Origin of the sequence: Mycoplana sp. BE70 (assembly GCF_031455855.1) — a bacterium.
In the GTDB taxonomy this organism is placed as follows: Bacteria; Pseudomonadota; Alphaproteobacteria; order Rhizobiales; family Rhizobiaceae; genus Mycoplana.
Map to the genome: position 1 here is coordinate 168,061 of NZ_JAVDTM010000006.1, position 112,377 is coordinate 280,437.

Below are 112,377 nucleotides of genomic sequence, written 5' to 3' on the forward strand. Positions count from 1 at the left end.
ATGTTGCATACGGGACACCACTTCCTGCCCGACAAAGCAGCCCTTGCGGAAGGAAACCCCGCCGGAGAGATCGAGCAGGATATCGTGCGGAAAGACGTCCGAAAGGGCAAAGTCCTTGCCGGATTCGACAATGCCGTGCGCAATCCGCAGCGCGTCGTAGGCGGCAGGTTCATCGCTGCCACCGGCGCCCGGCCGGCGCAGGACCCGTTGTCCGGCCTTGAGGAAGCGACCGTCGACGACGCCTTCTCCCTCGCTGCCCCAGGTGATGGTCGTGTGTGTCTCCGCCAAGGGAGAAATCTCCACGGCGGCGCGCAGTTTGTAGATGGCCAGACGCTTGACCAGCGCCTCGCGCTGTTCTTCGGCCGTCTCGATGAGAAAGCCGCCGGAAGGGACGCGACTGACGAGAAAATCGAACAGGATCTTGCCCTGTGGCGTCAGAAGTGCGGCGGTGCGGGCCTCGCCTTCCGGCAATGAGACCACGTCGCAGGTGATCAGTCCCTGCAGGAAATCTTCGGCGTCGCCGCCGGCAACAGTGATGTGGGCGCGTCCGGCAAGTGTGACGGCAGGCATGGTTTGATCCAGTTCCCAGTTGGCGCGAAGAAGCACGCACAAAATCATGTGTTTCAGTTGAGAGGTAGAATGTCGGATCAGGCTTCGCAAGGCCCAAGCCTATGGTGCGCGCCCGCGGGCGAAGCGAGCCGGCTCAATCGCCCGCGACGAAGAATTTCCACTGCCCGTCCGGCGCGATGCCGACGCGATAGAAATTGTAGCCGCCAAATTCCTGCATGTCGGCAAAATCACCCGCCGTGACGATGCGGAGAAGCTCCACCTTTTCCGGCGGCGACAGATTGTCGAGCGACTTTTCGGTGAAATACGGCCAGACATACGTCTCGTTCGGCGTGCCGGCGTCGACCTTGACGAAACCCGTCGCCAGGACATCGAGCAGGATCGCCAGGATCTCGATGCCGTCCGGATCGCCGGAAAGGCCTTTCAGAGTGGTAACCGGGTCATCGTCGCCGTCGGCGACGGAAACCTGCGTCTGTGTCGGTCCCTTGCCGAGCAGCGGTCGCAAACGCTCGATATCGCCGGATGCCGCGGCCTCGACGATCAATTCGCGCATCCGGCGAACGGCTTGGGGCGCCTTGTCGATGTCGTAGATCACTTCGACCGGCGTTTCAGGTTCGGTGACGGTGTTGGTTTCGGGCTTCGCTGCCTCCTGCTCGGCCGTGTCCTTGCGAATCAGCGGATCGGGCATCGGCAGTTGCAGGCGCCGCGCGCCTTCGTCCGGAATGGTTTCGGTCTCGGTCGCCGCGCCATCGTCTGCGGGCGTTTCCGTCGACTTGTCTTCGGTGTGCTGTCCGGGAACCTGCTGCAACTCGCTGAGTGCGAAGGCAGGTGAAGTTGGGCCGAGTGTTCCCGTGACCGTCAACAACAAGGAAGCAGCGAACACGCTGCCGCGAAGCAGCCTGATGCGGTCGACGAACCTGTGCATTGTCCCGATCTCGCCCCTATTGAAGCGTGCGCTCAGGAGAGAACTCGCCGGCAAGCATGCGCTCGCGCAGGGACTGCAGCATGGCCTCGGCACCTTGCTCGCCGAGAACGCGAATCGTTTCGCGCATGGCCAGCGCGATGGCGGCGTCGGCGATGATCTCCGGCTCGATGCCGTCAGCCATGCCGTCCGCCCAGGCCTCGTTCTGGTATTCCAGCGCGGCCTGCATCTTCTCATGCACGATCATCTCGTCGATATCGTTGAGGCTAGGTTCCATCATATGATCCATGCGCGGCATCTACTTCTTTACCAGACTGTTAACAACCTTATCAGCCTTTTCCCAAAACGACACGGGGCAGGACGAAAAGAGGTTAATTATCCTCTAATTTCCGAACCGGGCGGTAATTTCGGTGGCCAGTGTTGCACCTTCGTTACGGTATTTCTCTTCTGCGACGACGGCCTGCGCGGTGCAGGTGGCATAAACCGAGGCGAAGGAGCGATAGCCGCGGTTAAAGGCGGCAGTGAGGCGCTCCTTGCGGGCCTGCTCGTTTCCGGCTTCCATCGAAATGAGGTTTTCCATCGCCTTCCGCCAAGTGTCCTCGCCGTCCTTCAGGCAAAGGTTGCGCAGATAGTGGACGGATCCGAGAATCTCCGACAGCCGCTCCAGCCGTGCGTCATAGGGCGCAGGCTTGCTTTCCGGCGCGGGCTGAGCCGTCGAAGCCGCGTTGGGGGCGGCGCCAGGCTTTTCCTGTGCCATGGCGGGCCACGTCACGGACAGCAGCAGCAGGGCGAGGTGGGCAAGCTTCACCATCGTGCCTAGCTCATTCCGACGCGGTGAAATGGTGCAGCAGCCTGTTGCCCACGATCAGCCTCCAGGCGACGGATGCAGTCTCGCACGCTCTCAGGGGCGGGCAGCGCGGCGACTTCCTCCGCCGTGAACCAGCCGAGATCGGCCGCATCGTCGGCGGCGACGGCGACTGCGTCGGGGTCTGCTTCGACACGAAAGACGGACAGGAAATAGTGGCTGCCGGTCGTGCTGCTCTTCAGGTCGTAGGTGGCGTAGAGGCGAGGTTCGCGCGCGACGATGCCGGTCTCTTCAGCAAACTCGCGCAGCGCCGTCTCGGCCGGCGTCTCGCCCGATTCGGCACGGCCGCCGGGGAAGGCATACATGTCGGCCGCCGGCGGATTGCGCCGCAGCACCAACAGGTAGCGGCCGTCGCGCTCGAGAATGGCAGAGGAGGCTGCTTGGGGCGACATCGGCGAATCCGGACTGTTCATTGACCCTTTATAGGTACTCCCCGTAGATTGTTCCAGACTGGCGTGCCGGCGGAACGAACGGCATCCGGTATTGAAATGAAGCGTACCGCTGCCCATCCGCGGGAGACGGTGCGCCGGGCGGGATCGGTTATCATGTGCGGGCGATTTGCATTGACGGAGCCGGCAGCGCGGCTGGAGGAGTTTCTCGACGTCATGGACGTGGAGGAATTTCCGCCACGCTACAACATTGCGCCGACCCAGCCGGTTCTCGTTGTTATCTCCGGCGATCGCCAGCTGCCGGGAAGCAACCTGCCGGAGCGCAAGGCGATTCTGGTCCGCTGGGGATTGACGCCGTCGTGGGTGAAGGATCCGCGCGAGTTTCCGCTTCTGATCAATGCGCGCGCCGAAACGGCGATCGGCAAGGCCTCGTTCCGGGCCGCCATGCGCCATCGCCGCATCCTGGTGCCGGCGACCGGTTTCTACGAGTGGCGTCGCCCGCCAAAGGAGACAGGGGAAAAGTCGCAAGCCTACTGGATCCGGCCGCGAAGCGGGCGGATCGTTGCTTTTGCTGGGCTGATGGAAACCTGGTCTTCGGCTGACGGGTCCGAGATCGACACCGGCGCGATCCTGACCACGAGGGCCAATGGTTCGATCGGCCGGATCCACGACCGGATGCCGGTTGTCATCCGCCCGGAGGACTTTGCCCGCTGGCTGGATTGCACGACGCAGGAGCCGCGCAATGTCGCCGAACTTCTGACTCCGGTGGAAGATGAATTCTTCGAGGCCATCCCGGTATCCGATAAGGTCAACAAGGTGGCGAATGTCGACCCCGACATTCAGGAGCCGGTGGCTGAGGCGCTGATTGCGCCCCCTTCCGCGCAAAGGAAAAAGCGCGCGAAGGACGACGATTCCGGCCAGCTTTCACTGCTCTGAGGCGGTGGAGCGCGCGAACGCAAGCCGCGACCCTCAACAGGTCACGCGTCCACCAGCTTCACGCCGGCCGGAAGTTCCCGCCTGACGCTTGGAACTGCTGGCTTGCGTTGGCTCGCGGCGGCAAGCACAGCCTTCAATCCCAGTGGTTTGTACTGCTCCACCAGCGGCTTGGAGCTCTCCAGATGCGCGGTCGTTTTCTTCGCTCGTTCCGTACCCATGTTTAACTCCCATTAACAAATACGGCGGCACCAAGATATTCATGACGGATCTTGGATCTCTATTTTGCATTAGCACATGAATTTGGTCAAAGTTCGCCAGAAATTCGAGTTATGTTGGGTCCTGCTGTCGCTTTGGATGTGGTTGTTAACAGAAATTAACCTGTTTAGAGTATAATTCTTCGGTTGTGGTGTTTCGTTTTCGCGGAGGGCCGGCAACGCCGGCCATCGTGCTGCCAATTGCGCCGCTTTCGTCAGGCGTTCGGTATGTTCGAATCCCGCATGCGCGCCTTCAGTTGCAGCGCTGCGGCGAGAACCGCCTTCAGCCCCAGCGGCCGATAGCGATGGATGAGGTCGCATCCGGATTTCGATTTCTTGTTCGTCTTCGTCATTTCGTTCTTCCTTGGTCGCTTCGGAGGATCATGTGACATCCTTTCGCACATCGCTCACCGCACGGGTGTCACCGGGGAAACAGGCCATCAAACCTATGTCTGGCGACCGCGAATCCGTGTCCGAGGAAACAGGCTGCAATCATGACGAATTGGCGGCGGCGGGTGCGGGTGACTGGCGTGCGCACAAATAAAATCAAGATGTGTGTCGCAGGAGGCGCAGGGTGCTCTTGACCATCGATGAAACCAGCGCGATAAAGCCTGCCATGAAAACGGGTCTCTGCATTATTTGCCGGAGCATTATTCGCTAGCCTCACCGCTGGCTTGGCCGTTTTCGTCTCCTGAAATCCCCAGATGACAAACGGGCCGGGCCAACCGGACGCTTGCCCATGGGAGATTTTTGATGGCCGACAAACCGGTCCTGACCTTGTACAACACGCTCACGCGGTCGAAGGCGCCTTTCGAGCCCATCGATCCGACCAATGTCCGCATGTATGTCTGCGGTCCGACCGTCTACGATTTCGCCCATATCGGTAACGCACGCCCGGTCATCGTCTTCGATGTGCTGTTCCGCTTGCTGTGCCACGTCTATGGCGAACAGCACGTGACCTATGTGCGCAACATCACCGACCTGGACGACAAGATCAACGCCCGCGCGTTGCGCGATTTCGGCGCCGACATCAAGGCCGGAACGATCACGCTGAACGAGGCGATCCGCCGGGTGACGGAGAAGACCGCCAACCAGTTCCACAGCGACGTTGCAATGCTTGGCACCCTGCCGCCGACGCAGGAGCCACGCGCCACCGATTTCGTGGAGAAGCGGGCGGACGGCCGCGCCGACATGATCACGCTGATCGAGCGGCTGATCGAGCGCGGCCATGCCTATCAGGCCGGCGGCGAGGTGCTGTTCGACACGTCCTGGTCCGAGTACGGCGACCTTTCGAAGCGCAATCTCGACGAGCAGCAGGCCGGCGCCCGCATTGCCGTCGAGGGACACAAGAAGAGCCCAGGCGATTTCGTGCTGTGGAAGCTGTCCTCGCCGGAAGAGCCGGGCTGGGACAGCCCGTGGGGCCGGGGACGTCCGGGCTGGCACATCGAGTGCTCGGCCATGGCGGCCGCCTATCTCGGCGAGACCTTCGACATCCACGGCGGCGGGCTCGACCTGATCTTCCCGCACCACGAGAACGAAATCGCCCAGTCGCGCTGCGCCCACGGCACGAAGGTGATGGCGAACGTCTGGATGCACAACGGCTTCGTCCAGGTCGAAGGCCGCAAGATGTCGAAGTCGGAAGGCAACTTCGTCACGATCCACGACCTGCTGCACACGGAAACCTTCGGTGGCCGCAAATGGCCGGGCGAGGTGCTGCGGCTGGCGATGCTGATGACGCATTACCGCGAGCCGATCGATTTCTCGGTGAAGCGGCTGGAAGAGGCCGAGCGGCTGCTCGCCCGCTGGCCGGCAGAGGAGGCGGGCGAGGGGCCTGTCGATCCGGCGGTGCTTGCGGCCCTTGCCGACGACCTCAATACGGTCGCCGCCGTCCAGGCGTTGCACGCGCTGGCGCAGAAGGCAGCCAATGATCCCACTGCGGCGGCAAGCTTCCAGGCGAGTGCCGCGCTTCTCGGCGTCAAGCCAAAAAAGGTCGAGATTTCAGCGGCATTGGAGGCCAGTGTTGAATCGATCATTCAACTCCGCCTGGAAATGCTTAAGGCCAAAAACTTCGCCGAGGCCGACAAGATCCGCGACGACCTGCTGGCCAAGGGAATCCAGCTCAAGGACGGCAAGGACCCGCAGACGGGCGAGCGAGTGACGACCTGGGAGGTGAAACGGTGAGGTTTGCGCACAAGGTATGAAAGGCATATGCTCAGGCATATGCCACTCCAGTGGAGGCTGCCATGAATGTAGTCCGCGTCGAAAAGACCGGCGAGACGGAAGCCGGCGAAAGGGTTGTCAAGCTGTTTCGCAACGGCCGCAATCAGGCTGTGCGGATCCCGGTGGAGTTCGAACTGCCGGGCGACGAGGCGATCATGCGCAAGGAGGGCGACCGGCTGATCATCGAACCAAAGGAGCGAAAGAGCGATCTCCTGGAGTGGCTGGCGACGCTGGAGCCTTGGGATGAGGAATTTCCGGATCTGGACGAGAGACAGCCACCTCCGGAGGATGTCGATCTATGACAGGCTTCCGCTACATGCTCGACACCAACGTCATTTCGCAGATGGTGCGCAGCCCCGCCGGCGCGGTCACGATGCGCGTTGCCGAGGTCGGAATCGACAGCCTGTGCACCAGCGCGATCGTGGCGTCGGAGTTGCGGTATGGGCTTAGGAAAAAGGGATCGAACCGGCTCTCCAGCCTCGTCGAGAACGCACTGGAGCGCATCGCCATCGTGCCATACGACGAAGACGTTTCTTGGAAGTATGCCGAGGCGAGATTCGAGCTTGAGAAAATCGGCCAACCGATCGGCTACACCGATCTGTTCATCGCTGCACATGCACTTGCGCTCGGCTTGACGCTCGTGACCGACAATGCGCGCGAGTTCGTTCGCGTCAGGGGCCTGAATGTGGAGAACTGGCAGGAGGCCACCCCATGACCGATACCGTCTACACCGGTGGTTGCCAGTGTGGTGCCGTTCGTTTCCGCGTTCGGGGCCAACTGAAGGATGCCTCCATCTGCCATTGCCGCATGTGCCAGAAGGCCTTTGGCGCCTATTATGCGCCGCTCGTCTCGACGCGCGGCGCCGAACTCGTCTGGACGCGCGGCGAGCCGAAGCGCTTCCGGTCCTCCAACTTCGCGTCACGTGGCTTCTGCGCCGAGTGTGGCACGCCGCTGACCTATGAGGCGCCGGACGGGGTCGCAATCGCCGCCGGTGCTTTTGACGACCCTTCTCAACTACCGCCGACCATACAGTTCGGCACGGAAGGCAAGGTCGCTTTCGTGGATCGCCTCCACACCTTGCCTGGACGCACGACGGAGGAGGATGTGGAGGAAGCTCCCTTCGTCCTCGATATCGTCTCCAACCAGCACCCCGACCACGATACCGTGGCCTGGCCTCCGGAGGGACGGCCATGAGCATTGCGCGGATCTATACGGGCGGATGCCAGTGCGGGGCGGTACGCTATCGCGCCGAGGGCACGCTCGACGATCCGCACCTGTGCCACTGCCGCATGTGCCAGAAGGCGGCGGGAAACTATTTCCTGCCGCTTGCGAACGCCGCTCGCGATACCTTCCGGCTGACCCGCGGCGAGCCGGGCTGGTTCCAGTCGTCGCAGCACGTGCGCCGCGGCTTTTGCCGGGATTGCGGTACGCCGCTCTTCTACGATGTGCCGGTGGAAGGTTTCGTCAACATCGTGCTCGGTTCGCTCGACGATCCCGAGGACGTGCGCCCGCATTCGCAGTCCGGCGTCGAGGCGCGCGTGCCGTGGTTTTCGCAGCTTTCGCGCCTGCCCGAGCGGGAAACGGATCCGGACGGGCCGGCCGGGCGCGAGCATCACATCAAAGTTCTGGAGACAAACCGCCAGCACCCGGACTACGACACGGACCACTGGCCACCGGAGGACTGATATGACCGAAACCTATCGCACCGGGGGCTGCCAATGCGGCGCCGTCCGTTTCCGCATCCACGGCCAGCTCGGGCGCCCGTCGATCTGCCACTGCCGCATGTGCCAGAAGCAGTTCGGCGGTTTCTTCTCCGCGCTCGTCACGGCGCCGAAGGGCGGCGTGGAATGGACGCGCGCGCAGCCCAGCTACTTCCAGTCATCCGTCAACATCGATCGCGGTTTCTGTAAGAACTGCGGCACCCCGATGACCTATCGCCATCCGGGCGGACTCGAGATCGCCGTCGGCACCTTCGACGACCGTTCCGATCTCGCCCCGCAGGTCCAGGTCAACCATGCCGCGCGGCTGCCGTGGGTGGAGACGATCTTCGACCAGCCGGTCCACGACGACCCCGACTACTATTCGCGGCAGGAGGCGATCATCTCCTTCCAGCACCCCGACCACGAAACCGACCAGTGGCCATCGCAAGGGTTGAAGATCTAGGGGGGTCACCGCCGGGATCTCGACAAGAACTGACGCAGAAAAGCCGCGTGGGATACCACCGGCAAGGGACATGAGCATGACCAGAGAACGCATCTACCTCTTCGACACGACGCTTCGTGACGGCCAGCAGACGCCGGGCGTGGATTTTTCGGTCGAGGACAAGATTGCGATTGCCGCAATGCTCGATGAATTCGGTCTCGACTATGTGGAGGGCGGCTATCCCGGTGCCAACCCGACCGATACCGCCTTCTTCGGAAAGAGGCGCACGCGCAGTGCACGCTTCGTCGCCTTCGGCATGACCAAGCGCGCCGGCGTCTCAGCCTCCAACGATCCGGGTCTTGCGGCCCTTCTGGAGGCGGCAAGCGATGCCGTCTGTCTCGTCGCCAAAAGCTGGGACTATCACGTGCGCGTGGCGCTCGGCTGCAGCAATGAAGAGAACCTGGAATCCATCAGCGCCTCGGTCGCAGCTGTTGTTGCGGCTGGCAAAGAGGCCATGGTCGACTGCGAGCACTTCTTCGACGGCTACAAGGAAAATCCCGCCTACGCGCTCGCCTGCGCCAAGGCGGCTTATGACGCCGGCGCCCGCTGGGTCGTTCTGTGCGATACCAATGGCGGCACGCAGCCGCCGGAAATCCGTGACATCGTCGCCGCCGTGATCGCCGCCGGGGTGCCGGGCGCCAATCTCGGCATTCATGCCCACAACGATACCGGGCAGGCGGTTGCCAATTCGCTGGCGGCCGTGGAAGCGGGCGTGCGCCAGATCCAGGGTACGCTGAACGGCATCGGCGAACGCTGCGGCAACGCCAATCTCGTGACGATCATTCCGACGCTGGTGCTGAAGGAGAGCTACGCGGAGCGCTTCGAGATCTCGATCGACCGGGAGCGCCTGCAGGGGCTGACCCGGCTATCGCACCAGTTCGACGAGTTGCTGAACCGTTCGCCCGATCACCAGATGCCCTATGTCGGCGCCTCCGCTTTCGCCACGAAGGCCGGCATCCATGCCTCGGCGCTTTTGAAGGATCCGCGGACCTACGAGCACGTGCCGCCGGAAAGCGTCGGCAATCTGCGCAAGGTGATGGTTTCCGATCAGGGCGGCAAGGCCAACTTCATCAACGCGCTGAAACTGCGCGGGATCGTCGTCTCCAAGGACGACCCGAAGCTCGACCGGCTGATCGAGGTCGTCAAGGAGCGCGAGGCGACGGGTTATGCCTATGAGGGCGCGGATGCCAGCTTCGCGCTGCTTGCCTCCCGTACGCTCGGCACCATCCCGCAGTTCTTCCATGTCGAGAGCTTCCGCGTCATGGTCGAGCGCCGCTATGACGCCAACGGCAACCTGAAGACGGTCTCGGAGGCGGTGGTGAAGGTCGTCGTCGACGGCGAGACGATGATGTCGGTGGCGGAGGGGCACGGCCCGGTCAATGCGCTGGATCTGGCGCTGCGAAAGGATCTCGGAAAGTTCCAGAGTGAGATCGAGGATCTCGAACTGGCGGATTACAAGGTCCGCATCCTCAATGGTGGCACGGGAGCCGTCACCCGCGTCCTGATCGAATCGACGGACGCTACCGGTGCGCGCTGGTGGACGGTTGGCGTCTCCGACAACATCATCGACGCTTCGTTCCAGGCGCTGATGGACAGCATCATCTACAAGCTCCTGAAGAACCGCGGTGAAGCGGGCAGGGTGGCGGCGGAGTAGGCGACCATGCGCATGATGGCAAAACTCGCCCTGATGGTTCTTGCGGTAGGTCTTGCGGCTTTCCTCCTCGTGACGCTGGCGCAGGTCTCGACGTCGGCTGGTGACGTGCTCTACGGCAAGCCGCTGCGGCTCGACCCCGACGACGGGTTGGCGATTCTCGTCATCGCCATCATCCTGACACCCGGAGCGCTGACCGCCTGGCTTGCTGAAACGCTTGCCGGCGGGCGGCTGAAGGCAAGCACGAGGGCGCTGCTGATCATCGCCTGCAACGGCATCGTTGGCGGCCTTTTGCTGGGTCTCTTTGCCAGTCTCGACGACTACTTCACCGCACCCGGCTGGGAGCCTGCCTATGCGATCATTGGCGCGATAGCAGGGGCGGCCTGCGGCGCGCTCCAATCATCCCTGACGGCTCGGATTGCAGGCCGCGGCTAGAATGAAGCGCGCTTCATCTACCCTTCACCGAAATGAATTGGTGTATTCAGTGCGGTTGCATTAATAAAACCATCTCGAACTGTTGCGCGGACGCAACCTCGCGCTGCGCCACCTGAAAGCAGGATTCAACTCCATGGCCGACCAGACCAACGCGCCGGAGGCGACGAACGGGGATTCCCTGCGCGGATTTCTCTTCGCGCTCACGGCCTACCTCCTCTGGGGAGTTCTGCCCTTCTTCATGAAGGCTGTGGCACATATTCCTGCGGCCGAGGTCGTGGCGCACCGTATCGTCTGGTCCGTTCCGATCGCTGGGCTCATCCTACTCTGGCTCGGGCGCACGGCCGACATCTGGAGAGCGCTGCGATCGCCACGCGTGCTTTCCATGGCGATGCTCACAGCTGTGCTGATCACCATCAACTGGGGCATCTATGTCTGGGCGATCGCGGCGGGACAAGCGATTGAGGCCGCGCTCGGCTATTACATGAACCCGTTGTTTTCGATCTTCCTCGGCGCCGTCATCCTGAAGGAAAAGCTGTCGGGGGCGCAGATTGTGTCGATCGCGCTTGCCGCCGCGGCTGTCGCGATTCTTGCCATCGAGGCGGGCGGCCTGCCCTGGGTCTCGATCGCGCTTTGTATATCCTGGGGATTCTATGCTTTCTTCCGCAAGACCCTGCCGATCGGGCCGAACCAGGGCTTTTTCCTGGAGGTCATGCTTCTGAGCATCCCCGCGCTCGGCTACATCGTCTGGCTGGAGGCGACCGGTCGCGGCCATTTTGGCGATACCGGTACGACTGATCTTGTCCTGTTGCTTTCCTGCGGCGTCGTCACCGCCGTACCGCTGATGGTCTTTGCCAACGGTGCCAAGCTTCTCAGACTCTCCACCGTCGGCATCATGCAATACATCACGCCGACGATGATCTTCCTGACGGCCGTGTTCTTCTTCCACGAGCCGTTCGGTCGCTCGCAGATGGCCGCTTTTGCGCTGATCTGGGCGGCAGTAATCGTTTACTCCGGGTCGATGCTGACCAATGTTCGTCGCCGGCGCCCCCAGGCGCTCAAGCCGGCGGAATAGCGCTTCGGAAGAGGGGCCCGCTTCAGAGCGCGCGGCCACCCGCTCTGAAGGGCGCGCCGCGCTTTGACCGGATAGGGGCTGGACCTACAGCCTTGCGATGATCCCCGCTTCGCCGCCGCGCTCGACGGTACCGGACCAATGATCGATCAGGGCGGGGACGATCTGGTCGGGCTCGTCGATGACAATCGGCTGGACCAGGTGGGCGGCGTGCACGAAGCCGGCATCGGCCATGTGTCGCATCAGCTTCAGCATCGGGTCCCAGAAGCCGCCGATATTGGCGAAGACGATCGGTTTGCGGTGGCGGCCGAGCTGTGCCCAGGTCATGATCTCGACGATCTCCTCGAGCGTGCCGATGCCGCCCGGCAGCGCGACAAAGGCGTCGGCGCGCTCGAACATCTTGTGTTTGCGCTCGTGCATGTCGGCCGTGACGATCAGTTCGGAGAGTTGCCCGAGCGAATGGCGGGTCGCCTCCATATCGATGAGGAATTGCGGTATAATTCCTGTCACCCGCCCCCCACCGGCAAGCACCCCGCTGGCGACCGCTCCCATGATGCCCTTGGTGCCTCCGCCGTAGACGAGGCGGAGGTGATTCGCGGCCATGGACTGGCCGAGCGTCCGGGCGGCGTTGATGTAGGCGGAATCACGGCCCGGCTGGGAACCGCAATAGACGCAGATGGCTCGAATTGGCATGGTTTCATCGTTCATGGTCAGATTGAGCCATCCCATACCGGGGCAGGTCAAGGAAAATGACATAAAAGGCACGGCGAATTCGTGTGCAAACTGGCCGCAAGCTTGTGGAAACCCTTAGGAATCGCTAGCAATTCCGAGGGGAATAGCGGCGTGCCGCGTGGAGATTCTAAGAGATGAAGTACAAGACCGGCCTGATTGCGGTAGGCGTGTTGGCGGCAGCCACGGCACTGATGGTGTTTTTCGTCCTTCCGAACATCGACGAGGACCAGGCGCCCGAAGCAACCCAGCAGGCCGAGCAGCCCGCGAGCGAAACACCGGCGGTCCAAGCGCCGGCGTCCGCCGCAAAGCAGGCGCGCACGGAAACTGCCCCGGACGCAGCCGCCACGCAGACGGATGGGCAGGCGGACGGCAAGGGCGGATCCGAAACGGCGAGCGCCGACTCGGCGGCCGCTTGGCAGGCACCGTCCTTCGACCTGCTGCGTGTCGAGCCGGATGGGTCCACCGTGATCGCCGGCCACGCCGAGCCGAACAAGGAGCTGCAGATCCTGAGCGGTGAAACGGTTGTCGCCACGACCGAAGTCGGCCCCTCCGGCGATTTCGCCGCTGTCTTCGACAAGCCGCTCGCTGCCGGCGATCATGAGCTGGCGCTGCGTATCCTGGGTGAGGGCGGCCTTGCCAAGACTTCGCAAGAGGTCGCGACCATTTCAATTCCGAAGGACGGGAGCGGAGAACTGCTTGCCATGGTCACGAAGCCCGGTTCGGCCAGCCGTCTGATCACGGTGCTTCAGGGGCCGCAGGGCAATGTGAAAACGGGTGTGGCGCCATCTGAGGGCAGCGCAACCGACACTGCCGCGCTGCCCACGCCGGATGCCGGCGTTGCCGGGCAGGCGCCAGGAGGTGCTGAAACCCCGGCGGCAACCGGCGATCAGGCTGATCTGCCGAACGTGCGTATCTCGGCCGTCGAACTCGAGGGCGACAAGATGTTCGTCGCGGGCACGACGAAGCCGGACACGCTGGTCCGCATTTATGCCAACGACAAGCTCCTCGGCGAGATCAAGTCCGATCCGCAGGGGCGTTATGTGGTCGATGGCCAGATGTCGCTTCCGGTCGGCCGCCATACCATCCGCGCTGACGTGATGAGCCAGGACGGCGCCAAGGTTGAGCTGCGCGCCTCCGTCCCCTTCGATCGTCCCGAAGGCGAGCAGGTCGCGGTCGTGGCCCAGGACCAGGGCACGGCCGGTCAGGCCGGCACCACGCTCGGCCTGATCGACGACGGCGCCTTCGACAAGCTTCGGGCGGAGGCGAACAAGGCGGTCGCCCTTCTGAGCGGACTCTATGCCAACGGGAACCTGCCTTCGGCCGAGGAACTGGCGGCGGCGCGCTCGGCCACCGAGATCGCCTTGCAGTCGCTGGCGGCTTACAAGGCGCCGCCCGGTGGCCCCGGCGAAGTGATTGCCGCGCGTGTCTCGGCCGTGGCCGCCGATGCGCTGGCGAAGCTGAAGGCGCTTCCGGCCGATGCCGCGACCGTCGGCCAGTCCATCGCGGCCATCGAAGCGTCCGTCAAGGATGCCCTGACCCCGGCAACCAACGGCAACGCCGCGGCCAAGGACGTCGCGCAGGCGCCGACGGTCGATATCGGCAAGCTCGAGTCCGAAGTGGCTGAATTGAACGCGAAGTTCTCGAACCTGTTCGCGGAGGGCAACGCACAGGCCGACGCCATTCAGGCTTCCCGCAGCGCGCTTACGACCGCGCTCGGAAGGATTACGGCCTATTCTGCGCCGACCGGAACGGATGCCGACCGGCTGGCGTTGGTAGACAAGCTGAAAGCCTGGGCAAAGTCGGCGGAGGAGGCTTTGGCCAAACTCCCGGCCGATGCGCCGAAGGAGAGCTATGCACAGGCACTCGCGACGCTGAAGGCCGCCCCTCCGGTCGTCCTCTCCGCATCGGCAGAATCCGCCGCGGCGACCGGCAGCCAGGCAGCGGACGCAGGTGCTGTGCCGCCGGTAGCCGATACGAAGCCCGCGGACGCGGGCACGCAAGCGGCTGTGACTGGTACGGAGGCTCAGGCGTCAGCCGAGCAGCCGAAAACCGTGGAGCAGGCGCCTCTGAAGGAGAGCAAGACCTCCGTCATCATCCGCCGCGGCGATACGTTGTGGCAGATCGCCCGCCGCGTCTATGGTCAGGGCGTGCGCTACACGTCGATCTATCTCGCCAACGAGGACCAGATCACCAATCCGGACCGCATCCTGCCGGGGCAGATCTTCGGCGTTCCTGACGAGGCGATGCCCGAGGCGGAGGCGGAGGAAATGCACCGCAAGCGCCTCAAGAACTAGCGTGTCACCCGAAAGGGAAAGGCATGCGAGAAAATCAACAAAAGCGCAGCAGGTAAGGCCCCGACGCGCTTGAGCGTTCTCGTCGACTTGGCGTCCGAACATTGTATTGCGGGCCCGTGCACCCTATGTCAGTCCATGCGGCGTCCTGTTGGGACGCCGCATTTTTTCATGAAAGCTTGAGCCGGAACCATTCGGCACTCGGAGGCGTGCGTGGCGGCCACAACGAAGAAAACGGTTTCAGCCGATACCAGCAATCCGTTCGGAACCATCGTCAATCTCTGGCCCTACATGTGGCCCGAGGACCGGCCCGATCTGAAGATGCGGGTGGTCTGGGCGACGGTCTTCCTGCTCCTCTCCAAGCTCGTTCTGCTGCTGGTGCCCTATTTCTTCAAATGGGCGACCGACGCGCTGGGCGGCAAGACGGATGTGGTGGGCTTGCTGCCGCCCTTCCTGCTCGGCGCGGTGATGCTGGTGATCGCCTACAATTTCGCGCGCATCTTCCAGGCCGGATTGAACCAGCTTCGCGACGCCCTGTTTGCCAGCGTCGGCCAGTATGCCGTGCGCCAACTCGCCTACAAGACCTTCGTCCATCTCCATCGTCTGTCGCTGCGGTTCCATCTCGAGCGGCGCACGGGAGGGCTTTCGCGCGTCATCGAACGCGGCACCAAGGGCATCGAGACGATCGTCCGCTTCACCATCCTCAATTCCGTCCCGACCATCATCGAGTTCCTTCTGACGGCGGTCGTGTTCTGGGTCGGCTACGGCTTCAGCTATCTCCTCGTCACCGCGGTCACGGTCGCGCTCTATATCTGGTTCACCGTCCGCGCCAGTGACTGGCGCATCGCCATCCGCCGCTCGATGAACGAGAGCGATACGGAGGCGAACACCAAGGCAATCGACTCGCTGCTCAACTTCGAAACGGTGAAGTACTTCGGCAACGAGGACATGGAGGCGAAACGCTTCGATCAGTCGATGGCGCGCTACGAGCGCGCGGCGACGCAGGTCTGGACCTCGCTCGGCTGGCTGAACTTCGGCCAGGCACTGATCTTCGGCGTCGGCACGGCGGTCATGATGGTGATGTCGGCGCTGGCCGTCCAACGCGGCGAGCAGACGATCGGCGACTTCGTCTTCGTCAATGCGATGCTGATCCAGCTGGCGATCCCGCTGAACTTTATCGGTTTCGTCTACCGTGAAATCCGCCAGGGCCTCACCGACATCGAGCAGATGTTCGATCTCCTTGAAGTGCATGCGGAAGTCGAGGACCGCCCGGGCGCGGGGCCGCTTGCGATCGGCGCCGGCGCAATCTCGTTCCGCGACGTTCATTTCGCCTACGACCCCGCACGGCCGATCCTGAAGGGCGTCTCGTTCGAGGTCCCGGCCGGCAAGACCGTCGCAGTCGTCGGTCCCTCCGGGGCCGGCAAGTCGACCTTGTCGCGCCTGCTCTACCGCTTCTACGATGTTCAGCAGGGGGCGATCACGATCGATGGGCAGGACGTGCGCGACGTAACGCAGAAGTCGCTGCGCGCAGCGATCGGCATGGTGCCGCAGGATACCGTGCTGTTCAACGACACGATCGCCTACAACATCCGTTACGGCCGGCCGTCGGCAACCGACGAGGAGGTAAGGGCGGCCGCTGACGTTGCCCAGATCAGCGGCTTCATCGAGCACCTGCCGGGTGGTTTCAAGTCGATGGTCGGCGAGCGTGGCCTGAAGCTGTCCGGTGGTGAGAAGCAGCGCGTGGCGATTGCTCGCACGATCCTGAAGAGCCCGCCGATCCTGATCCTCGACGAGGCGACTTCGGCGCTTGATACCCGCACCGAGCAGGAGATCCAGGCTGCGCTCGAGCTTGTCTCGAAGAACCGCACGACCCTCGTCATCGCCCACCGGCTGTCGACCGTGGTTTCGGCCGACGAGATCATCGTGCTGAAGGACGGCCGGATCTCCGAGCGCGGCACCCATGCCGGACTGCTTCGTCAAGGCGGCCTCTACGCCTCGATGTGGAATCGCCAGCGCGAGGCGACGGAAGCCGAAGAGCATCTCAAGCAGGTTCGCGATGCGGACGAGCTTGGTGTGGTCGTGCGAGGCGCTCCAGTGAACTGATCGTGACGAGCATGGTGGCCGGAGGTCACCATGCTCCCAGGGTCCTCGACAGCACCGATCTGTTGATCGCTCGGGGACAAGGTCCGGGGCAACCAGAAGCTCCGCTCATGGCCGATGAATCCGTGCCGATTGCCGACCACTTGCTGCATCGCCGCATTGCCCCCGCCGCGGTTTCGCGCTAGTTGCAGTGCGCAAGAGAAACGGAGAGGTATGCATGAGTCTGGTCGGTACGGTGCGAAACACCCTGGTTCCCGTCCATCGCGACGGCTGGAAGTTCGTTGCCATCTTCTTCGTGGTGTCCCTCGTGCTTGGGCTCCTGTGGGAACCGTTGATGTGGATCGGTTTCATCCTGACGGCCTGGTGCGCCTATTTCTTCCGTGACCCCGAGCGCGTCACCCCGCAGGATCCGGACCTCGTCATCAGCCCGGCGGACGGCCGTGTCTCGTCGATCGCAATGGTGACACCGCCGCTCGAGCTTGAGCTTGGCTCCGAGCCGATGCTGCGCATCACCGTCTTCATGAACGTGTTCAATTGCCATGTGAACCGTGCGCCGATGCGCGGCAGCGTTCGTCGCATCGCCTATCGCGCCGGCCGGTTTCTCAATGCTGAACTGGACAAGGCGAGCCAGGAGAACGAGCGCAACAGCCTCGTCATCGATACGGCGCACGGCGAGATCGGCGTCGTTCAAATCGCCGGTCTCGTGGCCCGCCGTATCGTCTGCTGGACCTCGACATTCGATCGTCTCGAGGCCGGTGAACGCTTCGGTCTGATCCGTTTCGGGTCGCGACTCGACGTCTTCCTGCCGGCCGGTGCCGAAGCACGGGTTGCGCTCGGCCAGACGGCGGTCGCCGGCGAGACCGTGCTTGCGGAGTTCGGTTCCTCGAAGGGGCCAACACTGGGACGCCGGGGTTGACAGGGGCGCGGGATCGCGTGATTTCGGAGTTCGGTGTCTTGCCGGATCGACATCAGTGCGTTCCGGCCTGCAAACAAAGCGAGCCGAAATGAAAACGCCGTTCCACCCCTATGAGCCGAACGGGCCGAATGATGAGGCCCGCGGCCCGCGTCTGCGTCAGATCCCGTTGCGGGTGATCATCCCGAACCTGATCACGATCCTTGCCATCTGTGCCGGCTTGACCGGCATTCGCCTCGCCTTCGAAAATCGCTACGAGCTCGCTGTCGGCATGGTGCTGCTGGCAGCCTTCCTCGACGGTATCGACGGGCGTGTCGCCCGTCTTCTCAAGGCGACGTCGAAATTCGGCGTACAGATGGATTCGCTGGCCGATATCGTCAATTTCGGCGTTGCGCCGGCGTTGGTGCTCTACGTTTTCGTGCTGGACCAGGCCCGCTCGATCGGCTGGATCGCAGCCCTCATTTTCGCCATCGCTGCCGGCCTGCGTCTTGCCCGCTTCAACGTGATGGCAGAGCGGGAGACCAAGGCAAGCTGGCAGAGCGAGTATTTTGTCGGCGTTCCGGCGCCTGCGGGCGCCATGCTCGTGCTTCTGCCGGTCTATGTCGGCTTCCTGGGCGTGGCGCCGAGCCAGCCCTTCGCCCTGATCGCTTCGGCCTATACCGTGCTGATCGCCTTCCTCCTCGTCAGCCGTGTCCCGGTCTGGTCCGGCAAGTCCGAGGGCGGGCGCATCCGCAAGGATCTGGTCCTGCCCGTCATGCTCGCCATCGTCATCTATGTTGCGACGCTCATGAGCTTCACCTGGGAGACGATGGTCGTGACCGTCGCCCTCTACCTTGCGTCGCTGCCCTTCGGCGCGCGTGCCTGGTACCGCAAATATGGCGGCTGGCCAGCGACCGATTCCTCGGTCGAGAACCCGTTTCCCGGCGAAAGCGACGAACACTGAAGACGGACGGACACGCCGTTCGTACAAAGTGCATTCCGACATGGAACAAGTAAGGCGCGGCAGATTTCGCGCCTTACTTGTTGTCAAAACCCTGATTCCGATTTTTCTTTTGCTAGCATCGCCCAATTCCTCCGTCATGCCGGGCTTGATCCGGCATACATTGCGCTCAAGTCCTTGAACGCAAATGACTCTCTCGCACCGCAGACGCGGCTCGACCCCGGACCTCCGGGGTGGCGGAAGGAGGGGGCGCTCCAAAGCAACCAGTTTTTTCATTGGCCTTGAGAGCGGCATGCAAATGCCGCGTCGCTGCTTTGCGTTGCCGATTCCAGGCCTGTCTTGAAAATCGGGCCGGATGGTGTTATTTAGCATGATAATTAGTAGCAAGCTAATAATATTCAGGCTAGGAAAATGTCCAGAACCAGTTCCCGCGACATCATTCTCGACGAACTCTCCCGCGCCGGTCGCAAGATGCGCGCGCTGTTCGATGCCCGGGTGAAGGAGAGGGGGCTGACGCTGTCGCGTGGCCGAGCACTCCTTGTCCTCGGCAAGATGCCGAACCTGACCCAGCGCGAGCTCGCTGACGAGCTCGATATCGAGACGCCGACGCTCGTGCGTTTGCTCGATGGCATGGAGAAGCAGGGTTTCATCGAGCGGCGCAACGTCGAGGGTGATCGGCGGGCCAAGCACATCGCCATGACGCCCTACGGCGAACAGGTCGCCGAAGAGATCACCTCGCTCGCAAAGGAATTGCGCCGCGATCTCCTGCGCGGGGTCAGCGAGGCAGACATGGCAACGGCCGTGCGGGTTATCCGTGCCATTGCCGAAGGTGCGATGACCTCCTGTCGGGAGAGTGTGTGACCATGTCTGCCGGAGCGGTAAGCAGCACCGCCGAAGAGGACGGGCCGCAACGTCACCTGACGGCGGCCAATGACGATGCGCCTGCATCTGACCTGCCGGCGCGGCCATCCGAGCAAGCTGCGCCTGCGGAGACTGTTTCACCACGCAGCCTGCCGGCCGTCGCCTATATCGGCGCATCCTCTCTCCTCGCCCTGACGCAGGGTTTCGGGATGAACATGATTGCGGGCAACCTGCAGCAGCTGCAGGGTGCCTTTGGTGCGACCCAGTCCGAGGCCACCTGGCTGATCGCAGCCTATCTGGCACCGAACGTCTCGCTCTCCGTGGCGCTCATCAAGGTACGCGCGCAGTACGGCATCCGCACTTTCGCGGAGTGGAGCATCGTGCTCTTCGTGCTCGTGTCGGTGCTGCATCTGTTCGTGACCGACCTGCAGTCGGCGATCGCGCTCCGCTTCGTCGCCGGTATCGCAGCGGCCCCGATGTCCAGCCTTGCCTTCCTCTATATGATCGAGAAGGTTCCGCCGCAGCATAAGTTGACCTGGGGGCTGACGGCGGCGCTAACCAACATTGCGCTCGTACCATCCCTGACGCGGATCATGTTTCCGACGTTGTTCGAGCTCGGCGGCGTGCATGGCCTGTATCTTTTCGAGCTTGCGCTCGCGATGGCGAGCTTCGGTGCGATCTATCTACTGCCGCTCAACTCGCCGCCTCGGGTAAAGGTAATCGAACGACTTGATATCGTCAGCTATCTCTTTGTGGCCGTCGGTTTCGGTTCGCTCGCGATCGTGCTGACCACGGGCCGGCTCTACTGGTGGCTGGAGGCACAGTGGGTGGGCGAGCTTCTTGTCCTGTCCTTTGTATGCCTGACGATTGCGGCTTTGATCGAGCTGAACCGCAAACAGCCGTTCATCGACATCCGTTGGCTGGTGAGCCCGGAGATCCTCCATTTCACGACGGTGCTGCTGCTCTTCCGCCTGCTTCTGACCGAGCAGACGGCCTCCGCCACGAACTTCTTCCTTGTCATGGGGCTGCAGACGGACCAACTGACCGGGCTCTACACGGTCATCGCAATTGCGACGATCATCGGCGGCGTCATCTGCGCCTGCCTGATTAAGCCGGGGCGGGAGCCATATATCCATCTTGTGTCGCTGGCACTGATCTCGATCGGTGCCTGGATGGACAGTCGCGCGACCAACCTGACCCGGCCGCAGGACGTCTATTTCAGTCAGGGCCTTGTCGCCGTCGCCAGCGTCATGTTCCTGCCGCCTTCAATGGCGCACGGGCTGATGAACGCGCTGAAGAAGGGGCCGAACTACATCTTCTCCTTCATCATCCTGTTCCTGGCCACACAGAGCCTGGGTGGTCAGCTTGGCTCTGCCGCGCTCGGTACGCTGATCACGCTGCGCGAAAAGTTCCATTCGAACGTTCTCGCCCAGAGCATCACGCTGACCGATCCGATCGTTGCGGGCCGCGTAAACCAGTTGTCGGCCGTCTATGGCCACACGCTGACCGATAAGGCTCTCCTCAACGCGGAGGGCACAAGCCTTCTCAGCCAGCAGATCACCCGCGAAGCGAACGTGCTCGCCTACAATGACGTGTTCATGCTGGTTTCCGTTCTGTCGGCGGGCGCCGCCGCGTGCCTGCTGCTCCATCTGATTTTCAACGCCATCAAGACTCGCCTCCGGAACACTGTTCCGGTCGAGCTTGCCGCCTGAGTAAAAGTCATGAAGAAACTGATCACCAATCTTGCTTCGACCCTTGCAGTTGCAACGGGTGTCGCCGCCATTACGCTTGTTCTTTACGCCTGGGACCTTCCTCCGTTCAGGAGCGACGTCCAGACGACCGACAATGCATATGTCCGCGGTTCTGTAACTCTCATCAGCCCGCAGCTTTCCGGTTACATCGTCGATGTCCCCGTCAAGGACTACCAGGCCGTCAAGGCCGGCCAGATGCTCGCCCGCCTTGACGACCGCATCTACCGGCAGAAGGCCGACCAGGCGAAGGCGGCGCTTGCGGCCCAGGAAGCGGCGTTGGTCAACTCGAACCAGCAGCAGCGCTCAGCAGAAGCCAAGATCGGCTCCAGCGAGGCGAGTGTCGAAAGCGCCCAATACGGTCTGCGCCGCGCCACGGAGAACTGGAACCGGGTCGAAGCGCTCGCGAAGAAGGGCGTGATGGCCGAGAGTGACCGCGAGCAAGGCCGCACAACGCTGGACCAGGCAGAGGCCGCGGTGAAGCAGGCGAAGGCCCAGCTGGAGGTCGCACGACAGGATCTGCAAGGTATCATCGTCGGCAGGGACTCTCTGAAGGCAGCCGTCGACGGCGCCAGGGCGACCGTGGAGCTTGCCGAAATCGATCTCGCCAACACGCGCATCACCGCGCCGCGCGACGGTGTCGTCGGCGAGGTCGGCGTCAAGCTCGGCCAGTATGTCGGCGCCGGCACGCAACTTATGGCGGTCGTGCCCGAAGGAACCTGGATCATCGCCAATTTCAAGGAAACGCAACTGAGCCGGATTCACGTCGGCCAGCCGGTGACGATCTCCGTCGACGCGCTCGACCATCGCGAACTGAGCGGTCATGTCGAGCGTTTCTCGCCGGCCGCGGGTTCCGAGTTCAGCATCATCAAGCCCGACAACGCCACTGGCAACTTCACCAAGGTTGCCCAGCGCGTTCCGATCCGTATCTCGATCGATCCGGGTCAGGAGCAGGCGAAGTACCTGAGCCCCGGCCTGTCGGTGGTCGTCAGAACCGTGGTTGAAGAGGACACGACCGCAGCCGCAATGGCTGCCGTCGAGCACAAGGGCTGACGCGGAAGATGCGGCGAGGCGCACGAAAAGGCCCGCGCAACTTACCGGTTGCGCGGGCCTTTTCACGTCTGCCTGATGATGGCGCCGAGCAGCTGTCAGCTCGGCATGTTGTAGTCGACGATCTTCTTCTCGCGGACGATGAAGAGCTTGCCGGTCTCGGTCATGTCGGGGCCGAGCAGCGGCATCAAAGCCTCGGCGACCTCGGACGGATGCGGCACGGTCGCAGGATCCTCGCCAGGGACGGCCTGGGCGCGCATGGCGGTCCGGGTCGGGCCGGGATCGATGGACAGGATGCGGAGCGCGGTGCGCTGCGTCTCGCCGGCCCAGGTGCGGGCCAGCGCCTCGACGGCTGCCTTGGAGGCGGAGTAGGGGCCCCAGAAGGGCTTGCATTTGTGCGCCGCCGCCGACGACAGGATCAGCGCCCGCCCGGCGTCCGATTTCAGTAGCAGCGGCTCGACCGAGCGGATCAGCCGCCATGTGGCGTTGACGTTGATCGACATCACCTTCTCGAACACCTTCGCCTCGACATGGCCGATCGGCGAGATCGTGCCGAGCACTCCGGCATTGGCGACGAGGATGTCCAGCTTGCCCCAACGCTCGAAGATCGAGCCGCCGAGCTTGTCGATCGCCGCCATGTCGGCCAGGTCGAAGGGGACGAGCGTGGCGGTGCCGCCGACGGCCCTGATGGCGTCATCGAGCTCTTCGAGGCCGCCGACGGTCCGGGCGCAGGCGATCACATGCGCGCCGCGCTTGGCCAGTTCGAGGGCGGTGAAATAGCCGATACCGCGCGAGGCGCCAGTGACAAGCGCGATGCGGTCTTTCAGATCGATGTCCATCATACCCTTCCCGTGTGAGGCCGGCCAAAAGAAGAAGGCCGCGTTTCCGCAGCCTTCTAGCGTAAGCGTTGCAAATTGAAAACCGCTGCTTCGGTTCAGCCGTTGCTGGCGAGCACCGAGACTTTGCGACCCATCGTCTCACCGTCCTTGTCCAGCAGGCGTGTCGGATAATCGCCGGTGAAATAGTGGTCTGTGAACTGCGGCCGGGCGGGGTTGCGGTCCTCGCCGCCGACGGCACGGTAGAGGCCGTCGATCGAGAGGAACTGCAGCGAGTCGGCGCCGATATACTTCGCCATCGCCTCGACGTCGGCATACTGGTTGGCCAGCAGCTTGTCCTTGTCCGGCGTGTCGATGCCGTAGAAGTCGGGGTAGAAGATCATCGGACTGGCGACGCGGATGTGTACTTCCTTGGCGCCGGCGTCGCGAATCATCTGCACGATCTTGACCGAGGTGGTGCCGCGAACGATCGAATCGTCGACGAGAACGACGCGCTTGCCCTCGATCATGGCGCGGTTGGCCGAGTGTTTCAGTTTCACCCCGAAGGCGCGGATCTGCTGCGTCGGTTCGATGAAGGTGCGGCCGACATAGTGGTTGCGGATGATCCCGTACTCGAATGGAATGCCGCTCTCCTGCGCGTAGCCGAGGGCCGCCGGCGTGCCGCCGTCCGGCACCGGCACGACGACGTCTGCCTCCACCGGGTATTCCCTGGCCAGGTTCATGCCCATGTTCTTGCGCGCGACGTAGACATTGCGGCCACCGACCACCGAGTCGGGCCGTGCGAAATAGACGTACTCGAACAGGCACAGGCGTTCCGGCGTCGGATTGCCCGATTTGCGGGCTTCGATGGAAATCGAACCGTCCGGCTCGATCTCGCAGATGATGATCTCACCGTTCTCGACATCGCGGATGTATTTCGCGCCGATGATGTCGAGCGCGCAGGTTTCCGAGCAGAAGATCGGCTTGCCGTCGAGCTCGCCCATGACGAGGGGACGGATGCCGGTGGGATCGCGGGCGGCGATCAGCTTGGTACGGGTGATGCCGAGCATCGAGTAGCCGCCTTCCATCTGGCGGATGGCGTCGATGAAGCGGTCGGTCGTATTCGTGTAGCGCGAGCGGGCGATCAGGTGCAGCACCACCTCGGTGTCCGAGGTCGACTGACAGATGGCGCCGCCGGCAATCAACTGACGACGAAGCGTCAAACCGTTGGTGAAGTTGCCGTTGTGGGCGACCGCGATGCCGCCGACTTCCAGTTCCGCAAACAGCGGCTGTACATTGCGTAGCGCCACCTCGCCGGTGGTGGAGTAGCGGGTGTGGCCGATCGCCATGTTGCCCGGCAGCTTCGCCAGCGTCGCCGGGTTGGTGTAGTGGTCGCCGACCAGGCCCATATGCTTCTCGGTATGGAACTGCTTGCCGTCGACAGAGACGATGCCGGCGGCTTCTTGGCCGCGATGCTGGAGGGCGTGCAGCCCGAGTGCTGTCAGCGTCGCCGCATCCGGATGGCCGAGGATGCCGAAAACACCGCATTCCTCATGAAGCGTATCCCCGTCCAGATCGCTGTCGGAACGGTGGGCGGAAACGGAAAAATCGCTCATTTGCTGCAAGCCTTTGCTCGGGACATTTCGGGGTTGCACGGGTTTTGGCTATCGGTGCCGGGCGAATACCGCTTCACCGGATCCATGGATGAGGCTCATATCCAATTTTTGGCCGCGACGCCAATATGTGTACGCCTTAACGACTTTACCACCGAAGTCCGCAGGCTTCAGTGGTAGCTTGGTTGATCCTATCAGATTTTCGCCGCGGCCGCTCTGGCGAAAAGTGCTGGGCAGCCTTGCGAGATCATCCGTTCGTTGCCGGTGCCTCCTCTGCCGGCTCCTCGCCGCTGGCCGGGGCTTGCCCGGCTGCGCCGTCGGTGCCTTCGGCAGGCGTTTCTGTGCCTTCCGCCGGCGCGCGCTTGCCGAGCAGGCGGTCGCGGATCTGCGTGTCGGCGTCTTCCGGCAGAAGCGCGATCAGCTTGGTGCCGAGATTGTCGAGCAGCGGCTTCGATTTCGCGCTGCCGACCCACGAGGGTTGCTGCTGCGGGGCCACCAGCCAGTTGAAGAACAGCATGGCAACGACGACCAGCAGGATACCGCGGGCGGCGCCGAACAGGAAGCCGAGGGTGCGGTCCAGCGCGCCGATGCGGCTGTCGATGATGAAGTCGGCGATGCGCATGGTGATGAAGGAGATCACGATCAGCGCGACGAGGAAGACGGCGGCGGCCGAACCGATGATGGCGACCGTGTCGCTGGCGGTGTAGTCCTTGGCGTAGGGCAGGAGCACCGGGTAGAGGAAGTAGGCGGCGGCAGCGGCGCCCACCCAGCTTGCGACCGACAGAACCTCGCGCGAAAATCCACGCACCATCGCCAGAACGGCCGAGAAAAGCGCGACGCCGATGACGATACCGTCGAGAAGGGTGATGGGCATGTTTTGTCCTACTCCAGACCTGGAATGTCGTTCGACCCGGGTGCAATGTGCTCGCGCACATTAGCCGATTGCGTCAAGCGCGTCTCAATTCGGTTCATCAGCAACGAACTGTTTCCACAAAGGTTTGCCAATTTCGCGGCAGCCGCATCAGTTGTCTTCGTCGCCGCGCATGAGCGCGCCCTTCGATCCGGCAATGCGCGCCACCAGATCCGGCAGGCTGTCGATCTCCGCCCATCGCCCGCCATTGCCCTTGGGCAGTTCGGCCGAGCCTGTCGGCAGGACCGCCTGGGAGAACCCCAGCTTCTCGGCCTCCTTCAGGCGCTGCGCGGTGTGCGACACCGGCCGGACGGCGCCCGAAAGGCTCACTTCGCCGAAATAGACGCAATCCTTCGGCAGGGCAAGACCGGCCAGCGACGAAACGAGGGCGGCGGTAACGGCAAGATCTGCTGCGGGTTCGGATATGCGAAAGCCGCCGGCGACGTTCAGATAAACGTCATGCTGCCCGAGCCTTACGCCGCAATGGGCCTCGAGTACGGCAAGGATCATCGACAGCCGCGCCGAATCCCAGCCGACAACGGCGCGGCGCGGCGTGCCGAGCGAGGTCGGCGCCACCAGCGCCTGCACCTCGACAAGAACGGGCCGCGTGCCCTCCATGCCGGCAAAGACGGCCGCCCCCGGCGCCTTCTCGTTGCGCTCGCCAAGAAAGAGCTCCGACGGGTTGGAGACTTCGCGAAGGCCCTTGTCGGACATTTCGAACACACCGATCTCGTCGGTCGGCCCGAAGCGGTTCTTGACCGTGCGCAGGATGCGGTAGTGGTGGCCGCGGTCGCCCTCGAAATAGAGCACGGCGTCGACCATGTGCTCGACAACGCGCGGGCCGGCGATCTGGCCTTCCTTGGTGACATGGCCGACGAGAACCACGGCAGCACCGGTCTGCTTGGCGAAGCGGATCATCGCCTGCGCGCCGGTGCGCACCTGTGTGACGGTTCCCGGCGCCGACTCGACGATGTCGCTCCACAGCGTCTGGATCGAGTCGATGATGGCGAGATCGGGCCGCTTGCCGTCCGCAAGCGTCGCCAGAATGTCCTCGACGTTGGTCTCGGCGGCGAGCAGCACATCGGTCTCGGCCGCCCCCAGCCGCTGCGCGCGCAGCCGTATCTGTGCGACGGCTTCCTCGCCCGATACGTAGATCACCCGCTGGCCGCGGCGGGAGAGGGCGGCCGCCGCCTGCATCAGCACGGTCGATTTGCCGATCCCCGGATCGCCGCCGACGAGCACGGCCGATCCGCGAACGAAGCCGCCGCCGGTGACGCGGTCGAGTTCGCTGATCCCGGTCCCGATTCGCGGCGCCTCCTCGATTTCACCCGACAGCGCGGTCAGCGCGACGACGCGGCCCTTCTTCGGCGTCTTGCCCGGACCGCCGCCGATGCCGCCCATCGGGTCTTCCTCGACGACGGTGTTCCACTCGCCGCAGGCGTCGCACTTGCCTTGCCAGCGTGAAAAAACCGTGCCGCAGTTCTGGCAGACGAATTGGGTGCGGGCCTTGGCCATCCGGTCTCGCTTTCAACAGCTACGTGTGGGGATTCGCTGAAAGCGAGTTAGCACAAAGCAGGAACGTCGCCTACCTGTTCGCGTCGATATAGTCTCGGCGATACCTTGGGCCGAGACTGGTCAGCAGCACGTAGTCGATCGTGCCGCCCGCCTTTGCCACTTTCTCTATCGGCATGTTCCGGCCGAACAGCTCGATAAAATCGCCCGCGCGCACCGCACCTTCGGGAAGATCGGTCACGTCGAAATGGGTCAGATCCATGGTGACGCGGCCGATCAGGGGCACGGCGCGCCCATGCAGGTATCCGCTGGCGCCGGAAATGCCGGTCTGGCGCAGCGGTACGCCGGCGCCGGACAGGCTGCGCAGATAGCCGTCGGCATAGCCGATCGCGGCGACGGCGATCCTGCTGTCGCGCGTCAGGACGGCGGCAGCGCCGTAGCTGACGCTTTCACCGATGCCTGCGTCGCGCACCTGCAGGATCCGCGCCTCGGCCGTGACGACCGGTTTCATCGGGTTCGGTTCGTCGTTCACCGCAGCGCCGCCGTAAAGCGAGATGCCCGGCCGGGTCAGGTCGAAGTGGAATTCCTCGCCCAGGAAGACGCCGGCGGAATTGGCGAGGCTCGCCGCGACCCCTTCGAACGCTCGTGTCGCGGCGCGAAACCGGTCGAGCTGCATGCGGTTCATCGGGTGCATCGGCTCATCGCCGCAGGCGAGGTGGCTCAGGATCAGCACCGGCGAAAAGCTTGCCGGTCGGGCCGGGTCATGGGCGAGCGCGATTGCATCGTTCACCGACAGGCCGAGCCGGTTCATGCCCGTATCGACCTGCAGCGCGCACGGATGATCGCCGCGCTCCGAGATCGCCGCCATGAAAACGGCCAGCTGGTTTTGTGACGCCAGCACCGGAACCAGGTCGTAATCGAAGAACAGCCGCTCCGAGCCAGGCCACATTCCGGAGAGGACAAAGATGCGCCCGTCCGGCACGAGCGGCCGCAACATGACGCCCTCTGCCGGGCTTGCCACGAAGAAGTCGCGGGCACCGGCGTCATAGAATGTCCGGGCCGCCGGCTCCAGCCCGGTGCCATAGGCGTCGGCCTTGAGCACGGCTGCGGTGCGGGCTTTGCCTGACTTGCGGGCCATGAGGCGCCAATTGTCGGCGAGCGCCTGAAGGTTGATGGTCAACCGCGCATGTTCTTCGCCGATCGGGGCCGTGGATGAGAAGGGACTGGTCGGGGAGAAACTGCTCTTCGTCATTGTTATCGAATACTCGCTCCAGCATCGGGCGGCAACAGGATTGCAGCAACCACAGCAAAAGCAAAGGAATTTGAAATCGATGCATTCCGGGGGCTTTTCGCGCCCGGCGGTTCCTCTTAACGTCCCGGCGCGCGATGGGAGGCGAACTGCAGGGCATGAAAAAACACTATGCGATGGTTGTGTTGGCGTTGGGGTTGGTGGCTGCCCTCGGTGTGCTGCCGCTGCGTGCCCAGGAGCCAGAAAGTGCCCCATGGGAACTGCGCGACGCCTTTGCCACGCTGCTCGGCCTCGACCGGAATGGCAGCAGGGCCATACGGGACGGCAACATCGATGTTTATCGCTCGTTTCTGGACGATCCCGAGGCGCCGCGATTGCTGACCCGTCTGGAGGTGGGGGGAAACGGATGTCGCGCGCGCACCACCTCGGCCCTGCAGTATCCGGGGAAGTGGGCCGTTCTCTCCCTGACCATGATCGACCTGCACAGTGTCACGCGCGCCGTCGCCTATCGCTCCATCGACGACCTCATCGCAGAGCGAAATCCGCTGCCACCGCACGATCCTGACGCCAGGCAGTTGGTACTTGAAGGCAAGGGACTGCGGTGCACGACGCGTTTGTCGCTGGAGGCCGATGTGGACGAGCCGATCGGCACCTGCCGTGACCGGCTCGACATCGAGTTGACGGACGAGGCTTTGGCGGCACTCGCCCTCATGGCCGGAAAGTGCAACATCACGGTCCTGCGGCACTGACCGGCGGCAGTCGCGGGATCAGTGCTCTTCGTACTGCGAGAAGGACGGATCGGCCAGGTCCGTAAACCGGGTGTATTCGGACTGGAAGGCGAGCTTGACGGTGCCGGTCGGTCCGTGACGTTGCTTGGCGATGATAACGTCGGCGGTGCCCTTCACCTTTTCGAACAGCATCTTCCATTCTTCGTACTTCGGATCGAATTCGTCGCGCGGCTCGAGGTTCTTGACGTAGTATTCTTCGCGGAACACGAACAGCACCACGTCGGCGTCCTGCTCGATCGAACCCGATTCGCGAAGGTCGGAGAGCTGCGGGCGCTTGTCCTCGCGGCTTTCCACCTGACGGGAGAGCTGGGAGAGCGCGATGATCGGCACGTTCAGTTCCTTGCCGAGCGCCTTCAGGCCGGTGGTGATCTGGGTGATTTCCTGCACGCGGTTATCGCTCGACTTGCCGGAGCCGGTCATCAGCTGGATATAGTCCACCACCAGGCAGTCGAGGCCGCGCTGGCGCTTGAGGCGCCGCGCCCGGGCCGAAAGCTGCGCGATCGAGATACCACCGGTCTGGTCGATGTAGAGCGGCACCTTCTGCATCATCTGCGAACAGGCGACGAGTTTTTCGAAATCGGCCTCGGAGATGTCGCCGCGGCGGATCTTCGACGAGGAGACTTCGGTCTGCTCGGAAATGATACGGGTGGCGAGCTGTTCGGACGACATTTCGAGCGAGTAGAAACCGACGACGCCGCCGTTCTTTGCCTTGTACGAGCCGTCCGCCTGAACTTCCTGCTCGTAGGCCGCCGCGATGTTGTAGGCGATGTTGGTGGCAAGCGAGGTCTTGCCCATGCCGGGGCGACCGGCGAGCACGATCAAGTCCGAGCGCTGCAGCCCGCCCATGCGGGCGTCCAGCGATTGGATACCGGTGGAGATGCCCGATAGGCTGCCATCGCGCTCGAAGGCCTGGCCGGCCATGTCGATCGCCTGCGCCACCGCGTCGTTGAACGACTGGAAGCCGCCGTCGTAGCGGCCGGTTTCGGCCAGCTCGAACAGGCGCCGCTCGGCGTCTTCGATCTGGTTTTGCGGCGGCATGTCGAGCGGTGCGTCATAGGCGATGTTGACCATGTCTTCGCCGATGGTGATCAGCGAACGGCGCAATGCCAGGTCGTAGATCGCGCGGCCATAGTCTTCCGCGTTGATGATCGTCACGGCTTCGGCGGCAAGGCGGGCGAGGTACTGCGGGATGGTCAGTTCGCCGACGCGGCCGTCCGCGGGCAGATGCGTTTTCAAGGTGATCGTCGTTGCGATCTTGCCCATGCGGATGGTGTCGCCGGCGAGCTCGAAGATCTTCCGGTGCAGCGGCTCCTGGAAGTGGATCGGCTTGAGAAAATCCGAGACGCGGTAATAGGCATCATTGTTGACGAGAATCGCGCCCAGCAGCGCCTGCTCGGCCTCGATGTTGTTCGGCGCTTCGCGGTGATGCACACCAAGATCGTCGCGACCCGGATTGGCAAGTTTTCGCACGGCGTCGTTCATGTGGCCCGAATCTCCCCGAATCCCATTGCAGTGATGGATCCTGCTTCAACCGGGAAGCCGCACGGGTCAAGCGCCGACTGTCTGGAATGAGATGGAGGGGTCGATGGGAAGGCCGTTCAGCACGGTCTTCGACCTATCCACAGCAAGGGGCGTGCGGAAATCCCACAGTGGCGGACAATCGCGCCTGCTCAGGGAGGAATACGACGGTCGGACTTGACGGAGCGCAGCCGCCGATTCGGCAGCGCCGGGGGGACCTTGAGCGCTGTACCCTGCGGGAACGACCGCGTCCCGGCCGCGCGGCCCTTGCCGTCGCCCTCGTGGGCCTTCAAGGCGCCTTCGCCCTGTCCGACGTAGTCGCGGGTAAGCGGTACGGCCTGCTGATGATGCGCGAGCTGCAGCTGAAAGACGACGAGATTCTGCCAGCGGAAAGCGCTCTCGGAACTGGCGAGGTAGAACTCCCAGATTCGGCAGAAGCGTTCGTCGTAGAGCGCCTTGGCTTCGTCCCGGCGCGCCATGAAGCGCTGGCGCCAATGCCGAAGCGTCATGGCATAGTGCAGCCGCAGGATTTCGATGTCGGTCACGCGCAGGCCCGATTTCTCGACAGCACGCATCACCTCCGAAAGGGCAGGGATGTAACCGCCCGGAAAGATGTATTTCTCGATGAATGGGTTGTTGCTGGTGGGCGCGTCGGTCCTGCCGATCGTATGCAGCAGCATCGCGCCGTCCGGATTCAGCAGCGAGGCGGCCTTGCGGAAGAAGGTGAGGTAGTTGGGCCGTCCGACATGCTCGAACATGCCAACCGAGACGATCCGGTCATAGGTGTCGGGCGCATTGCGATAATCCTCCAGCAGAAAGCGCACCTCGTCCTCCAGCCCGGCGTCCCTGGCGCGCTCGCGCGAGACGGCAAACTGCTCGTCGGACAGCGTTACGCCGGTCACGCGCGCGCCGAGATTGCGGGCCAGATAGAGCGCCATGCCGCCCCAGCCGCTGCCGATGTCCAATACGGAGAGCCCGGGGCGCCCGATCGTGAGCTTGGCGGCGATGTGCCGCTTCTTCGCCAGTTGCGCCTCGTCGAGGCTCTGGTCCGGTGTCTCGAAATAGGCGCAGGAGTATTGCTTGTCCTGGTCGAGGAAAAGATCATAGAGGGCGCCGGTCAGGTCGTAATGATGCTGGACGTTGTCGCGCGAGCGGCGGATGCCGTTCTTCTCCCGCAGCCAGCGCAGAAGGTAGCGGCTCCGTTCCAGGAAGCGGTTCCAGCCACTGTCGTAATATTTGAAATCGGGGTTGCCGGTGAAGACCGTTTCGAGCAGGTCGAACATGTCGCCCTCGAGCAGATCGATATCGCCGGTGCCGTAGTAGTGACCGAGGTAGAAGGCGGGGTCGACGACCAGGCCCCATTGGGCGCGCTTGCTGTTGACGCGGATATGAACCGGTTTGCCGGTGGCGTCGCCGAAGCTGCGCGTCTCGCCGTCCGGGTAGGTCATCTTCAGATTGCCGCGCCGAACCAGACGGGAAATCATCGAAGCAAGAATGATTTTCATCTGAAACTCCATCGCAGGCTGCGGCGGAGCGGGTCTGAAACGGAAACCCGCATGGTGCGGCCTGACCGCTTTCCAGTCTGATTTCCCTAGCAAATAACAAAAAAACCCGGATTTCAACCCGGGTTTTTTCGCGCCTATAGCGGGAGGCGGCGCACGCGCTCGATCGCTGTGTGCCGCAGTTCCTGTCTCAGGCTTCTTCGCCTTCGTGATCGGCTTCCGGATCGAAGAAGTCTTCCGGCTTCAGGGCGTCCTCGTCGACGCCATAGATGGCATCGGCCGAGGTGAGGCTTTCGCCCTTGGCCTGGCGCTCGGCTTCGTCGGCGGAGCGAGCGACGTTCAGTTCGACGGCGAGCTCGACTTCCGAGTGCAGGTGCAGGACGACCTTGTGCAGGCCGATCGCCTTGATCGGGGTGTTCAGCTCGACCTGGTTGCGGCCGATGTTGAAGCCGTTTTCAGACAGCGTCTCGATGATGTCGCGAGCGGCAACTGAGCCATAGAGCTGGCCGGTTTCGCCGGCGGAGCGGACGATGACGAAGGACTTGCCGTCGAGCTTCTCGGCGACCTTCTGGGCTTCCGACTTGCGCTCGAGGTTACGGGCTTCCAGCGTGGAGCGTTCGGCTTCGAAGCGCTTCTTGTTGGCTTCGTTGGCGCGCAGCGCCTTGCCGAGCGGCAGCAGGTAGTTGCGGGCAAAGCCGTCGCGAACCTTTACGGTTTCGCCCATCTGGCCGAGCTTGGCGATGCGTTCGAGGAGAATTACGTCCATGTTTCAGTTCCTTTCTTTTCAGTTCAGTTGTTGTTTGATTTCGTTTCCGGTTTCGGCCCTGCCGGGGTCAGCGCAATCGTGCGGCGCGTATCCGTCAGGCCGAGAACGAGGATGAGAAGGATGGGGAGGAGGAACAGCAGCACCGAGCCGTAGGCGAGCCACAGAGCCGGCAGCCGCCATGCCTTGCCGCGGCTGCGCTGGTGCAGGATCGCGAAGCCAGACAGCACGAAGCCCGCGCCGAACGTGCCGCAGATAAGCGCACCGATGACGGCGGGAGTCCCCCCGGCGAAGCAGAGCAAGAGCCCGGCGAGAAACACGAAGATCGCATTGCGGTGCATGCGCAGCGCCGTCGGCATGTTCTCGCGCGGCCGCAGTCCCTTGCCCGACAGCCGCACGATCGCGCTGGCGATGTAGTAGGAAGCAAAGAGCAGCAGCACCCAGAGCGCGCCCTGCACGATCGGCAACGCAAGGCCGAAGATCGCCTTCATCTGCGCGACGGCGGCGGGATCGGGATTATAGAGCGGTTCCTGCTGCTTCAATGCCTGCAGCATCACGTCGACCATCTGGTCGGCAAGCCCGCCGCTGTAGCCAATGATCGCGCCGACGGCGATCATGCCGAGCGTGACCATCACCGCAAGGTGGGTCAGGATGTTGGAAAGCGGATACCAGGCGAGTGCATCCTTCGGGCCGCCGAGTTCGGAGGCAGGGCGCGCGAGGTTCGCCAGGTTGCTGAGCCAGCCGGCCGGGATCAGCGTGATGATCACGATCAGCAGCGCAAAATGAGAGGATGCCATCGCAGCGGCCACGGCGCCGCCGGCAATCACGGCAATCAGCGCGCTCGCATTGCCCCAGCCGAGGCCGGCAATCAGGATGGGCAGGGCGGAGCCGGCGAAGAAGAAGATCGCAAGGGTCGACTGGACATTCGCGCTCAGCGAAAGCAGAGCGGCGGTCACACCGGCAACGAGCCCGGTCGCAATCGAGGTCCAATTCAAGTTCTGCACGGCGCTGTCCTGTCTTGCCAGACAGTTAGAGGAGTTTCCTGAAGAGATGCTTCAGGAACTGCTCCCCAACATGGGGGATGGCTATTGCCCGAAAGCGTTTCGGACTGTGGCCGGTGACTGTTCCGATCCGCGCCCAACACGGAAGGGAGAAGGGAAGGCGATGACGCCTTCCCTAATTTGTCACGCGTCCGCCGAAGCGGGCGCGCGGAGTGCCTTAAGCGACGACGTAGGGCAGCAGGCCGAGGAAGCGGGCGCGCTTGATCGCCTTGGCGAGTTCGCGCTGCTTCTTCTGGGAAACGGCCGTGATGCGGGACGGGACGATCTTGCCACGCTCGGAAATGTAGCGCGACAGCAGACGGACGTCCTTGTAGTCGATCTTCGGCGCGTTGGCGCCGGAGAACGGGCAGGTCTTGCGACGGCGATGGAACGGGCGGCGAACCGGAGCGGAAGATACTTCAGCCATTGTCTTTTTCTCCTTCAGCTTCGATTACGCGCGGTCTTCGCGCGGGGGACGGTCGCCACGCGGCGGACGGTCGCCGAAGTCGCGGCGCGGACGGTCACCGAACTCGCGGCGCGGACCACGGTCGTCGCCATCGCGGCGCGGACGGTCGTCGCGGTCGCGCTTCTGCATCATCGCGGACGGGCCTTCTTCGTGGGCTTCGACGGCGATGGTCATGTAGCGCAGGATATCTTCGTTGATGCGCATCTGGCGCTCCATCTCATGGATGGCTGCAGCCGGAGCATCGATGTCCATCAGCGCGTAGTGCGCCTTGCGGTTCTTGTTGATGCGGTAGGTCAGGGACTTGAGGCCCCAGTTCTCGATCCGGCCGACCTTGCCGCCGTTTGCTTCGATCACGCCCTTGTACTGTTCGACGAGTGCGTCGACCTGCTGGGCGGACACGTCCTGGCGAGCCAGGAATACATGTTCGTAGAGAGCCATTTGGCTGTGCCTTTCTTGCGTTTGATCCACACCCGGAAACCGGCGCCAAGCCTCAACGACTGATCTTAGGGCCAGGCGGCCCGGGCAAGAAAAGCGTTTCATCTATACGGTCGAGAGCGGAGACACGGGAGGCCGGAACGCTTCACGTTCCTGTCGCTCCCGTTGCCGGGAACGGCCCTCCGTTCAGCCACCAGCCGATGCGACCGGGTGTTTTGAACAGGGCGCTTATACGGATTTTTGCGGCGAAAGCAAGGGATGGGGAACACCTCGCTTTTCGTCGCGTTTGTCAGGCGGCTTTAACCCGCATGACGCGTCCATCCTCAGCCAGCGCGCGCAGCGCGGGAACCAGAGTCGATGGAAAGCGTTGTTCTGCTTGATGGAAACAGAGGAGCAACTGCAAATGCAAGACCGTATTCCAGAGAATCGTCCGCCCGAAGACCGCAACACCGTCGTCAATACGAGCAAGCGCGGAAGCGGTGGCGGCTGGGCAGTGGCGGTGGTCGTGGCCCTGCTTTTGGCCGTCGGCGTGTTCTACTTCGCCAACAACACCGGCGACGGTGTCGACCCGAACGCGAACACCTCGTCGATCGGTACGCAGGCGCCGGCTCCTGCGACCGTCCCGCCAACCGACGGCCAGGCGACCGGCACGCAGCCGGCTCCGGCTCCGGCGCAGCCGGCGCCAAGCCAGCCCGCCCAGTAGCGGCGCCGGCAATACTCATGAAAAACCCGCCTTTCGGCGGGTTTTTCAGTATGGGACCAAGTAACCAGGTTGCCCACTCAGATCGGCGCCGGGTACTGGCGGTGCAACTTGCGAATGCCGTCGACGACTTCCGGTGCAAGCGTCACGTCCGTCGCCGCGATGTTTGTGCGCAACTGTTCCATCGTCGTCGCGCCGATGATGGCCGAGGTCGTGAAGGGGCGGCTCAGGCAAAACGCCAGCGCCATCTGGGTCCGGATCCAGCCCATGCTCACGCGCCAGCGCCACGTAAGCGGCAACCGCCGGCTCTTGCCGCGGTTGGTAACGCCCGCCGAGATCGTCGTTCGTCGTCCGGCGTGAACCGTCCGGGCGGGCGCCGTTCAGGTACTTGCCCGTCAAGAGGCCGGCCGCCAGCGGCGAATAGGCGAGCAACCCGATATTCTCGTGATGGGCCAATTCGGCGAGGTCGAGGTCGAAGGTGCGGTACAGGAGATTGTATTCGTTCTGCATCGAGGCGATGCGCGGCAAGCCGTGCGTCTCGGCCAGCTTCAGGAACTGCATGGTCCCCCAGGCCGTCTCGTTGGACAGGCCGACCGCGCGGATCTTGCCGGCCTTCTGCAATTCCGCGAGCGCTTCCAGGGCTTCGGCCAGTTCAGCCACCGTACGGGCCCGGTCCTGCGTCCAGGGATCATAGGTCCAGGAATGGCGGAAATGATAATGGCCGCGGTTCGGCCAATGCAACTGATAGAGGTCGAGGTAGTCCGTGCGCAGGCGCGTCAGGCTGCCGTCGGCCGCTGCAATGATGCTCGCGCGGCTCATCGGGCTGCCGTCGCGGATATAAGGCCGGCCGGGTCCCGCCACCTTGGTAGCGAGCACGACCTTGTCACGGTTGCCGCGGGCCGCCATCCACGAGCCGATGAAGCGCTCCGTGTCGCCGTAAGTCTCCGGCGAGAGCGGCGTGGTCGGATAGAGTTCGGCGGTGTCGATGAAGTTGACGCCGTGCTCCAGCGCCTGATCGAGTTGGGCGTGCGCCTCGGCTTCGCTGTTCTGCGAGCCCCAGGTCATGGTGCCGAGGCATATTTCGGACACCGCGATTCCGGTGCGGCCAAGTGTATTGTATTTCATGAACGAGAGTTTCTGTTGGGGCGGCGTCTGCCGCGGGAAGGGGTCTGCGAGCCGGTTGCCGGCAGCCGGCCAAGAGATATACGGCAGGCTCCAAAATGCAAGGTGCGCAGCGCGGTGCACGACCCGCGTCGACAAACAGCGGAGACCCTTCGGCCTCACGTTGGCTGTCAGTACACAGTAAAGCACCGGTGCCCTTCCAAGCCCCGCGACCCGTACTCCGGCAGCCATGCATTGTGTATCCTTGCCTGCGAAAACTTGACTCGCTGCGGCAATCCGTGAATTGAGGGGAAAACATCATGGGAGAAGCCCAATGACCATTGCTTTCACCTTTCCGGGCCAGGGGAGCCAGGCCGTCGGCATGGGCAAGGAACTGGCGGATGCCTTTCCCGAGGCCGCTGCCGTCTTTGCTGAAGTCGATGACGCGCTGGGGGAAAACCTATCCGCACTCATGTTTGACGGACCTGAGGCCGAACTGACGCTCACCGCCAACGCCCAGCCGGCGCTGATGGCGGTGTCGATGGCCATCGTTCGGGTCCTTGAAGCGCGTGGCCTCATCCTGCGCGACAAGGTTTCCTATGTCGCCGGTCATTCGCTCGGCGAGTATTCCGCGCTCTGCGCCGCCGGCACCTTCACGATCGCCGACACGGCGCGCCTGCTGCGCATCCGTGGCAATGCCATGCAGGCGGCGGTGCCGGTCGGCGAGGGGGCGATGGCCGCCATCATCGGCCTCGAACACGCCGATGTGCAGGCGATCTGCGATGAGGCGCTGGTGCATGGTTCCTGCCAGATTGCCAACGACAACGGCGGCGGCCAGCTCGTCATCTCCGGCGCCAAGCCGGCCGTCGAGCGCGCCGCCCGCATGGCGACGGAGAAGGGCGCAAAGCGTGCGCTGATGCTGCCGGTGTCGGCGCCCTTCCATTCGACGCTGATGGCGCCGGCCGCTGAGGCCATGCGCGCGGCGCTGGCCGAAGTCGAGATCCGCGAGCCGGTCGTTCCGGTGATTGCAAACGTCTCCGTCCAGCCCGTCACGGACCCGAAGGAAATCGCCCGCCTGCTCGTGGAGCAGGTGACCGGCCAGGTCCGCTGGCGCGAGACCGTCGAATGGTTCGCCGGCAACGACGCCACCTCGCTCTACGAGATCGGCTCCGGCAAGGTGCTGACCGGCCTGGCGCGCCGAATCGACAAGTCCGTGACCGGCTATTCCGTCAACACGGCGACTGATATTGAAAATCTGCTGCAGACCCTCTGCGGCTGACACCCAGCAAACGGGAAAACGACCATGTTTGATCTTTCCGGCCGCAAGGCACTGGTAACCGGCGCTTCCGGTGGTATCGGCGAGGAAATCGCCAAGATCCTGCACGCGCAGGGCGCAATCGTCGGCCTGCACGGGACGCGCGTCGAAAAGCTCGAGGCGCTGGCCAACACGCTCGGCGAACGCGTTCAGCTTTTCCCGGCCAACCTTGCCGACCGCGCCGAGGTCAAGGCGCTCGGCGAGAAAGCCGAGGCCGAACTCGGTGGCGTCGACATTCTCGTCAACAATGCCGGCATCACCAAGGATGGCCTGTTCGTGCGCATGAGCGACGAGGATTGGGATTCGGTTCTGGAGGTGAACCTCACCTCGGTGTTCCGCCTGACGCGCGAGCTGACGCATCCGATGATGCGCCGCCGTTACGGCCGCATCATCAACATCACTTCCATCGTCGGCGTCACCGGCAATCCGGGCCAGGCGAATTACTGCGCCTCCAAGGCCGGCATGATCGGCTTCACCAAGTCGCTTGCCCAGGAGATCGCCACCCGCAACGTCACCGTCAACTGTGTCGCGCCGGGCTTCATCGAGAGCGCCATGACCGGCAAGCTCAACGACAAGCAGAAGGAAGCGATCATGGGAGCTATCCCGATGAAGCGCATGGGCACCGGCGCGGAAGTCGCCTCGGCCGTCGCCTATCTGGCTTCGTCGGAGGCCGGCTACATGACGGGACAGACGTTGCACGTCAACGGTGGTATGGCGATGATCTGAAGACGGTCGAAATTGCCCGGCTGGTCGCGCGGAAATAGCATGTTGACCGCGCGATGGACGGGCATTTTCGGACTTTGCGGCAGAGTTAAACCGTGTTAATCGGGCCATGACTGTCCGCAGTCGACCGGGGGATGCATGCTTTGTGCGGCGCTACAACACAGCGCTCGGGGGCATCTGCGGTTGAAAAGAATTGCCCGTATGCCTCGGCGTATCGGGCTTGGTTGAGTGCCCGGTGCCGTGAAAGGCATCGACAAAAACAAAGGTCGAGGAATCCGACATGAGCGATATCGCAGAACGCGTAAAGAAAATTGTGATCGATCATCTGGGCGTAGACGCCGACAAGGTCAGCGAAGGCGCAAGCTTCATCGATGATCTCGGCGCGGACTCGCTCGACACCGTCGAACTGGTCATGGCGTTCGAAGAGGAATTCGGCGTCGAGATCCCCGACGACGCGGCCGACTCGATCCTGACGGTCGGCGACGCCGTCAAGTTCATCGAGAAGGCCCAGGCCTGAGACTGCCTTTCCGGCGGGCCCATTGGGCCCGTCGCGACCCCGTTTGCGGAACGCGCCGCGCCGCGCCGCCTCGGTCCAAGAATGATGCATAGGGTGGATCACCGACGATGAGACGTGTCGTTATCACAGGTACCGGCATGGTATCTCCTTTGGGTTGTGGTACCGAAGTGACTTGGTCGCGACTGCTTGCAGGGCAGAGCGGCGCCCGTCCGGCGACGGGATTCGAGGTCGACGACCTTCCCGCCAGGATCGCCTGCTACATTCCGACCGGTGACGGCACCGACGGAACTTACAACCCCGACCAGTGGATGGAGCAGAAGGAGCAGCGCAAGGTCGACTCCTTCATCGTCTATGCGATGGCCGCCGCCGGTATGGCGCTCGATGATGCCGGCTGGCATCCGAAGACGGACGAGGAGCAGACCTCGACGGGCGTGCTCATCGGTTCCGGAATCGGTGGCCTCGAAGGTATCGTCGAAGCCGGATATATCCTGCGCGAGAAGGGTCCGCGCCGCGTCTCCCCCTTCTTCATCCCCGGCCGCCTGATCAATCTCGCCTCCGGCCATGTTTCGATTCGCCACAAGCTGCGCGGTCCGAACCATTCGGTCGTTACCGCCTGCTCCACTGGCGCGCATGCCATCGGCGATGCCAGCCGTCTGATCGCGTTCGGCGATGCCGACGTCATGGTCGCCGGCGGCACCGAGTCGCCGATTTCGCGCATGGCGCTCGCGGGCTTTGCCGCCTGCAAGGCGCTTTCTACCCAGTACAACGACGAGCCGACGAAGGCGTCGCGCCCCTACGATCGCGACCGCGATGGCTTTGTGATGGGCGAGGGCGCCGGAATCGTCGTCCTGGAGGAGCTCGAGCACGCCAAGGCGCGCGGGGCCAAGATCTATGCCGAGGTCGTCGGCTACGGCCTGTCCGGCGACGCCTATCACATCACTGCGCCGTCCGAGGACGGCGACGGGGCTTATCGTTGCATGCAGATGGCGCTGAAGCGCGCCGGCCTGACACCGGGCGATCTCGACTACGTGAACGCCCACGGCACTTCCACGATGGCCGATACGATCGAACTCGGCGCCGTCGAGCGGCTGGTCGGTAACCATGCGGGCAAGATCTCGATGTCGTCGACCAAGTCGGCGATCGGCCATCTGCTCGGCGCGGCCGGTGCGGTCGAGGCGATCTTTTCGGCGCTTGCGATTCGCGACAATGTCGCCCCGCCGACGCTCAATCTCGACAACCCGGATGTGGAAACGGCCATCGATCTCGTGCCGCACAAGGCGCGCAAGCGCGAGATCAACGTGGCCCTGTCGAACTCCTTCGGTTTCGGCGGCACGAACGCATCACTGATTCTGCGCCGCTACGGCTGAGACCGGCGGTGCTTGCGAATAGGTGATGGTGTTGACCCGTTGCCGATAGGTGCGCGTACTGGGCAAATGACGACGGATCTCGCCGGAAGGGCGGGCTCCGATCCTGCTTTTTGCCGCATTGGTCTGTCCTACTGCGCCGCTCATTCGCTTCTGGGTGCAATAACGTTCTGAAAAAGCGGATGATCTTCCAGTTCATGGGAGCGGACGCGTTTTTCAACGTCAGGGAAAGACCATTGGTGGCCAGATCTTTTGAGGATTGTCTGTGAGCGATAACAACGATTCCACGGAAATGCCGTTCGGCCGCGGCGACAACGCCAGCAAGGGGCCCATTATCCCTAAGTCCGCCAATGAGGCGTTGCGCCCGGAGCCGGTGCCGAGCCCGCCGCGCCGCTCGCGCAAGGCGCGCAGCCAGGTCGTCGTCTTCTTGAACTTCCTCATGACCTCGATCGTTCTGGTCACCCTCGCGGCGGCGGCGATCTTCTATTATGCGCTCGACAGCTTCGAGAAGCCCGGCCCGCTGACGGCCAACACCAATTTCATCGTGCGCAACGGCGCCGGCCTGAACGAGATCGCGGCCAGCCTGGAGCGCAATAACATCATCACTGACAGCCGCGTGTTTCGCTACCTGAGCCGCATCCACCTGGAGGATGCCGTCCTCAAGGCCGGCGAGTATGAAATCCGTGCCAATGCATCGATGCGCGACGTGCTGGAGCTTTTGAAGTCCGGCAAATCCATCCTCTACAGCGTTTCGGTGCCCGAGGGGTTGACGGTCAAGCAGGTCTTCCGCCGCCTAACCGACGATCCGGTGCTGGAAGGCGACCTGCCGGCCGACCTGCCGGCCGAAGGCACGCTGATGCCGGATACCTACAAGTTCTCCCGCGGGACGAAGCGTGCCGAAATCCTCCAGCAGATGCTGACGGCGCAAAAGGCGCTCATCGGCCAGATATGGGAAAAACGTGACGACGGTCTGCCGATCGCGACCCCGGAGGAAATGGTGACGCTCGCCTCGATCGTCGAGAAGGAAACGGGCCGGGCGGACGAACGGCCGCGGGTCGCCTCGGTCTTCATCAACCGTCTCGAAAAGGGCATGCGCCTGCAGTCCGATCCGACGATCATCTACGGCATCTTCGGCGGCGATGGAAAACCCACCGATCGGCCGATCCTGCAGTCGGACATCGACAAGCAGACGCCCTACAACACCTATGTGATCAAGGGCCTGCCGCCGACGCCGATCGCCAACCCCGGCCGCGCCGCGCTCGAGGCCGTCGCCAATCCCTCGCGCACGGCCGACCTCTACTTCGTTGCTGACGGCACCGGCGGCCACGCCTTTGCCGAGACGCTGGACGACCACAATGCCAACGTCCGGCGCTGGCGCAAGCTGGAAGCCGAGAAGGCCAAGCAGGCGACACAGGAAACGCAGGAAACGCAGGACGCGGGCCAGAGCCCCGGTCAGTGACGTGCAGCAAGTATAGCGACACCCGTCACCCCTCAATTTGGAGTGGCGGAAATCGCATCCAAGCCAGCGCATTTCGTCTCGGAACGAATTATATAGAACATGGCTGCCGGGATGATTCCACATTCGCGGCGCGCTGGTATCTGATCGGAGTTTGACATGCCATTGCAATCCATGACCGGTTTTGCCCGGAGCGAGGGAACAAGCGGCCGCTGTCGCTGGTCCTGGGAGCTTCGTTCGGTCAATGGCAAGGGCCTGGATCTGCGCATCCGCCTTCCCCAGGGGTTTGAGCATTTCGAGCCGGAGGTCCGGCAGAAGGCGGCCGCTGTGTTCTCCCGCGGTAACATGCAGATCGGTCTCTCCGTTTCCATTGCCGAACCGCAGGTGCAGCCGGTGGTCAACCAGGCCGCCCTTTCGGCGATCCTTGCCCTTCGCGAGCAGCTTTCCGGCGTTGTCGATCCCGCCCCGCTCAGGCTCGACACGCTGCTCGGCGTCCGCGGCGTGGTCGATTTCCGCGAGGCGGAGGAGAGCGAGGCGGAACGCCAGCGTCGCGACGAGGATATCGCCGGAGGGCTTGACGCCGCTATCGACCGGCTTCTGTCGATGCGACTCGGCGAAGGCGAGGCGCTGCGGCAGGTGCTGGGGCGGCAGGTGGACCGGATCGCCGATCTGGCGGCGACGATCGAAGCCGATCCGAGCCGAAGCGTCGAGGCGATCGCCGAGCGGGTGGCAGGTCAGGTCCAGATGCTGCTCCAGGGCAGTAACGGCCTCGACCGGGACCGGCTCTATCAGGAGGCGGTGCTGCTCGCCACCAAGGCAGACCTGCGCGAGGAGATCGACCGTCTTGCCGCCCATGTCGGCGCGGCCGAGGACCTGCTTGCAGCGGACCATCCGGTTGGCCGAAAGCTCGATTTCCTTGCACAGGAATTTAACCGTGAAGCGAATACCATCTGTTCGAAGTCCAACGCGGCCGCCGTCACGGCCGCCGGGATCGAGTTGAAGGTCGTCATCGACCAGTTCCGCGAACAGATACAGAATTTGGAGTGACCATGAACGCGCTGCAGACAGCAAAACCGATCGAGATCGCCCGGCGCGGGCTCATGCTGGTCATTTCCTCGCCGTCCGGAGCAGGCAAGTCGACGATCGCCCGCAATCTGCTGGGAAGGGATCCGGGTGTCAGCCTGTCAGTTAGCGTGACCACCCGCCAGCGCCGCCCGAGCGAGATCGCCGATCACCACTACCATTTTATTGACCGTGCCGAATTCGAGATGCTGCGCGATTCCGATGCGCTGCTCGAATGGGCCGAGGTTCACGGCAATTTCTACGGCACGCCGCGCAAGCCGGTGGAGGAAGCGATGGCGGCAGGACGCGATATGCTGTTCGACATCGACTGGCAGGGCGCCCAACAGTTGCAGGAGAAGATGGCGGCCGACGTCGTCTCGATCTTCATCCTGCCGCCGTCGATGACCGAACTGCAATCGCGCCTGTATCGCCGTGCCGAGGACAGCGCGGAAGTCATCGCCACCCGGCTTGCCAATTCCCGGGCCGAGATCGAGCATTGGCACGAATACGACTACGTGATCCTCAACGACGATCTCGACGCCGCCTTCGATGCCGTGGAGAGCATCGTCAAGGCCGAGCGCCTCCGCCGCGACCGGCGCCACGGCATGTACGAGTTCGTCTCGAAGCTCTTGACCGAACAGCCGGTGCTCTGAGGGAAACTCCGGCCCGCGACGCGATCAGAAAAGCGTAACGAGAACCGGGATCTGGCCGTTTGCCCGGAAATATTCGAGACCTTCGATCAGCGGAAACAGTGCCAGCAGGAACAGGCTGTCGCGGAATGTCGCCGTGAGGGCCGGCTGGGAGAAGGTTGCTCCTGCAACTCCCTTGTGCAGAAGCGGATTCGGCAGGAACAACGGTGTTTGTCGGGCATAGTCGTCGTAGGCCGGCCCGAACCGATCGCTAAGATAGGCAGCCTCGCGCCGAGCGGTGTAGCGGAAGACGACATAGAACGCCGCGGTCGCCGAGAGTGCCAGGATCAGCGAGCCGACCAACAGCCCGATGCCCAGAACGCCCACGAGCGAAGACATGTAAAGCGGATTGCGGGTCATCGAATAGGGGCCGACGACGACGAGTTCCCGGTTTTTTCGCGTGCCTATGTACAGGATGCTCCAGAGCCGGCCGAGGATCGCGAAGAACACCAGCATAAGCCCCGTCGTTTCAAGGACCTCGTGAAGCCCGCCTTCGCTCCAATAGGGCCGAACGCAAAGAGCACTGGCGAGGAACACCGAGGCGAGCAGCCAGAGCAGCGCGATCCGCTTCTTCTGGTTGAATGCCTGCAGTTGCATCGGCGCCGCTCCCCCGATCGACAGGTCAACTACGGCGACCGGACTGTGGCCGATTGATGTCTGCGCGGCCGCCGCGATCAACCGAGGGCGTTCGCCAGCGTCACGAACTCTTCGACCGAAAGCGTTTCGGCACGCCTCTGCGGATCGATCCCCGCCCTTGCCAGAAGTGCCTCGCCGCCCAGCGATTTCAGGCTTTGCCGCAGCATCTTGCGGCGCTGGCCGAAGGCCGCCTGCGTGATCCGCTCCAGCGCCTCCGCCTTGCAGGGCAGTGGTTGCTCGATCGGTTCTAGATGGACCACCGAGGATGTGACCTTGGGGGGCGGCGTGAAGGCTTGCGGGGGGACGTCGAATGCCAGGCGCGCGTTGGTGCGCCAGCCGCTGAGCACGCCCAGCCTGCCGTAATGGTCGTCGTCTTCGTGCGCCACGATGCGCAGGCCTACCTCGCGCTGGAACATCAGCGTCAGGGAGCGGTAGAAGGGCGGCCAACGCTTCGGCAGGAGCCAGTTGACGAGCAGTTGCGTGCCGACGTTGTAGGGCAGGTTGGCGATGATGCGAACGGGCTCTCCGGGCGGCGCCAGCGTCTCGAAGTCCACCTTCAGCGCATCGCCCTCGATAACGGTCAATCGACCCGGATAGTGGTCCGCGACCTCCTGCAGCGCCGGGATCGCCCGCGCGTCGCGCTCGATGGCGATGACGTGTCTTGCGCCGAGCGCGAGGATCGCCCGCGTTAGCCCACCGGGGCCCGGTCCGACCTCGATCACGGTGCAGTCCTCCAGCGGGCCGGCCGTTCTTGCGATCTTCTGCGTCAAGTTCAGGTCGAGCAGGAAGTTCTGGCCGAGCGACTTCTTCGCATCGAGCCCATGCCGCTGGATGACGTCGCGGAGTGGCGGGAGCCCGTCGATCGCCGCCATCAGCCGCCGCTCCGCTCGTGCACGGCCAGTTCCCGCGCCAGGCGCAGCGCGGCAAGCAGGCTGTCCGGCTTGGCGCGGCCGGTTCCGGCGAGCGAAAACGCCGTGCCGTGGTCGGGCGAGGTGCGGATGAAGGGCAGGCCGAGCGTGGCGTTGACGGAGTCGTCGAAGCCGAGCGCCTTGGCCGGGATCAGTGCCTGGTCGTGGTACATGCAGATCGCCACGTCATAGGCAGCGCGCGCTTCGTCGTGAAACATGGTATCGGCCGGCAATGGCCCGAATGCATCGACGCCGGCCGCCTTCAGGCGCCTGATCGCCGGGGCGACGATCGTCTCGTCTTCCTTGCCGAGCGCGCCGCCTTCGCCGGCGTGCGGATTGAGGCCGGCGACAGCCAGCCGCGGGGCTGCGATGCCGAAGCGGCGCTTCAGGTCGTTCGCGGTGATCATCGCAGTCTCGTAGACAAGCTCCTCGGTGAGCGTCGCCGGCACGTCCTTCAGCGGAATGTGAATCGTCACCGGCACGCTGCGCAGTTTCGGCCCCGCCAGCAGCATGACCGGCAGCACCGGCTTGCCCGTGGCGCGGGCCGCCAGGTCGGCCAGAAACTCGGTGTGGCCGGGGAAGGGGAAGCCGGCCTCGTAGAGCACGGATTTCGCGATCGGATTGGTGACGACCGCCGAAGTACGCCCCGCCAGCGTCAGCTGCACGGCACTTTCGATCGCGCCGATGATCGCCTGTGCGTTGCGCGATGACGGCGCTCCGGCGACGGCGGGCTCGGCGAGGGGGACCGGCAGCACCGGTATGGCGGTGCTGAATTGCCCGCGGGCGGTTTCGGGCGTCGCATCGGCCACTGCGGCCTTGAGACCGCGCTCGTGGGCACGGCGCGTCAGTGCCTGCGGATCGCCGATGAAGAGGAAGGGGGGCAGGTCGAAGGCGGTGCGGGCCGCCCAGAGGTCAAGGGTGATGTCCAGGCCGATCCCGGACGGGTCGCCCATCGTCAGGGCCAGCGGGGGAACGGTCGCGACAGTCATCGGGGTCGGGCTTCTGTGAACTGGACGATGCCGGCGCGCAAGTCACGCCGGCGGCGGAGGTTGTCAGCGCATCTCGATCCGCGCCTTGCTGCGCAGTTCATCGATATATTTCTGGCTGTTGCCGTCGTCCTTCTGGCCGCCCTTGCCGAGATCCTCGGCGCGGAACACCATCTCCGCAGCCATGTCGTCATTGACTTCGCGCTTCTTGCAGATGCCGAGATACTCGACGCCGCGGTCGGTCACGCGCACGCCGGTGGTGTTGCCTTCCGCCTTTTCGATCAGCGGCTTCCAGTCGTCGGGAAGCTGCGGTGCAAGCAGGCGGCCGAGGTTGCGGATCGACACGTCGTGCATGGTTGCGGCGAAAATCTTGGCGTCATCGCAGCCCGGATATTTCGAGCGCGAGGCCTCGGCCTCGGCTTTGCGCTTGCCGAGGATGGCATTGCGGCGCGCCGCCGGTACCACAAAGATGACCTGCTGCAGGAAGTACTCCGTTGTGGACGGCTTTTGGCCGCCGTTTTCCTGCATGCGATCGACAAGGCTCTTGCCGTTCTTCGTGCCGCCGAAACGGGCGTTCACCGCGCGCGGCCAACTCATCTGAATGGCAATGTACTGCTTGAAATGGGCTGTGCCCACGCCGGCGCGATCGAGGATCTGGTCCATCTGGTCGGTCGAAAGCTTGTTGCTTGCGGCAAAGCGGGCATAGGAAGCGTCCACGTCCTGAGTGCTGACGGACATCCGGAGTCGAGAAATCTCGGAGCGCTTCAGCGCTTCGTCGATCAGTTGCTCGCGCGCGATCTGGGTGGAACTCTTCGCCCGCTGCAGCTTCAGGAATGCCGCGCGCCGGGCCACGTCGCCGGACGTGATGGGCGTACCGTTGACGACGGCGGTCACGCCGGTCGCCGCAACCGACACCGTCGGCAGGGCGGCAGTTCCGGCGGCTGCAAGAAAGGCCGTGCCAAGAACCATGGCCCGCACCAGCGACATCGCGTACTTCATGCCCATCCCTTTCGTCGTTCCGGCGACGGGTTGCATCCTGTGCCGATCCCGTGTCCGCCGGTCAGGCGCGTCCGCATTCCGGCAGCGCCCCGCGCATTCCATTTAGCTGCGAATCCTCGCAGGACATTCGGTACCTGCTGCAATTCGCCCTCGCCTGGCCAATTGCACAATGCATACGGCCAAACGATGACAAGTATGTCCCGCGCGCGTGCTTAGTAGTCGTCGAAGCCGTCGAGGGTCGTGTCGCCGATGTTGATGTCGCCGAGCGTGCGGAAGCTCAACCGCGCTCCGATCGACCAGTCATTGGCGATCGTCTGGCTCGAATCGCGGGTATTCTCGTAGACGATCGAGAAGATCGTGTCGCGATCGTCGTAGGTGATGCCGATACCGCTGCGGGCGAGATTGTTGGAGTTCATGTCGTAGGTCGCAGAGCCAAATACGGTCCAATAGTCGCGGAACTTCAGCGCTGCGATGGTCTGGAGTTCGTCCTGGTCGCTGTCAGAGCCGTAAAGCGGCTGGGCGGCGATCCGGGTATAGGTCATCGCCGCCTGCAGGCGGTGGTTCTCGAAGCCGATCCTCGTGTCGGCGCGTTGCAGCGACAGGTCGTTGCGGTCCAGCCGTGTGCTGTAGGCCAACGCCCAGCCGGTTGGCGTGTCGATGCCGACCATACTGACGTAGTCGGAGCTGTCGTGCTGAAGCCCGGAATTGGCGCCCGCATTGACGAGGTCGTGGGATGCGAACGAGTTCTTGCCGGCCAGCTGGTAGGACTGACCGAACAGGCTTCGCAATGTATAGCCGGCATCGAACGTGCCGGTGTAGCGCAGGCCCAAATTGGCGCGCGTGCCGCCTTCGATCCGGTCGAAGCCGGAAAACTTGTCGCGCTCGAACAGGTTCGTCGCGTCGAAGACGAAGCTCTGCGCATCCTCGTTCGGCAGGCCGCCGGCCAGTTGCTCGTTGGGACGCGCATAGACCTGGGCAACCGGCTCCAGCACGTGCGAGCTGTTGTCGGTCGTTATCAGGATCGGATAGCGTGCTTCCAGCCCTGCCGTGAGCATGTAGCGGGTCGCGCTGTCGTCCGTGTCGAAGTTGCCCTCGTAGTGGAAGTCGGGGGGCGTCATGTTCAGGCGCAGGGCGTCGCCACGCGCGGCGAGCAGCGGCGTGAAGACGAGGCCGCCGGGGACGACGAACTGCCGTTTCCACTCGAGCTCGCTCGTCAGGCGGGTCGTACCGCCTTCGAGGCCCGGGAAACGGAAGGACGAGCCGATCTCGGTTTCGTCCAGACGGTCGCGTTCGACGTTTGTCAGGTTGACGGTGGCGCTGAGCTGGCCGCCGGCAACCGGCTGGGGCGCGATGTATTCGTAGTCGAGGGTCTGCGGAATGGCCTGCTGGCGCTCCGCCACATCGTCTGGATCGGCGTCCTGGACGTCGAAGTAGAAGGCGCGCAGGTCGAAGTAGTTTCGCTGGCCGAGCCCGTTGAGATAGACCTGGTTCTTGACGATGCGGTCGTTGAAGTTCGACAGGTCGTAGGTACGGGCGAAGTTGTTGTCGGTCTGGGCCATCAAATCCCAGCCGAAAGCCCAGCGTGGATTGATCTGGAACGCGCCCTGGGAGGCAATTATGCCGCGTCCGTTGACTTCGCGGTCGCTGGTGCCCTCGGTGAAGACCCCCGGGCTCGTCTGGTCGATGCCGGCCGCACGCAGGGTGACTAGGCCGTTGTGGAATGCCTTGCGGAACTCGCCATCGAGCAGGAAGCCCTGCTTCGTGTAGACGTTCGGTGTGACCGTCGCGTCCATGTCCGGCGCGATCGCGAAGTAGTAGGGAACGCCGACGCCAAGCCCGAGCTTCTGCGCGTAGCGAATCCGCGGGAAGAGAACGCCGGTCTTGCGCTTGACCGTGTGGTCCGGAACCTCGAGCACCGGGAAGTAGGCGATCGGCTTGCCGAACATCTCGAAACGGGCGTGTTCGAGCCGGACGGTGTGTGTCCTGCCGTTTTGGACGACGCGCTCGGCCTTGATCTGCCACAGCGAGCGATGTGTCGGGTCGGTCGCGCAGGGCGTGCAGGCCGTGTAGACGCCGCGGTTCAGGATCAGCTCTTCGCCGTTGACCCGCTCGCCGCTGATCGCGGCGATCTTGGTCAGGTCGGTGGTCTCGATTCGCAGCGCATTGGCAAAGCCGTTGGCGAAATCGTCGGAAAGCGTCAGCTCCTGCGCATAGACGCGGTTGCCGGTCGGTTCGATGAACTGGATGTCGCCGGATGCATGCAACTGGCCAGTCTTCTGGTCGTAGACGACCTGCTGGGCAACGAGCTGGTAGCCGCCATAGTTGATCTGCACCGCGCCGCGCGCGGTCACCTTCTCGGTGTCCCTGTTGTAGACCAGTTCGTTGGCGGCCAGGATGAGCTTGGCCTCGGGCGGAATGCTGGGCGCCAGGGCCTCGACATTACGGGTCTGCGCCATCGCCGGCACGGACGCCAGGGGCGCAAGCGCGCACGCTGCGACACCCGCAAAGAGCACGGTCGCGATCACACTCAATTGTCCGCGGTTGCCTGCCGCCACTAGCCGTCCTCCTGGTGCAGCAGAATCGTCGCGCCAAGAGACATTGCTACAACAACTGGTAGCCATGCCGCAACGAACGGAGGAACAATTCCACTGCTTCCGAATGCTTTCACAAGCACGGTGACGACATAAAGCATGAACCCCGAAAGGATGCCACCCAGAATCACCGCACGTGATTGATTAAACCTGCTAAATTTTAACGAGACGCTAGCCGCGATCAGGGTCATGGCAACCAGGAGCAATGGCAGCGACAGCATCGAATGAAACTGCGTTTCGAGCGGCTCGGTGGCGAAACCGAACGATTTGGCGGCCTCTATCTTCCTTGGGAGGCTGAAAAACGAAATGGAATCAGGTTTCTCGAGGCTCTCCTGGACGAATTCCTGTCTCAGATTGGTGCGCAGTTGTGCCGTAGGCGAACGCTTGGGCAACTCGCCGTTGCGCGTCTCCAGCACGTTGTTAAGCAGCCAGTAACCATCTTGAAGAATTGCCGAATCGGCATCCTGCCGAAAACTGATGCGACCGTCCTTGTCGAAGTGAATGATGCTGACGTTCAGAAGCCGGGTGCCGTTGCCCTCGACCGCCTTTGCGCCGATGATCGCATCGTCATCGCCGTAGCGCTGCCGGATCCAGGGAATGCCCGATCCGGTGGACTTGCGGCTGGAACCCCATTCCGCTTCCAGCACCTGCGCCTGGCGCGTTCCCCACGCCGCAACCGGGTTCAACACGGAAACCGCGAGGATGCCGAAGAGGAAGGCGCCGATGGCGAAGGGGCGCAGGAACTGCCAGACCGAAACGCCCGCCGCCCTCGTGACGACGAGCTCGTAGCGTCGGTTGAGGGAGATCAGCGCCGCCATGCCGGAAAAGAGGGCGACGAAGGGGATGGTTTGCATCAGGATCATAGGGATGCGCAGCGCCGTCATCACCAGGCCGCTGGCGACGGTGTACTTCGGCAAGGCGCCCATGCGGTTGGACGTCTCGCTGAAGTCGATGATGAACACCAGCGCAAAGATGCCGATCAGGAACCAGATCGTCGTTATGACGTAACGCCGGAAGAAGTAGAGGCCGAGGGTGGGGATCATGGCTGCGGTCCGTTGCCCGAGGAGGCGGCGTTGGAGCGGCCGGGCAGGCGCGACAGGATGCTGTCGCGCAGGTCCAGCAGTCGCGATCGCCAGGTGGCGGGAAGGGAAAGGCTCTTGTGGCGCATCAGAAGATGCAAGGCGAGGCCCGCGATGGTCGCGGGTATGATATACAGCAGCGGGATGAAATAGGCCGAATGCGCGGCTGCGTTGCCGGCGTAGAAGACGAGCCAGCGAATGGCGAGTGCCGCGAGCAACGCCGTGACCATGGGGTGGACCCGTGCCTCGCGATGGGAACGGGCATCGACGCTGACCACGAGGGCAACGAGGCCGAAGAGGATCGGCAGCAGCCATTCGGTGAAGCGGCGATGCAGTTCGGCCTTGAAGGATCCGGGATTTCTCTTGACCTGCGAATCGGTGGGATCGGGATTGAGCAGGAAGGGCAGGTCGCGGTCCTTGGCGCGCAACGTCGCTTCGCCCGCCCGCTCCGTCAGGTCCGCCAGGTCGAACGCATAGGAATCGAACTTGATCACCGAGACGTCGCCGTTCGGCAGCTTGCGGTGGACTTCGCCGTCCTTCATCACCAGCGCCGACGTCTTCTCGTCGACGGCGCCCTCGCGGGCGTAGTAGACATATTCTACCTTCGGATCGCGGGTGTCTGCGACGAACAGTCCCTCGAGCACGCCGCCACCCCTGCGGCGGGACACCTGCACGTACAGATCGTCCGTCACCTTGCGGAAAGCGTTTTCCTGGATCACGGCGGACAGCATGTCCGCGTGCGCGGTGGCGATCATCTGGCGAACCGCCATACGGGAATAGGGCTCGATGAAGTTGTCGACGGTGAAGGATACGACGCTGAGCGCGATCCCGAGATACATCACCGGTTTGATGATCATCATCCGTGAACTGCCGGCGGCATTGAGCACGGTCAGCTCCGAGTCGGCGTTCATCACCGTCAATGTCTGGGCGACGCCGATGATATAGGCGAACGGCAGGATGATCGGGATGACGGACGGCAGGATCAGCGTGGCGAGCTTCAGGAAGGCCATCATCGACTGGCCGCTGTCAGTGACGAGATTGATGCTGGACAAGGCCTGGGTGGTCCAGACGATGCCGAGCAGCGGCAGCAGCGTCGCCAGAAACATCACCGTTGTCCGGCGCAGGACGTAGCGTTCAATCAGCTTCATGTCTGTTCCCGAACCGAAGTCCCATTTGCGTAACGTATTGTCCTGCCGCCGCCACCATGGCAAGGGGATAGTGTGCATATAGGCCGCCAAGCAGCGAGCGCGAGCGCAATCGGCATCCCGTGCCTCGGAAAAATTGCGGCGAACAACAGGCTTGCCACCTTCTAAACACGCCATGGCATCTTGCCAAGCGTCGCAAAAGCGACAAGGAATTGGCGAACGCCACCTTGCAATCGCAGGCCGATCGCCTGGCCTGCGTATACCCTGGAGTAGATCATGTCCCAGAAATTCGATGTCAATTTCGTCAAGGCGCAGAAGCCCGCCGGCGGGATCGCCGTCGTCCTGCAGGCGCCGGAAGCCATCGGCGCTCCCGGCGAAGTGGATCCAGCGGGCGTCGTTGCCAAGGCAGCTGAGATCGGACGCTTCAGGGCGAAGGCGCTCAAGACCCTGGACATCGTCGCGCCGCATGGCTCGCCCTTCGATCGCATTCTGCTCCTCGGGCTCGGCGATCTCGCCAAGATGGCTGCACATGACTGGCTGAAAGCCGGCGGCGCGGCGGTCGCAAAACTTCGCGATTCCGAATCGGTCACCGTCTACCTCGATGCCGCCGGCGTGGAAGTCGGCGGCCAGGCGGCGGCGGATTTCGCGCTGGGCCTGTTGCTCGGCGCATACCGCTTCGAGACCTACAAGACGAAGAAGGACGAGGACGAGCCGCGCACCAACAACAAGAAGCCGACCAAGGTCACGATCGTGACCGCCGCGGCCGCTGCCGCCAAGAAGGCCTATGCGGAAAGCGAGGCGGTCGCCAGCGGCGTCCTTCTCGCCCGCGACCTTGTCAACGAACCGGCCAACGTCCTGGGCCCGGTCGAATTCGCCGAAAAGGCCAAGGCGCTGGAGAAGCTCGGGGTCGAGGTCGAGATCCTGACCGAACGCGAGATGAAGCGGCTCGGCATGGCCGCGCTGCTCGGTGTGGCACAGGGCTCCGAGCGCCCGCCGCGGCTTGCCATCATGCAGTGGAACGGCGGCAAGCCGAAGGATCGCCCGGTCGCCTTCGTCGGCAAGGGCGTGGTATTCGACACCGGCGGTATCTCGATCAAGCCGGCCGCCGGCATGGAGGAGATGAAGGGCGACATGGGCGGGGCTGCCGCTGTCATCGGCCTCATGCACGTGCTCGCCTCCCGCAAGGCGAAGTTGAACGCAGTCGGTATCCTCGGCCTGGTGGAAAACATGCCTGACGGCAACGCCCAGCGCCCGGGCGACATCGTCACCTCCATGTCCGGACAAACGATCGAGGTGATCAATACCGATGCCGAAGGCCGCCTCGTGCTGTGCGACGCGCTCTGGTATTGCAACGACCGCTTCAAGCCGCAGTTCATCATCGACCTTGCCACGCTGACGGGGGCGGTCATGGTGGCGCTCGGCAGCCATCACGCCGGTCTCTTCTCCAACGACGACACCCTTGCCGCCCGGCTGACGGCGGCGGGACTTGCGTCGAACGAGCGTGTCTGGCGCATGCCGCTGGGCAAGGAATACGACAAGATGATCGACAGCAAGTTCGCCGACATGAAGAACACCGGCGGACGCTATGCCGGCTCCATCACCGCCGCCCAGTTCCTGCAACGCTTCGTCAAGGACGCACCCTGGGCGCATATCGACATCGCCGGCACCGCCATGGGCTCGCCGACGGACGAGATCAACCAGTCCTGGGGGTCGGGCTTCGGCGTGCGCCTCCTGGATGAACTGGTCCGGACGAACTACGAGAGCTGATCGCGTTGAGCGAGATCCTGTTCTACCACCTGACCGAATCGAAGCTGGAAGACGCCCTCCCGCCGCTGCTCGACAAGAGCCTGGAGCGCGGCTGGCGGGTCGTCGTCCAGACGGGCACGGTGGAGCGGCGCGACGCGCTCGACGTGCATCTGTGGACCTATCGCGACGAGAGCTTCCTGCCGCACGGTACCGACGAGCAGCCGAACGTAAGCGACCAGCCGGTACTTCTCACCAGCGGATCAGACAATCAGAACGCCGCGACCGTTCGCTTCCTTGTCGACGGTGCCGAGCCGCCGCCGCTCGAAGCCTACGACCGGGTGATCTTCATGTTCGATGGACACGATCAGGGCGAACTGGAGGCTGCCCGAGGCCACTGGAAACGCCTGAAGGGCGAGGGGCACCAGCTCACCTACTGGCAGCAGAACAATGACGGTCGCTGGGTGAAGAAGGCCTGATGCAGCGCTGCATCCGCTGGGATCGAACCGGCGTGCGCCCGGCACTGTCGACCCGTTATCTCCGAACCGCGACGATCGAACTGATGCGGTATCTCGACAACTGCACCCGGTCGGACTGATTGCCACCGAACAGGTAGACATAAGTGCGCTTGTTGTCGAAGTGATGGAACAGGCTGACATGGAAGCGCTTGCCGGCCCGAATAACCACGACATCTCCCGGCCGTGCGAAACGATAAGCGACAGGTCTGCCGAAGCTTTTCCAGGACTCGGCCATGTTCGGGTTCGTCGGCGGCTGGCGAAAAGACCGTTTCGCGACGTAGGCAAGAAATGCTCCGCACCAGGCAATCTTTCGGGCGTTGACCTCGAGAAAGGTTATGGAGCGTTCGTGCATGTTGTTGAATTTTGTGGCCGTGCTGAGCATGTCAGCCTGGGTGGGCGCGGCAAGAAGCGTGGCAATGATGGCTAGAATAACCCTCATCTTGTTTCTCACCAATGTTTGGATCTCTGTAATGATCCCCCACCGGGCGACAGGAAACTACGTGCCAATCAGGGCGTAAATCGGGACAAATTGTGCCGGATATTTGTGCGAATCATGCAAAAAACTGGCGCGCAGGAGGAATGTACCCTGATGCCGATCCCGATCCCGATCAGTCGGCTGTTCGTCGCTTTGCTGTCGCATGGATCGGTGATGCCGGAGTTGGCGCCGCCCGTCGCTTGAGCGGGCGATCGAGGACGGCGCGTGGAGGTCGCGCTGAACGACAGCGGTTAGAGCCGCCTGTAAACGGTTCAGTTGCCGGACGTTGCGACGCATGTGGGAGCCGGCGCTGTCTGCCGAACTCCATAGCCAGTCCGCTGTGCTTGGCGTCGTCAGTCGTAGAAGGCATCCACGAATTTGCGCCGCCCCAGCATGAAGGCGTCGGCGACGTGGCGCAGCGGGGCGATATCGACGTCCGACCGGCCGGCCCGGATGATCTCGGCAAAGCGCCTGTAGAGCATTGGATATTCCTGCTCCGGCTCCTCGTGTTTCAGCACGCCGTCGACCGACATTCTTGCTCCGCCCTCCGAAAGCACCATCCGGCCGGCATCGGTCTCGGCGATGATGTCCCAGCTCTGCTTGCCGGTTTGGCGCCAGTCGAATTCGGCCGACAGATCGAGACCTTGGGCGTCGGTGAAGGTGATGTCGGCGGCGATCGGCGCGTCACGGTTCTCCGGAAATTCCAGCGTCGCCTTCGTGATGAAGACCGGCCGCGGCAGGATGTGGGTGACGATCGATAGCGCATTGATGCCGGGATCGAACACGCCGAGCCCGCCGGCCTGCCAGATCCATTCCTGGTTCGGATGCCAGTGGCGCACGTCCTCCTTCCAGATTACCCTCATGGAGCCGATTGTGGTCGAAGCGAGAAAGTCTTTCGCGGATTCGACAGCCGGCGCATAGCGTGAATGCCAGCTGGCGAACAGCGACAAGCCCCGAGAGGCCGCCAGCGCTTGCAAGTCCTCGACCTCGCTCAAGGTCGCCCCCGGCGGCTTTTCGAGGAAGACGTGCTTGCCGGCGGAAAGCGCCGTGTGGGCGGCCTGATAGCGATACTGCGGGGGCATGCACAGCGACACCGCTTCGATCTCCGGCACGGCGGCAAGCATCTCTTCGATGGACTTGAAGTTGGTAATTCCGTCCACGGTGCCGTGTCGGCTGGCGGCGGCGACCAGCTTGAAATCAGGGTTCTTTTCGATCGAGGGCAGGTGCTGGTCGCGGGCGATCTTGCCGACGCCGACGAGGGCGAGATGGATCGGGGACATGGGGTTTTGCTCGATTTGTATGATGATTGACGAGCTGTTGTAGCAGAATGCGGCACGCCGGCAAGGCGGTTCGGCTGTAACGGCTGCCTCACGCGTCGGGACGCAGCAGCGCCGCCGATCTCTCCGCCTTTCGTCTAATGTCAGCGAGCCGGCCGGGAAAACCGAGGAGCCAGCGCTTGAAACCGGGCCTGAAATGCGCACTCTGGCTGCGCATGGCAGGATACCAATAATTTCACCAATGCGGGGGGAACGATGCGAGGATTGCTTGGGCTAAGCCGATTAATCGACTTGATTACCGAAAAGATCGGAAAGGCGGTGTCCTGGCTGATCCTTCTCGCCGTACTCGTCAGCGCCGGCAATGCCGTTGTCCGAAAGGTTTTCAACGTTTCGTCCAACGCCTGGCTCGAGGCGCAATGGTATCTTTTCGGCGGCGCCTTCATGCTCGCGGCCGCCTACACGCTGGCGCAGAACGAGCACATCCGCATCGACGTGGTCTACAGCAAGTTTTCCAGAAAGACGCAGCACTGGATCGACCTGTTTGGTCATTGCTTCTTCCTGATGCCGTTCGTGCTCTTGATGATCTACTATTTCATTCCCTACGCCGCGAGGTCCTACCAGTCGGGCGAAGTGTCCTCGAGCGCCGGCGGCCTGATCCTTTGGCCCGCCAAGGGCATCCTGCTTGCCGGCTTCCTGCTGCTCGGCGCGCAAGGGATCTCGGAGATCATCAAGAAGATCGCCATCATCCGCGGCGACATGGATGATCCGACCCCCTATGTGCCGAGCCACCAGGCCCTCGATGAGGAAGGCTCCGAGGAGGCGCGTGCATGATCGAGTTCATCGCGGAAAACCTTGCGCCGATCATGTTCATGTCGCTGATCGTGTTCCTGCTTTTGGGATACCCGGTCGCCTTCTCGCTCGCCGCAAACGGCCTGCTTTTCTTCATCATCGGTGTCGAGCTGGCGCCGCTGTCGGATTCGATCAACCTCTCCTGGCCGCTGCTCAACGCGCTGCCTGACCGCTTCTGGGGCGTGATGTCGAACGAGACCTTGCTTGCCATCCCATTCTTCACGTTCATGGGGATCGTGCTGGAGAAGTCCGGGATGGCGGAGGACCTGCTCGACACGATCGGCCAACTCTTCGGCCCGATTCGCGGCGGTCTGGCCTATGCGGTGATTTTCGTCGGGGCGCTGCTTGCAGCCACCACCGGCGTCGTCGCCGCCTCGGTCATCGCCATGGGCCTGATCTCGCTGCCGATCATGCTGCGCTACGGCTATGATCGCAGCCTTGCCTCCGGCGTTATCGCCGCGTCGGGAACGCTGGCGCAGATCATCCCGCCGTCACTCGTCCTGATCGTTCTCGCGGACCAGCTCGGCCGCTCCGTCGGCGACATGTATGCCGGCGCGCTGATCCCGGGCCTCGTGCTGACGGGGCTCTACGCCGCCTACATCATGCTCATGTCGGTCGTCCGGCCGAACTCGATGCCGGCGCTGCCGCTCGAGGCCCGCACGCTCGGCTCCGGCGTAACCTCGCTTGCGGTCGCGCTCGTCGTCGCCGCCGGCATCGCCTATGGTGCCCACGTCTATCTCTATCCGACCCACGGCGAGAATGCCGACATCCTCGGCGGTACGGTCGGCGTCATCTTCATCTACATCGTCGCGCTGCTCGACAGGAACCTGAAGGTCAACGCGATGTCGCGGCTGGCCCAGCAGGTCGTCATCGTGCTGATCCCGCCGCTGGCGCTGATCTTCCTTGTGCTCGGCACGATCTTCCTCGGCATCGCCACGCCGACGGAAGGCGGCGCGATGGGCGCTGTCGGCGCGCTGTTCCTGGCGGCGGCCAAGGGCCGGCTGAACCTGGAGGTCGTCCGCTCGGCGCTCACCTCGACGACCAGGCTCTCCGCCTTCGTGCTGTTCATCCTGATCGGTGCGCGTGTGTTTTCGCTGACCTTCTACGGCGTCAACGGCCACCTCTGGGTCGAGCATCTGCTCGTCTCGATGCCCGGCGGGGAAACGGGCTTCCTGATCGCGGTGAACATCCTGGTCTTCTTCCTGGCGTTCTTCCTCGATTTCTTCGAGCTCGCCTTCATCGTCGTGCCGCTCTTGGCGCCGGCGGCTGAGAAGCTTGGCATCGATCTGATCTGGTTCGGCGTCCTGCTGGGCGTCAACATGCAGACGAGCTTCATGCATCCGCCTTTCGGCTTTGCGCTGTTCTTCCTGCGCTCGGTGGCCGCCAAGGTACCCTATATCGACAAGATCACCGGCAAGAAGATCGCTCCCGTCACGACGGGGCAGATCTACTGGGGTGCGGTGCCGTTCGTCGGCATCCAGGTCGTGATGGTGGCGCTGACCATCCTGTTTCCGCAGATGGTCATGCACTACAAGGGCGACGCCGCAACCGTCGATCCCTCGACGATCAAGATCGAAGTGCCCGGCTTCGGCGGGCAGGGGGGCGGCCTAGGGTTGCCCGACAACGGCGGCGGACTCGGTTTGCCCGGCGGCCTGCAGCTTCCCGGCGGCAGTCCGCTCGATCAGCCGCCGGCGGGTGGCGTCGGGACAGGCCAGCCGCAACAGCCACCGGCGAATGACCTGAGCCAGCCGCCGTCGTTCAACCAGAACGGCGCCGGCCAGCCGCCGAAGCCGCCGGCGAACGACCTCAGCCAGCCACCATCGTTCAATTGATGCCAGCATCGGGCGGCCTGCGAAGGCCGCCCGATCGCTTTTCGGAGCCGCGGCCTATGGGGTTGTGCGTGCTGCTGCCGCGCCGACTTCGTTGGCGATCGGCGGTCAAGTATAACGACGTCGGCAGGGGCTTTCCTTGTCAAAGCGTCGTCAATAGTCATGAGTGTTCAGGTCTCTGTCAGTAGAGTCGCATCTGTCTAACTGCCGCATGAATGCGTCCCGGCCGGACGTTCCGCAGATCGAGCGAGATCGTATGATGAAGGTTACTGCGCAGACGAGGCTACTTTGGCTCCCGGCAACGGTCGCGATCCTGTATTTGGCGGCGGTCGCCTTCCGGCCGCTGCTGCCGGTCGACGAGACACGATATGTAAGCGTCGCGTGGGAGATGTATCTGCGAAGTGGCTGGTTCAAGCCGCTGACGCTGAACTTCGAGCCCTACCATCACAAGCCACCCCTGTTGTTCTGGCTGATCAACTTGTCCTGGGCCACCCTGGGCATCAGCCGCTGGGCGGCAACCATACCGGTCGTCCTGTCGGCGCTTGCAAGCGTCTATCTCACCGGCGTGCTTGGTCGTCTGCTTTTTCCGCAGGCGCTGGCAGACAGCAATCGCACCAAGCTGGTCATGGTCGCCGGTGTGCCGTTTCTCACCTACGGCACCATTGTCATGTTCGACATCACACTGACCGTTTTCGTATTGCTGTCATTGATCGGTGTGGTGCTTCACTCCCGGCAAAGAAGCTGGCGTACCATTTTGCTGATCGGCGTCTCGCTGGGCCTGGGTGGGCTTGCAAAGGGGCCGTTCGCGCCGTTCTGCATCTCTTTCCCCATTCTGCTTGCGCCTTACTGGGCCAAGAACATCGGCAACATCGTCACCTGGTATGCGGGGAACGCACTCGCGGGCCTGATCTCGCTTACCATCGTGCTTGTCTGGCTGATCCCCGTCCTGAGTCAGAGTGACGCGGATTTTGCCTATTGGCTGTTGTGGAAGCAGACGGCCGGCCGCGTGACCGGCAGCGTCGAGGACCATCTCGCGCCGTTCTATTTCTATCTGCTGCTCCTGCCGGCGATTTTCGTCCCGTGGATTTTCGTACCCGGTTTCTGGAGGGGAGCGGCCAAGCTTCGCCATCATCTTCTGGAGACCGAGGGAACGCGCTTCCTGATGTGTTGGCTGGCGCCGACTTTCCTCGGTTTCTGCCTGTTCAGCAACAAGCAGCCGCACTACCTCATGCCGCTCATTCCGGGCGCCGTGCTGATCACGACGCTTTGCCTTGGGGCGGTCTCGACGCAGCAGTTGGCCCGGATGGTCGCGGTCATGGTCGGCCTGTTCGTGACAGGGCAGGCCATTGCCTCTATGACGTTCCTGCATCGCTACGACCTGGTGCCGACTGCAGCCTTCGTTCAGGCGAACAAGGACAGGGACTGGGCGTTCGTGAACAATTACCACGGCGAGTTCGGTTTTCTCGCGAGGCTCGAAAAGCCCGTCGAGGATGTGCTTCTGCAAGATCTCGATGCGTGGTTTTCGAAGCACCCGGATGGGTTTGCCGCCATCATCTACCGGGACCCCCAAAAGGTCGCTGGCTACCGGCAGATCCTGGACGGTCCCTACCGCGGCCGGAGGATGGGCGTGTACAGCAGAAATGATGCGCCCTAGAAAGGCGCAGCTTCGACTGGGCGGCGACACTTCGGCCGCGGCCACCGGCCATGGACATCCGACCTGGGTTGTCCTCAAAAAAAACCCCGGAGCGATGTCCGGGGTTCTGTTCGTTCGATGACCGAACCGCTTAGAGCTTTTCGCTCCGCTGCTGGATCATCATGAAGGTGTCGTAGTTGTACTCGGCGATCTGCGCATTGAGGTAGTACTCGCCGCGGAACGCCTTGATCGATTCCCAGATCTTCTTGAAGGTCGGGTTTTCGGCCTCCATTTCGGCATAAACTTCGTCGGATTTGTCGAAGCAGGCCGAAAGGATTTCCTGGCTGAACGGTGCGAGCTTCGCGCCGGCGGCGACGAGGCGCTTGATCGCCGGCGGGTTCAGCCAGTCGTACTTCTGCAGCATGTTCGCGTCGGTTGCCTGGCAGGCGGTGCGCAGCAGCGACTGGTAGTTCGCCGGCAGGCTTTCGAAGGCCGCCTTGTTGAACATGGCGTGCACGGTCGGGCCGCCCTCCCAGAAGCCGGGATAGTAGTAATAGGGCGCGACCTTGTAGAAGCCGAGCTTCTCGTCGTCATAGGGCGTCGTCCATTCGGCCGCGTCGATCGTGCCCTTCTCCAGCGCCGGGTAGATGTCGCCGCCGGCGATCTGCTGCGGCACGACGCCGAGGCGCTCAACGATCTTGCCAGCGAAGCCGCCGATGCGCATCTTCAGACCCTGCAGGTCGGCGACGGTCTTGATTTCCTTGCGGAACCAGCCGCCCATCTGCACGCCGGTGTTGCCGGCCGGCAGGCCGACCAGCCCCTGCGTGGCGAGGAACTCGTTATAGAGTTCGATGCCGCCGCCGTGGTATTGCCAGGCGTTCATGCCGCGCGCGTTCAGCGCGAAGGGGACCGCCGAGCCGAGCGCCCAGACCGGGTCCTTGCCCCAGTAGTAGTAGCCAACTGTGTGGCAGGCCTCGACCGTGCCGGCAGCGGCAGCATCCGCCGCCTGCAGGCCGGGCACGATTTCGCCCGCAGCAAAAACCTGGATCTGGAAGTTGCCGTCGGTCGCTTCGGAAAGATACTTCGCCAGCGTTTCGCCGCCGCCATAGATCGTGTCGAGCGACTTCGGGAACGACGAGGCCATCCGCCAGTTGATCTTCGGGTTGCTCTGGGCGAGCGCCGGTGCGGCCAGTACGGCGGAAGCCGCAGCCCCCGCGCCGGCAACCCCGGCCTTCTTCATGAACGAGCGACGATCCATTCCTATCCTCCCACAGGAAGCGGACCGGCGGGTCCGCTGTTTTGATCACGGTGAAACTAAACATGCCGGCAACAGCGATTCAAGCGCAGGGCTGAAACGGCACGCAACGAAGCGATGCGACTTTCGTCTTAGGGATGCGTCTGTGCCTTTCGCTCGGATTGCGGCAGGCTCGGAGTCGTGTCGGCGCGGCCAGCCATGTTTGTTGCTCACCTGCAGCGATCGCCGCAGTCTACCCATGTTGCAGTTGCAGCCGTTCCAATGCACGTTGTCCGCGCCGCGCACGGCCGGCATGACGGTTAGCGGGCGGCGTCGGCAACTGCGCTGGTCGTGAGCGGCGTGCATCGATGAAGCGCGCTGCAATCCAATTCAGGCGATGTGCTTCAGCCCACCATCGCCTCTTCGTATTTGGAGGACAGCAGCAGCCATTCTTCTTCGGCAGCGGCCAGCCTGCCGGCCGCATCGGAGCGGTCCTTCGCCTTCATCGCCGCCTTGGCGGGGTTCTTCTCGTAGAGCGTCGGATCCGCAAGTTCGCTATCAAGCGCCTGAATCAGTTTTTCAAGCTTCGCCGTTAGCGACTCGACATCGTTGATCTTTTTCTTCAGCGGCGCGAGCGAGGCGCGTCGGTCGGCGTTCGCCTTGCGCTGGTCGGCCTTGGAAAGCCCTTCGTCGGTGAGGACCGGCCGCGCTTTTTCTTCCTTCGGCTTCGGCCCGCCGACGATCTGCGTGCGGTATTCATCGAGGTCGCCGTCGAAATTCGTCACCGTCCCGTCCTTCACCAGCCACAGCCGGTCGACGGTCGCCTCGATCAGGTGGCGGTCGTGCGAAATCAGGATGACGGCGCCGGGATAGTCGTTCAGCGCCTCGATCAGTGCGCGGCGGCTGTCGATGTCGAGGTGGTTCGTCGGCTCGTCGAGGATCAAAAGGTTCGGCGCGTCGAAGGCCGCAAGCCCCATCAGGAGCCGCGCCTTCTCGCCGCCGGAAAGGTCCTTGGCGGGCGTATCCATCTTCTCGGTCGCAAGCCCCATCTGGGCCACGCGCGAGCGCACCTTCGCCTCAAGCGTGTCCGGCATCAGCCGGCGCACGTGTTCGACCGCGCTCTGGTTCGGAACAAGGTCGTCCAACTGGTGCTGGGCGAAGAAGCCGATCTTCAGGCCGGGCGCGGTTTTCACTTCGCCGCTTTCGGCTGCCAGCTTGCCCGAGATGAACTTGGCGAAGGTCGATTTGCCGTTGCCGTTCGATCCCAGCAGCGCGATGCGGTCGTCGGTGTCGATGCGCAGGTTCATTCGCTTCAGGATCGGCTCGCCCGGTTGATAGCCGACCGCCCCGCCGCTGATGGCGATGATCGGCGAGGCAGGTTGTTTCTCCGGTTCGGGGAACGTGAATCCCTGGACGTGCTCCTCGATTACGGCGGCGACGGTGCCCATGCGCTCCAGCGCCTTGACGCGGCTCTGCGCCTGGCGCGCCTTCGTCGCCTTGGCCTTGAAGCGATCGATGAAGCTCTGCAGGTGTTTGCGCGCGGCCTCGTTCTTGGCCTTGGCCTTCATCTGCAGTTCGTCGGCCTCCGCCTTCTGCCGCTCGAACTGGTCGTAGCCGCCGCGGTAGAAGTTCAGCTTCTTCTGGTCGAGATGAACGATCGCATTGACCGCGGTGTTCAAGAGGTCGCGGTCGTGGCTGATGATGAGGACGGTATGCGGGTAGCGCCGCACATAGTCCTCGAGCCACAGCGTGCCTTCGAGGTCGAGATAGTTGGTCGGCTCGTCGAGAAGCAGCAGGTCGGGTTCTGCAAACAGCACCGCCGCGAGCGCCACCCGCATCCGCCAGCCACCGGAAAAGCTTTTCGCCGGCCGCTTCTGCGCCTCATGATCGAAGCCAAGCCCGGCCAGGATGCTGGCCGCCCGCGCCTCGGCCGCATGTGCGCCTATATCGGCAAGCCGCGTCTGGATCTCGGCGATCCGGTGCGGGTCGGTTGCCGTCTCCGCCTCCTTCAGAAGGCTCGCGCGCTCCTTGTCGGCCGCAAGCACGATCTCGATCAATGGCTCGTCGGTGCCTGGCGCCTCCTGAGCGACCTGGCCGATCCGCGCATTCTTCGGCAGCGAAACGGTCCCCGCCTCCGAGGCATGGTCGCCGGTGATGACGCGAAAAAGCGTGGACTTGCCGGCGCCGTTGCGGCCGACGAGACCCGCCTTGGTGCCGGCTGGCAGCGAAACGGAGGCATTGTCGAGAAGCAGGCGCCCGGCAATACGGGCGGAAAGGCCGGAAATCGTGATCATGACCGGCGTCTATAATGCATGTCTTGCGAAAGTGGGAACCGGTTTCGGGACAAAGACATGCAGAAGAGCAAAATTCTGAAATGCATGTGTCCCGAATGTCGGAACCTGTTTCGCAGCTTTGGTGCCGGAGTGCCGGATCGCCCCTGTGCAAGAGGTGGTGCGTCGCGTCAGGCGGTTCCCCGACGGTAGTTGCGTCCCGCCCGTTCGGAGAGATCCAGCGAATAGACGCAGGTGCCGCTCTCGTTGGCGGCATCCAGCGCCAGCATCGCCTGGCGATAAAGCTCGTTGGAGGAGGGGGCATCCTCCGTGAAGGCCGCGCCAATCGTGAGCGACAACGTTCCGGGAAGGTACTCCCGACCGGATATCCGGAACACCTCCGCCTCGATCCGGTTGCGGATCCGCTCGGCGATGGAGAAGACGCTGTCGCGATCGACCTTTTCGAACAGGAAGGCGAAGCCGTCGCCGCCTACGCGCGCCACGAAATCCAGCTTCTTGATCGACTTGCGGAACAGGGTCGCGATCTGCTTGACCGCTTCCTCGCTGGCGCCGGCCGCATGGCTGTCGGAAAGGGTCTTCAGCCGGTCAACGCGCATGAGCAGGAGGGCACTGCCCGTGCCGTCCTCGGCGTCATAGGCGGCCACCAGCCGGTTCATCAGCGCGGTGCGGTTGGCAAGGCCGGTGACCGGGTCGTGCAGCAGCGCCGTCTCGCTTGCGGCCGCGCCGGAGGCGACGTTTTCCAGGCGTGCCACCAGCGCGTCAAGGCGCTGGCAATGGGCGCTCTCGCTGCCGATCAGTGCTTCCACGGCTGTCACGAGCAGATCCGCCTGGCCGGCAAAGTCGGACATGGCCATCACCGGATCGGCCTTGAGCTTGCCGAGCAGGTGATTGACCTGGGTTAGGGCATTGGTCCGTTTCTGCCGTTCTGTCTCGGCTTCTGCCGTCAGCGCCTCGATGGTGCGCATGAGGTCGGTTGCGCTATGGCCGAGGACGAGCGAATTGTGGTCCGGCAGCCCGTGGCGCACGCCTATGGCGTCGAGGGACTCCTGCGGCGGAGCCTTGCCGAGGCCCGTGATTTCGCGTCCGAGCGCAGAATTGTTGCCGGTGATGGCCTCATGCAGCAAAGTGTAGTTGCGCGGGATCGCGGGGATCTCGAGGCGCGTCATCAGATGCGAGATCTTTGCCATTACCGCCGCCGACCGGGCAAGCGTCTCCGATGCATTCACCTTAGCGTTCATACGTCACCAGCTATTGGGCAGATCGCCTGGAACACCGGCCGTGATCCGGCCGTCGTTCACAACCTCTAGCTGACGAGCATTAAGAACCGTTGAATCCCGGTCGCTCCGCCGTGCCGTGGCGGCACAGGTGGATCGGTGCCGGCGGTCGTTGCCGGCCTCGGCATCAGGCGAACCGTCGAGCGAGTGGAACGGCGCGGATCACCTGTCGGATCACGCCATCGCCGGCCCGATCCCTCGGCTGCGCCGTGCCGTACTGGGAATCGCGAACGGCCGCCGCATAGCCTTCGCCGCGTGCCTGCTTCATGGCCGCCTCGAACATCTTCTCGATGACCGGGTAACAATCGTCAGGCAGGTAGGCATTGGGAGTGTCGGTCCCATAGACCAGTGCCATCTTCGACAGGGTGCTGCCCAGAAGAGCACTCCATTCCTCGGTTGTTCTTGCCATGTCTTTTCCCTCGTTTCGCCGGGCTATCAGTTGAAGGCGCCCTGCGGCTTGCCCGACGGCCGGACTATTGCATCCGCCGGAGCATGACCCTGTCACCGCGGTAACAGGGTCAAAGCACTCCCGGTTCATCGAGGGAAACGGCTTCAGCGATGCATCCACTCGGCACCTTCGGCGCGGAGGAAGTAGAGCAGGTCGAGCACAAGACTGGGCCGGCCGAGCGAGGTCACAATCGCGTGGCATTGTCCACGATGATGGGTCTGGTGGTTGAAGAAGTGAGCAAGCGCCGGACCAAGCGGCTGGCTGATCTGCACTGGGTTGGCCACCGTGACGTAGCTGATCGTTTCGGCGAGCTGTTTCTCGTCGAGCGAGTTGGTCCAGTCGATGATCCGCTGGTCCTCGGCGATGCGCGCCTGCCGCAGGGCATCGATGTCCTCGAAGAGAATGGCGTCGAGACGGGGTGGGACGGCACCGGAACCGGTGAAGCGACGCATCCAGATCCGGTCGGCGGCGAGAAGGTGATTCAGCGTGCCGAGCAGGGAGCCGAAGAAGGCGCCCTTGTTCTCGCGCAGGGCGGAAGGCGACAGGGCAGCGGCCTCCGCATAGAGGATCCGGTTTGCCCAGGCGTTGTAGGCGGCGAACATCTTGTAGTGATTGAGCATGGCTGGTTCCGGAGGGTGCGTTGGAGATGGCGGACAGCCTATCATCCCGTCGCGTCATTGGCGGTGCTGCGACACATGAAATTTTCTGATTTGATAGCGACCTCCGAATTGGTCCAAATCGCGCGACTCAAGCGGGAGCAGCAATGACACGTAAACTCTATGCCCTCAGCGGCGCCGACAGGACGCGCCAGTTTTCCCCGCACGTCTGGAAAACCGTGATGTCGCTCGCGCACAAGGGCCTCGACTATGAGACGATCCCGGTTGCGTTCACCGAGATCCCGACCATCGAGGACGGTGGTACAGCCACCTTGCCGCTGCTTCGCGACGGCGAGCGGCTGGTGCGCGACAGCTTCGATATCGCGCTCTATCTCGACGACGCCTATCCCGACCGGCCGTCGCTGTTTGCCGGCGATGGCGGCAAGGCCATGGCCCGCTTCATAGAGAACTGGACGCAGTCGACGCTGCACATGGCCGTCACCCGCATCGCCATCCTCGACATCCACAATCTGCTCGGTCCTGCGGATCGGGAGTATTTTCGGCGCAGTCGCGAGGAGCGCCTCGGTGCTTCCCTGGAGGACATCGCCGCCGCGGGTAAGATTGAGATCGAAGGCTTTGCCAAGAAGTTCCAGCCTTTACGCAACATGCTGAAAAAGCAGCCCTTCATCGGCGGCGAAGGCCCGCTTTTTTCGGACTACATCGTCTTCGGTGCATTGCAATGGCTGCGCACGACCGCCGGCACGAAGGTGCTCGAAAGCGACGACCCGGTCGCCGACTGGTTCAACCGGTGTCTGGACCTGCACGGCGGCGTCGGCCATCGTGTGACAGCTGCATGAAACTGCGATGCGGAGCGGCGCGTTCGCCTCGCCCCTCTTGTTTTCCGGGGCATTGGCGGGTAATGAACCGCCACTTTTCACGAACACCAAGGGAAACGAGAGAATGGCGATTGAACGCACCTTTTCGATGATCAAGCCGGACGCCACCAAGCGCAACCTGACCGGCGCCATCACCAAGATGCTCGAGGACGCAGGCCTGCGCGTCGTAGCGTCGAAGCGCGTCTGGATGAGCCGCCGCGAAGCCGAAGGCTTCTACGCCGTCCACAAGGAACGTCCGTTCTTCGGCGAACTCGTCGAGTTCATGTCCTCCGGCCCGACCATCGTCCAGGTCCTCGAAGGTGAGAACGCGATCGCCAAGAACCGCGAAGTCATGGGCGCCACCAACCCGGCCAACGCCGACGAAGGCACCATCCGCAAGGTTCACGCCCTGTCGATCGGCGAAAACTCCGTCCACGGCTCCGACGCCCCGGAGACCGCCGCCGAAGAAATCGCCTACTGGTTCTCCGGCACCGAGATCGTCGGCTGATCCGATTTTGCAGGCCTTGATCGCAAGTCCTTGAACGGGCTTGGCGACGGCCTCGCAAAAAACCTCAAATGACAAATCGCCCGAAGCCTGCGCTTCGGGCGATTTGCTTTCTGGGACATAGGCGTCCACGCAAAAGCGGGAGGCGTGGCACAGGCGTCCGTGCAATACGGGGAGTGCGCTGGTCGCCCATATCTCAGCCGTCATGCCTGACCTGACCCGGCATCCAGTGCGCAGTTCTCGCGCGAGATGTCTTTCGCGCCGCGGACGCTGCGCTGTTGGACCCCGCCTCAAGGCCGGGATGATGGAGGGCGTGGCATAGGCGTCCACGCAAAAGTGGGAGCGCTCTGCGTCAACATTTCCACCCGTGATGCCGGACTTGATCCGGCATCTAGGCGCGCAGTCTCGCGCGAAAGAGGTGTCTTTCGCGCCGCGGACGCGGCGCTGCTGGATCCCGGCTCAAGGCCGGGATGACGGAGGGCGTGTCACGCCGGATCTGAACCAGCATCCAGGCGCGCAGTTCTCGCGCGAAAAAGGTATCCTTCGCGACGTGGACGCGGCGCTGCTGGATCCCGGATCGCGGCTTGGTTGACGGAGGGCGTGGCATAGGGGGCCACGCAAAGTGGAGTGCTCTGGTCGTCAACATCTCACCCGTCATACCGGACCTGATCCGGCATCCAGTCAGCAGTTCTCATGCGAACAAGGTGTCATTCGCGCCGCCGTTGCGGCACTGCTGGATCCCGGCTCAGGGCCGGGATGACGGATGGTGGGCACTACGCGAGGTCCTCTTCATACTCCCGCTGCGCGTCCAGAAGACACTGGTCCAGCGTCTTGCCCGGTGCATAGAGGTCAACCTCCGGCGGCGCGGCGACACCGGGCACCAGCCGCGGGCAGGGCTCGACCTCGCCAAGAACCGTCTTGACCGGTATGACGCCTGCCCAGATCGGCAGGGCGAAATCCGCCTCGTCGTCGCCCACGCCTTTCGCTCGGACCTTGGCCGAGGCCTGCTCGATCTCCATGCCGATGATGGTCGTCGCCTTCGCCTCCTGGGTGGTGATCGGCCGCAGCCCGGCGGAGCGGTCGGGATAGAAGCGGTCGACGACGGCGCGCATGGCAGCTGCCTTTTCTTCCGCGTCGTCGATGATCCGGGCAGTCCCGAAGCACATGGCCGCGCGGTAGTTGGCGGAGTGGTTGAAGCCGGAGCGGGCGAGAACCAGGCCGTCGAGGTGCGACACGGTCAGGCAAGCCGGCATGCCCGCTTTCAGGTGCCGGAGCATCCGGCTTGCCGACGAGCCATGCCAATAGAGCCGGTCGCCTTCGCGCCAGAACAGCGTCGGCGTGCAATAGGGCTGGCCGTCGATCACATAGGCGACGTGACAGAGGAGTGCGGCGTCGAGGATGGCATGTACCGCCGCGCGATCGTAGCTTGCCCGCTCGTGCAGGCGCTTCACTCTGTTGCGGTCCGTGACCGGGTAGCTCGTTGACGGATCTAGTTGCCGTTCGGCGGACATGGGCCTTGCCTTTCCTTTGATCTGACGTCTACATGGCGCATGTCAATGGTTCGAATAAGCTCCAATCCTGCGATAAAAGAGAAGACCAATCTTCCAGATTGGTCGGCGCTGGTTCCCGTGCTGCCGGGGCAAGGGCCGCGCACGCAGGCGCTCTACGAAGCGATCCGGCGACTAATCGAGGCGGGAACGGTGCCGCCCGGCGCCAAGCTGCCGCCGACCCGTGATTTGGCGGCGCGCTTGCGCACGTCCCGCATCTCGGTGGTCGCCGCCTTCGAGCGGTTGGTCGCCGACGGCTTTGCGACCGCGCGTGTCGGCGCCGGCACCTTCGTCAGCGACGACGTGCCGCTGATCGGGTCGAGCGCGCATCCGGTCGCGCCCGCGGCAAAGGCGGCCATGCCGCTGCCCGGAACACTTGGCGTGGCGACGGCGGACGAGCGCACGCTGAAGATCTTCCGCACACTGCTGTCGCGCCATCTGGCACGACCGACGCCGGAGCATTTCCATTATGGCGACCCCAGGGGTGGGGCAGGGCTGCGCGAGACGATCGCCGCCTATCTCCGGACGGCGCGCGGCGTGCGCTGCGATGCCGAGCACATCGTCGTCACTACCGGTACGCAGCAGGGCCTCGACCTCTTCGTCCGCTCGATGCTGAAGCCGGGCGACGGCGCCTGGATCGAGGATCCGTGCTATCCGAGCGCGCGTGCCGCCTTCGAGGGCAACGGTATCCGGCTTCAAGGGGTGCCGGTCGATGCGGAAGGGCTCGATCCGGAGCATGGCGCCGCACTGATGCCGGGCGCCCGAGCCGTCTATGTCACGCCGTCGCACCAGTTCCCGCTCGGCGTGGCGATGACGATGCGCCGCCGGCTGGCGCTGATCGAGTGGGCAAGGCGCAACGATGCCTGGATCGTCGAGGACGACTACGACAGCGAATTCCGCTACGCCGGGCCGCCGTTGACGGCGATGCAGGGGCTCGATGCCTCCGGTCGCGTCGTCTATCTCGGCACCTTCTCAAAGGTGCTGCTGCCCGGCCTGCGCATCGGCTACGCCGTGCTACCCGATGACGTCATGAAAAAGGTCATCGCCCTGCGCGCGCGGACGGACCGCTTTCCCTCCACGCTCGCCGAAGCGGCGCTCACGGACCTCATTCGCGGAGGTCATCTTGCCGCTCACCTGCGCCGCGCCCGCCGGAAGATGACGGCCGCGCGCGACGCACTCATCGCGGGGCTGGAGGGTGCGCGCGGCCTCACCATGACCGTTCCGGAACAGGGGCTGCATCTGCTCGTCGAGCTGGATCCGTCCGTCAGGGATACCGAACTTGTCGAGGTCGCGCGCTCGGTCGGGTTCGGGGTGCGGGCCCTATCGGCCATGGCGGTGTCGCAGCCGCCGCGACAGGGGCTCGTGATCGGCTTCTCCGGTTTCTCGCCGGAAGCGCTGTTCAAGGCTGCCAATGCCCTCAGGTCGGCGCTGGAAAGGCGCCAGATTTAGCGGCCGAGGTCGACCGGACATTTCGCCGTCTCGAAGTGATCCGGCGCGTTGCCGTTTCTGAACACGCGCGGGTTCTTCTCGTATGCCGGGCCGATGACAAGCGGTTCGGCGGGAAGGATGCTCTGGTCGGCATCGGAGGTGACCGTCGTCTCCAGGGTTTGCAGCACCGCCCCATCCGGCCCGTTGACACGGATTACCACCCGATAGGGCCTGGCCTTCTTCACGCAGGTAATGTCCGGGCTTTCCAGCACCACCTTCTCCAGTTGCGGAAAGAGCTTGCGCGTCAGCACCAGCGGCTCGCCACCGGCCGGATTCTCGAATTCGGCCGTGACAGTCGAACCGTCTGGCACGGGTTCGGTCCGGCTAAGCGTGATCATGTAGGTCGCGTAGGCGAGCCTGTAGTTGAAGACGAACAGCTTGCCGGTCAGTTGCAGCGGATCGGGGCCGATCTCGCGTTGGCAGGCGGCGAGCGTCATTGCCAGTGGCAGGGCGAAGAGCAGGCAGGCGGCCAAACGGACGACTGTCTTCATGGATTGGCCTCCTCCCGATGACGATAGTAGTGCCGGCTTGCCTTCGCGCGGTTGCCGCAGATTGCCATGTCGCACCAGGTCCGCGAGCGGTTGCGGCTTTTGTCGAGGAAGAGCCAGCCGCAATTGGGGCAGATCTTCAGCCGGTCCGGTGCCGCGTTGACGGTCAGGCGCAGGGCGGAATGGGCGGTGGCCGCGTCGAGCGCGCCGGCACGGTTCCCCGAATGGCGCAGCGTGTCGGCGATCGCCTCCAGCAGTTCTGCCAGCCGGGTCGGCGTGCCTTCGCCGCTCGCCTCGGCGCGAAAATGCAGGTCGATCGCCTCGCGTAGGTCGAGAAACGCTGCGCGGCGCTCCGGTGCGACCGAAACGAGTGGCCCGGTCCGCTCACGTTCGGCGCAAAGGTTGTTTGCCGCGCCCGCAAAGGCGTCGATCGCCTTGACGTCTGCATAGCGGTCGATCCGCCGTGCCGGATCGAACCGCAGCACGACCGAGTTCGCCACGTCCAACGCCAGCGCGCCGCCGGCAAAACGATGCGGGGTCCAGGAAAACGTCATGCCAACACCCTAACTGGTAAAATTGATTTTACCAGTTATGATGCGAATGTCACCCGCGAGGCTGCCCATGGCTTATTTCCTGCAGCAACTTGCCAATGCCGTCCCAGTCTCCGCGCTCTATGCGGTGCTTGCCTTTGGCTACGCGATCGCCTTTTCGGTAACGCGGCGCGCCGATGTCAGCTTCGGGGCGATCTTCGCCTTCGCCGCGCAGATGTTCATCCTCTTCGCCGACTATGGCTGGAACCGGCTATGGCTCGTTCTTCCGGCAGCCCTTGCGCTGGGTGCGGCCATGGCCGTCGTCTTCGGCATGGGGGCCGCCATGGTGTCCGGCCGATACGTCATGCGTCCGCTCGCCTTCTCTTCGGACAACACGGTCGTGGTGGCCGCACTCGGTGTCGTGCTGGTGCTGATGGAGACGGCGCGGCTGGCCTCGAACTCCCGCAACCTCTGGCTTCCGCCGCTCCTGAACCGACCATTGGATCTGTGGGGGGATCCTACTTTTCCGGTAACGCTGACCGTTCTGCAGGTAATGAACGCCGCGCTGATGGCGGGGATCGTTCTGGCGGGCCATCTCTTTCTTTCCCGCTCCCGGTGGGGGCGGCGCTGGCGCGCCGTCTGCGACGACCGCAAGGCGGCGGAACTCTGCGGCGTCGATTCAGGCGGTGTCTTCCTCGCCGCCTTCGCGCTTGCCGCCCTGATTGCCTGCCTCGCCGGCATCCTTGCCGCCAGCTATTACGGCAATATGGATTTCGGCGCCGGCCTGAACTTCGGCGTCAAAGTGCTGTTCATTGCCGCGATCGGCGGCTATTCGACGCCAATCCTGTCGGCGCTCGGTGGTGCAGCCGTCGGGCTCGCCGAGACGATCTGGAACGCCTACGGCGCGTTTCTCTGGCGCGACTTCGTCATCTATTCCGCGCTGGTGCTGCTGCTGGTGATCTTCCGGCGGGAGAAGGGGATACCGTAGCGGCTAGCAGGCCGGGTTCACCGAAGGTGGTTCAGCTATTCCTGCCACTTCGCCCGGGCCCGATCGTCCGTATCCTTGGCCTCTACCCATCCGCCCGTGCTGCCGTCGGCGCGATGCTCCTTCTTCCAGAAGGGAGCGGAGGTCTTGAGGAAGTCCATGACGAAGGAGGCGCCATCAAAGGCAGCGTGGCGATGCGGGGCGGTGGCGACGACGAGGACGATGTTCTCGCCCGGTGCGATCCGGCCGACGCGGTGGATGGCGGCGATGCCTTCCAGCGAGAACCGCTCGACGGCGTCGTTGCAGATGCGCCGGATCTCCGCCTCCGCCATCCCGGGATAGTGTTCGAGCTCGAGGGCGGAAAGACTGCCGCCTTCGTCGCGGCACAGGCCGGTGAAGGTGACGATCGCGCCGATCTGGCTGCGCCCTTCCGTCAGGGCCGCCGTCTCGACCATGGGGTCAAAATCCTCGCGCTGAACCCGGACGACGACGGGCTGGGCGGCAACGGGAATGTTGGCCGCGCCGGTCATGGTTCAGCCACCGGTCATCGGCGGGAACAGGGCGATTTCGCGCGCGCCCGCGATCGATTCTTGATGCTCGACGTGCTCGTGGTTGACAGCGACGCGGATAACGTTCTCGTGCTCGAGGGCGATTTGATACTCCTCGCCGAGTGTCTTCAGGTGCTTCAGCAGGTCTCCTGCGGTCCTGACGTGGCCGGGGAGGTCGATCTCCTCTTCGTCCCGTCCGATCCGCTCGCGCACCCAGGCAAAGTAAACAAGCTTGGTCATCATTCGCCCACGATATGCTTTAATCCGGCGCGGAAATAGTCATAGCCAGTATACATGGTGATCGCCGCTGCAATCCAGAGCAGCACGATGCCGATCTCCGTCGTATACGGCAAGTACTTGGCGCCGGCCGGGCCGGCCAGCAGGAAGCCGATGGCGAACATCTGGATCGTCGTCTTCCACTTCGCGATCCGGGTGACCGGTACGCTGACCTTCAGTTCTGCCAGGTATTCGCGCAGGCCGGAGACGAGGATCTCGCGGCAGAGAATGATGATCGCGGCCCAGATCGTCCAGCCGGCAATCGTCCCGTCCGCTGCCATCAGAAGTAGCACCGAGGCGACCAGCAGCTTGTCTGCGATCGGATCGAGCATGCGGCCGATATTGGAGGTCTGCTTCCAGATGCGCGCCAGATAGCCGTCGAAGAAATCGGTGATGGAGGCGGCCGCAAACAGGCCGAACGCCGACCACCGGGCGAAATCCGAAGACTGCAGCCTCCCCTCTACGAAAAAGCACAGGACGATCAACGGAACGGCGAGGATCCGAGCGTAGGTGAGGAGATTGGGGATGCTGTAAGCGGTGGCCATGGATTCACAGTCTCGGACGGGGTTTCCGTTTAGTTGTGGGCTTTGTGACAGGTCCGTCAACTATTTGCGAGACCTTTTCGCCGGGAACAAGGCAATATTCCGATGATGCCCATGAAAAGCACATAGGACGGTTCGCCGCATGGTGATGGCAGTTGCGGTTTGCCCGCACCGGCACGGACAATCCTGAAGAAAGATTTTCATTTTTCTTCGAATAATTTGCGGTTCGTGTTCGTTTTTCGACAAAAAGCGCGTTTTGCCGGTGCGACCCCATTGACCTTGGGTTGCATTTGGCTATTTTCGCGCGTCGCAGCAAAACAGCATCGAGTTTGGAAAGGGTGGATCCTCTATGGGGATCGTCGGCGGAGAACGTTTGTCGGTTGACGGCTATCTGGCACAGGATTTGTACCAGAGCGATGTCGTGACTCTTGCCGACGGCGGTTTTGCGGTTGCCTGGGGCAGCGTCCCTGCGGATGGCGTCGCTGACGTGCTGCTCTGCGTTTTCAATGCCGATGGCACGCTCCGGTCGAAGATGGAATTTTCAGTCCCCACGCAATCCGCCCAGTTCGTGCCGCAACTGACGGCTCTTTCAGATACCGGCTTCGCCATGGTCTGGAGCGGCGAGACCGCGAACGACGATGCGGGGATTGCCGTGCGCCTGTTCGATCGCGACGGCAAGGCGCTGGGCGACGCTGCAACGACCGTGAATGCGCAAACGGACGGCGATCAGTTTGCGCCACAGATTTCCACGCTCGCCGACGGCGGCTACGTGATCGCCTGGACCACCGCCGGTGCGCCGGGCGAAGCGGGCGGCCTGTCGCTCCGAGTGTACCATCGGGACGGGAACGCAACCGACTTGTCCATCGACGGCTTTAACGCGGAAAGCCAGCCAGGCTACAAGATCGTGGCGCTTGCCGGCGGCGGCTTTGCGGTCGTCTACGAGGCGGCACCTGCCGAGGGGGACACCCTCGGTTTGCGCATGCGGATATTCGACGCTGACGGCACGTTGCAGACGGATGCAGCCGTTGCGATCTCTTCGGGCAAGGCCTGCCTGCAACGCAATCCGGCCGTCACCGCCCTTGCCGACGGCGGTTTCGTGGTTGCCTGGGAAGGCGACCGGCACAATGACGCCGACGGTATCGCCCTGCAGATCTTCAACGCCGACGGCACCGCGCGCGCCCAGACCGACTTCGCCGTCAACAGCCATACCGATGGCGAGCAGCACGATCCGGTCGTGACGGCCCTGAAGGATGGCGGTTTCGTTGTCCTGTGGCGCGGTTCGACCTTGCACGATCCTGACGGCGGCCTGGCGATGCAGGTCTACAATGCGGATGGCAAGACCCGTATTGCCGGCGACATTGCAGTCAATGGCTATACCCAGGGCCTGCAAAGCAGTCCATGCGTCGTGGCGTTGGCAGGCGGCGGCTTCGCCGTAGCCTGGGCCACGCAAGACAAGGATGGATACAGAATCGTGCTCAAGGTCTTCAATGCGAGCGGCACCGCGCGCATGGAGATCGAGGAGCCGTTGGACGGCACCACCGCGGAACTACACGGTTCGCCCGGGATCGTTGCGCTTGCGGACGGCGGCCTCGCCTTGACCTGGCAGGCCAAGGCTGCGGATGGCGTTCACATCTACGAAAAGGTTTTCCGGGCCATCAACGACGCCCCGAGCGGTGAAAGCACGATCCGATACATCAAGGAAGACGGCAGCTATGTCTTTTCAGTCGAGGACTTCGGTTTCAGGGACGCCAATGGCGATGCGCTGAAGGCCGTGAAGATCATCGCGGTGCCGGCGAACGGCACATTGACGGTGAATGGCAGGATCGTCGTCCCCGGGCAGGAGATCAAGGCCGCAGACATCGAGGCTGGCAAGCTTGTCTGGGCCGTGGGCCAGAACCTCAACGGGGTCGGGCTCGGCGCCCTGTCCTTCAATGTTGTTGACGATGGCGGCAAGGACCACGGCGGCGTCGACACCGATCCCTTCATCCGCAAGATCACCTTTGACGTCGCGGAGGTCAACGACGACCCCGTCGCCAGGGTGGTGACGGGCTCGACCTACGAGAACGCGCTGTTCACGATCGAGGTTGCCGATGCCGTGATCGACGCGGACAACGACAACCTGACGATGCTCAACGCAAAGATCGTCTCCGGCTTCGGCTCGGTGATGATCGATGCGAAGAAGATGCTGATCTACAATCCGATGGGCGGGGCAAACCCGAACATCGGTGACGGCGACACCCGCACGGTCGTCATCAGCTACACCGTGTCGGACGGCAGGGGTGGCACCGCGACCGCGACCATTACCCTGACCGTCATGGGCATCTCGGCCGACATCTTTTCCGGGACGAGCGGCGCTGACCGTCTGACCGGGACCAGTTACGGCGATCTGATGTACGGCAAGGGCGGAGAGGATACGCTTCGCGGCGGCGCCGGCAACGATCTGCTCGACGGCGGCAGCGGGGCAGACGCGCTGAAGGGCGAGGCCGGCAACGACAGCTATGTGGTCGACAATGCCGGGGACAAGGTCATCGAAGCCGCCAATGGCGGAACGGACACGGTCCAGGCGAGTCGGAGCTACACGCTGACCGAGAACGTCGAAAAGCTGGTCCTGATCGGAGCCGGAAACTACAGCGGCACCGGAAACGCCCAGAGCAACACGATCACCGGCAATGCCGGTGCGAACGTCCTCAAGGGGCTCGATGGCAATGACAGGCTTTCGGGCGGCGCCGGTGACGATCGTCTTGATGGCGGCAACGGAAACGATGTCTTGAACGGCGGTGCCGGCGCGGACACCCTCTTGGGCGGCGCCGGCAACGACACCTACGTGGTGAACTGTGCCGGCGACACAGTGGTCGAGGCCGCCGGCGGCGGCACGGACACCGTCGAGGCAGGCTGCAGCTACACCCTTGCCGATCATGTCGAGCGGCTGGTCCTGACCGGCACGGGCAGCCACTCCGGCACGGGCAATGCGCTCTCCAACCGCATCGTCGGCAATGCGGCCGACAATGTCCTCAAAGGTCTCGATGGCAACGATGTGCTTTATGGCGGAAGAGGAAACGACAGGATCTACGGCGGTAACGGCAGCGACAAGATCGACGGCGATGCCGGCGCCGATACGCTGTCCGGCGGTTCGGGTTGTGACACCTTCGTGTTCCGTTCCGTATCGGACAGCACGGCTGCCATTGGCGGTCGGGACACCATCGTGGACTTTTCGAAGGCTGCCGGCGATCGGATCGATCTCAGCGGTATCGACGCCCGCCAGGCAAGCAGCGCGGACAACGCCTTCGTCTTTATCGGCAAGTCCGCTTTCACGAAATGCGCGGGCGAACTGCGCTATCAGAAGAGCGGCAGCGACACGCTTGTCCTTGGCGATACGGATGGCGACGGCAGGGCCGATTTCAGCATTCTCGTCACAGGTAGCGTCGCGTTCGCGAAGGGCGATTTCCTGCTGTAGCGGACGTCCCCGGTGGTCGGTCGACCCGTCCGCCGATGATCGACACGCCCTGCATCTGGCATCTAACGTGCCGCGTCCTCATGAAAATGGTTGTAGACCAGCCGGGCGACGCTTTCGGAAATGCCCTCGACGGCCATGAGATCCGAGATGCCGGCGCGCGACACCGCTTTTGCCGTGCCGAAGTGCTGCAGCAGCGCGCGCTTGCGGCTCGGTCCGATCCCGGCGATCTCGTCGAGCGGGTTCTTCACCATCTCCTTCTTGCGCCGCGCCCGGTGCGAGCCGATGGCAAACCGATGCGCCTCGTCGCGCAGGCGCTGGACGAAGTAGAGCACCGGATCGCGCGGCGGCAGCGAGAAGTCCGGCGTGCCGGTGGCAAAGAAGCGCTCGCGGCCCGCCTCGCGGTCGGCACCCTTGGCGACGCCGATCGCGATCACCTGGTCGGTGATGCCGAGGTCCCCCAGGATCGTCCGCACCGCGGTCATCTGCCCCTGTCCGCCGTCGACGAGAATCACGTCCGGCCAGGCGGGGAAGGGCAGGTCAGCGGCGTCGGCGCCTTTGTCCGCGCCCGCATCGGCGCTGCGGTCGGGCAGGCCCTCTTCCTTGATCAGACGGGAGAAGCGCCGCGTCATCACCTCGCGCATCATGCCGAAATCGTCGCCCGGCGTGATGTCGGTCGACCGGATGTTGAACTTCCGGTACTGGTTCTTGACGAAACCTTCCGGGCCGGCGACCACCATTCCACCCACCGCGTTCGTGCCCATGATGTGCGAGTTGTCGTAGATCTCGATCCGCCGCGGCACGTAGGGCAGCTTGAAGGTCTGCGCGAAGCCCTCCAGCAGCCGGGATTGCGAGGCGGTTTCTGCGAGCTTGCGGCCATGCGCCTCGCGCGCGTTCGCCAGCACTTGGTCGGCCAAATCCTTCTTCTCGCCACGCTGTGGCACTAGGATCGACACCCTGTAGCCGGACTTCTCGCTCAGCGCCGCGGCGAGCAGGTCCAGTTCCTCGATCTTTTCGGACAGCAGGATCTGCCGCGGGCAGGGCTTGTCGTCGTAGAACTGCGCCAGGAACGCGTTCAGCACCTCGGCACCTGTAAGCTGCGGGTCGGCCTTCGGGAAGTAGGCGCGGTTGCCCCAGTTCTGGCCGGTGCGGAAGAAGAACACCTGGATGCACGAGATCCCGCCCTCGTGGTGGATGGCGAAGACGTCGGCCTCCTCGACGCCGGCGGGGTTGATGCCCTGGTGGCTCTGGACATGGCTCAGCGCCGCCAGCCGGTCGCGGTAGACGGCGGCGCGCTCGAAATCCAGCTCCTCCGCCGCCTCGTTCATCGCGGCTGCGATCTGGCCCTTCACGTTCTGGCTCCTGCCGGACAGAAAATCCTTCGCCTCCTGCACCAGGTCGGCATAGCCGGCGTCGCTGATCTCATGGGTGCAGGGCGCTGAGCAGCGCTTGATCTGGTAGAGCAGGCAGGGCCGAGTGCGGCTCTCGAACACGCTATCGGTGCAGGTGCGCAGGAGGAACGCGCGTTGCAGTGAGTTGATCGTCCGCCCGACGGCGCCAGCCGAGGCGAAGGGTCCGAAGTAGTCGCCCTTGCGGCTGCGGGCGCCGCGATGCTTGAATATCGCCGGCGCGCGGCTGTCGGCTGTCAGGAGGATATAGGGAAACGACTTGTCGTCGCGCAGTTGCACGTTGAAGCGCGGGCGCAACCGCTTGATCAGGTTCGCCTCGAGCAGCAGCGCCTCGGTCTCGGTGCGCGTCGTGACGAACTCCATGTTGGCCGTCTCGCGAATCATCCGACCGATTCGATTGGAGTGGCCGCGTCCGAGCGCGTAGTTGTTGACGCGCTTCTTCAGGCTGCGCGCCTTGCCGACATAGAGCACGTCGCCGGCCTCGTTGAACATGCGGTAGACGCCGGGACTGTTCGGCAGGCGCTTGACGAAGGCCTGGATCAGCTCCGCGCCGCGCAGTCCTTCCTGCACGTCGACCGTTTCCGACCACTCGATCGCGGGCAGCGGTGAGGGGGCGGGCTGGGCCTCGGCTGCCAGATCCTCCTCGTCGTCCCGTTCGTTCTCGTCATAGAGGATGCCGCCATCCTCGATTGGCCTTCCGGTGGTCATTCCGCGATCTCCGCCACGTCTGGCGTCTTCCAGGCGAGCTGCTGCCTGCCGTCCAAAGCCATCATTTGCCCGGTAATCGATGGCGTGTCGAACAAAAAGCGAACCGACCGGCCGAATTCCTCAAGCTGCGGACCGGATCGAAGCGGGAGCGCATCGGTCTGCGCCCGGAAATCGTCTCCGCTCTGCAGTTCGTTTGCAGCGTCCTATGAAGAACATTCTGCCCGTATTGCGTCACCGTTGCTTGTTCAATCCGAGAAATCTCGAATAACGCGTCTGCTTAAGCCGGACAAGGTGAGAGTTTCCAGAGAAATTAACAAAACGTGTCTTCATTGTAATATTCAAAGCGGTTTTTGAAGTATATTTGATGCTTTTGGATTTATGGTTAACAAATTACCTGTTGTTGGAAAGCAACATCTTAATCTGATCACGCCGTTGCCACGAAAATTCCACATTTTGGCTCTTTCAAATCCTCAATCTTTATTCAATTTGATCTCAAGCGGGCGGTCTGAACCGTATATTAGTAATACCGAATTGGCCTATAGTTTGCCGTCGGTATGGAAATGCAAAGGAGAATAGCATGCGCACCCTGATCATCACCCTGATGGCTTCCGCAATGTCGATCGCTGCCTTCCAGGCGGCTCATGCGGCCGACGCCGTCGACCAAATCCCGCAGGCTCCGGCTGCGGATTACTCCGAGCCCGTCGGCGGCAACTGGGCCGGTGGCTACGCGGGTGGTACGGTCACCTGGCAGCATGGCAACTTCGAGAAGCAGAGCGGCAACGGCGCCAACGGCTTTGGCGGCGGCGTCTATGGCGGCTACAACATGCAGAACGGCCAGCTGGTTTACGGTGGTGAAGCCGACGTGAACTACTCGGGCATCGACTCGAAGAATGCCACCCGCGAGGCCAAGCAGGGCGTCAACGGTTCGCTGCGCGCCCGCGTCGGCGTCGATCTGAACCCGGTCCTGCTGTACGGCACGGGCGGTGTTGCCGTCGCGCGCTCGAAGATGGAAGACGACACCTCGTCCGACAAGCGCACCATGTACGGCTGGACCGCCGGCGTTGGTGCCGAAGGCTTCGTCACCGATAACGTCACGGCCCGCGTCGAGTACCGTTACACCGACTACGGCGACAAGAAGTTCAGCCTCGACTCCGGCAACGTCCGGGCCGGCCAGGACGAGCAGAGCGTCCGCGTCGGCATGGGCTACAAGTTCTGATCCAGCCGATCAGGCAGACATTGAAAGGCCGGGCGCAATCGCCCGGCCTTTTTGCATAGGCGAATAGGCCGTCCTCGGCCGTCGTCTACGGTGGCACTCCACTTCTGTCATCCCGGACCAGATCCGGCATCCATCGCGTGATGTCCATCGCGCGTGAGATTCAAAACAAACCGACGGCCATTGGTCCTGCACGGCGCAGACGCGCCGTGGCGTCATGCCGGATCGGGTCCGGCATGACGGGTAGGGACGGCGCGCGCCCCTCAATCCTTGAACTTCGAGTAGTCCGGGAACGCCGCCTCGAACTTTGCCAGGTAGCGCTTCAGCTTCGGCCGGCCCCGCTGCCATTGTCCGGCGAAGCGCAGCTCGATGTAGCGCAGCATGGCGGCCAGCGCGAAATGGCCGCCGTGCGGCTTCTTGCCGAGCCGCGGCATGTTGCCCTCGAGCAGGTCGAGCGCGCGTTCCACTTTGCCCCATTGCCGGTCGATCCAAGGCTGGTGAACCTTGTCTTCGGGCCGGAAGCGCTTCTCATAGACGATCGCCAGCAGGCAATCGCAGATACCGTCCGCGGTCGCTTCGAGCACCTCTGCCTCCGTCCGCTTGGCGCTTGCGCGCGGATAGAGCTTGCGGCCGGTCTCGCGGTCGATGAACTGCATGATCGCGCGGCTGTCGAAAACGGCCAGGCCGCTGTCGGTCACGAGCGTCGGGATCTTGCCGAGTGGATTGGCGGCGATCAACTCCGCCGGATCGGCCGTGGTGTCGACAGCGATATGCTCGGCATCAAGCCCGCTGTAGTGGGCCGCCATGCGCACCTTTGTGGAGTAGGGTGAGGCCGGCGAATAGAAGATCTTCACGTATGTTCTCCTGATTGAATGGTCCGACTGGGGCCGATTCCAGCAAAAGGCGCGGGGCGCGCGTAAAAACAGGAGGTTAGAGCATTTTCGCGATTCGGTGAAAAGCCGAAAGTCTCTAGCGAACCGGCGGCTGGGTTATGGTCTTCGCCTTGCAGGCGGTCCGATCGACCTCGGGGCAATCGCGGAAATCGAGGCCCGGCGTCATGCAGATGCGGATCTCATCGAGTCGGCCCCCGTCGCAGGTCACGGCGATGCCGCGTTCGCTCAGTCCCGGATTGGTCGCAACCAGCGCCGCTTCGATCGCGTCTGTGGCCAGCCGCTCGCCGGACCCCTCTTCCAGGCTGTCGGGGATGGCGATACGGGCGAAGGCCGCGCGGGTGGCGGCGAGATAGTCGCGCTGCGACAGTCCCGAGCAACTGCCGTGCTTGCGCCACTGATGTCCGATCAGGCCCAACGACGGAATGATGTCCAGATACTGACGGCCGAGCCCCGCCGGCACCCGGTCGGGTTCGCGCGAGCGGCAGTATTCCGGAAAGCCGCGCTCGAACTGCGGCCACAGGCCGTGCACGATGAAGCCGGCGTTGCGGCCGCTGCGGCACTGCTCGCCGCGGCCGGCCGCATCGTTGTCCATGCACCAGGTCGGCGACCAGGACAGCGACAGCACGTAAAAGTCGAAGCCGTGCCCCAGCGGTGCCGGCGCCTTGACGGCGACCGTTTCGCCGGCGGAGGCGGCCGGCTTCCCACTGTTAGACTGTGGGGCTTCTTCGCCGCATCCGGCAAGAGCCAGCGGCAGGGCGGCAGCAAGCAGAAGCGCGGCAAGACGGGCGGCAGGGCGCCGGTCAGTCGTATCCGGATCGGGCACGGCTCAATAGGACGGCTGAAGCGACGCGCAATGGGCGCCGTACACATACCAGGGATCGAGGTCCGGAATGCAGAACTCGATGCTGCGCCCGACTCCGGCAAAGCCCCAGGGCCGTTCGATCAGGTAGAACAGCGGGCGATGGCTCCCGTCCGTCAGCGTCGCTTCGGCGAGGCAATATTCGCGCTGGACCGACGAGATGTACTGGTTGAACGGCTCGAACCCGGTCAGTTGCATGCGGCGGATTTCGTAGATCGACAGATCTTGCCGGATGTAGTTCGCTGCCTTGTATTCGAATCGGTGGGTGATGAAGCGAAGCACGCCTGGGTCGGTGCAGGCGCCTGACGGCCGGGCGGCCGCGTAGGTCGGCCGAGGTTCGACATAGGTGCCGTAGTCGGCGGCGTTCGCCGCTGTGACAAGGAGACCGGTGACAAGGCATGCTGACAGGGCTGCGGCGCGTGCGAACATGTTCCCCTCCGGGCCGACTCGCTGCAATAGCGATCGGCAGCGCTCCACTTGGTATGCCGGCCGCCACCAGCGTCCTCACACCTACGCTGCAGATTGCGGCCCGGACCGGGTGTGGTCAAGAGGCGAGTTGTGCTTCGCCGGCAAGCCAGAAGCTGCGCGCAGAGGCGAAGCGATCCTGCCGTAGCTTTTCCTTCAGGAACGGCAGCAGCTTCTCCAAATCGGCCTTGAGCGTATAGGGCGGGTTGACGACTATGAGGCCGGAGCCGGTCAGTCCCGTCGTCTCGCGGTCGCTGCGGACCGAAAGCTCAGCGCACAGCATCTTCGGGATCTCGAGTTCCTTCAGTGCCCTGTGGAAGTCGGCGATCGGCGCGCCCCTCTTCAGCGGATACCAAAGGCAGTACGTGCCGCCAGCAAAGCGCCGGTAGGCCTTGGCCAATCCGTCCGCCAGCCGTTCGTACTCGCCTTCTTTCTCGAACGGTGGATCGACGAGGATGATGCCGCGCTTCTCCTTCGGCGGCACGTGCGCGCCGAGCGCCAGCCAGCCGTCGAGACAGGTGATTCGGCTCTGGAAGTCGCCGTCGAACAGGCGGTGCAGGGTTTCGTAGTCGTCGGGGTGCAGTTCCATCGCAGAAAGGCGGTCCTGCGGGCGGAACAGGACACGGGCAAGCTTCGGCGAGCCGGGATAAAGCCGGACGCCGCCCTCGGGATTGAGCGCCTTGACCGCATCGAGATAGGGCGCAAGCAGCGCGGCGATGTCCGTCGGCAACTCGCCGTCGAGCAGCCGGCCGATCCCGTCACGCCATTCGCCTGTCTTCTGTGCCTCCTCGCTGGACAGGTCGTAGAGGCCGATTCCGGCGTGGGTATCGAGGACGCGGAACGCTTTGTCCTTGCCCTGCATGTAGGTGACGAGCCGCGCCAGCACCGCGTGCTTGAGAACGTCGGCGAAGTTGCCCGCATGGTAGATGTGGCGATAGTTCATTGCTTTCCCGTGAGGCCTCGACGAATGTTGCGATAGGAAGAAAATTCTGCCTTCTTGGCGCTCTCGCTCTGGAATATAGAAAAGCCATGAACCTTGCGACCCCCAATCTCGGCAAACCCACGATCGGCCACTCGGCCTGTCCGCACGATTGTCCCTCCACCTGCGCGCTCGACATCGAGATCGGCGCCGACGGGCGGATCGGCAAGGTGCGCGGCAGCGCCGACAACAGCTACACGGCCGGCGTCATCTGCGCCAAGGTCGCCCGCTATGCCGACCGGCTGTACCATCCCGACCGGCTGATGAAGCCGTTGCGCCGCATGGGGGCAAAGGGCGGTGGCGACTGGGAGGAGATCTCGTGGGAGGCGGCGCTCGACGAGATTGCGGGAGCCTTCGTCAGAGCCGAACAGGCGCATGGCAGCGAGGCGGTCTGGCCCTACTACTATGCCGGCACGATGGGGCAGGTGCAGCGCGATTCCATCGATCGCCTGCGTCACGCCAAGCGCTATTCCGGCTTCTTCGACAGTATCTGCACCAACACCGCCTGGACCGGCTATGTGATGGGCACCGGCAGCCTGCGCGGCCCGGATCCGCGGGAGATGGCGAAGGCTGATTGCGTCGTCATCTGGGGCACCAACGCCGTTTCCACCCAGGTCAACGTGATGACCCACGCGGTGAAGGCGCGCAAGGAGCGCGGCGCCAAGCTCGTCGTCATCGACATCTACGACAACCCGACGATGAAGCAGGCCGACATGGCGCTGAAGCTGCGTCCCGGTACTGATGCAGCACTTGCCTGCGCCGTCATGCACATCGCCTTCCGTGACGGCTATGCCGACCGCGCCTACATGGAAACGTTCGCCGACGACCCGGCCGGGCTCGAGGCGCATCTTTCGACACGCGGCCCGGAATGGGCTGCAGCGATCACCGGGCTTGGCGTCGAGGAGATCGAGGCCTTCGCCCGCCTTGTGGGCGAAACCAAGCGCACCTTCTTCCGTCTCGGCTACGGTTTTACCCGCAGCCGCAACGGCTCGGTCTCGATGCATGCGGCCGTTTCGGTCGCGACCGTGCTCGGCTCCTGGCAGCACGAGGGCGGCGGCGCCTTCCACAACAATGGCGGCATCTACCGGCTCGACAAGCGCGAGCTGATGGGCCTCGACATGGTCGACCCGGACATTCGCGAGCTCGACCAGTCGCAGATCGGCCGCGTCTTGACCGGCGATCCGGTGGCGTTGCGCCACCGCGGTCCGGTGACGGCCATGCTGATCCAGAACACCAATCCGGCCAACATCGCTCCGGAGCAGCGGCTGGTGAAACGCGGTTTCCTGCGCGATGACCTGTTCGTCGCCGTCCACGAGCATTTCATGACGGATACCGCGAAGCTCGCCGACATCGTCCTGCCCGCCACCATGTTCGTCGAGCATGACGACCTCTATCGCGGCGGCGGCCACCAGCACATCCTGCTCGGTCCGAAACTCGTCGAACCACCCTCGACGGTGCGCACGAACCTCTTCGTCATCGACGAACTGGCCAAGCGTCTCGGTGTCGACCACCTCCCGGGCTTCGGCCTTTCGGAACGCGAGCACATCACCCGCATGCTGCCGCATTACGAGATGGACTACGACGGGCTTGCGGAAGCAAAGTGGATCGACTGCCAGCCGGATTTCGAGACCGCGCATTTCGCCAACGGCTTCGGCCATCCGGACGGCAGGTTCCGCTTCCGCCCGGACTGGCTTGCCACGCCCGCGCCGAACCAGCCGCCGGCCTCGATCGGCGTTTTGGGGCCGCATCAGGCGCTGCCGGAATTCCCGGACTATGTCGCAGTGATCGAGACGGTCGACGCGGCCCATCCGTTCCGCCTCGCCACCCCGCCGGCGCGCACCTACCTCAACTCCAGCTTCACCGAGATGAAGTGGTCGCGCGAACGCGAGGGCCGGCCGGAGGTGATGATCCATCCCGCTGACGCCGAGGCCAACGGGGTGGCTGATGGCGATATCGTCAGGCTCGGCAATGTGCGCGGCGACATCCGCCTCCACGCGAAGGTGACGAGCGAGACGAAGCACGGCGTGCTAATTGCCGAAGGCGTCTGGCCGAACGACGCCCATCTCGACGGCGAAGGCATCAACGTCCTCACCGGTGGCGATCCTGTCGCTCCCTACGGCGGGGCGGCCGTGCATGACAACCGCGTCTGGCTTGTGAAAGAGACGGCATGACGAAGTTCCGCAACGCGAAGGTCGAGATCGTCTCGGACAAGACGCTTTCGGACAACTGGTATCACCTTCGCAATGTCACCTTCGACTACACCCGCTCGGACGGCGAGACGGTGCGGATGAAGCGCGAGGTCTACGACCGCGGCAACGGCGCGACGATCCTGCTGCACGACCCGAAGCGCGACACGATCATCCTCGTCCGCCAGTTCCGGATGCCCGCCCACCAGAACGGCCACTCCGGCTGGCTCCTGGAAACGCCCGCTGGCCTGCTCGACGGCGACAATCCCGCCGACGTCATCCGCCGCGAGGTGATGGAGGAAACCGGCTACCGCATCGACGCGGTGAAGTCGCTGTTTAGGGTGTTCATGAGCCCGGGTGCCGTAACAGAAATCATCCATTTCTTCGCCGCCGAGATCGACGCCTCGATCCGCGAAGGTGAAGGGGGCGGCCTTGACCACGAGCACGAGGACATCGAGGTGGTCGAGGTGAAGCTCGACGATGCCGCGAGGATGATCGAAACCGGCGAGATCTGCGACGCCAAGACGATCATGCTGGTCCAATGGGCGTTGCTGCAGCGGAAGTAGTCGCAGAACCCGCCGTCCGATAGGCATGAAGCGGAGAGTTGAGCCAGCTTGCCGCGCTGCTCGGTTCGCCTGGCCAACAAATCTCGGATCGCCCGCCTAGGTGTGCGAACGGCACCTAACTCACCGTCATGCCGGACTTGATCCGGCATCCTTTGCGCTCAAGTCCTTGAGCGCAAAGGACTTCTAGTCCCCGCGGACGCGGCGCTCCCGGCTCAAGGGCGGGATGATGGAAAGCGGTCGTTCGACAGTAGGGCGTCTATCAGCGACCGGAGGAGATCAGCGATTCATTCGGCCGGCTTTCGCCCGAGCCGGCTGTGATGACCTTGCCATCCTCCATCCGTACGCTGCCCTCGGCCACCAGCCTCAGCGCCAGCGGATAGGCCTGGTGTTCGACGGTGAGCACACGGGCGGCAAGGTCGGCCGGCGTGTCGCTGGCAAGCACCGGGACGGCGGCCTGGACGATCGCCGGGCCCTCGTCCATGCCCTCGGTGACGAAATGGACGGTGCAGCCGGCGATCTTGACCCCTGCCTCGATGGCGCGGCGATGGGTGTCGAGGCCGGGGAAGAGGGGGAGGAGCGAGGGGTGAATGTTGAGGATCCGCCCTTCGTACCGGGAGATGAAGCGTCCCGACAGCAGCCGCATGTAGCCGGCAAGGCAGACGATATCCGGCCGCTGGCGCTCCAGTTCGGCGAGGATCGCCTCCTCATGCGCCTCCTTCGAGGCAAAATCCTTGCGCACAAAAACGAAGGTCGGAATGCCGAGCGCTTGCGCCTTCTCCAGCCCGCCCGCGTCCGCCTTGTCGGAGAACACCGCGACGATTTCGGCCGGAAAGCCCTCCGCTGCGCATTCCTGCGCCAGCCGCAGCATGTTCGAGCCGCTGCCGGAGATGAAGGCGACGACGCGCTTGCGGGGGGCGCCGGATGTCATAGGGCGAGTGTGCCCTTGTAGTTGGTGCCGGCGGCACCGTCTTCGCGGGCGATCATGCGGCCGAGTCTGAACACGGTCTCGCCCTCCGCGGCAAGGACGGCGCTCACCTTCTCGACGTCGCCAGGCGAGACGACCGCGATCATGCCGACGCCGCAGTTGAAGGTGCGCAGCATTTCATTGGCGGCGACGCCGCCAGTCTTCGACAGCCAGGAGAATACCGCCGGCGCCTTCACCGCGCTGAGATCGATCTCGGCGGCGAGATGCTTCGGCAGTACGCGCGGAATGTTCTCCGGAAAGCCGCCGCCGGTGATGTGGGCGAGCGCCTTGATCGCGCCGGTCTCGCGGATCGCCTTCAGAAGCGGCTTCACGTAGATCTTCGTCGGCGTCATCAGCGCCTCGGCCAGTGTCTGGCCGGCCGCGAATGGGGCAGGGGCGTCCCAGCCAAGGCCGGACAGCGCCACGATCTTGCGCACCAGCGAATAGCCGTTCGAGTGGACGCCGGAGGAAGCAAGCCCGAGGATCACGTCGCCCTCGACGATGTCGCCGGCCGGCAGCAGTTTTCCGCGCTCGGCGGCGCCGACAGCGAACCCGGCAAGGTCGTAGTCGCCGCCGGCATACATGCCCGGCATTTCCGCCGTCTCGCCGCCGATCAGCGCGCAGCCGGCTTGCCGGCAGCCCTCGGCGATGCCGCCGACGATCGCAGCGCCCTGGTCGGGGTCGAGCTTGCCGGTGGCGAAGTAGTCGAGGAAGAACAGTGGCTCGGCGCCCTGTACGACAAGGTCGTTGACGCACATGGCGACGAGGTCGATGCCGACGGTGTCGTGCTTGTCCGCGTCGATGGCGATCTTCAGCTTGGTGCCGACGCCGTCATTGGCTGCCACGAGCACCGGATCGGTGAAGCCGGCTGCCTTCAAGTCGAACAGGCCGCCAAAGCCGCCGATCTCGCCATCGGCGCCGGGGCGGCGCGTGGAACGGACGGCCGGCTTGATCTTCTCGACCAGCAGGTTGCCTGCGTCGATGTCGACGCCCGCGTCGCTATAGGTCAGGCCGTTTTTCCCAGACTGGCTCATGCTCGGATCTCCGCTGGTGGTGTTTGCGCCCGATTGGCACGTCGGGGGCGGAAGTGCAAGCGCAATGCCCGCATCGGCCGGGCCTTTTTCACGTTTTTGCCGGTGACCGTTCGCCGTTCTCGCCCTGGGGCTTTAATTCGCTTGTCATCGGCTCCACATTGCGTTGCAAATCGGGTGGGAAAGGATTTTTGGCAGGCGATGACGATACCGAACATGATCACGGTTGCACGGCTTCTAGCCGTTCCGGTCTTTGCCTGGGCGCTTCTGGAAGGACGGCTGCAAGTCGCCTTTTTCATTTTCCTCGCGGCCGGGTTGTCGGACGCCATCGACGGCTACCTGGCGCGGCGGTGGAACCAGCACTCCGAATTCGGCGCCTGGCTCGATCCGATCGCCGACAAGCTGTTGATGGCCAGCGCCTACGGCCTGCTCGGCTTTCTCGGCTTCCTGCCGGCGTGGCTGGTTCTGCTCGTGGTCGGGCGTGACGTTCTCATCGTTGTCGCAGTCGGTGTCGCGCGCCTCCAGGGCAAGGCACTGGAGATAAAGCCGATCCTGGTCTCGAAGGCGAATACGGCTGCGCAGGTGTTTCTCGTCGTGCTCGTGCTTGCTGACCTCGCCTTTGCCTTCGCGGCCGATGATGTCGTCTGGGCGGTGATCGTTGCGACCGCCACCTTGACCATTCTCTCGGGCGCGGCCTATTTCAACATATGGATGCGCCTCATGCGGGGAGTCACGGCAACTTGAAGGGCCACGAGATCGAACAGCAAAGACCAACCGCGACGCACGTCAGTGGCGCCGGACTGAAGCGGCAAGTGGTCTTCTGGCTGCTTGCCCTTGCAGGTCTCGTCCTGTTCCTGCTGGTGTTCAGCTCGATCCTGCTGCCCTTCGTCGCCGGCATGGCGCTCGCCTATTTCCTCGATCCCGTCGCCGACCGGCTGGAGCGCCTCGGGCTCAGCCGCACCATGGCGACCGTCGTCATCCTGGTCGCCTTCCTCATCCTCTTCGCGCTGTCGCTGATGATCGTCATTCCGCTACTGGCGACACAGGCCTCCGATCTTCTTTCCAAGCTGCCGGGCTATCTCGCGCAATTGCAGTCGCTGGTGACGAGCTTCGACCCGGACATCCTGCCGCCCTGGATCTCAAGCCAGATGGGCACGATCAAGCAAGGTTTTGCCGGCGTGCTTGCTGAAGGAGCGGGACTTCTCGGCACGATCTTCAAACAGATCTGGAATTCCGGGCTCGCGCTCGTCGACATCGCTTCGCTTCTGATCGTCACGCCGGTCGTCGCCTTCTATCTGCTTCTCGACTGGGACCGAATGATTGCCAAGGTGGACAGCTGGGTCCCGCGCGAACATGTTGAAAGCGTGCGCCAGATCGCCGACGAGATGAACACGGCGATTGCCGGCTTCGTCCGCGGCCAGGGCTCGATCTGCATCATCCTCGGGCTCTTCTACGGCATCGGCCTGACGGCCGTCGGCCTCAACTTCGGTCTCCTGATCGGGCTGTTCGCCGGCATGATCAGCTTTGTGCCCTATGTCGGCTCGATGGTCGGGCTGGTGCTTTCGGTCGGCGTCGCGGTCGTGCAGTTCTGGCCGGATTACCTGTGGATCGGCGCCGTCATCGCCATTTTCTTCTCCGGCCAGTTCATCGAGGGCAACATCCTGCAGCCGAAACTGGTTGGCAAGCAGGTCGGGTTGCACCCGGTCTGGCTGATGTTCGCGCTGTTTGCCTTCGGCGCGCTGTTCGGCTTCGTCGGCCTGCTCGTCGCCGTGCCGGCCGCCGCCGCGGTCGGCGTGCTTGTTCGCTTCGGCCTGCGGCGCTACCTTGACAGCGACCTCTATCACGGTCAGGGCAATCCGCCTGTCGCCAAGAAGAAAGAGACGGCTTCGAAAACGAAGCCGTGACCGAGTATCGCATGAAATCGCCGAAGGCCACCGAGCAATTGCCGCTTACGTTCCAGCACGTTCCTGCCTCCGGGCGGGACGACCTGCTGATCTCGGATCCATTGAGTGCGGCGGTAACCGTCGTGGATGCCTGGCCGAACTGGCCGTCGCCGGTTGTGATCCTGGCCGGCCCGGTTGGATCGGGCAAGTCGCATCTGGCGACGATCTGGCGCGAGAAGGCTGGGGCGGTCGAGATCCACCCGGTCAAGGGCGCCGGTGCAGAGGAGGCGGCGGCTGCCGGCCCCGTGCTCTTCGAGGATGTCGACCGGCGCGGCTTCGACGACCGTTCGCTGTTCCACGTCATCAACAATGTCCGCCAGCTCGGCCACACGCTGCTGATGACGACGCGGCTCTGGCCGATGTCCTGGCCGGTCGAACTGCCTGACCTGCGCTCGCGGCTGAAGGCGGCGACGGTGGTCGAGATCGGCGAGCCGGACGACGAGTTGCTGTCGCAGGTCATCGTCAAGCTCTTTGCCGACCGCCAGCTCTTTGTCGATGACCGCCTCGTCTCCTACATGGTGGCGCGTATGGAGCGCTCGCTGGACGCGGCCCAGACGTTGGTCGAGCGTCTCGACCGCCTGGCGCTTGCGCGCGGCAGCCGCATCACCCGTGCCATGGCCCAGGAAGTGCTCGGCGATATGGCCGAGGGAGACGGCGACGGGCTTGGGGATTGACTGTCACAGAACCGTCGTCAAACTGCTCTAAGAGCCTGAAACAAAAACAAAGGGGCGGTGATGGATATGGACGGAATATCGACGACTGTGGAAAGCACGGAGCAGCCGGCGAGCGAGAACGTGGTACCCGTCTCGGACCTGATGACCAGCCCCGAGCGCTTCGTGAACCGGGAGTTTTCCTGGCTGCAGTTCAATCGCCGCGTCCTCGAGGAGACCCTCAACACGGCCCATCCGCTGCTCGAGCGCGTCCGTTTCCTGTCGATATCGGCTGCCAATCTCGATGAGTTCTTCATGGTGCGCGTCGCCGGCCTCGAAGGCCAGGTGCGGCAGGGCATCGCCATGCGCAGCCCGGACGGCAAGACCTCTGCCGAGCAGCTCGACGACATCCTCCAGGAAATCGACAACCTGCAGATGGAGCAGCAGGCGTCGCTCGCGGTGCTTCAGCAGTACCTTGCCAAGGAAGACATCGTCGTCGTCCGGCCGGCTGCCCTGAAGGCCGAAGACCGCGCCTGGCTGGCCCAGGAGTTCGAGCAGTCGATCTTCCCGGTGCTGACACCGCTGTCCATCGATCCGGCCCATCCGTTTCCCTTCATCCCCAATCTCGGCTTTTCGATGGGGCTGCAACTGACCAGCAAGCTCGATGGACACCCGATGACGGGGCTGCTGCGCCTGCCGCCGGCGCTCGATCGTTTCATCCGTTTGCCCGATCATAAGGGCGTGATCCGTTACACCACGCTCGAGGATGCCGTAAGCCTGTTTATTGACAGGCTTTTTCCGGGCTACTCGGTGCAGGGAACGGGCACGTTCCGCATCATTCGCGACAGCGACATTGAGGTCGAGGAAGAGGCCGAGGATCTGGTGCGCTTCTTCGAGACGGCGCTGAAGCGCCGCCGTCGCGGGTCGGTGATCCGCATTGAAACCGATTCCGACATGCCCGCGTCGCTGCGCCAGTTCGTCGTGAACGAACTCGGCGTGCCGGAGAACCGGGTAGCGGTCCTGCCCGGCCTTCTCGCGCTCAACACGCTGAACGAGATCACCAAGGCGCCGCGCGACGACCTGCGTTTCGAGCCCTACAATGCCCGCTTCCCCGAGCGTGTCCGCGAGCACGCCGGAGATTGCTTCGCCGCCATCCGGGAAAAGGACATGGTCGTCCATCACCCCTATGAGTCCTTTGACGTGGTCGTGCAGTTCCTTCTCCAGGCTGCGCGCGATCCGGAGGTCGTGGCAATCAAGCAGACCCTCTACCGCACCTCGAACGACAGCCCGATCGTGCGCGCGCTGATCGACGCGGCGGAAGCCGGAAAGTCGGTCACCGCCCTGGTCGAGCTCAAGGCCCGCTTCGACGAGGAGGCGAACATCCGCTGGGCGCGCGACCTGGAGCGCGCGGGCGTGCAGGTCGTCTTCGGTTTCATCGAATTGAAGACGCACGCGAAGATGTCGCTCGTCGTCCGTCGCGAGGAAGGCAAGCTGCGCAGCTACTGCCATCTCGGCACGGGCAACTACCACCCGGTCACGGCAAAGATCTACACCGATCTTTCCTTCTTCACCTGCAACCCCTCGATCGCCCACGACATGGCGAACATTTTCAACTTCATCACCGGCTATGGCCAGCCCGAGGCCGATATGGAGATCGCCGTTTCGCCGCATACGCTGCGCCCGCGCATGCTCCACCACATCGAGCAGGAGATCGCACACGCCGGGACCGGCCGGCCGGCGGCAATCTGGATGAAGATGAACTCGCTGGTGGACCCGGAGATCATCGATGCGCTGTATCGCGCCAGCCAGGCGGGGGTGGAGATAGATCTGGTGGTGCGCGGCATCTGCTGCCTGCGCCCGCAGGTGCCGGGCCTGTCGGACAACATCCGCGTCAAGTCCATCGTCGGCCGCTTCCTCGAACATTCCCGCATCTTCTGTTTCGGCAACGGTCACGGGCTTCCCTCGGAGAATGCGCTCGTCTATATAGGCTCCGCGGATTTGATGCCGCGTAACCTGGACCGGCGGGTCGAGACGCTGGTTCCCCTGACCAACCGCACTGTGCATGAACAGGTTCTATCGCAGATCATGCTGGGAAATCTGATCGACAACCAGCAGAGCTATGAGATCCTGCCGGACGGCACTTCGCGGCGCATGCAGGTGCCGCAGGGAACCGAGCCGTTCAATGCGCAGCACTATTTCATGACGAACCCGAGCCTTTCCGGCCGGGGCGGCGCCTTGAAGTCGAGCGCTCCGAAAGCGATCGCCGGCTGGAAGAGCCAGCGCAAACGGTGACATTGGGCTTGCATGGTTGAATCGGAAGCGCAGGGGCGCCTGCCGGGAATTGCCCCGGTATCGGTCGTGGATATCGGGTCGAACTCCATTCGTCTCGTGATCTACGAGGGGATGAACCGCGCGCCGTCGATCCTCTTCAACGAAAAGGTCATGTGCGGCCTCGGCAGGGGGCTGGCAAAGACCGGCCGCATGGACGAGGCAAGCGTCGAGCGCGCGCTTGGCGCGCTTCACCGCTTCAAGGCGCTGTCGCGCCAGGCCCGCGCCACGCGCATGTATGCGCTCGCGACCGCGGCCGCGCGCGAGGCCGAGAACGGACCGGAATTCATTGAGCGGGCCGAGGCCATCCTCGAACACAAGGTGCGGGTGCTGTCCGGCGACGAGGAAGCCTATTTCTCGGCGCTGGGGATCATCAGCGGCTTCCACGATCCCGACGGCATCGTCGCCGACCTCGGCGGCGGATCGCTGGAATTGGTCGATGTCGCCGGAGAGGCGATCGGCACGGGAATGACGCTGCCGCTTGGCGGTATTCGCCTGTCCGAGGCGGCGGCGGGGTCGGTCGCCCAGGCGCGGATCGTCGCGCGCCGGTTCCTCAAGACCGCCGGGCTGCTCAAGCGCGGCACGGGGCGAACCTTCTACGCCGTCGGTGGAACCTGGCGATCGCTCGCCAAGCTGCACATGGAAATCAACAACTACCCCCTGCACATGATGCAGGGCTACGAGATCTCCTTCGACGAGGCGATGGACTTCCTGACCTATGTCGTCACGACGAAGGACACGAAGGACCCCGCCTATGCGGCGATCTCCAAGAGCCGCCGCACGCTTCTGCCCTTCGGCGCAGTCGCCATGCAGGAGGCCATCGCGCTGATGCGCCCGGCCAAGGTCTCGTTCTCCGCTCAAGGGGTGCGCGAAGGCTTTCTCTACTCGCTGCTGCCGGAGGGCGAGAAGATGTGCGATCCGCTGCTCACCGCAGCCGATCAGCTTGCGATCCTGCGCGCCCGCTCGCCGGAACACGCGCGCGAGCTTGTCCAGTGGACCGGCCGCATGATGCCCCACTTCGGCATCGAGGAGAGCCGGGAGGAGGGGCGGTACCGCCAGGCCGCCTGCCTGCTTGCCGACATCAGCTGGCGGGCGCATCCGGATTATCGCGGACTGCAGGCCCTCAACATCATCTCGCACGGCACCTTTACCGGCATCACCCATCCCGGCCGCGCCTATATTGCGCTCGCCAACTACTATCGTTTCGAGGGCCTCAACGACGACGGCGCGTCGAGCCCGCTCGCCGCGATCGCCACCCCGAGAATGCTGATGTTGGCGAAGCTGCTCGGCGGGTTATTGCGCGTCGCCTACCTGTTTTCCGCCTCGATGCCGGGGGTCGTCCGCAACCTGACCATCCGCCGTTCGGAAACACCGGACCTCGACCTCGAGTTCGTCGTCCCCGCCGAATATTCCGATTTCGCCGGCGAGCGCCTGGATGGGCGCCTGCAACAGCTTTCGAAGCTGACCGGAACGAGAATCGGTTTCCGTTACGACGCCTAAAAATTCTTTGAAAATAACGTCTTAAAGAGCGTTTTTATCCATTGGCAGGTGAGTGTGTTAACACCTCGCAGCCTAGATGCGCGCTCGACAGACCCGCACTGTCGATAGCATGCGCAAGGGGCATTTTACATGGCAAAGATCACACTCGGCAGCCTGGGCAAGAACACCGGCTTCAGCTTCGCTAAGCTGGGCTACACGAACTTTATGGACTTCGACCGTAACACGACGCCAGTAGCGACGGGCGTCAAGATCTATCAGAACAGCACGAACTACACCGAGGTCAAAGGAACGAGCCTCAGCTGGGTCATCAAGAACGGTGAAGTTTACGGGATCAAGGCCGGAACTATCACCGGCTTGACGCATGTCGAGGGTGGCAAGACTCTGTTTTCGCTAACGGATCTCAAAATCTCCGGCCGGGCCTTCAGCGATGCGCTTGACGGTACCGTGCAGCAGGGCATCGCGCTGCTCCTGTCCGGCCATGATACGATCAAGGGAACGCAGTATGCGGACTCGATTCTTGGTGAAGCCGGCAACGACACGCTGATTGGCGGTGCGGGGGCGGACAAGCTCAACGGTGGCGCGGGCAGCGATACGGCCTCCTACGCCGGTGCGACGAAGGGCGTCGTCGCCAACCTCGCCAAGGCATCCGTAAACACCAACGATGCCAAGGGCGATACCTACGTTTCCATCGAGAACCTGACCGGTTCGAGCTACGCCGACAAGCTGACCGGCAACAGCGGCGCCAACAAAATCAACGGCGGCAAGGGCAACGACACGCTGACCGGCGGCGGCGGGGCCGATGTCTTCGTTTTTGCCAAGGGTTACGGCAAGGATACGATCACGGATTTCCAGAACAACATCGATGACATCGATCTTCGTTCCTATGGCCTTGCCTCGGTCGGTGCGGTTCTGAAAAAGGCCGTACAGGTGGGAACGGACGTCCACATCAAGCTCAGCAGCACGGACATCATCGTCCTCGACGATTTCAAGCTGAAGGATCTCGACGCGCGCGATTTCCTGCTCTGAGCGGTGGAAATCGAAGCGGCCTGTGAAAACAAGAGGGGGCAGCGCCAGCCGCCCCTTCAATTATGTCCATGAAATAACCTCCACCTCTTGTGGAGGTTATGACTTGAAGCCGAAGTGATAGCGGCTGCGCGACGCAGCATTGAACCCGATCGCCGCGAACCTTTGTCGTCAGGCGATGATGTCGAAGTCCGTCGCGGTCATCGCCAGCCCTTTTGTCAGGGTCGCAAACTGAACGGCGGCCGTGCTGCCGGTTCCGTCTGCGTCGTAGAACAGCTTTCCCGTCGTCTTGTCGTAGATAATCCGGTCGCTGGCATCATGAGCCTTGGCACCGATGTAGAACGCCGCCGGCGCCAGGTCTCCGACCTTGCCGATCTTGGTGAATACGTCGTCATCGAGCCAGATCGTGTCATCCTTGACATTAAAATCCTTGATGGTGTCGATGTTGCTGGAGGTGGGTTTCGTGTTGAAGACGAACGTATCCTGGCCGGTCCCGCCGATCAGCACGTCCTTGCCCAGCCCGCCGTAGAGCTTGTCATTCCCGCCGCTGCCGGTGAGCTCGTTCGCAGCGCTGTTGCCTTTGAGCGTGTCGCCCTTCTCTGTGCCGACGACGTTTTCGATGTTGGAAAGTTTGTCCTTGTTTCCGAAACCGTCTGTGCCGACACCGGCGTTGAGGTCGACCGAGACGCCCTTGCTGCCGTAGTGCTGGGCGTCGCGGTCATAGCGGATGGTGTCGATCCCACCACGCCCGTCGACGATATCGTTGCCGCCGAGCGGCCGGAATTCGTCCGCGCGCGCCGAGCCGTACATCTTGTCGACGAACTGGGTTCCCTTGATGCGCTCGATGTTGATAAAGGTTTCCTTGTAACCCCAAGGGTCAATCGCCGTGCCTTTGGCCATGTCGACAGTCACGCCCTTGGCGCCGTTTGCGTCATTATAAGCGTCTTCGAAATCGAGCTGGTCGATGCTGCCGGCACTGGTGCCGCCATCATAGGTGTCGGCGCCGCGCCCGCCCATGAGGTTGTCAGCTCCGGCGCCGCCGAAGAGCTTGTCATTGCCGCCGTACGACCAGAGCTCGTCCTTTCCGTCAGTTCCGTGAAGGGTATCGGCACCGCGCAGGATGACTTTCGCGGTATGCACGGTGCTTCCGACGTTGACCGCCGCGCGGAACTCGCTGCCTGCCAGCTTGAGGCCGGTAACCGTCTGAACAACCGAACCACCGGCGGTATCCAGGAACTGGAGCGATGTTATCGTGCCGCCACTGATCACGCTGCCCGGCTTGACGTAGGTCAGATTGGTGCCGGTAATGACCAAGGTGACACCGTTGTCCATCCGGTACACTGCTTTGGTCGCAGATTGCGAGGTATAGTTCCCGTACGCAAGAAGTTCGTTCAGGGCCGGATTGTAGTCGGTCGCCCAGTGCGTCGGGATGTATTGCCCAGGATACTTTCCTTTTGGCATTTTCAGCGTGTAGGTGGCCATGTTGATTTCCCGTCGATCCAATTGCAGAAGCGGAAATAAATCACCATCGGAATGTTTGTGGATCACCTGTTTGGGTTACGCCGATCATAATAAAAGGGTCAGGCATCGCTGATGCACGGGAGCGCCTGCCGTGTCTGCCGCGCGCCTCCAGGTCGGAGGCGGCTGTCGCCGCCCCCGGTGCCAAGGTTTGTGTTCACTCGGCCTTGAGGAAATCGCCGGCCTCGATCAGCACGAACTCGTTGTCGTCAGCCTTGTCGATGAAGCGGCCGGCGGAGAAGGGCAGGTTGTTGTCATTGCCGACGACGATGTGGGTCACGTCCACCTGGTCGACGTTCTCGATCGTCAGGAACGGCATGTCGTAGAAGCCGTCGCCGCCGCCTTGGCGTTTCTTGTTGTCCGGATCGGCGACCTTCATCAGATCGATATAACCGATCTTGCGCACGGCCTTGCCGACGTTGGCGTCGTTCATCTCGATCTTGTAGACGCGCTTGACCTTTGAGGCGACCGCGAAGCAGTCGGCTTTCGGATCCTTCGGATCGGCGCAGGCCTTGTCAGCGGTGCCGACGCCGTTGTCGCGCTCGATCACCAGTGCGGTCGTTGCGTCCAGCATGTTGAAGTCGCCGATTGCCTCGCCGCCCTCTGCGAGCGGATAGAGCCAGCTGCGGCCCGTCCACGCCTTGGTGGCGACGTCAAGCTCGATGATGCGCAGGGCCGGGAGGCCATCTGCCTGTTCGACGGATTCGCTGTCGACCCAGAGCGGGCCTTCCAGCAGGCCGTAGAGCTTCGCGCCGTCCTTCGACAGTGCCAGGCCCTCATAACCGCCGGAGCGCTTCAGGTTGAACGCCGGCATCTTCTTCGACGGATCGGCCGGCACCGTCAGTGTCGGGTTGTCGGGCGAGGTGACCGGCTTGCCGTCGACTTCCGTGGCGATCACGTCGGCGAGCTTGCCGTCGCGGTCGAATTTCAAAATATACGGGCCGAACTCCTCACCGACCCAGAAACCGTCATCGACCGGCTGGATCGACTCGACGTCGAAGTCGCCGCCCGTCAGGTAGCGGGTCTGAGAACCTTCCATCACGATCGGGAAGGGCGCCTTTTTGTCCGGATCGGAGAGGAACACCGTCTTGACCGGCTCGACCTTGCCACTGTCCCAGTCGAACTTGACGTTGTGGAGCATCAGCATCGCATCGGTGGAGTTCAGCTTGTTGCCGAAGCCGTTGTCCGACAGCGTCCAGAACGTGCCGTCCTCCATCGCCTTGATGCCGGAAAAACCCTGCATCGGCTGGCCGTCGAAGGGGAGCGACAGACCGGTCGGGCGCACGCCGTCCTTGCCCGCAACGGTGCCGAGCTGCTCGGCCCGCTTGCGGTCGGCCGTCGTGAACTTGCCCGAAGTCTTCAGGTAGTCGGCCGCATCGGCCGGTGCGGCGATGATCGTGTTGGCGGGCAAGATCGCATGCGCCTTCAGAGTCGCGGGAAACTCGGTATCGGCGGCAAGCGCGGTGCTGGCGAAGAGAAAGCCGAGCGCAGTGCCGGCCAGGAGCGATTTCGTCATGGAAGTCACCTTGTTGTGGAAGGATCGAACACGCTCCCGATAGGCATCACACATGACCGCTGCTTGACGGTTGGCTGAAGCTTTCGTGACGGGAGCCGCCTGGCGGGGAACCGGTGCCAACTGGCGAAGGTCTGGCGAACCGCTTGTCCGGCCCGAAAATGCTGCGAGGAACGCTCGCTTCTGATAAAATCCACCCGGTCTCAGGGCATAGCGGGTCGGCTTTCCACAGGAGGGCGCGCACACCGATCCGGCATCACCTGTCCCGGAATTGGAGGCAGCACGAACATGCCTGACACACCCCTTGGTCCGGCCGCCCTCAATCCCGCCGAAGTGTACGATGCGTACTTCGTGCCCGCTCTTTTCGCTCAGTGGGGCCCGATTGTTGCAGCGGAGGCTTCCGTGCGCGCGGGCGATCACGTCCTCGATGTGGCCTGCGGCACCGGCGCGCTCACGCTTGCGGCCGCCTCGATCGTCGGACCGGCCGGATCGGTGGTCGGACTGGACGCGAATTCCGAGATGCTGGCGGTGGCCCGTCGCAACGATCCGCACATCGAGTGGCTGCAGGGCGTGGCCGAGGCCCTGCCGCTGCCGGACGACAGTTTTGACGCCGTCGTCAGCCAGTTCGGCCTGATGTTCTTCGAGGACAGGCCGCGGGCATTGCGCGAGATGATGCGGGTGCTCAAACCCGGCGGAAGGCTGGCGGTTGCCGTCTGCGACAGCGTCGACAACTCGCCGGGTTACGGTGCCTTTGCGCAGTTGCTGGACCGGCTATTCGGCCGGGAGGTTGGAGACGCCTTTCGCGCGCCGTTCGTTCTCGGGGAGGCCGGGCAGTTGCGGGACATCTGCCGCGGGGCGGGCATCGCTGGTGCAGAGGTCGTGCAGCGCAACGGCAAAGTCCGCTTCAATTCGATCGACGCGCTCGTCTCGACAGAGCGCGCCTGCATGTGGACCCTCGGTGGTGTGCTCTCGGACGAACAGTTCGCCCGGCTCAAGCGGGAGTCACAGATCGTCCTCCTGCCGTTCGTGATCGACGGACGGATCGAGTTCGATATGCCGGCCTTGATCGTTACGGCGCAAAAGGCTCGCAAACCTATCAGCGCCTAGGGCCTCGGCTTAGCCGTTGCCGATGCCGCCCAGCGATACTGACCGTCAGTCTGCACCGCGCCCGGCCGCACGGTCCGGATCTGCCGGAGCGCCATGTCCGGCTCCTCGCCGCGTTCGACGAGCAGCCGCAGCGCCACCATGCCGGCGCGCCCATGGCCACCGTGGCAATGGGCCAGCACAGCGCCGCCGCGATCGAGAATCTCATGCAGTTTCGCGGAATACTCAGGCCAGTGTGCTTCCGCCGTGCCGCTCGGACCACCAAAGTCGCGGATCGGCAGGTGAAACCAGGCGATATCCCGCTCGGCGAGCCGCGCACCAAGATCGCTGCAACCCCGTGCCTCCATCTCGACCCTGTCGGTCATCGATATGACGGCATCCGCGCCCCAGTCGGCGATCGCCTGCAGGTCGGAAGCATATTCGCCCGTACGTCCCGGAATGCGGCTCAGGCCGATGCGGCCGCCGTTCGGCAGCTTGACGGTGGCAATCGTGAATTTCTCCGGCGTGTCCATGGGGGCACTCTACGCCGTGATGGCCGGCGCGTCAGCAGTGCCGGCCGTGAATGACGATGTGCGTCAGATCGCCACCGCCTCGATCCGCTTGTTGACGAAGCGCAGGCCAACCTTGCCGCCGATCAGGTCCAGCGCGACATTGCCGAACAGGTCGCGGCGCCAGCCGTGCATGGCGGGGACATCGGCTGCCTCGCCTTCGGCGGCGATCTTTTCGAGGTCGTCGCTGTTGGCGATGATCTTGGAGGCGACGCCCTGCTTCTCCGAGACGAGCTTCAGCAGCACCTTCAGCATCTCGCTGGCGGCGGCCACGCCCTCGGGCACCTGGCTCTGGCGGGGCAGGCGGGGCAGATCGGCCTTCGGGATCGCCAGCGCCTCCTGGATCACTGCGACGAGGGCGGCGCCCGACTGCGAGCGCTCCCAGCCCTTCGGGATCGTGCGCAGCCGCCCCAGCGCCTCGGCATCGGCCGGCTGCTGCTGGGCGATCTCGTAGATCGTGTCGTCCTTCAAAATGCGCGAACGCGGTACGTTGCGGCCGCGTGCCTCGCGCTCGCGCCATGCGGCAACCTTTTGCAGAACAGCCAGTTCGATCGGTTTCTTCACGCGCAGCTTCAACCGCTTCCAGGCATCATCCGGGTGGATGTCGTAGGTACCGGGGGCCTCCAGTACCGCCATCTCCTCGGCCAGCCAGAGCGACCGTCTCTCCTGCTCCAGCTTGCCCTTCAGGAACTGGTAGACGTCGCGCAGGTGGGTGACGTCGGCGAGCGCGTATTCGAGCTGCTTGTCGGTCAAGGGCCGCCGGCTCCAGTCGGTGAAGCGCGACGACTTGTCGATCTGCACGCCTTTCGTCTTCTGCACCAATTGGTCGTAGGAGACGCTGTCGCCGAAGCCGCAGACCATGGCGGCGACCTGGGTGTCGAAGATCGGATGCGGGATCAGCTTGCCGAGATTGTAGACGATCTCGAGGTCCTGGCGTGCCGCATGGAACACCTTGACCACGCTCGTATCGGCCATCAGCGCGAAGAACGGCGCGAGGTCGATCCCCTTGGCCATCGGGTCGACGATCACTTCGGTCTCTGGCCCAGCCAGCTGGATCAGGCACAATTCCGGCCAGAAGGTCGTTTCGCGCAGGAACTCGGTGTCGATCGTTAGGTAATCGGACTTGGCAAGCAGCGCGCAGACCTCGGCCAGTGCTGCGGTGGTATCGATGATTTGCATTGGTTTGCTCGGTGGAGGCTTCGTTTGACCGGATGGTTTACCTGCTCCACCATTCCGCCACAATCAAAAACTGCGCCGCGGCCGTCAGGTCACGCGCACATAGCTGGTCATTCCCGTCTTCTGGTGCTCGATGATGTGGCAATGGAACACCCAGTCGCCCAGATTGTCGGCGACGAGCGCGAGATCCGCCGTCTCGTCCGGCTGCAAAAGGATCGTGTCGGTCGGGTGCCCGATAAGTCGCGGCTGGTTCGAGGCGACAGCACAAAAGCTCATGCCGTGCAGGTGGATCGGGTGGGCGTGCGGCGTGCGGTTGGCCATGCGGAAAACATAGCTTTTGCCCAGCTTCAGCTCCGCAAGCGGCGCGACCGGATCGGACGCGTCGCCCGGCCAGGCGACGCGATTGATCGCCCAGAAGGTATAGCCGAGCGAGCCGCAGATGCTGGGTTTCGCCCCGTGCTCGGCCGTCGCGGTGAATTCCATCGGGATGATCTCCGCCGCCTTCGTGTCCGCCACGGCGATCGGGTTGGCCTGAAGCGCCACCACGTCTTTCAATTCGCGCTTCAAACTGGTTCCGACCGCCCGGAAGGAGGCGACCGTCCACGGCGCGCTGCCCTTCACGTTGCCGAGCGTGACGATCTCACCTTCGTCGTCCGGCATGCGCAGCACGAGGTCCATGCGCTGGCCGGGGCCGACGTCGTGGAGGTCGAGCGGGAAGGGCGCTTCCAGCGGGTTCCCGTCGAGCGCGACCACCATCGCCGTCCCGCCCTCCAGCCCGAACCGGTAGATGCGGGTCACGTCGGTTGCGCAGATGCGGACCCGGACGAGACCGCCCGCCGGTGCGTCATAGATTGGAGCCTGCAACCAGTTCGTGGTGCGGACGGTCCCATAAGTGCCGCCGCGGGCGGCATCGCGCGGCTTGAACTGGTCGATGAACTGCCCGTCGCCGCCGAGCCGCCAGTCGCGCAGATTGAGCACGATCTCCGCGTCGAACACCGGATCGTCGGGGTTTTCGACGACGATCACGCCGGTCAGTCCGCGGCCGATCTGCTCCAGCGTGTTGCAATGGGGATGATACCAGAAGGTGCCGGCATCGGGCGGGGTGAAGCGGTAGTCGAACCGGTCGCCGGGGTAGACATAGGGCTGCGTCAGTTCCGGCACGCCGTCCATGGCGTTGGCGATCCGCAGCCCGTGCCAATGTACCGTCGTCGGCTCCTTGAGCTCGTTGACGAGCCGAGCCGAGAATTCCTCACCCTTGCGCATGCGCAGCACCGGCGGCACGCCGTCGCCGGCCGCACCGAGCCGGTAGGACATCGTGCCCTTCGTCGCTGCCTCTCCCGAAAGTCGTGCGCTCCCCTCATAAGCGATGAGTTCCGTTGGAGCCTCCGCCAGCGCGCGACGTGCCAGCGGCAGGGCAAGGCCGGTCCCGTAGGCGGCGGTGACGAGTGCGGAACCCTTGAGAAGCGTGCGGCGGCTGATCGGCATGGGGCATCCAGACAGGAAATTGACGTCGTCGCCTGATTAAACCTGATGGCGAAACTCATCAATACGGCAAATCAATCCTATGACCGGTGTGGCGGCAGGGGCTACGGGTAGATAGCCGCACCATGATCGTGCATGATGCATGCACAGCGCGGACGGCATCCCTTCCACCCCAGCATTCTGAGGCAAGAAATCCAATGACCCCATCGGAGCAAATCGACCAGCTGATTGCGGGTCTCTCAGACTGGCGCGGCAAAACATTTGCCAGTGTCCGCAAAACCATTCTCGAGGCCGACCCGGAAATCATCGAGGAGTGGAAGTGGATGGGAAGTCCGGTGTGGTCGCGGGATGGAATGATCGCCGTCGCCGACGCCCACAAGGGGAAGGTGAAGCTGACCTTTGCCCACGGGGCGAGCCTGCCGGATCCGGACAGGCTCTTCAACGCCAGCCTAGACGGCAACGCGCGGCGGGCGATCGACTTTTTCGAGGGTGACGAGATCGACGCGCCGGCGCTGATAAACCTTGTCCGGGCCGCTATTGAGCACAATCGAACGAAGTTGAAAAAGAATGCCCCCGCGGCTGCCCGGGCGAAAGCGTCAAAGAGCAGCGGGACTTGAGCCATTGCTCCTACGCTGCGGCTCCTGCCGCGGCATTCCAGCCCAAGGCGCGTAAGGCGCGGGCAGTGCCTACCGTTCCCCGCCGTTGCGTCCCTCGCCGGCAAGTTTGTTGAAGAAGGCGGAGGTGCGCAGCAGGCTGCGGAAGCGTCCGTGCCGCTGTTCCGCCGGAACGCCGGGCCGGGCGGTCATGCGCAGCAGCGTGTAGCCCATGAAGATCACCATGATGACGGCGGTGTAGGTGAACAGCGCAGTGGGTCCGAAGATGTCGAGCAGCACCGAGGCGAAGAGCGGACCGATGATCGCGCCGATCGACCAGAAGAACAGCATGCCGGCGGAGACCAGCGCGTGCTCGCCGTCGCCGGCGTGGTCGTTGGCATGGGCCGAGCAGAGCGAGTAGAGCGGCATGGCAAAGGCGCCGAAGACGAAGATGCCGACCATGTTCAGCCATTCGTCGCCGCCGGCGAAGATCGCCAGGAACAGCGCGGCGAGCGTTGCGCCGAGCGTCGCGATCAGGATGATCACACGCCGGTCGAACTTGTCCGAATAAAGCCCGAGCGGATATTGCAGCACGACGCCGCCGATGATGCCGGCGCTCATGAAGCTGGCGATCTCCGTCACCGACAGGCCGATTTCCTGGCCGTAGATCGGCCCGAGCGAGCGAAAGGCGGCGTTCGTCAGGCCGACGACGATGCAGCCGATCGTGGCGAGCGGCGATATGTTCCAGAGTTTCTTGACGTCGAAGCGGATCGCTTCGGGCGCGATCGGGCTGGAGCGATCGGCGAGCGAAATCGGCACCAGCGACAGCGTCAGCGCCATCGAGATGATCGCGAAGAGCTGGAAGCCGCCGATGCCGACCCCGGGAATGAGATACTGCGCCGCCGTCACCGAGCCGAGGTCGACGAGGCGGTAGACCGAGAGCGTGCGCGCCCGGTTGGCATTGGTGACGCTGGCGTTCAGCCAGCTTTCGACGGTGGCAAACAGGCTTGCGAAACAGAGCCCTGCCAGCAGACGCATGAAGAACCAGAAGGTCGGGTCGATGACAAGCAGCATCGCGAGCGACGAGGCCGAGGCGATCGCCGCCATGGCCGAGAAGGTACGAATGTGCCCGATCGCCCTCAGCACGCGGGTGACATAGATGCAGCCGATCGCAAAGCCGATGTTGTAGCCGGCGCCGACGACGCCGATCAGCGAGGTGGAAAACCCTTCCTGCGAAGCACGCAGCGAGATGAACGTCCCCTGCAGTCCATTGCCGCCGATCAGGATCCCGGCCGTGACGAGTAGGGGAAGGAGAGGACGGATCTGGCTCATGCTGCCGCCGGAGAAGGGAATCGGGGTCGAGGTGTGACGTCCATTCCTACAAGCGGAAAGCGTGCGGCGACAGTGCCAGAAGCGACACGCACGGACTTTTTGCGCAGCGGGGGATACCAGCCAATCACCGACGCCCTATGCTGCACTTTAACCGCGGCTCTACCGCTGACCGCGCCCGTCGCAGCAGGGCCCTGGGAGGCGGGCGAGGATAGATGAGGGAAAAGGCAGTTTGGCGTGCGGCGGTCATCGCAGCGTTTTCGCTATGATTGCGTTCAGTAAAGCTGATGCCGTTTGAAGTTATCGCCCAGGGCAACGACACCTACTACGGCGCGAGCGGACGCGAGGTCGTGTATGGCGGTGACGGCAGCGCGGCGACGAATATGAAGTTGACGTCACCGGCGGCAGCGCCGTCGACACGGTGGCGGCCCAAAGCGGTCAAACAGTCGACCTGCAATTGCTTGTGCTCGGAGGGCGCATCGTGGCATTGGGACGACCTTCCCTCTGGAGACTGGCACATGACCAAAAATGCAAGGGCCGGACGATCATGGAAAAGACTGGTGCTCATTGCATCTCTTTTCACGTGGTCACCCGCAAACGCCACACCAGTGCTCGTTGTGGATGCCGAAACTCACCAGGTGCTCCATCAGGAGGATGCGGGTGTCCCCTGGTATCCGGCCTCGACAACCAAGCTCATGTCTGCGCTCGTCGTGTTTGAAGCCCTTCGATCTGGCGAAGTCAGCTTGACGACGCCAGTCACCATGACGCGGAACGCCATGAAACAGGCCTTTCTGGAATCCGGCCTATCCGTCGGGCGAACGATGACGCTGGAAGACGCGCTTTTTGCTATGATCACCGCATCGGCAAACGACGTCGCTGTAGGCCTGGCAGAAGCCGTGGCCGGCAACGAAACGTCTTTCGTCCGGCGAATGAATGAAGCGGCTGCACGTCTTGGGCTCACAGGCACGCATTTTTCCAACCCAAACGGCCTGTTTGACCGGAACAACTATACGACCGCGCGCGATCTTGCGATCCTCGGAATGGAAGTGGACCGAAAATTCTCGGAATATCGCCGCTTTTTCCTGGCCTCCGCGGTCACGATCGACGGCAAAGAAATCAAGTCCAACAATCTGCTGCTAACCCGTTTCAACGGCACGATCGGCATGAAGACCGGTTTTCTATGCGCATCCGGACGAAACTTCATTGGTATGGCCACGCGCAACGGAAAGCGCGTGATGGTGGTTATTATGGGCGCGACCACAGAACGGGAACGTAACGAACGGTCAGCGCAATTTCTGACAGAAGCCTTCGACGGCCGTCTGTCGCCCGGTGCAGGGCTTGTCGACGATCTGCAAAACCGTACCGATGTCGCGCCACCGGACATGCGCATTCAGCTCTGCACCGACCAGAGCGCAGACTACGAGACTGCCCGGAACAAGCTTTATCCAATGGGCCTGCCTGGGCACGAATCCTATTTGCGCGACCAGATACCTAGCCAGATCCATACGATCAGCACCTGGGCCAATGATAACGCAGCGGATGTACCAATACCCACTCCACGACCTTCATAACAACAGCAACGCCCGGCGTTGCCAGCTGAGGCCAATGCCCCGTCCGAAACACCACATGACGCGGGCGGAAGAATCCGTCGCGCGATCGTTGCCGCTTGTCCGGTCGCAGCCTGCAAAGCGCATAAAGGCGACGCGGTCCGGAGCCCGCTTCGGGCGCCTCGACGCTCCCAAGCCTTGACAAATCGGGCCGGTCATGCGCTTGTCCGCCCGATTTTGAAGACGTGTGGCTGCGCTTGCCGGAGCCGCCCTCGAACGCATTCCAGGATAGAACAATGCACCGTTATCGCAGCCATACCTGCGCCGCCCTCCGCAAGTCCGACGTCGGTCAGACCGCTCGCATCTCCGGCTGGGTCCACCGCGTCCGCGACCACGGCGGCGTGCTCTTCATCGACCTGCGCGACCACTACGGCATCACCCAGGTCGTCGCCGACCCGGACAGCCCGGCCTTCAAGATCGCCGAAGCCGTCCGTGGCGAGTGGGTGATCCGCATCGACGGTCTCGTCAAGGCGCGCACCGAGGACACGATCAACAAGCATATGGCGACCGGCGAAATCGAGCTCTACGCCAAGGAGATCGAGGTGCTGTCGGCGGCCAAGGAACTGCCGCTGCCGGTGTTCGGCGAGCCGGACTATCCCGAAGACGTGCGCCTGAAGTACCGTTTCCTCGATCTGCGCCGCGAGACGCTGCACAAGAACATCGTCAAGCGCACCCAGATCATCGCCGCCATGCGCCGCGAGATGAACAATGTCGGCTTCACCGAATATTCGACGCCGATCCTGACGGCGTCCTCGCCGGAAGGCGCGCGTGACTTCCTGGTGCCGAGCCGCATCCACGAGGGCATGTTCTACGCGCTGCCGCAGGCGCCGCAGCAGTACAAGCAGCTTCTGATGGTTGCCGGCTTCGACCGCTACTTCCAGATCGCCCCCTGCTTCCGCGACGAGGATCCGCGCGCCGACCGCCTGCCCGGCGAGTTCTACCAGCTCGACCTCGAGATGAGCTTCGTCGAGCAGGAAGACGTCTGGAACACGATGGAACCGGTCATCCGCGGCATCTTCGAGGAGTTCGCCGACGGCAAGCCGGTGACGCAAAAATTCCGCCGCATCCCGCATGAAGAGGCAATCCGCACCTACGGCACCGACAAGCCGGACCTGCGCAATCCGATCGAGATGCAGGCCGTCACCGACCACTTCCGCGATTCCGGCTTCAAGGTCTTCGCCAACATGATCGCCTCGAACCCGAAGGTCGAAGTCTGGGCGATCCCGGCCAAGACCGGCGGTTCCCGCGCCTTCTGCGACCGCATGAACGCCTGGGCGCAGAGCCACGGCCAGCCCGGCCTCGGCTACATCTTCTGGCGCAAGGAGGGCGAAAAACTCGAAGGCGCCGGCCCGCTCGCCAAGAACATCGGCGAGGAGCGCACCGATGCGATCCGCACGCAGCTTGGCCTTGACGATGGCGATGCCTGCTTCTTCGTCGCCGGCGACCCGGCCAAGTTCTACAAGTTCGCCGGCGAGGCCCGCACCAAGGCTGGCGAAGAACTGAACCTCGTCGACCGCGACCGCTTCGAGCTCTGCTGGATCGTCGACTTCCCGTTCTTCGAGTACAACGAGGACGAAAAGAAGATCGACTTCGCCCACAACCCCTTCTCGATGCCGCAGGGCGGCCTGGAAGCGCTCGAGAAGCAGGATCCGCTGACGATCAAGGCGTTCCAGTACGACATGGTCTGCAACGGCTTCGAAATCGCCTCGGGCTCGATCCGTAACCAGTCGCCGGAACTGATGGTCAAGGCCTTCGAGAAGGTCGGCCTCAGCCAGACGGACGTCGAAGAGCGCTTCGGCGGCCTCTACCGCGCCTTCCAGTACGGCGCCCCGCCGCATGGCGGCATGGCCGCCGGCATCGATCGCGTCGTCATGCTGCTCGTCGGAGCCAAGAACCTGCGCGAAATCTCGCTGTTCCCGATGAACCAGCAGGCGCAGGACCTCCTGATGGGTGCCCCGAGCCCGGCAACGCCGACGCAGTTGCGCGAACTCGCCCTGCGCGTGATGCCGTCGCCGAAGAAGGACTGAGCAGGCTTTGCAGCGGAGCCGCTCCGGTTTCGGGGTGGCCCGCTGCGGCGCAAGTCGGAACCGTTTCCTTGCCCGGTCGTTCTGCGACTGTGCAACAAGGAGAACGACCATGCGCAATCTCTTCATCGCCATGACGGTGGGTGCCATGAGCCTGTCCGCGTCGGCCTATGCCCAGAGCACGACAGTCGTGGTTCCCGGCGAGGCCCGGACTTATGTTCTGGAGCAGCAGGTGCCGTCCGTGGTCTACGAGGGTGACGTCGTCGTTGGTGAACCGATCCCTGACATCGTGGAACTCCACACCATCCAGGGGCATGGTGATTATGCCTATGTCGTCGTCAATAACCGGCGGGTGATCGTCAATCCGCAGACGCGTGCGGTGATCCAGGTTCTCGAATAATGGAAGGGCCCGGCGTCCAATGCGCCGGGCTTTTTGCTTGTCTTGTGCAAGACACGGAGAGCGACGGACCCCATAGCAGGCGCGATGACGGCGTCGAGGCGGCGCGAGCCGGCGAGGCCGGCCAGTCGGTCCAGAAACAGAAAAGGCTCGGCATCGCTACCGGGCCATCTTCATTCGTAGCCCTTTGGCTATTCGTTTGCCGTCACCTTCACGCCCAGCACCTGCGGGATCGTGTTCGGCGCGCCCATGGCGGCACCCATGATCATCGGGAAGGGGACCGGGTTTGCCGGGGCGGCGCTGATGGTGATCGACTTCGGGTCGTCCAAATAGGTGTTGACGGCCTGGGCGATCTGGTTCTGCAGTTCCGGCATGTTGAGCTGCGCGATCATCAGCGGCACCATGCCCTTCAGTGACTGCGCCATCTGCTCGCCGGAGACGCCCTGTTCGGCGCCGACCACGTCGAGCACCTTCTTCGTCAGCGAGGCGTCGGCGAAGCTGATGGCGGCGCTGTTGAAGGTGAGTTGCTGCAGCAAGCCCATCATCGACATGCCGAGCGCGGCATTGGCCTCGTCCTTATTCGGATTGGCCTGGCTCGCTTCCATCGCCTGGCGCATCGCGTTGAGGAATTCCATCGTATAGCCGGAAATGGCGAAGGAGAAATCTAGCCGGCCGACGTCGTTGAAGTCGAGCGCGTATTCGTCGAGCGCAAGCTTGCCGCTGGCGAGTTCCCAGCTGCCCTTGATGGTCATCTTGCCGTCGATCGACTGCATGCCGAGCTTTTCGATCGTTTCCTTGGACTTCGCGTCCTCGACCTGGGTCAGGTCCGCCTTGATGTCCGAAAGCGTGGCGTCGAAGGTGAGCCCGGCATCGCCGTCCATGCGCCCGACATTGGCCTGCATGCCCGACATGGAAAAGACTTCCGTGCCCTTGCTGCTCACGGTGACCGGGCCGGAACTGGCCGTTTCGTACATGAGCATGGAATCGAGCGAGTGCGTGTCGACCTCTGCGGGAATGGTCAGGCCGCCGATCTGCAGATCGGATGCGGTGATGGTTACGCCGTCCTCGGTCGTGTTGAAGTCGGGAAAGCGAACGGTTTCAATCGTGTAGCCGCCATCGCCGTCTTCCTCGACGCCCTCGAGCGTCACATCGCCGATTTCCGCGGCTTCACCGCCGGCCGACGCCATCTTCGCCCCCTCGAGCGTGACCGTGTCGCCATCGACGACGATGTTGCCGTAGGAAACGGTGACGCCGCTCGTGGCATTCGCCGCATTCAGCTTGTTGACCAGGTCGGTGCCGTCGATGGCGAAGGCGGGAGTTGCGAACGCCGAGAGTGCGACGCCGGCGAGCATCCTGCGAAGGGTGCGGTTCTGAAGCATATTGTCCTCTTGAATGGATTTGTAACGGCGAATACCGTCTCCGGCAGTTAGACGTGTCGGGCGCGAACTATATTCTGACCGGGTTAAGTGTCTATGTCGACGAAGTGTAAGATGTGAAAGTTCCGCAATTGTGGCTCACCGGCGTCAGACGCTATCCACAACGCAGTCGCCCGGTTTTCCTTGCCGAGAATCGGCAGATTCGGTAGTCAAGCCCCATGGGACAAGAGATTTTGCCGCCCTCTGGCGGAGACGATCATATCCAACCGGTTGACCTGAAGGCGGCGCTGGAAGAGCGCTATCTGGCCTATGCGCTTTCGACCATCATGCACCGCGCGCTGCCGGACGTGCGCGACGGGTTGAAACCCGTTCACCGCCGCATAGTCCACGCCATGCGCGTGCTCCGGCTCGATCCGGGGCAGGCCTACAAGAAGTGCGCCCGCATCGTCGGCGACGTGATGGGTAAGTTCCACCCGCATGGCGATGCCTCGATCTATGACGCGCTGGTGCGCCTGTCGCAGGATTTTGCCATTCGCTATCCGCTGGTGGACGGACAAGGGAACTTCGGCAACATCGACGGCGATAACGCTGCCGCCATGCGTTACACCGAAGCGCGGATGACCGAGGTCGCCACCCTGATCCTGGAGGGGCTGGACGAGGACGCGGTCGATTTCCGACCGACCTACAACGAGGAAGACGAGGAACCCGTCGTCCTGCCGGGCTCCTTCCCGAACCTGCTCGCCAACGGCGCCGCGGGTATCGCGGTTGGCATGGCCACCTCCATTCCGCCGCACAATGCCCATGAATTGTGCGACGCCGCGCTCCACCTCATCAAGAATCCGGACGCAACGGTCGAGGATCTGATGTTCGACCCGGCCAACCCGCAGAAGGGCGGTGTCGAGGGGCCGGATCTTCCGACTGGCGGTGTCATCGTCGAGAGCCGCGAAAGCATGATCGAGTCCTATCGCACCGGCCGCGGCGGATTCCGCGTTCGGGCGAAGTGGGAAACCGAGGATCTTGGCCGCGGCGGTTACCAGATCGTCGTCACCGAAATTCCCTATCAGGTGCAGAAGTCCCGCCTGATCGAGAAGATCGCCGAGTTGCTGCTGGCCCGCAAGCTGCCGCTGCTGGAGGACGTCCGCGACGAATCGGCCGAGGATGTGCGCGTCGTGCTGGTGCCGAAGAGCCGCAGCGTCGATCCGACCATCCTGATGGAATCGCTGTTCAAGCTCTCCGAACTCGAAAGCCGAATTCCGCTGAACATGAACGTGCTGTCGATGGGGCGCGTGCCCCGCGTCATGGCGTTGAACGAGGTTCTGTCGGAATGGCTGGCGCATCGCCGCGAGGTGCTCGTGCGCCGTTCGCGTCATCGCCTTGCCGCGATTGAGCGGCGGCTGGAAATCCTCGGCGGCTATTTGGTCGCCTACCTCAACATCGACGAGGTCATCCGCATCATCCGCGAGGAGGACGAGCCGAAACCCGCCCTGATGGCGCGCTTCTCGCTCACCGACCTTCAGGCGGAATCGATCCTCAATATGCGCCTGCGCTCGCTGCGCAAGCTCGA

The 112,377-nt window shown here is 63.5% G+C and carries 104 protein-coding genes and 2 pseudogenes (2 of these 106 cut by a window edge); 51 read left to right on the top strand and 55 right to left on the bottom strand.

Features of this window, described 5'->3' with window-relative positions:
• The 5 genes from J2Y48_RS12925 to J2Y48_RS12945 all read right to left on the bottom strand — a co-directional run.
• Positions 1-570: the 5' portion of a folate-binding protein gene (locus tag J2Y48_RS12925; RefSeq protein WP_310418274.1), read on the bottom strand. Its footprint begins 273 nt before the window's first position; only the first 570 of its 843 coding nucleotides appear in the window; it begins with the start codon at positions 568-570; its stop codon lies off the left edge, out of view.
• 133 nt (positions 571-703) lie between these two features.
• Positions 704-1,492: a hypothetical protein gene (locus tag J2Y48_RS12930; protein ID WP_310418277.1), complete on the bottom strand. Its 789-nt coding sequence runs from the start codon at positions 1,490-1,492 to the stop codon at positions 704-706.
• 16 nt (positions 1,493-1,508) lie between these two features.
• On the bottom strand, positions 1,509-1,778 hold the full coding sequence (locus tag J2Y48_RS12935; RefSeq protein ID WP_310418280.1) for a hypothetical protein: 270 nt from the start codon (positions 1,776-1,778) through the stop codon (positions 1,509-1,511).
• 93 nt (positions 1,779-1,871) lie between these two features.
• Positions 1,872-2,300: a TIGR02301 family protein gene (locus tag J2Y48_RS12940; RefSeq protein WP_405030223.1), complete on the bottom strand. Its 429-nt coding sequence runs from the start codon at positions 2,298-2,300 to the stop codon at positions 1,872-1,874.
• Between the two features lie 5 nt (positions 2,301-2,305).
• Positions 2,306-2,746 carry an NUDIX domain-containing protein gene (locus J2Y48_RS12945; protein ID WP_310418283.1) on the bottom strand — a complete coding sequence of 147 codons (441 nt, stop codon included), beginning with the start codon at positions 2,744-2,746 and terminating at the stop codon, positions 2,306-2,308.
• Positions 2,747-2,899: 153 nt separating this feature from the next.
• Between J2Y48_RS12945 and J2Y48_RS12950 the strand changes: the two genes are divergently transcribed.
• The gene (locus J2Y48_RS12950; protein WP_310418860.1) at positions 2,900-3,679 is read left to right on the top strand and encodes an SOS response-associated peptidase; all 780 of its coding nucleotides are present in this window, start codon (positions 2,900-2,902) and stop codon (positions 3,677-3,679) included.
• A gap of 41 nt (positions 3,680-3,720) precedes the next feature.
• On the opposite strand, the gene J2Y48_RS12955 is transcribed toward J2Y48_RS12950, so the two are convergent.
• A complete protein-coding gene (locus J2Y48_RS12955; RefSeq protein WP_310418286.1) occupies positions 3,721-3,897 on the bottom strand; it encodes a hypothetical protein in 177 nt (58 codons plus the stop codon).
• 251 nt (positions 3,898-4,148) lie between these two features.
• On the bottom strand, positions 4,149-4,286 hold the full coding sequence (locus tag J2Y48_RS12960) for a hypothetical protein (protein WP_310418289.1): 138 nt from the start codon (positions 4,284-4,286) through the stop codon (positions 4,149-4,151).
• A gap of 400 nt (positions 4,287-4,686) precedes the next feature.
• Here J2Y48_RS12960 and cysS point away from each other — a divergent pair, with 400 nt between their 5' ends.
• The 9 genes from cysS to rarD all read left to right on the top strand — a co-directional run bounded on the left by cysS (position 4,687) and on the right by rarD (position 11,513).
• The gene (cysS, locus tag J2Y48_RS12965) at positions 4,687-6,114 is read left to right on the top strand and encodes a cysteine--tRNA ligase (protein ID WP_310418292.1); all 1,428 of its coding nucleotides are present in this window, start codon (positions 4,687-4,689) and stop codon (positions 6,112-6,114) included.
• A gap of 62 nt (positions 6,115-6,176) precedes the next feature.
• On the top strand, positions 6,177-6,455 hold the full coding sequence (locus J2Y48_RS12970; protein WP_310418295.1) for an AbrB/MazE/SpoVT family DNA-binding domain-containing protein: 279 nt from the start codon (positions 6,177-6,179) through the stop codon (positions 6,453-6,455).
• Positions 6,452-6,868, top strand: a complete 417-nt coding sequence (locus J2Y48_RS12975; RefSeq protein WP_310418297.1) for a type II toxin-antitoxin system VapC family toxin — start codon at positions 6,452-6,454, stop codon at positions 6,866-6,868. The genes J2Y48_RS12970 and J2Y48_RS12975 overlap by 4 nt, the downstream gene beginning before the upstream one ends.
• Entirely contained in the window at positions 6,865-7,347 is a 483-nt protein-coding gene (locus J2Y48_RS12980; RefSeq protein WP_310418299.1) for a GFA family protein, read from the top strand. The genes J2Y48_RS12975 and J2Y48_RS12980 overlap by 4 nt, the downstream gene beginning before the upstream one ends.
• Entirely contained in the window at positions 7,344-7,838 is a 495-nt protein-coding gene (locus tag J2Y48_RS12985; RefSeq protein ID WP_310418301.1) for a GFA family protein, read from the top strand. The genes J2Y48_RS12980 and J2Y48_RS12985 overlap by 4 nt, the downstream gene beginning before the upstream one ends.
• Before the next feature lies 1 nt (position 7,839).
• On the top strand, positions 7,840-8,316 hold the full coding sequence (locus tag J2Y48_RS12990; RefSeq protein ID WP_310418303.1) for a GFA family protein: 477 nt from the start codon (positions 7,840-7,842) through the stop codon (positions 8,314-8,316).
• A 76-nt stretch (positions 8,317-8,392) separates the two neighbouring features.
• Positions 8,393-10,009, top strand: a complete 1,617-nt coding sequence (cimA, locus tag J2Y48_RS12995) for a citramalate synthase (protein WP_310418307.1) — start codon at positions 8,393-8,395, stop codon at positions 10,007-10,009.
• 6 nt (positions 10,010-10,015) lie between these two features.
• Positions 10,016-10,441, top strand: a complete 426-nt coding sequence (locus tag J2Y48_RS13000) for a hypothetical protein (protein WP_310418310.1) — start codon at positions 10,016-10,018, stop codon at positions 10,439-10,441.
• Positions 10,442-10,574: 133 nt separating this feature from the next.
• Positions 10,575-11,513, top strand: a complete 939-nt coding sequence (rarD, locus tag J2Y48_RS13005; RefSeq protein ID WP_310418313.1) for an EamA family transporter RarD — start codon at positions 10,575-10,577, stop codon at positions 11,511-11,513.
• 84 nt (positions 11,514-11,597) lie between these two features.
• On the opposite strand, the gene J2Y48_RS13010 is transcribed toward rarD, so the two are convergent.
• On the bottom strand, positions 11,598-12,218 hold the full coding sequence (locus tag J2Y48_RS13010) for a TIGR00730 family Rossman fold protein (protein ID WP_310418316.1): 621 nt from the start codon (positions 12,216-12,218) through the stop codon (positions 11,598-11,600).
• A 158-nt stretch (positions 12,219-12,376) separates the two neighbouring features.
• Between J2Y48_RS13010 and J2Y48_RS13015 the strand changes: the two genes are divergently transcribed.
• From J2Y48_RS13015 to J2Y48_RS13045, 7 genes are all read left to right on the top strand, one after another.
• Positions 12,377-14,536: a LysM peptidoglycan-binding domain-containing protein gene (locus J2Y48_RS13015; RefSeq protein ID WP_310418319.1), complete on the top strand. Its 2,160-nt coding sequence runs from the start codon at positions 12,377-12,379 to the stop codon at positions 14,534-14,536.
• Between the two features lie 210 nt (positions 14,537-14,746).
• The gene (locus J2Y48_RS13020; protein ID WP_310418322.1) at positions 14,747-16,636 is read left to right on the top strand and encodes an ABC transporter ATP-binding protein/permease; all 1,890 of its coding nucleotides are present in this window, start codon (positions 14,747-14,749) and stop codon (positions 16,634-16,636) included.
• A gap of 214 nt (positions 16,637-16,850) precedes the next feature.
• Positions 16,851-17,549 carry a phosphatidylserine decarboxylase gene (locus J2Y48_RS13025; RefSeq protein ID WP_310418325.1) on the top strand — a complete coding sequence of 233 codons (699 nt, stop codon included), beginning with the start codon at positions 16,851-16,853 and terminating at the stop codon, positions 17,547-17,549.
• A gap of 88 nt (positions 17,550-17,637) precedes the next feature.
• Positions 17,638-18,489, top strand: a complete 852-nt coding sequence (pssA, locus tag J2Y48_RS13030; protein WP_310418328.1) for a CDP-diacylglycerol--serine O-phosphatidyltransferase — start codon at positions 17,638-17,640, stop codon at positions 18,487-18,489.
• A gap of 408 nt (positions 18,490-18,897) precedes the next feature.
• On the top strand, positions 18,898-19,347 hold the full coding sequence (locus J2Y48_RS13035) for a MarR family transcriptional regulator (protein WP_310418331.1): 450 nt from the start codon (positions 18,898-18,900) through the stop codon (positions 19,345-19,347).
• A gap of 2 nt (positions 19,348-19,349) precedes the next feature.
• Entirely contained in the window at positions 19,350-21,059 is a 1,710-nt protein-coding gene (locus tag J2Y48_RS13040; protein WP_310418863.1) for an MFS transporter, read from the top strand.
• 9 nt (positions 21,060-21,068) lie between these two features.
• Complete coding sequence (locus J2Y48_RS13045; RefSeq protein ID WP_310418333.1) at positions 21,069-22,148, top strand: HlyD family secretion protein; 1,080 nt, start codon at positions 21,069-21,071, stop codon at positions 22,146-22,148.
• Between the two features lie 95 nt (positions 22,149-22,243).
• Here the strand turns inward: J2Y48_RS13045 and J2Y48_RS13050 are convergent, their stop codons facing one another.
• The 5 genes from J2Y48_RS13050 to alr form a co-directional block, all read right to left on the bottom strand.
• Entirely contained in the window at positions 22,244-22,984 is a 741-nt protein-coding gene (locus J2Y48_RS13050; protein WP_310418336.1) for an SDR family NAD(P)-dependent oxidoreductase, read from the bottom strand.
• A gap of 95 nt (positions 22,985-23,079) precedes the next feature.
• Complete coding sequence (gene purF, locus J2Y48_RS13055) at positions 23,080-24,576, bottom strand: amidophosphoribosyltransferase (protein ID WP_310418338.1); 1,497 nt, start codon at positions 24,574-24,576, stop codon at positions 23,080-23,082.
• 244 nt (positions 24,577-24,820) lie between these two features.
• Entirely contained in the window at positions 24,821-25,447 is a 627-nt protein-coding gene (locus J2Y48_RS13060; protein WP_310418341.1) for a CvpA family protein, read from the bottom strand.
• A gap of 147 nt (positions 25,448-25,594) precedes the next feature.
• On the bottom strand, positions 25,595-26,998 hold the full coding sequence (gene radA, locus J2Y48_RS13065; protein WP_310418344.1) for a DNA repair protein RadA: 1,404 nt from the start codon (positions 26,996-26,998) through the stop codon (positions 25,595-25,597).
• Positions 26,999-27,068: 70 nt separating this feature from the next.
• Complete coding sequence (gene alr / locus J2Y48_RS13070) at positions 27,069-28,247, bottom strand: alanine racemase (RefSeq protein ID WP_310418347.1); 1,179 nt, start codon at positions 28,245-28,247, stop codon at positions 27,069-27,071.
• 155 nt (positions 28,248-28,402) lie between these two features.
• On the opposite strand from alr, the gene J2Y48_RS13075 reads away from it, so the two are divergent.
• Complete coding sequence (locus J2Y48_RS13075; RefSeq protein WP_310418350.1) at positions 28,403-28,993, top strand: hypothetical protein; 591 nt, start codon at positions 28,403-28,405, stop codon at positions 28,991-28,993.
• 18 nt (positions 28,994-29,011) lie between these two features.
• Here J2Y48_RS13075 and J2Y48_RS13080 read toward each other — a convergent pair whose 3' ends face one another.
• The 6 genes from J2Y48_RS13080 to rpsF form a co-directional block, all read right to left on the bottom strand.
• On the bottom strand, positions 29,012-30,514 hold the full coding sequence (locus J2Y48_RS13080; RefSeq protein WP_310418353.1) for a replicative DNA helicase: 1,503 nt from the start codon (positions 30,512-30,514) through the stop codon (positions 29,012-29,014).
• A gap of 188 nt (positions 30,515-30,702) precedes the next feature.
• The gene (locus J2Y48_RS13085) at positions 30,703-32,055 is read right to left on the bottom strand and encodes a cyclopropane-fatty-acyl-phospholipid synthase family protein (RefSeq protein WP_310418356.1); all 1,353 of its coding nucleotides are present in this window, start codon (positions 32,053-32,055) and stop codon (positions 30,703-30,705) included.
• A 187-nt stretch (positions 32,056-32,242) separates the two neighbouring features.
• A complete protein-coding gene (gene rplI / locus J2Y48_RS13090; RefSeq protein WP_310418359.1) occupies positions 32,243-32,818 on the bottom strand; it encodes a 50S ribosomal protein L9 in 576 nt (191 codons plus the stop codon).
• A 23-nt stretch (positions 32,819-32,841) separates the two neighbouring features.
• Positions 32,842-33,819, bottom strand: a complete 978-nt coding sequence (locus tag J2Y48_RS13095; RefSeq protein ID WP_310418362.1) for a DUF2232 domain-containing protein — start codon at positions 33,817-33,819, stop codon at positions 32,842-32,844.
• A 214-nt stretch (positions 33,820-34,033) separates the two neighbouring features.
• Entirely contained in the window at positions 34,034-34,282 is a 249-nt protein-coding gene (gene rpsR / locus J2Y48_RS13100) for a 30S ribosomal protein S18 (RefSeq protein WP_108001130.1), read from the bottom strand.
• Positions 34,283-34,306: 24 nt separating this feature from the next.
• Positions 34,307-34,759: a 30S ribosomal protein S6 gene (gene rpsF, locus J2Y48_RS13105; RefSeq protein WP_310418366.1), complete on the bottom strand. Its 453-nt coding sequence runs from the start codon at positions 34,757-34,759 to the stop codon at positions 34,307-34,309.
• A 400-nt stretch (positions 34,760-35,159) separates the two neighbouring features.
• Between rpsF and J2Y48_RS13110 the strand changes: the two genes are divergently transcribed.
• Positions 35,160-35,459, top strand: a complete 300-nt coding sequence (locus J2Y48_RS13110) for a hypothetical protein (protein WP_310418368.1) — start codon at positions 35,160-35,162, stop codon at positions 35,457-35,459.
• A gap of 77 nt (positions 35,460-35,536) precedes the next feature.
• Here J2Y48_RS13110 and J2Y48_RS13115 read toward each other — a convergent pair.
• Positions 35,537-36,581, bottom strand: a pseudogene (locus J2Y48_RS13115) (aldo/keto reductase).
• 310 nt (positions 36,582-36,891) lie between these two features.
• On the opposite strand from J2Y48_RS13115, the gene fabD reads away from it, so the two are divergent.
• The 7 genes from fabD to gmk all read left to right on the top strand — a co-directional run bounded on the left by fabD (position 36,892) and on the right by gmk (position 43,647).
• Complete coding sequence (gene fabD, locus J2Y48_RS13120; protein WP_310418371.1) at positions 36,892-37,836, top strand: ACP S-malonyltransferase; 945 nt, start codon at positions 36,892-36,894, stop codon at positions 37,834-37,836.
• A gap of 24 nt (positions 37,837-37,860) precedes the next feature.
• The gene (gene fabG / locus J2Y48_RS13125; protein WP_310418373.1) at positions 37,861-38,598 is read left to right on the top strand and encodes a 3-oxoacyl-[acyl-carrier-protein] reductase; all 738 of its coding nucleotides are present in this window, start codon (positions 37,861-37,863) and stop codon (positions 38,596-38,598) included.
• Positions 38,599-38,875: 277 nt separating this feature from the next.
• Positions 38,876-39,112 (top strand): acyl carrier protein, encoded by a 237-nt coding sequence (locus J2Y48_RS13130; RefSeq protein ID WP_097139127.1) that lies wholly within the window; start codon positions 38,876-38,878, stop codon positions 39,110-39,112.
• 107 nt (positions 39,113-39,219) lie between these two features.
• A complete protein-coding gene (gene fabF, locus J2Y48_RS13135; RefSeq protein WP_310418378.1) occupies positions 39,220-40,479 on the top strand; it encodes a beta-ketoacyl-ACP synthase II in 1,260 nt (419 codons plus the stop codon).
• 262 nt (positions 40,480-40,741) lie between these two features.
• The gene (mltG, locus tag J2Y48_RS13140) at positions 40,742-41,935 is read left to right on the top strand and encodes an endolytic transglycosylase MltG (RefSeq protein WP_310418381.1); all 1,194 of its coding nucleotides are present in this window, start codon (positions 40,742-40,744) and stop codon (positions 41,933-41,935) included.
• A 156-nt stretch (positions 41,936-42,091) separates the two neighbouring features.
• On the top strand, positions 42,092-42,979 hold the full coding sequence (locus tag J2Y48_RS13145; RefSeq protein ID WP_310418385.1) for a YicC/YloC family endoribonuclease: 888 nt from the start codon (positions 42,092-42,094) through the stop codon (positions 42,977-42,979).
• A 2-nt stretch (positions 42,980-42,981) separates the two neighbouring features.
• On the top strand, positions 42,982-43,647 hold the full coding sequence (gene gmk / locus J2Y48_RS13150; RefSeq protein ID WP_405030224.1) for a guanylate kinase: 666 nt from the start codon (positions 42,982-42,984) through the stop codon (positions 43,645-43,647).
• 24 nt (positions 43,648-43,671) lie between these two features.
• Here the strand turns inward: gmk and J2Y48_RS13155 are convergent, their stop codons facing one another.
• From J2Y48_RS13155 to lptF, 7 genes are all read right to left on the bottom strand, one after another.
• Entirely contained in the window at positions 43,672-44,280 is a 609-nt protein-coding gene (locus J2Y48_RS13155) for an isoprenylcysteine carboxylmethyltransferase family protein (protein ID WP_310418388.1), read from the bottom strand.
• 77 nt (positions 44,281-44,357) lie between these two features.
• Positions 44,358-45,191, bottom strand: a complete 834-nt coding sequence (rsmA, locus tag J2Y48_RS13160) for a 16S rRNA (adenine(1518)-N(6)/adenine(1519)-N(6))-dimethyltransferase RsmA (protein ID WP_310418391.1) — start codon at positions 45,189-45,191, stop codon at positions 44,358-44,360.
• Complete coding sequence (gene pdxA, locus J2Y48_RS13165; RefSeq protein WP_310418393.1) at positions 45,191-46,216, bottom strand: 4-hydroxythreonine-4-phosphate dehydrogenase PdxA; 1,026 nt, start codon at positions 46,214-46,216, stop codon at positions 45,191-45,193. Before pdxA ends, rsmA begins: the two co-directional genes overlap by 1 nt.
• A gap of 63 nt (positions 46,217-46,279) precedes the next feature.
• Positions 46,280-47,194: a peptidylprolyl isomerase gene (locus tag J2Y48_RS13170; protein WP_405030229.1), complete on the bottom strand. Its 915-nt coding sequence runs from the start codon at positions 47,192-47,194 to the stop codon at positions 46,280-46,282.
• Between the two features lie 230 nt (positions 47,195-47,424).
• Complete coding sequence (locus J2Y48_RS13175; RefSeq protein ID WP_310418395.1) at positions 47,425-49,767, bottom strand: LPS-assembly protein LptD; 2,343 nt, start codon at positions 49,765-49,767, stop codon at positions 47,425-47,427.
• Complete coding sequence (gene lptG / locus J2Y48_RS13180) at positions 49,767-50,846, bottom strand: LPS export ABC transporter permease LptG (protein WP_310418400.1); 1,080 nt, start codon at positions 50,844-50,846, stop codon at positions 49,767-49,769. The genes J2Y48_RS13175 and lptG overlap by 1 nt, the downstream gene beginning before the upstream one ends.
• The gene (gene lptF / locus J2Y48_RS13185) at positions 50,843-52,030 is read right to left on the bottom strand and encodes an LPS export ABC transporter permease LptF (RefSeq protein WP_310418403.1); all 1,188 of its coding nucleotides are present in this window, start codon (positions 52,028-52,030) and stop codon (positions 50,843-50,845) included. Before lptF ends, lptG begins: the two co-directional genes overlap by 4 nt.
• Positions 52,031-52,303: 273 nt before the next feature.
• Here lptF and J2Y48_RS13190 point away from each other — a divergent pair, with 273 nt between their 5' ends.
• Together J2Y48_RS13190 and J2Y48_RS13195 are read left to right on the top strand one after the other, a co-directional pair.
• Positions 52,304-53,794 (top strand): leucyl aminopeptidase, encoded by a 1,491-nt coding sequence (locus J2Y48_RS13190; protein WP_310418406.1) that lies wholly within the window; start codon positions 52,304-52,306, stop codon positions 53,792-53,794.
• Between the two features lie 5 nt (positions 53,795-53,799).
• Positions 53,800-54,249, top strand: coding sequence for a DNA polymerase III subunit chi (locus J2Y48_RS13195; RefSeq protein ID WP_310418409.1), 450 nt, complete (start codon positions 53,800-53,802; stop codon positions 54,247-54,249).
• Positions 54,250-54,304: 55 nt separating this feature from the next.
• On the opposite strand, the gene J2Y48_RS13200 is transcribed toward J2Y48_RS13195, so the two are convergent.
• Both J2Y48_RS13200 and J2Y48_RS13205 read right to left on the bottom strand, forming a co-directional pair.
• Positions 54,305-54,727, bottom strand: a complete 423-nt coding sequence (locus tag J2Y48_RS13200; protein WP_310418873.1) for a TIGR02594 family protein — start codon at positions 54,725-54,727, stop codon at positions 54,305-54,307.
• Between the two features lie 389 nt (positions 54,728-55,116).
• Positions 55,117-56,043: a Gfo/Idh/MocA family oxidoreductase gene (locus J2Y48_RS13205; protein WP_310418412.1), complete on the bottom strand. Its 927-nt coding sequence runs from the start codon at positions 56,041-56,043 to the stop codon at positions 55,117-55,119.
• 252 nt (positions 56,044-56,295) lie between these two features.
• Between J2Y48_RS13205 and J2Y48_RS13210 the strand changes: the two genes are divergently transcribed.
• The 3 genes from J2Y48_RS13210 (at position 56,296) to J2Y48_RS13220 (ending at position 60,372) form a co-directional block, all read left to right on the top strand.
• A complete protein-coding gene (locus J2Y48_RS13210; RefSeq protein WP_310418415.1) occupies positions 56,296-56,871 on the top strand; it encodes a TRAP transporter small permease subunit in 576 nt (191 codons plus the stop codon).
• Positions 56,868-58,721 carry a TRAP transporter large permease subunit gene (locus J2Y48_RS13215; RefSeq protein ID WP_310418418.1) on the top strand — a complete coding sequence of 618 codons (1,854 nt, stop codon included), beginning with the start codon at positions 56,868-56,870 and terminating at the stop codon, positions 58,719-58,721. Before J2Y48_RS13210 ends, J2Y48_RS13215 begins: the two co-directional genes overlap by 4 nt.
• Positions 58,722-58,977: 256 nt before the next feature.
• Entirely contained in the window at positions 58,978-60,372 is a 1,395-nt protein-coding gene (locus J2Y48_RS13220; protein ID WP_310418421.1) for a glycosyltransferase family 39 protein, read from the top strand.
• 130 nt (positions 60,373-60,502) lie between these two features.
• Here the strand turns inward: J2Y48_RS13220 and J2Y48_RS13225 are convergent, their stop codons facing one another.
• From J2Y48_RS13225 to J2Y48_RS13245, 5 genes are all read right to left on the bottom strand, one after another.
• Positions 60,503-61,609: a TRAP transporter substrate-binding protein gene (locus J2Y48_RS13225; protein WP_310418423.1), complete on the bottom strand. Its 1,107-nt coding sequence runs from the start codon at positions 61,607-61,609 to the stop codon at positions 60,503-60,505.
• Between the two features lie 380 nt (positions 61,610-61,989).
• Positions 61,990-63,879, bottom strand: coding sequence for an ABC-F family ATP-binding cassette domain-containing protein (locus tag J2Y48_RS13230; protein ID WP_310418426.1), 1,890 nt, complete (start codon positions 63,877-63,879; stop codon positions 61,990-61,992).
• A 167-nt stretch (positions 63,880-64,046) separates the two neighbouring features.
• Positions 64,047-65,063 carry a GGDEF domain-containing protein gene (locus J2Y48_RS13235; RefSeq protein WP_310418428.1) on the bottom strand — a complete coding sequence of 339 codons (1,017 nt, stop codon included), beginning with the start codon at positions 65,061-65,063 and terminating at the stop codon, positions 64,047-64,049.
• Between the two features lie 214 nt (positions 65,064-65,277).
• On the bottom strand, positions 65,278-65,559 hold the full coding sequence (locus J2Y48_RS13240; RefSeq protein ID WP_310418432.1) for a hypothetical protein: 282 nt from the start codon (positions 65,557-65,559) through the stop codon (positions 65,278-65,280).
• Positions 65,560-65,702: 143 nt separating this feature from the next.
• Positions 65,703-66,218 carry a DinB family protein gene (locus tag J2Y48_RS13245; protein ID WP_310418435.1) on the bottom strand — a complete coding sequence of 172 codons (516 nt, stop codon included), beginning with the start codon at positions 66,216-66,218 and terminating at the stop codon, positions 65,703-65,705.
• Positions 66,219-66,361: 143 nt separating this feature from the next.
• Between J2Y48_RS13245 and J2Y48_RS13250 the strand changes: the two genes are divergently transcribed.
• Entirely contained in the window at positions 66,362-67,051 is a 690-nt protein-coding gene (locus tag J2Y48_RS13250) for a glutathione S-transferase family protein (protein WP_310418438.1), read from the top strand.
• Between the two features lie 103 nt (positions 67,052-67,154).
• A complete protein-coding gene (gene ndk, locus J2Y48_RS13255) occupies positions 67,155-67,577 on the top strand; it encodes a nucleoside-diphosphate kinase (RefSeq protein WP_034803877.1) in 423 nt (140 codons plus the stop codon).
• A gap of 770 nt (positions 67,578-68,347) precedes the next feature.
• Here the strand turns inward: ndk and J2Y48_RS13260 are convergent.
• The gene (locus J2Y48_RS13260; RefSeq protein ID WP_310418480.1) at positions 68,348-69,085 is read right to left on the bottom strand and encodes a pyridoxamine 5'-phosphate oxidase family protein; all 738 of its coding nucleotides are present in this window, start codon (positions 69,083-69,085) and stop codon (positions 68,348-68,350) included.
• A gap of 45 nt (positions 69,086-69,130) precedes the next feature.
• Between J2Y48_RS13260 and J2Y48_RS13265 the strand changes: the two genes are divergently transcribed.
• Complete coding sequence (locus J2Y48_RS13265; RefSeq protein WP_310418483.1) at positions 69,131-70,570, top strand: PLP-dependent aminotransferase family protein; 1,440 nt, start codon at positions 69,131-69,133, stop codon at positions 70,568-70,570.
• Here the strand turns inward: J2Y48_RS13265 and J2Y48_RS13270 are convergent.
• Positions 70,567-71,100 (bottom strand): hypothetical protein, encoded by a 534-nt coding sequence (locus J2Y48_RS13270; protein ID WP_405030225.1) that lies wholly within the window; start codon positions 71,098-71,100, stop codon positions 70,567-70,569. The genes J2Y48_RS13265 and J2Y48_RS13270 overlap by 4 nt on opposite strands.
• Positions 71,097-71,651, bottom strand: a complete 555-nt coding sequence (locus J2Y48_RS13275; protein ID WP_310418485.1) for a CGNR zinc finger domain-containing protein — start codon at positions 71,649-71,651, stop codon at positions 71,097-71,099. Before J2Y48_RS13275 ends, J2Y48_RS13270 begins: the two co-directional genes overlap by 4 nt.
• A gap of 67 nt (positions 71,652-71,718) precedes the next feature.
• Here J2Y48_RS13275 and J2Y48_RS13280 point away from each other — a divergent pair, with 67 nt between their 5' ends.
• Complete coding sequence (locus J2Y48_RS13280; protein WP_310418488.1) at positions 71,719-72,615, top strand: branched-chain amino acid ABC transporter permease; 897 nt, start codon at positions 71,719-71,721, stop codon at positions 72,613-72,615.
• Positions 72,616-72,650: 35 nt separating this feature from the next.
• Here the strand turns inward: J2Y48_RS13280 and J2Y48_RS13285 are convergent, their stop codons facing one another.
• The 3 genes from J2Y48_RS13285 to pgsA are packed head-to-tail and all read right to left on the bottom strand — an operon-like array spanning position 72,651 to position 73,981.
• Entirely contained in the window at positions 72,651-73,142 is a 492-nt protein-coding gene (locus J2Y48_RS13285; protein ID WP_310418491.1) for a molybdenum cofactor biosynthesis protein MoaE, read from the bottom strand.
• A gap of 3 nt (positions 73,143-73,145) precedes the next feature.
• Positions 73,146-73,400: a molybdopterin converting factor subunit 1 gene (moaD, locus tag J2Y48_RS13290; protein ID WP_310418494.1), complete on the bottom strand. Its 255-nt coding sequence runs from the start codon at positions 73,398-73,400 to the stop codon at positions 73,146-73,148.
• Positions 73,400-73,981: a CDP-diacylglycerol--glycerol-3-phosphate 3-phosphatidyltransferase gene (pgsA, locus tag J2Y48_RS13295; RefSeq protein WP_310418497.1), complete on the bottom strand. Its 582-nt coding sequence runs from the start codon at positions 73,979-73,981 to the stop codon at positions 73,400-73,402. The genes moaD and pgsA overlap by 1 nt, the downstream gene beginning before the upstream one ends.
• A 370-nt stretch (positions 73,982-74,351) precedes the next feature.
• Here pgsA and J2Y48_RS13300 point away from each other — a divergent pair, with 370 nt between their 5' ends.
• Complete coding sequence (locus J2Y48_RS13300; protein ID WP_310418500.1) at positions 74,352-77,432, top strand: cadherin-like domain-containing protein; 3,081 nt, start codon at positions 74,352-74,354, stop codon at positions 77,430-77,432.
• 62 nt (positions 77,433-77,494) lie between these two features.
• Here the strand turns inward: J2Y48_RS13300 and uvrC are convergent, their stop codons facing one another.
• Both uvrC and J2Y48_RS13310 read right to left on the bottom strand, forming a co-directional pair.
• On the bottom strand, positions 77,495-79,546 hold the full coding sequence (gene uvrC / locus J2Y48_RS13305) for an excinuclease ABC subunit UvrC (protein WP_310418503.1): 2,052 nt from the start codon (positions 79,544-79,546) through the stop codon (positions 77,495-77,497).
• A pseudogene (locus tag J2Y48_RS13310) lies at positions 79,543-79,740 on the bottom strand (short-chain dehydrogenase); the annotation flags it as partial. The pseudogene J2Y48_RS13310 and the gene uvrC, both read right to left, overlap by 4 nt.
• A gap of 383 nt (positions 79,741-80,123) precedes the next feature.
• Here J2Y48_RS13310 and J2Y48_RS13315 point away from each other — a divergent pair.
• On the top strand, positions 80,124-80,762 hold the full coding sequence (locus J2Y48_RS13315; protein WP_310418505.1) for a porin family protein: 639 nt from the start codon (positions 80,124-80,126) through the stop codon (positions 80,760-80,762).
• 260 nt (positions 80,763-81,022) lie between these two features.
• On the opposite strand, the gene J2Y48_RS13320 is transcribed toward J2Y48_RS13315, so the two are convergent.
• The 4 genes from J2Y48_RS13320 to J2Y48_RS13335 all read right to left on the bottom strand — a co-directional run bounded on the left by J2Y48_RS13320 (position 81,023) and on the right by J2Y48_RS13335 (position 83,919).
• Positions 81,023-81,613 carry a glutathione S-transferase gene (locus J2Y48_RS13320; RefSeq protein ID WP_310418508.1) on the bottom strand — a complete coding sequence of 197 codons (591 nt, stop codon included), beginning with the start codon at positions 81,611-81,613 and terminating at the stop codon, positions 81,023-81,025.
• Positions 81,614-81,728: 115 nt separating this feature from the next.
• A complete protein-coding gene (locus J2Y48_RS13325; RefSeq protein ID WP_310418510.1) occupies positions 81,729-82,475 on the bottom strand; it encodes a ribonuclease T2 family protein in 747 nt (248 codons plus the stop codon).
• A 3-nt stretch (positions 82,476-82,478) separates the two neighbouring features.
• The gene (locus J2Y48_RS13330) at positions 82,479-82,940 is read right to left on the bottom strand and encodes a hypothetical protein (protein ID WP_310418513.1); all 462 of its coding nucleotides are present in this window, start codon (positions 82,938-82,940) and stop codon (positions 82,479-82,481) included.
• 115 nt (positions 82,941-83,055) lie between these two features.
• Positions 83,056-83,919, bottom strand: coding sequence for a 23S rRNA (adenine(2030)-N(6))-methyltransferase RlmJ (locus tag J2Y48_RS13335; protein ID WP_310418516.1), 864 nt, complete (start codon positions 83,917-83,919; stop codon positions 83,056-83,058).
• Positions 83,920-84,005: 86 nt separating this feature from the next.
• Between J2Y48_RS13335 and J2Y48_RS13340 the strand changes: the two genes are divergently transcribed.
• Positions 84,006-86,126, top strand: coding sequence for a molybdopterin oxidoreductase family protein (locus J2Y48_RS13340; protein WP_310418518.1), 2,121 nt, complete (start codon positions 84,006-84,008; stop codon positions 86,124-86,126).
• Positions 86,123-86,707, top strand: a complete 585-nt coding sequence (locus tag J2Y48_RS13345; RefSeq protein WP_310418521.1) for an NUDIX domain-containing protein — start codon at positions 86,123-86,125, stop codon at positions 86,705-86,707. Before J2Y48_RS13340 ends, J2Y48_RS13345 begins: the two co-directional genes overlap by 4 nt.
• 259 nt (positions 86,708-86,966) lie before the next feature.
• On the opposite strand, the gene purN is transcribed toward J2Y48_RS13345, so the two are convergent.
• Positions 86,967-87,635, bottom strand: a complete 669-nt coding sequence (gene purN / locus J2Y48_RS13350) for a phosphoribosylglycinamide formyltransferase (protein WP_310418524.1) — start codon at positions 87,633-87,635, stop codon at positions 86,967-86,969.
• Positions 87,632-88,705 carry a phosphoribosylformylglycinamidine cyclo-ligase gene (gene purM / locus J2Y48_RS13355; RefSeq protein ID WP_310418527.1) on the bottom strand — a complete coding sequence of 358 codons (1,074 nt, stop codon included), beginning with the start codon at positions 88,703-88,705 and terminating at the stop codon, positions 87,632-87,634. The genes purN and purM overlap by 4 nt, the downstream gene beginning before the upstream one ends.
• A 198-nt stretch (positions 88,706-88,903) precedes the next feature.
• On the opposite strand from purM, the gene J2Y48_RS13360 reads away from it, so the two are divergent.
• The 6 genes from J2Y48_RS13360 (at position 88,904) to J2Y48_RS13385 (ending at position 96,149) form a co-directional block, all read left to right on the top strand.
• Entirely contained in the window at positions 88,904-89,446 is a 543-nt protein-coding gene (locus J2Y48_RS13360) for a CDP-alcohol phosphatidyltransferase family protein (protein WP_310418530.1), read from the top strand.
• Positions 89,443-90,606, top strand: a complete 1,164-nt coding sequence (locus tag J2Y48_RS13365; RefSeq protein ID WP_310418532.1) for an AI-2E family transporter — start codon at positions 89,443-89,445, stop codon at positions 90,604-90,606. Before J2Y48_RS13360 ends, J2Y48_RS13365 begins: the two co-directional genes overlap by 4 nt.
• 11 nt (positions 90,607-90,617) lie before the next feature.
• Positions 90,618-91,319 carry a DnaA regulatory inactivator HdaA gene (gene hdaA / locus J2Y48_RS13370; protein WP_310418535.1) on the top strand — a complete coding sequence of 234 codons (702 nt, stop codon included), beginning with the start codon at positions 90,618-90,620 and terminating at the stop codon, positions 91,317-91,319.
• Positions 91,320-91,385: 66 nt separating this feature from the next.
• Positions 91,386-93,587: an RNA degradosome polyphosphate kinase gene (locus J2Y48_RS13375; protein WP_310418538.1), complete on the top strand. Its 2,202-nt coding sequence runs from the start codon at positions 91,386-91,388 to the stop codon at positions 93,585-93,587.
• 12 nt (positions 93,588-93,599) lie between these two features.
• The gene (gene ppx, locus J2Y48_RS13380) at positions 93,600-95,123 is read left to right on the top strand and encodes an exopolyphosphatase (protein WP_310418541.1); all 1,524 of its coding nucleotides are present in this window, start codon (positions 93,600-93,602) and stop codon (positions 95,121-95,123) included.
• A 129-nt stretch (positions 95,124-95,252) separates the two neighbouring features.
• Complete coding sequence (locus J2Y48_RS13385) at positions 95,253-96,149, top strand: hypothetical protein (protein WP_310418543.1); 897 nt, start codon at positions 95,253-95,255, stop codon at positions 96,147-96,149.
• A 168-nt stretch (positions 96,150-96,317) separates the two neighbouring features.
• Here the strand turns inward: J2Y48_RS13385 and J2Y48_RS13390 are convergent, their stop codons facing one another.
• Both J2Y48_RS13390 and J2Y48_RS13395 read right to left on the bottom strand, forming a co-directional pair.
• Positions 96,318-97,628 (bottom strand): calcium-binding protein, encoded by a 1,311-nt coding sequence (locus J2Y48_RS13390; RefSeq protein ID WP_310418547.1) that lies wholly within the window; start codon positions 97,626-97,628, stop codon positions 96,318-96,320.
• Positions 97,629-97,821: 193 nt separating this feature from the next.
• Positions 97,822-99,180, bottom strand: a complete 1,359-nt coding sequence (locus J2Y48_RS13395) for an esterase-like activity of phytase family protein (protein WP_310418550.1) — start codon at positions 99,178-99,180, stop codon at positions 97,822-97,824.
• Positions 99,181-99,465: 285 nt separating this feature from the next.
• On the opposite strand from J2Y48_RS13395, the gene J2Y48_RS13400 reads away from it, so the two are divergent.
• Positions 99,466-100,284, top strand: a complete 819-nt coding sequence (locus J2Y48_RS13400; protein WP_310418552.1) for a methyltransferase domain-containing protein — start codon at positions 99,466-99,468, stop codon at positions 100,282-100,284.
• On the opposite strand, the gene J2Y48_RS13405 is transcribed toward J2Y48_RS13400, so the two are convergent.
• The 3 genes from J2Y48_RS13405 to J2Y48_RS13415 form a co-directional block, all read right to left on the bottom strand.
• The gene (locus tag J2Y48_RS13405; protein WP_310418555.1) at positions 100,281-100,793 is read right to left on the bottom strand and encodes a protein-tyrosine phosphatase family protein; all 513 of its coding nucleotides are present in this window, start codon (positions 100,791-100,793) and stop codon (positions 100,281-100,283) included. The genes J2Y48_RS13400 and J2Y48_RS13405 overlap by 4 nt on opposite strands.
• Positions 100,794-100,856: 63 nt before the next feature.
• Entirely contained in the window at positions 100,857-102,002 is a 1,146-nt protein-coding gene (gene rnd / locus J2Y48_RS13410; protein ID WP_310418881.1) for a ribonuclease D, read from the bottom strand.
• 90 nt (positions 102,003-102,092) lie between these two features.
• The gene (locus tag J2Y48_RS13415) at positions 102,093-103,490 is read right to left on the bottom strand and encodes a multicopper oxidase family protein (protein ID WP_310418558.1); all 1,398 of its coding nucleotides are present in this window, start codon (positions 103,488-103,490) and stop codon (positions 102,093-102,095) included.
• A gap of 194 nt (positions 103,491-103,684) precedes the next feature.
• Here J2Y48_RS13415 and J2Y48_RS13420 point away from each other — a divergent pair, with 194 nt between their 5' ends.
• Complete coding sequence (locus J2Y48_RS13420; protein ID WP_310418884.1) at positions 103,685-104,104, top strand: DUF1801 domain-containing protein; 420 nt, start codon at positions 103,685-103,687, stop codon at positions 104,102-104,104.
• Between the two features lie 69 nt (positions 104,105-104,173).
• On the opposite strand, the gene J2Y48_RS13425 is transcribed toward J2Y48_RS13420, so the two are convergent.
• Positions 104,174-105,412 (bottom strand): MFS transporter, encoded by a 1,239-nt coding sequence (locus J2Y48_RS13425; protein ID WP_310418560.1) that lies wholly within the window; start codon positions 105,410-105,412, stop codon positions 104,174-104,176.
• Positions 105,413-105,927: 515 nt separating this feature from the next.
• Here J2Y48_RS13425 and J2Y48_RS13430 point away from each other — a divergent pair.
• From J2Y48_RS13430 to J2Y48_RS13440, 3 genes are all read left to right on the top strand, one after another.
• Positions 105,928-106,980, top strand: coding sequence for a D-alanyl-D-alanine carboxypeptidase family protein (locus J2Y48_RS13430; protein ID WP_310418563.1), 1,053 nt, complete (start codon positions 105,928-105,930; stop codon positions 106,978-106,980).
• A 272-nt stretch (positions 106,981-107,252) separates the two neighbouring features.
• Positions 107,253-109,043: an aspartate--tRNA ligase gene (gene aspS / locus J2Y48_RS13435; protein WP_310418566.1), complete on the top strand. Its 1,791-nt coding sequence runs from the start codon at positions 107,253-107,255 to the stop codon at positions 109,041-109,043.
• Between the two features lie 109 nt (positions 109,044-109,152).
• The gene (locus tag J2Y48_RS13440) at positions 109,153-109,440 is read left to right on the top strand and encodes a DUF1236 domain-containing protein (protein ID WP_310418569.1); all 288 of its coding nucleotides are present in this window, start codon (positions 109,153-109,155) and stop codon (positions 109,438-109,440) included.
• Positions 109,441-109,628: 188 nt separating this feature from the next.
• Here the strand turns inward: J2Y48_RS13440 and J2Y48_RS13445 are convergent, their stop codons facing one another.
• Positions 109,629-110,816, bottom strand: coding sequence for a DUF945 family protein (locus tag J2Y48_RS13445; RefSeq protein ID WP_310418572.1), 1,188 nt, complete (start codon positions 110,814-110,816; stop codon positions 109,629-109,631).
• Between the two features lie 215 nt (positions 110,817-111,031).
• Here J2Y48_RS13445 and parC point away from each other — a divergent pair, with 215 nt between their 5' ends.
• Positions 111,032-112,377, top strand: the 5' portion of a protein-coding gene (gene parC / locus J2Y48_RS13450) for a DNA topoisomerase IV subunit A (protein WP_310418575.1). It continues 931 nt past the right edge of the window; only the first 1,346 of its 2,277 coding nucleotides appear in the window; it begins with the start codon at positions 111,032-111,034; its stop codon lies beyond the right edge, outside the window.

What these genes read in the sequence shown, in the direction of transcription:
- fabG (WP_310418373.1), top strand. Translation starts at nt 37,861, where the DNA reads ATGTTTGATCTTTCCGGCCGCAAGGCACTGGTAACCGGCGCTTCCGGT.
- J2Y48_RS13240 (WP_310418432.1), bottom strand. Translation starts at nt 65,559, where the DNA reads ATGGCAAGAACAACCGAGGAATGGAGTGCTCTTCTGGGCAGCACCCTG.
- hdaA (WP_310418535.1), top strand. Translation starts at nt 90,618, where the DNA reads ATGAAATCGCCGAAGGCCACCGAGCAATTGCCGCTTACGTTCCAGCAC.
- J2Y48_RS12940 (WP_405030223.1), bottom strand. Translation starts at nt 2,300, where the DNA reads ATGGTGAAGCTTGCCCACCTCGCCCTGCTGCTGCTGTCCGTGACGTGG.
- J2Y48_RS12975 (WP_310418297.1), top strand. Translation starts at nt 6,452, where the DNA reads ATGACAGGCTTCCGCTACATGCTCGACACCAACGTCATTTCGCAGATG.
- J2Y48_RS13415 (WP_310418558.1), bottom strand. Translation starts at nt 103,490, where the DNA reads ATGCCGATCAGCCGCCGCACGCTTCTCAAGGGTTCCGCACTCGTCACC.
- J2Y48_RS13045 (WP_310418333.1), top strand. Translation starts at nt 21,069, where the DNA reads ATGAAGAAACTGATCACCAATCTTGCTTCGACCCTTGCAGTTGCAACG.
- pgsA (WP_310418497.1), bottom strand. Translation starts at nt 73,981, where the DNA reads ATGGCCACCGCTTACAGCATCCCCAATCTCCTCACCTACGCTCGGATC.
- J2Y48_RS13425 (WP_310418560.1), bottom strand. Translation starts at nt 105,412, where the DNA reads ATGAGCCAGATCCGTCCTCTCCTTCCCCTACTCGTCACGGCCGGGATC.
- J2Y48_RS13265 (WP_310418483.1), top strand. Translation starts at nt 69,131, where the DNA reads ATGGTTCGAATAAGCTCCAATCCTGCGATAAAAGAGAAGACCAATCTT.
- J2Y48_RS13345 (WP_310418521.1), top strand. Translation starts at nt 86,123, where the DNA reads ATGACGAAGTTCCGCAACGCGAAGGTCGAGATCGTCTCGGACAAGACG.
- J2Y48_RS13445 (WP_310418572.1), bottom strand. Translation starts at nt 110,816, where the DNA reads ATGCTTCAGAACCGCACCCTTCGCAGGATGCTCGCCGGCGTCGCACTC.
- aspS (WP_310418566.1), top strand. Translation starts at nt 107,253, where the DNA reads ATGCACCGTTATCGCAGCCATACCTGCGCCGCCCTCCGCAAGTCCGAC.
- J2Y48_RS13225 (WP_310418423.1), bottom strand. Translation starts at nt 61,609, where the DNA reads ATGGATCGTCGCTCGTTCATGAAGAAGGCCGGGGTTGCCGGCGCGGGG.
- J2Y48_RS13440 (WP_310418569.1), top strand. Translation starts at nt 109,153, where the DNA reads ATGCGCAATCTCTTCATCGCCATGACGGTGGGTGCCATGAGCCTGTCC.
- rplI (WP_310418359.1), bottom strand. Translation starts at nt 32,818, where the DNA reads ATGGACGTAATTCTCCTCGAACGCATCGCCAAGCTCGGCCAGATGGGC.
- J2Y48_RS13085 (WP_310418356.1), bottom strand. Translation starts at nt 32,055, where the DNA reads ATGAAAATCATTCTTGCTTCGATGATTTCCCGTCTGGTTCGGCGCGGC.
- J2Y48_RS13000 (WP_310418310.1), top strand. Translation starts at nt 10,016, where the DNA reads ATGCGCATGATGGCAAAACTCGCCCTGATGGTTCTTGCGGTAGGTCTT.
- radA (WP_310418344.1), bottom strand. Translation starts at nt 26,998, where the DNA reads ATGGCCAAGGCCCGCACCCAATTCGTCTGCCAGAACTGCGGCACGGTT.
- J2Y48_RS13270 (WP_405030225.1), bottom strand. Translation starts at nt 71,100, where the DNA reads ATGAAGACAGTCGTCCGTTTGGCCGCCTGCCTGCTCTTCGCCCTGCCA.
- J2Y48_RS13375 (WP_310418538.1), top strand. Translation starts at nt 91,386, where the DNA reads ATGGACGGAATATCGACGACTGTGGAAAGCACGGAGCAGCCGGCGAGC.
- J2Y48_RS13400 (WP_310418552.1), top strand. Translation starts at nt 99,466, where the DNA reads ATGCCTGACACACCCCTTGGTCCGGCCGCCCTCAATCCCGCCGAAGTG.
- J2Y48_RS13250 (WP_310418438.1), top strand. Translation starts at nt 66,362, where the DNA reads ATGACACGTAAACTCTATGCCCTCAGCGGCGCCGACAGGACGCGCCAG.
- J2Y48_RS13060 (WP_310418341.1), bottom strand. Translation starts at nt 25,447, where the DNA reads ATGCCCATCACCCTTCTCGACGGTATCGTCATCGGCGTCGCGCTTTTC.
- purF (WP_310418338.1), bottom strand. Translation starts at nt 24,576, where the DNA reads ATGAGCGATTTTTCCGTTTCCGCCCACCGTTCCGACAGCGATCTGGAC.
- rpsF (WP_310418366.1), bottom strand. Translation starts at nt 34,759, where the DNA reads ATGGCTCTCTACGAACATGTATTCCTGGCTCGCCAGGACGTGTCCGCC.
- J2Y48_RS13235 (WP_310418428.1), bottom strand. Translation starts at nt 65,063, where the DNA reads ATGGCAAAGATCTCGCATCTGATGACGCGCCTCGAGATCCCCGCGATC.
- J2Y48_RS13260 (WP_310418480.1), bottom strand. Translation starts at nt 69,085, where the DNA reads ATGTCCGCCGAACGGCAACTAGATCCGTCAACGAGCTACCCGGTCACG.
- rsmA (WP_310418391.1), bottom strand. Translation starts at nt 45,191, where the DNA reads ATGGCGGCGATCGACGGGCTCCCGCCACTCCGCGACGTCATCCAGCGG.
- J2Y48_RS13205 (WP_310418412.1), bottom strand. Translation starts at nt 56,043, where the DNA reads ATGTCCCCGATCCATCTCGCCCTCGTCGGCGTCGGCAAGATCGCCCGC.
- J2Y48_RS12955 (WP_310418286.1), bottom strand. Translation starts at nt 3,897, where the DNA reads ATGGGTACGGAACGAGCGAAGAAAACGACCGCGCATCTGGAGAGCTCC.
- J2Y48_RS13285 (WP_310418491.1), bottom strand. Translation starts at nt 73,142, where the DNA reads ATGACCGGCGCGGCCAACATTCCCGTTGCCGCCCAGCCCGTCGTCGTC.
- cimA (WP_310418307.1), top strand. Translation starts at nt 8,393, where the DNA reads ATGACCAGAGAACGCATCTACCTCTTCGACACGACGCTTCGTGACGGC.
- rpsR (WP_108001130.1), bottom strand. Translation starts at nt 34,282, where the DNA reads ATGGCTGAAGTATCTTCCGCTCCGGTTCGCCGCCCGTTCCATCGCCGT.
- fabD (WP_310418371.1), top strand. Translation starts at nt 36,892, where the DNA reads ATGACCATTGCTTTCACCTTTCCGGGCCAGGGGAGCCAGGCCGTCGGC.
- ndk (WP_034803877.1), top strand. Translation starts at nt 67,155, where the DNA reads ATGGCGATTGAACGCACCTTTTCGATGATCAAGCCGGACGCCACCAAG.
- J2Y48_RS13405 (WP_310418555.1), bottom strand. Translation starts at nt 100,793, where the DNA reads ATGGACACGCCGGAGAAATTCACGATTGCCACCGTCAAGCTGCCGAAC.
- pssA (WP_310418328.1), top strand. Translation starts at nt 17,638, where the DNA reads ATGAAAACGCCGTTCCACCCCTATGAGCCGAACGGGCCGAATGATGAG.
- purN (WP_310418524.1), bottom strand. Translation starts at nt 87,635, where the DNA reads ATGACATCCGGCGCCCCCCGCAAGCGCGTCGTCGCCTTCATCTCCGGC.
- J2Y48_RS13220 (WP_310418421.1), top strand. Translation starts at nt 58,978, where the DNA reads ATGAAGGTTACTGCGCAGACGAGGCTACTTTGGCTCCCGGCAACGGTC.
- J2Y48_RS13335 (WP_310418516.1), bottom strand. Translation starts at nt 83,919, where the DNA reads ATGAACTATCGCCACATCTACCATGCGGGCAACTTCGCCGACGTTCTC.
- J2Y48_RS13390 (WP_310418547.1), bottom strand. Translation starts at nt 97,628, where the DNA reads ATGGCCACCTACACGCTGAAAATGCCAAAAGGAAAGTATCCTGGGCAA.
- J2Y48_RS12945 (WP_310418283.1), bottom strand. Translation starts at nt 2,746, where the DNA reads ATGTCGCCCCAAGCAGCCTCCTCTGCCATTCTCGAGCGCGACGGCCGC.
- gmk (WP_405030224.1), top strand. Translation starts at nt 42,982, where the DNA reads ATGAACGCGCTGCAGACAGCAAAACCGATCGAGATCGCCCGGCGCGGG.
- J2Y48_RS13245 (WP_310418435.1), bottom strand. Translation starts at nt 66,218, where the DNA reads ATGCTCAATCACTACAAGATGTTCGCCGCCTACAACGCCTGGGCAAAC.
- fabF (WP_310418378.1), top strand. Translation starts at nt 39,220, where the DNA reads ATGAGACGTGTCGTTATCACAGGTACCGGCATGGTATCTCCTTTGGGT.
- pdxA (WP_310418393.1), bottom strand. Translation starts at nt 46,216, where the DNA reads ATGACTGTCGCGACCGTTCCCCCGCTGGCCCTGACGATGGGCGACCCG.
- J2Y48_RS13130 (WP_097139127.1), top strand. Translation starts at nt 38,876, where the DNA reads ATGAGCGATATCGCAGAACGCGTAAAGAAAATTGTGATCGATCATCTG.
- J2Y48_RS13200 (WP_310418873.1), bottom strand. Translation starts at nt 54,727, where the DNA reads ATGAGGGTTATTCTAGCCATCATTGCCACGCTTCTTGCCGCGCCCACC.
- J2Y48_RS13395 (WP_310418550.1), bottom strand. Translation starts at nt 99,180, where the DNA reads ATGACGAAATCGCTCCTGGCCGGCACTGCGCTCGGCTTTCTCTTCGCC.
- lptF (WP_310418403.1), bottom strand. Translation starts at nt 52,030, where the DNA reads ATGAAGCTGATTGAACGCTACGTCCTGCGCCGGACAACGGTGATGTTT.
- J2Y48_RS12980 (WP_310418299.1), top strand. Translation starts at nt 6,865, where the DNA reads ATGACCGATACCGTCTACACCGGTGGTTGCCAGTGTGGTGCCGTTCGT.
- J2Y48_RS13420 (WP_310418884.1), top strand. Translation starts at nt 103,685, where the DNA reads ATGACCCCATCGGAGCAAATCGACCAGCTGATTGCGGGTCTCTCAGAC.
- J2Y48_RS13360 (WP_310418530.1), top strand. Translation starts at nt 88,904, where the DNA reads ATGACGATACCGAACATGATCACGGTTGCACGGCTTCTAGCCGTTCCG.
- J2Y48_RS12990 (WP_310418303.1), top strand. Translation starts at nt 7,840, where the DNA reads ATGACCGAAACCTATCGCACCGGGGGCTGCCAATGCGGCGCCGTCCGT.
- J2Y48_RS13190 (WP_310418406.1), top strand. Translation starts at nt 52,304, where the DNA reads ATGTCCCAGAAATTCGATGTCAATTTCGTCAAGGCGCAGAAGCCCGCC.
- J2Y48_RS13315 (WP_310418505.1), top strand. Translation starts at nt 80,124, where the DNA reads ATGCGCACCCTGATCATCACCCTGATGGCTTCCGCAATGTCGATCGCT.
- J2Y48_RS13080 (WP_310418353.1), bottom strand. Translation starts at nt 30,514, where the DNA reads ATGAACGACGCCGTGCGAAAACTTGCCAATCCGGGTCGCGACGATCTT.
- J2Y48_RS13385 (WP_310418543.1), top strand. Translation starts at nt 95,253, where the DNA reads ATGGCAAAGATCACACTCGGCAGCCTGGGCAAGAACACCGGCTTCAGC.
- J2Y48_RS13015 (WP_310418319.1), top strand. Translation starts at nt 12,377, where the DNA reads ATGAAGTACAAGACCGGCCTGATTGCGGTAGGCGTGTTGGCGGCAGCC.
- J2Y48_RS13075 (WP_310418350.1), top strand. Translation starts at nt 28,403, where the DNA reads ATGAAAAAACACTATGCGATGGTTGTGTTGGCGTTGGGGTTGGTGGCT.
- rarD (WP_310418313.1), top strand. Translation starts at nt 10,575, where the DNA reads ATGGCCGACCAGACCAACGCGCCGGAGGCGACGAACGGGGATTCCCTG.
- J2Y48_RS12930 (WP_310418277.1), bottom strand. Translation starts at nt 1,492, where the DNA reads ATGCACAGGTTCGTCGACCGCATCAGGCTGCTTCGCGGCAGCGTGTTC.
- J2Y48_RS13275 (WP_310418485.1), bottom strand. Translation starts at nt 71,651, where the DNA reads ATGACGTTTTCCTGGACCCCGCATCGTTTTGCCGGCGGCGCGCTGGCG.
- J2Y48_RS13050 (WP_310418336.1), bottom strand. Translation starts at nt 22,984, where the DNA reads ATGGACATCGATCTGAAAGACCGCATCGCGCTTGTCACTGGCGCCTCG.
- J2Y48_RS13230 (WP_310418426.1), bottom strand. Translation starts at nt 63,879, where the DNA reads ATGATCACGATTTCCGGCCTTTCCGCCCGTATTGCCGGGCGCCTGCTT.
- ppx (WP_310418541.1), top strand. Translation starts at nt 93,600, where the DNA reads ATGGTTGAATCGGAAGCGCAGGGGCGCCTGCCGGGAATTGCCCCGGTA.
- purM (WP_310418527.1), bottom strand. Translation starts at nt 88,705, where the DNA reads ATGAGCCAGTCTGGGAAAAACGGCCTGACCTATAGCGACGCGGGCGTC.
- uvrC (WP_310418503.1), bottom strand. Translation starts at nt 79,546, where the DNA reads ATGACCACCGGAAGGCCAATCGAGGATGGCGGCATCCTCTATGACGAG.
- J2Y48_RS12935 (WP_310418280.1), bottom strand. Translation starts at nt 1,778, where the DNA reads ATGGATCATATGATGGAACCTAGCCTCAACGATATCGACGAGATGATC.
- J2Y48_RS13215 (WP_310418418.1), top strand. Translation starts at nt 56,868, where the DNA reads ATGATCGAGTTCATCGCGGAAAACCTTGCGCCGATCATGTTCATGTCG.
- J2Y48_RS12970 (WP_310418295.1), top strand. Translation starts at nt 6,177, where the DNA reads ATGAATGTAGTCCGCGTCGAAAAGACCGGCGAGACGGAAGCCGGCGAA.
- J2Y48_RS13155 (WP_310418388.1), bottom strand. Translation starts at nt 44,280, where the DNA reads ATGCAACTGCAGGCATTCAACCAGAAGAAGCGGATCGCGCTGCTCTGG.
- J2Y48_RS12960 (WP_310418289.1), bottom strand. Translation starts at nt 4,286, where the DNA reads ATGACGAAGACGAACAAGAAATCGAAATCCGGATGCGACCTCATCCAT.
- J2Y48_RS13430 (WP_310418563.1), top strand. Translation starts at nt 105,928, where the DNA reads ATGACCAAAAATGCAAGGGCCGGACGATCATGGAAAAGACTGGTGCTC.
- J2Y48_RS12950 (WP_310418860.1), top strand. Translation starts at nt 2,900, where the DNA reads ATGTGCGGGCGATTTGCATTGACGGAGCCGGCAGCGCGGCTGGAGGAG.
- J2Y48_RS12985 (WP_310418301.1), top strand. Translation starts at nt 7,344, where the DNA reads ATGAGCATTGCGCGGATCTATACGGGCGGATGCCAGTGCGGGGCGGTA.
- J2Y48_RS13280 (WP_310418488.1), top strand. Translation starts at nt 71,719, where the DNA reads ATGGCTTATTTCCTGCAGCAACTTGCCAATGCCGTCCCAGTCTCCGCG.
- J2Y48_RS13010 (WP_310418316.1), bottom strand. Translation starts at nt 12,218, where the DNA reads ATGAACGATGAAACCATGCCAATTCGAGCCATCTGCGTCTATTGCGGT.
- J2Y48_RS13145 (WP_310418385.1), top strand. Translation starts at nt 42,092, where the DNA reads ATGCCATTGCAATCCATGACCGGTTTTGCCCGGAGCGAGGGAACAAGC.
- J2Y48_RS13040 (WP_310418863.1), top strand. Translation starts at nt 19,350, where the DNA reads ATGTCTGCCGGAGCGGTAAGCAGCACCGCCGAAGAGGACGGGCCGCAA.
- lptG (WP_310418400.1), bottom strand. Translation starts at nt 50,846, where the DNA reads ATGATCCCCACCCTCGGCCTCTACTTCTTCCGGCGTTACGTCATAACG.
- J2Y48_RS13110 (WP_310418368.1), top strand. Translation starts at nt 35,160, where the DNA reads ATGCAAGACCGTATTCCAGAGAATCGTCCGCCCGAAGACCGCAACACC.
- J2Y48_RS13340 (WP_310418518.1), top strand. Translation starts at nt 84,006, where the DNA reads ATGAACCTTGCGACCCCCAATCTCGGCAAACCCACGATCGGCCACTCG.
- J2Y48_RS13330 (WP_310418513.1), bottom strand. Translation starts at nt 82,940, where the DNA reads ATGTTCGCACGCGCCGCAGCCCTGTCAGCATGCCTTGTCACCGGTCTC.
- cysS (WP_310418292.1), top strand. Translation starts at nt 4,687, where the DNA reads ATGGCCGACAAACCGGTCCTGACCTTGTACAACACGCTCACGCGGTCG.
- J2Y48_RS13025 (WP_310418325.1), top strand. Translation starts at nt 16,851, where the DNA reads ATGAGTCTGGTCGGTACGGTGCGAAACACCCTGGTTCCCGTCCATCGC.
- J2Y48_RS13210 (WP_310418415.1), top strand. Translation starts at nt 56,296, where the DNA reads ATGCGAGGATTGCTTGGGCTAAGCCGATTAATCGACTTGATTACCGAA.
- alr (WP_310418347.1), bottom strand. Translation starts at nt 28,247, where the DNA reads ATGACGAAGAGCAGTTTCTCCCCGACCAGTCCCTTCTCATCCACGGCC.
- moaD (WP_310418494.1), bottom strand. Translation starts at nt 73,400, where the DNA reads ATGACCAAGCTTGTTTACTTTGCCTGGGTGCGCGAGCGGATCGGACGG.
- J2Y48_RS13035 (WP_310418331.1), top strand. Translation starts at nt 18,898, where the DNA reads ATGTCCAGAACCAGTTCCCGCGACATCATTCTCGACGAACTCTCCCGC.